Source organism: Streptomyces sp. SudanB25_2051, from assembly GCF_964272635.1.
Taxonomy (GTDB): Bacteria; Actinomycetota; Actinomycetes; order Streptomycetales; family Streptomycetaceae; genus Streptomyces.
Genome location: NZ_OZ186787.1, coordinates 3916676 through 4026812, shown reverse-complemented (window position 1 = coordinate 4026812; position 110137 = coordinate 3916676). Strand labels below are relative to the sequence as shown.

Here is a 110137-nt window from a genome sequence, read left to right as displayed (position 1 = left end):
CCGGCACCCGCGTACGCACGGGCCAGACACGCCCCGTACCAGGCCCGGTCGCGGCGGTAGGCCGGGGCGAAACCAGCGAGTCCCGCCTTCAGGTGCTCGGCCGCGCGCGCCCACTCCCTCAGTTGCAGTTCCGCCATGCCGCGCTGGGCCGTGAACCAGGATTCGCCGTAGAAGTACAGCCACGGGGGCGCGTCGTCGGCGTCGGCGATGATCTGCTGCGCCTCGTCGAGCCGCCGGTACGCGCGATCGGCCTCACCCGCGAGGGCGTGCCCACGTCCGGCCATCTGGACGGCCATGGCCCTGGTCGCAGCGCTCGCACCCGCTGTCGCAGCCGCGGCCTCCCCGAGCCGGACGCACTGCCGTCCCCGGCCCCGGGACCAGGCGAGGTGGGCCTTCATGCTCATGGTGGTGGCGGCCATGTCCCCGTATCCGGACTCGAGCGCCCAGTCGTACGAGCGGTCGAACCAGCCGAGCGCCACGGCGGTGTCGTCCTGGTCCTGGGCCATCCACGCGAGGAACTGGGCGTACTCCGCCATCAGCTTCACGAGCCGGTCCGCGAGCGGCCCGCGCGCCTGGTCGTACAGCCCGGCCACGGCCCGGAACTGGGCGAGGACCACGCCGTCCATCAGCCGCGACCCCAAGGTGTCCTCGGCCCGCCGATGCGCGGCCAGTAAGCGGTCCATCTCGTCCAGGGACACCGCGTCGAGGCGCAGCCCGCCGGAGGCGATCCGGGCCAGCCGGTCCGCGCCGGCTTCGCTGACCACGCCGGGCAGCACGAGCGAGGGCAGCGGCATCTCCGCTTCGGGACCACCGAGGAGTTCGAGCGGGACGCCCAAGCCGTCGATGATCCGCTGCCGCACCTCGACGGAGGTCACCGCCCGGCGCCGGTTCTCGATCGCGGACACGTCCGACTGCGCCAACCCGACACGGGCCCCGAGGACGCTCTGGCTGCTGCGGGTCAGCGCCCGCCACGTCCGCATCACGGCGGCCCAGTCCTCCCCCGCCACCGCGGCCCGCAGCCCGGGATGCGCCCACACATGCAACTCCGCAGCCACCCCTGGAATATAGGGCGGCCCTATAGGACGCGGCAGTGGATCGGGACATCCACCACTCGCCAAGGTGGTCACCGCACCCCGGAGCGGCATCCGGGAAGCACTCCCTCTCAGACGGGCCTGTGCACGCTTCCGTGCCCGAGTCGGCCCGCCCCCTTACCGGAAGGAGAACGGCCATGACCACCTCTTCGCCTCCTCACCGCACCCAGGATGCAGACGGCCCTCCTCACCCCTCCCCCGAGCCCCGGCCTGGCGCTCCCAGCCGGGCCCTGCGGCTGCGGGCGGCCGATGGCTGGGAGCGGTTCATGCGCCGCGCCGAAGCCGAGGACCGGCGGGAGCGCGGAACGTGAACCCGGTCGGCGCCGACGGCTACGAGAAGCACCCGCTCCTGAACAGAGCCGTCCGCGACGTCGCGTCGCGCGGGGTGGGCGTGCTGACAGCCGTCACCCACGAACTCCACCACGACGGCCGCGTGGTCCGTGTCGCCCACATCCGGCCCGCGAGCGGCGTCGAGTGGAGCACCGCGGCCGACAACATCCAGCCCGCTTACTGACGCGCACCACTCCCAGCGACGGCGAGGGCTACATCGCCCCTACGGAGTACCTGCTGCACGACGGCGCGACCGAGGGCGCGGACAGGCCGTCCGCCGTGGCGTTCTGGCTGGGGCGATGGCCGTACGGCACCCTGCCTTCCCTGGTGTGAGCCCGTGAGTGGCTCTGTTCGCGAGAGCCGCAAGGGAGTACCGGGACCCCGGCGCGGAGGGTCTTGTTAGGGTTCGCCCGGGAACTGGGGGCGTTGCGCGGGATCCCGTGTCGGTATCGGCCCGGCGTCCGTGTCGCGCTCGAAGCTCCTCGGCCTCTTCGACGAGGACATCACCGCACGGGAGGGGGCAGGCGATGACGCCTGAGGAGCAGGAACTGATCATGGGCCTGGTGATCGCGCCGGGCTCGCCCCCGACGCGCACGATCGACGAGGTGCTCGCCCACTTCGGCGAGTCCGACGGCGGGGCCCTGGCGCTCCGGCTGCTCCGGGACGCCATGGAGCGGCGGGACTCCGACGACGTCGAGTTCGCGCTGGTCGTCAAGGCTGCCGCCCGTGCCTCGGGCGAGGAGTTCCTGGAACCGCTGATCGAACTGTTCCCCGCCGACTGGCACAGGGACCATGAGGACATCGTGTCCGCGCTCGGCAGGTTCCGCTCGCCCAGGACGGTGCCGACGATGGTCCTGGCGACTCGCTGGGTCCCCGAGTACCTGGACTTCGACGAGGCCAGGGCGCTCGCGGTGAAGGCGATCTGGGCGCTCGGCGCCATCCCCGGCCCGGAGGCCCGGCAGGCCCTCGAGGACCTGCGCGACGCCGAGAACGAGATCATCCGCGAGAACGCGCTGAAGCAGCTCGCACGCCGCGGCGAGCTCTGACCGCCCCGGCCGCGCAGCCGCTCGTCCCCGACAGGCCCCGTTCCGCCCCTACGGCTGCGCGTACGGGTCCGGGTCGCCGGTGACGCGGTCGAGGCCGGCCAGGTAGCGGCGCTGCTCCTCCCGCCAGTGCACGAAGCGGACCGGCGTGCCGTGCCAGAAGACCAGGCTGACCGGCGGGTCGTCGTACTCGTCGGCCAGCAGCCGGTGCAGGAACTCCGCCATGCCGTACGGGTGCACGGCGAACGTCGGCGAGGTGTGCCGCCCGCACACGACGACCGGCCAGCGGTCGGGGTCCGGGTCGGTGGTGAGCCAGCACAGGATGTCGGGGCCCGCCGTGACACCCCACGCCAGCAGGTGCTCCGGGTCCGCGTCCAGCGCGTCGCGGCCGCCGAGGGTCCGCCAGGCGTACCGGACGTTCGCGGTCTCCTCCGCCAGGTCGCCGGGCGGCCACTGCAGGCCCTCCTGCGGCAGCGGGAGCAGCACCGTGGCCTCGCCGTTGATGGACCCGCCGCCGTAGCGGGCCATGAAGTCCCGGTAGTCGGCGGGGAACCGGACGCCCCACCGCGCCTCGGCGGCCGCCCAGTCGATCCGTTCGTCCGCCCCGTGGTCCGACGGCATGATGCGCGCCAGCGCGGCGACGTGCGGGTGCTCCCCCACGATCCCTCCCACCCCTGGAAAACGAGCAAATCCTACGCAGCCCGGCCGCCCCCGCCCGCCGCGCCCCACCCCCCGGTCCGGAGCCCGCCGGCGCGCCGGAGCCCCGGGGCGCGCGGCCGGGCCGCCCTCACGCCCCGGGCGCCGCCGCGACCACGTCCCGCCACGCGCCCGGCAGCGCCTCCGCCACCTCGTGGGCCGTCAGCGGCGCGCCCCCGGCGACAGGGGCGCCCCCCGCCCCGTACGCCCCCGACGCCACCCGCCGCGCCGCCAGGCCGTGCAGGTACGCGCCCACCGAGCCCGCGTCCCGCGCCGCCAGGCCCGCCGCCAGCAGCGAACCCGCGAGGCCCGACAGGACGTCACCGCTGCCGGCGGTCGCCAGCCACGGCGTGCCCGTCGCGTTCACCCGCACCGGCACCCCCGGCGACGGGTCGGCGACCAGCGTGGTGGAGCCCTTCAGCAGCACCGTCGCCCCGTACCGCCCCGCCAGCTCCCGCACGGCCTCCAGCCGCCGCGCCTCCACGTCCTCCCGTACCGTGCCCAGCAGGGCCGCCGCCTCGCCCGCGTGCGGGGTCAGCAGGGTCGGCGCCCGCCGCGCCCGTACCGCCGCCGGGTCCAGCGCCCGCAGCCCGTCGGCGTCGACCAGCACCGGCACGTCCGACGCCAGGACGTCCTGCGCGCCCGGCGTGTCCGCGAGGCCCGGCCCGAGCACCCACGCCTGGACCCGCCCCGCCTTCCCGGGCGGCCCCGGATGCACCAGCGTCTCCGGGTAGCGCGCCAGCACCACGTCCCCCGCAGGGCCCACGTACCGCACCGCCCCCGCACCGCCGCGCAGCGCGCCCGCCACGGCCAGCACGGCGGCGCCCGGATAGCGCGCCGACCCGGCGACGACCCCGACGACCCCGCGCCGGTACTTGTCGCTCTCCGCGGCCGGCACCGGCAGCAGCCGCGCTACGTCCGCGTGCTGGAGCGCCTGGAGCTCCGGCACCTCCGGCAGCAGCTCCCCGATGCCGATGTCCACCAGCCGCACCGCGCCCGCGTACTCCCGCGCCGGGTCCACGAGCAGCCCCGGCTTGTACGCGCCGAACGTCACCGTCGCGTCCGCCCGCACCGCCTCGCCCTCGACGGCGCCCGTGTCCGCGTCGACGCCGCTCGGCAGGTCCACGGCCACCACCGCCGCGCCCGACTCCCGCGCCGCCCGCACCACCGGCACCGCCTCCGGGCGCAGCCCGCCGCGCCCGCCGATCCCGGTGATGCCGTCCACCACCAGGTCGGCGCGGGCCAGCACGGCGTACGGGTCGTCAGCGACGCGGCCCCCGGCCCGTACGAGCGCGTCGAGCCCGCCCTCGTGGACGCGCCGCCCCAGCGGCACCGCCGACACCCCGGCCCCGCGCCGCGCGAGCAGCGCCCCGGCGTACAGGGCGTCACCGCCGTTGTCGCCGCTGCCGACGAGGAGGACGACCCGCGCCCCGTACACCCGCCCGAGCAGCCCCGCGCAGGCTCCGGCGAGACCGGCCGCCGCCCGCCGCATCAGCGCCCCCTCGGGGAGCCGGGCCATCAGCGCGGCCTCGGCCGCCCGTACGTCCTGCACGCGATAAGCGGTACGCATGCGCTCAACCCTCCGCGATCACCACGGCGGACGCCACCCCCGCGTCATGACTGAGCGACACATGCCAGTGCCGCACGCCCAGTCGGGCCGCGCACGCCTCGACCGTGCCGCGCACCCGCAGCCGGGGCTGCCCGCTCTCCTCCACGTACACCTCGGCGTCCGTCCAGTGCAGCCCGCCGGGCGCGCCGAGCGCCTTGGCGACCGCCTCCTTCGCGGCGAACCGCGCGGCGAGCGAGGCGACCCCCCGCCGCTCGCCGCTGGGCAGGTACAGCTCCCGCTCCACGAACAGCCTGTCGGCCAGCTGCGGAGTGCGCTCCAGCGCCTCCGCGAACCGGTCGATCTCGGCCACGTCGATCCCCACCCCGATGATCATTCGACGGTGACCGACTTCGCGAGGTTGCGCGGCTGGTCGACCTCGTTGCCGCGGACGGTGGCCAGTTCGCAGGCGAAGACCTGCAACGGCACGGTCGCCACGAGCGGCTGGAGAAGCGTCGGCGTGGCGGGGACGCGGATCAGGTGGTCCGCGTACGGCACGACGGCCTCGTCGCCCTCCTCCGCGATGACGATCGTGCGGGCGCCGCGCGCGCGGATCTCCTGGATGTTGGAGACGATCTTGCCGTGGAGTACGGACCGGCCGCGCGGCGACGGCACCACCACGACGACGGGCAGGCCCTGCTCGATGAGCGCGATCGGCCCGTGCTTCAACTCGCCCGCGGCGAAGCCCTCGGCGTGCATGTACGCCAGTTCCTTCAGCTTCAGCGCCCCTTCGAGGGCCACCGGGTAGCCGACGTGCCGGCCGAGGAACAGCACCGTGTCGTGGCCGGCGAGGGAGCGCGCCAGCTCCCGTACCGGCTCCATGGTCTCCAGGACCCGCTCCACGTCCTCCGCGATGCGGGCGAGGTCCCGGATGACGGCGCGGATCTCGTCGCCCCACTGGGTGCCGCGGACCTGGCCGAGGTACAGGGCGAGCAGGTAGCAGGCGACGAGCTGCGTCAGGAACGCCTTGGTGGACGCCACGGCGACCTCCGGCCCGGCGTGGGTGTACAGCACGGCGTCGGACTCGCGGGGGATGGTGGAGCCGTTGGTGTTGCAGATGGCCAGCACCCGGGCGCCCTGCTCGCGGGCGTGCCGCAGCGCCATGAGGGTGTCCATCGTCTCACCGGACTGGGAGATCGCCACGACCAGGGTCCGCTGGTCCAGGATCGGGTCGCGGTAGCGGAACTCGCTGGCCAGCTCCACCTCGCAGGGGATGCGGGTCCAGTGCTCGATGGCGTACTTGGCGATCAGACCCGCGTGGAAGGCGGTGCCGCACGCGACGATGACGACCTTGGTGGCCTCGCGCAGCACGGCGGCGGGGATGCGCACCTCGTCCAGGGTCAGCGAGCCCTCGGCGTCGATCCGGCCGAGCAGGGTGTCCGCGACGGCCTTCGGCTGCTCGGCGATCTCCTTGAGCATGAAGGAGGCGTAGCCGCCCTTCTCGGCGGCGGACGCGTCCCAGTCGACGTGGTACGAGCGGACGTCGGCGGGCGCCCCGTCGAAGTCGGTGATGACGGCACCGTCCCGGCGCAGCTCGACGACCTGGTCCTGGCCCAGCTCGATCGCGGAGCGGGTGTGGTCGATGAACGCGGCCACGTCGGAGGCGAGGAACGACTCGCCCTCGCCGATGCCCACGACGAGCGGGGAGTTGCGGCGGGCGCCGACGACGACGTCCGGTTCGTCGGCGTGGACCGCCACGAGGGTGAACGCCCCTTCGAGGCGGCGGCACACCTGGCGCATCGCCTCCGCGAGGTCGGCGGTGGACGAGTGGGCCTCGGCCAGGAGGTGCGCGACGACCTCGGTGTCGGTCTCGGACGCCAGGTCGTGGCCGCGCTCGGCCAGCTCGGCGCGCAGGACGGCGAAGTTCTCGATGATGCCGTTGTGGACGACGGCGACGCGGCCCGCGTTGTCGAGGTGCGGGTGGGCGTTGGAGTCGGTGGGACCGCCGTGGGTGGCCCACCGGGTGTGCCCGATGCCGGTGGAACCGGTCGGCAGCGGCCGGGTGACCAGCTCCTTGTCCAGGTTGACGAGCTTGCCGGCCTTCTTGGCGGCGGCGAGCCCCCCGTCGGCGAGCACGGCGACCCCGGCGGAGTCGTAGCCCCGGTACTCCAGGCGCCTCAGCCCCGCGATGACCACATCAAGCGCCGACTGCCCGCCGACGTATCCCACGATTCCGCACATGCACGGCAGCCTACGACCCCGACGCCCACCCGACCCGCCACGACCAGCCCACGTGGCGCAACGACGCCCCGCCCCGGTCGTGGGGCGGGGCGCGCCGGGCGGACACCGACGCGCGGGGCCTGCGCGACCTGCGCACGGCGGGGGCGCCGGGGCCTGGGGCCCCGGGCCCTCGACGCCGCCGTGGCAGCCCGGTCCGGCTACGACGCCTTGGCCACCTTGGCGACCTGCGCGTCGATGACGGCGGTCGGCAGCGGGAAGTCCGTGCCGCCCATCGAGGCCCCGATGTTCATGGCCATGAACGTGGCAACCGTGGTGCCCTGCCGGACGGCGGCGACCTTGAACGGGAGGGTCTTGCCCTCCTCGCCGGCGGTGGTGATCACCCAGGCGCCGGACTCGTCGCCGCCGGACACCTTGGCCTCCTCCACCTTGAGGACCTTGGTCTGCTCGCCGTCCTGCGTCACGGTGAAGCCGCCCGCGCAGGCCGCACCGGCGGTGCGCAGCGACGCGACGGCCTCCTCCGCGCCCTTGCCCTCGTACGCGGCGAGCTTGTCCACCGTGACGGTGACGGCGAACGCGGAGGTGAGGGCCTCCTCCATCTCCTTGTCCGTCATGTCCGCGAGGGACTTGCCGGGAGACGGCTTCTGCGCCTCCTCCAGCACCTTGCGGGTCGCGTCCGCGGCGGGCTTGCCGAGGGCGATGCTGGAGGCGGCGTGGGCGAGCGGCAGGCACTCCTGCTTGTCGACGGTGACGTCACCGGGCTTGCCGACGTCGCCCGCCTTGGCCGGGCTGATCTTGTGGCCCGGCACATCGCCCTGGGTGAGCATGGCCTGCTCCAGCTCGGCGGCGGTCAGCACCTTGGCGGGAGCCGCGGCGGCGCCCTTGTCGCCACCGCCCTTGCCGCCGTCGGCCGCCTTGTCGCCGCCGCACGCGGAGACGAGCAGGGCGAGGGACACCGCGGACGCGGCGACGGCGGTACGGCGAATGAGGGAGGAGCGCATGGCACCACTTTCTGTGTGATTGGTGTGCACACGATAAGCGCAAGGTGTGACAACCCGATCACACCCGCTCCCCCACCCCCACACCGTGACCCACCCGTGATCCTCCGCACCACGAGCCCGCCCCGGCCTGCGCGAGGGCGCACAGGAGAACGACCCTTCACTCCCCCTCATCTGCACCGATCAGCCGCCGCGCCCGTCCCCCTCCGGCGTCCAGTTCCGCGATGGAGTCCATCAGCGCACGGGCGTTCGTGGGCGAGCGAAGCAGGTAGGCGGTCTCCTGCCAGCCGCGATGCTCGTCGCCGTCGCCGCACTGTTCCAAGGCCGATTCGCTCCTCGACTCGTACCGATTGCGCATCCGCGTCGACTGTGCCGGACGCGTCGGCCCCGCGCCCCGTCTCCGAGGAGCATCACCCGTACGGGACCACGGCTGCCTCCAGCCCCGCCGCGGCCCCCATCGTCGCCACCCACGTGACCGAGCACACCCCCCACGCGCGTCCCGTACGCACGACAATGGCGGGGTGATCACTTCGCCGCCACGAAGCAGCACACCCCCGCCCGGCGCCGGACCGGGCGCGTCCCGGCGTGCCGAGTCGACGCCGTACGTCGACCTGACCCGGGCCGAGTGGAGCGCGCTGCGCGACAAGACGCCGCTGCCGCTCACCGCCGACGAGGTGGAGCGGCTGCGCGGCCTCGGCGACGTCATCGACCTGGACGAGGTCCGCGACATCTATCTGCCGCTCTCCCGGCTCCTCAACCTCTACGTGGGCGCCACCGCGAACCTCCGCGGGGCGCTCAACACGTTCCTCGGCGAGAAGGGCGCCCAGCGCGGCACCCCGTTCGTCATAGGGGTGGCCGGGTCCGTCGCCGTCGGCAAGTCGACCGTCGCCCGCCTCCTCCAGGCGCTGCTGGCCCGCTGGCCGGAGCACCCGCGCGTCGAGCTGGTCACGACCGACGGCTTCCTGCTGCCGATGAAGGAGCTGCAGGCGCGCGGGCTGATGTCCCGCAAGGGCTTCCCCGAGTCGTACGACCGCCGCGCGCTGACCCGGTTCGTCGCGGACATCAAGGCCGGCAAGGACGAGGTCACCGCGCCGGTCTACTCGCACCTGATCTACGACATCGTGCCGGGCCGGCGCCTGACGGTGCGGCGCCCCGACATCCTCATCGTGGAGGGCCTCAACGTCCTCCAGCCGGCCCTCCCCGGCAAGGACGGCCGCACCCGTGTGGGCCTCGCCGACTACTTCGACTTCTCCGTGTACGTGGACGCACGCCCCGAGGACATCGAGCGCTGGTACCTGAACCGCTTCCGCAAGCTGCGCGAGACGGCGTTCCAGGACCCCTCGTCGTACTTCCGCAAGTACACGCAGGTCAGCGAGGAGGAGGCGCTGGAGTACGCCCGCACCATGTGGCGGACGATCAACAAGGTGAACCTCCTGGAGAACGTCGCCCCCACCCGCGGCCGCGCCAACCTCGTCGTCCGCAAGGGCCCCGACCACAAGGTCCAGCGGCTCTCCCTGCGCAAGCTCTGAAACGCGGCGGCGCGGAGGGACGCGTACGCCCGCCCACGCGAAAGCGCCCCGTACGGGTCCGGAACCGGAACCCGTACGGGGCGCCCTCACGTGCGGCGGGGCGGTCAGCCCAGCGTCGCCTTCACCACGTCGGCCAGCTGGCCCGCCACGGTCCGGGCCTGCTCGATGTCGGCGGCCTCGACCATGACCCGTACGAGGGGCTCCGTACCGGACGGGCGGAGCAGGACGCGGCCGGTGGTGCCCAGCGCCCGCTCGGCGTCCGCGACGGCGATGCCCAGCTCCGCGGAGGTCTTCACGCGGCTCTTGTCGACGTCCTTGACGTTGATCAGGACCTGCGGGAGGCGCTCCATCACACCGGCCAGGTCGGCGAGCCGCCGCCCGGTCGCCGCGACGCGCGCCGCGAGCAGCAGACCGGTCAGGGTGCCGTCGCCGGTGGTGGCGTGGTCCAGGACGATGACGTGCCCGGACTGCTCGCCGCCCAGCGCGTACCCCCGCTCCTTCATCTCCTCCAGCACATAGCGGTCGCCGACCGCGGTCTGGACGAGGCGCAGGCCCTCGCGCTCCATGGCGAGCTTGAAGCCCAGGTTCGACATGACGGTCGCCACGACGGTGTCCCCGCGCAGCGTGCCCGCCTCGCGCATGGCCAGCGCCAGGACGGCGAGGATCTGGTCGCCGTCGACCTCCGTGCCCGTGTGGTCCACGGCCAGGCAGCGGTCGGCGTCGCCGTCGTGGGCGATGCCCAGGTCGGCACCGTGCTCCAGGACGGCGGCCTTCAGCATGTCGAGGTGCGTCGAGCCGCAGCCGTCGTTGATGTTGAGGCCGTCCGGGGTCGCGCCGATCGTGACGACCTCGGCGCCCGCCCGCGTGAACGCCTCCGGCGACACGTGCGAGGCGGCGCCGTGCGCCTCGTCCAGGACGATCTTCAGCCCGTCGAGCCGGTTGGGCAGCACGGACAGCAGGTGGGCGATGTAGTCGTCGGCGCCCTGGCCGTAGTCCTTCACCCGGCCCACACCGGCACCCGTCGGCCGGTCCCAGGGCTCGCCGGTGCGGTGCTGCTGGTACACCGCCTCGATGCGGTCCTCCAGCTCGTCCGCCAGCTTGTGCCCGCCGCGCGCGAAGAACTTGATGCCGTTGTCGGGCATGGCGTTGTGCGACGCGGACAGCATGACGCCCAGGTCGGCGCCGAGGGAGCCGGTCAGATAGGCGACGGCGGGCGTCGGCAGGACGCCCACCCGCAGTACGTCGACCCCGGCGCTGGCGAGGCCCGCCACGACGGCGGCCTCCAGGAACTCCCCCGACGCGCGCGGGTCCCGGCCGACCACCGCGGTGGGCCGGTGGCCCTCGAAGGTTCCCGCCTCGGCGAGCACGTGGGCCGCCGCCACGGACAGGCCGAGCGCCAGCTCCGCCGTCAGATCCGCGTTGGCGACACCGCGCACGCCGTCCGTGCCGAAGAGTCGTCCCACAACCGTCCTCCGAAAGACTTGCCTGATGAACAAGGAGAAACGTACGCCCCGGCAGCACGGGAGTGCCGCCGGGGCGTACGTACGAGCAGCCGAGCAGGCGCGGTGATTAGCGCTTGCTGTACTGCGGCGCCTTGCGGGCCTTCTTCAGACCGGCCTTCTTCCGCTCGACCGCGCGGTCGTCGCGGCTGAGGAAGCCGGCCTTCTTCAGCGGGCCGCGGTTGTTGTCCACGTCCGCCTCGTTCAGGGCGCGGGCCACGCCGAGGCGCAGGGCACCGGCCTGGCCGGAGACGCCGCCACCCGAGATGCGGGCGATGACGTCGTAGCGGCCCTCGAGCTCGAGCACCTTGAAGGGCTCGTTGACTTCCTGCTGGTGCACCTTGTTCGGGAAGTAGTCCTCGAGGGTGCGACCGTTGATCTTCCACTTGCCGGTGCCCGGGACGATCCGGACGCGGGCGATGGCGTTCTTGCGGCGGCCCAGGCCGGCGGCCGGCTGCGGCTCACCGAAGCGGGAAGCCAGGGACTCCGAGGTGTACTCGCCCTCGACGGGGACCTCGGACTCGAAGGTGGTGACCTCGGCGTAGGTCTCCTCGCCCTCGATGGGGTTCTCAACAGTGGTCTCGGCCACGATGCTCCTCAGATTCTCTTCGTCTTAGGGGGTGGCCGGACTTACTGCGCGACCTGGGTGATCTCGAACGGAACCGGCTGCTGGGCAGCGTGGGGGTGGTTCTCGCCCGCGTAGACCTTCAGCTTCGAGAGCATCTGACGGCCGAGGGAGTTCTTCGGGAGCATGCCCTTGACGGCCTTCTCGACGGCCTTCTCCGGGTTGTTCGCCAGGAGGTCGTCGTAGCGGACGGAACGCAGACCACCCGGGTAACCGGAGTGGCGGTACGCCATCTTCTGGGTCCGCTTGTTGCCGGACAGGTGCACCTTGTCGGCGTTGATGATGATGACGAAGTCACCAGCGTCGACGTGCGGCGCGTAGATCGGCTTGTGCTTGCCCCGGAGGAGCGTGGCGGCGGTGGAGGCCAGGCGACCCAGGACGACGTCCTGGGCGTCAATGACGTGCCACTGGCGAGTGATATCGCCGGGCTTGGGGCTGTACGTACGCACGGTCGTAGCCTTCGCTTCTTCAGTGAGTGGGTCCTGTCAAGGCCACCACGGACGATCACGACAGCCATGACCACACGTCGGTGACGCAAACCGAGTGCAGGTCGCTGGTCATCGGCCCGGTGAGCCGGCGTAGCGGCTCCTCACGTGAGATCGAGCAAGCCAGTACGCATAACGAACCAGAAGAATACGCGCCGTCCCCCACCCGGGTCAAAACGACCGCCCGGCCCTCCCGGCCGCTACCGGTCGCGTACCACGCGCCGCTCGTCCCACACCGGCTCGGCCGTCTCCCGTACGACACCGTCCGACCCGAACACCAGGAACCGGTCGAAGGAACGCGCGAACCACCGGTCGTGCGTCACCGCCAGCACCGTCCCGTCGAACGCCTCGAGACCCGCCTGGAGCGCCTCCGCGGACTCCAGGTCCAGGTTGTCCGTCGGCTCGTCCAGCAGCAGCGCCGTGGCGCCCGACAGCTCCAGCAGCAGGATCTGGAACCGCGCCTGCTGCCCGCCCGACAGCCGCCCGAACACCTGGTCGCCCTGCTTCTCCAGCTCGTACCGCCGCAGCACCGACATCGCCCCGCCGCGGTCCTTGGAGTGCTCGGTCCACAGGATGTCGACCAGGGTCCTGCCCTCCAGCTCCGGATGGGCGTGGGTCTGCGCGAAGTGGCCCGGCACGACCCGCGCGCCCAGCTTCCACGCACCCGTGTGCGCGACCGACGGATCACCCGCGAGCAGCCGCAGGAAGTGCGACTTCCCGGAGCCGTTCGACCCCAGGACGGCGACCCGCTCCCCGTAGAAGACCTCCAGGTCGAACGGCTTCATCAGCCCGGTCAGCTCCAGACCGCGGCACTCCACCGCCCGCACCCCGGTCCGCCCGCCGCGCAGCCGCATGCGGATGTCCTGCTCGCGCGGCGGCTCCGGCGGCGGACCGGCCTCCTCGAACTTCCGCAGCCGGGTCTGCGCCGCCGCGTACCGCGACGCCATCTCATGGCTGACCGACGCCGCCTGCCGCAGGTTGACCACCAGCCGCTTGAGCTGCGCGTGCTTCTCCTCCCAGCGCCGCTTCAGCTCCTCGAACCGCGCGAAACGCTCCCGCCGCGCCTCGTGGAAGGTGGCGAAGCCCCCGCCGTGCACCCACACGTCCGCCCCGGCCGGGCCCGGCTCCACCGCGACGATCTTCTGCGCGGCCCGCGCCAGCAGCTCCCGGTCGTGCGACACGAACAGCACCGCCTTGCGGGTCTCGCCCAGCCGCTCCTCCAGCCACCGCTTGCCCGGCACGTCGAGGTAGTTGTCCGGCTCGTCCAGCAGCAGCACCTCCTCGGGACCGCGCAGCAGCGCCTCCAGGACCAGCCGCTTCTGCTCGCCGCCGCTCAGCGTCCGCACCTCGCGGAACTGCGCACGCTCGTACGGGACGCCCAGCGCCGCCGTGGTGCACATGTCCCACAGCGTCTCCGCCTCGTAGCCGCGCGCCTCCGCCCAGTCGCTCAGCGCCTGCGCGTACCGCATCTGCGCGGCCTCGTCGTCCACCGTCATGATCAGGTGCTCGGCCTCGTCGACCGCCGCGGCCGCCTCCCGGATGCGCGGCGGCGCCACAGACACCAGCAGGTCCCGCACCGTCCGCTCGTCCCGTACGGACCCCACGAACTGCGGCATCACGCCGAGACCGCCGCTCACGGCGACCGTCCCGCCGTGCGGCTGCGCCTCCCCCGCGATCAGCCGGAGCAGCGTCGTCTTCCCCGCGCCGTTCGGCCCGACGAGCGCGACGACGGCCCCCTCCCCGACCCGGAACGACACATCACCGAGCAGCGCCCGCCCGTCCGGCAGGTAGTACTCCAGATGCGCGACCTCGACATGTCCCATGCCCGCATTCTGGCCGCCCGCGGGGGCCGTGCCCAACCGGTTTAGGATGCGCGGCATGAGCTATGGGGGACCGCAGTGGCCGCAGGGCCCGCACCAGCCGGACGGCGGCTCCGGCCACGACCCGTACGGGGGGCAGCAGCAGTACGGAACGGGACAGCCGGACGGCACACCGCAGGGACGCCCCGGCTACGGCTACCCCCAGGGCCAGGACCAGCCCGCGTACGGCTACCCCCAGGGCACGGGCGGACCCGGCTACGGCTACCCGCACGCCACGAGCGGACCCGGCTACGGCTACCCCCACCCGCAGTCGCCGTATGGGCAGCAGCAGCCCGCGCCGGGCCACGAGCCCCCCTTCGGCGGCGGCCAGAACGACGGCACCCCCGACTGGAGCGCGCTCGCCGAGGCGTCGGAGGCCCGGCAGCGCCGCAAGCGCTGGCTCATCGCGGGCGGCGGCGTCCTCGCCACGGCCGCCATCGCCACGCTGGTCGCCGTCGCGGTCGTCTCCTCCGACGAGGACGGCCCCGCGACGGCCGGCGGCGCCACCGGCAGCTCCGCCGCCACCGTCCCCGGCGGCGCCGAACTGCCGACCGGCCAAACCGGCCCGCAGCCCTCGTTCTCCTCGGTCGCCCCGCCGCCCCCGCCCAACCCGATGGACTTCATCTCCACCGCGGCCAAGGACAAGGCCCCGCTCACCCCCGAGGGCCTCTTCCCCGGCAAGAAGCTCACCTTCGGCGACCGCGTCTACACCAAGGGCGCCACCAGCTCCACCACGAACTGCGCCTCCGCCGGCAAGGGCGGCCTCGGCTCCGTCCTGGAGAGCAACGGCTGCACCCGCGTCATCCGCGCCACGTACACCCGCGACGGCGTCGCGATCACCGTCGGCGTCGCCCTCTTCGCCGACCAGGGCAAGGCCCTCAAGGCGAAGGAGGGCGCCCGCGGCGGCGTCGCCCCGCTCGCCGGCAGCGGCGTCGGCGACTTCTGCCGCGCCACCGTCTGCCTGCGCCGCTCCAACTCCCTGGGCCGGTACGCCTACTTCACGCAGGCCGGCTTCACCGACGGCAGGAAGGTCACCCAGTCGGACACGGTCGTCTTCAAGACCAGCGACGACCTTGCGTCCTTCACCTTCAACCAGATCTACGCCCGCGGCCGCGCCCAGGCGTCAGCAGCAGCCACCGCGCCCGCCGGCGGGCAGTGACCGCTTGTTGCGGGCCTCCCGGTTGCGGGCGGCCAGCAGCTCGTCCGCCGGGTAGCCGACCTCCTCCAGCGTGAGCCCGTGGGGCCGTACGACGTGCACGGCGGAGTCCCGCACCCCGGCGGCGAGCACCTTGCCCGGCCAGTCCACCGGCCGGTGCCCGTCACCGACGAACAGCATCGCGCCGACCAGCGAGCGCACCATGTTGTGGCAGAACGCGTCCGCCCGCACGGTCGCCTCCAGCACCCCGCTCGGCAGCCGCTCCCAGCGCAGCTCCTGCAGCGTGCGGATGGTCGTCGCCCCGTCGCGCTTCTTGCAGTACGCGGCGAAGTCGTGCTCGCCCAGCAGCCGCTCGGCGGCGGCGTTCATGGCGTCCACGTCCAGCGGCCAGTCGTGCCACAGCACGTGCCCGCGCAGCAGCGGGTCGACGCCGCCGGGGTTGTCGGTGACCCGGTAGGCGTAGCGGCGCCAGATCGCCGAGAACCGCGCGTTGAAGCCGGGCGGCGCCTCCTCGACGCGCCAGATCCGCACATCGTGGGCGAGCCGCCCGGCCAGCCGCCGCAGCAGCTTGTCCCGGTGCTCGGCCCACAGCTCCTCGGGCAGGTCGACATGGGCGACCTGGCCGCGGGCGTGCACCCCGGCGTCGGTCCGCCCGGCGACGGTCAGCTCGTACGTCCGCGTGGACCGCGTGACGGTCCGCAGGGCGTCCTCGATCTCGCCCTGGACGGTGCGCCGCCCGCCGGCCTGCTTGGCCCACCCGTGGAAGTCCTTGCCGTCGTACGACAGGTCCAGCCGTACCCGTACGAAGCCGGGCTCCACCTCATCGCTCACGGAGACGATCCTCTCAAAGTCCTGCACACGCGGAACGGGCCCGTACCCCTTGGGTACGGGCCCGCCCGTTCGGCCTTGGCCGTAAGGCTCGGCCATCGTCCCCGCTCACGCGGGGACAAGGGGCTCACGCCTCCGGGTCACCCCCGCTCACGCGGGGACGGCGGAGACTCAGGCCTCCTTCGACTCCTCGGCCGGAGCCTCGGTGGCGGCGGCCTCGTCGGCCTCCTTCACCGCGCGCTTGGTCGCGGCCTCGGCCTCGGCGACGGTCGCCTTCTTGGCGATCTCGCCCTCGACCAGCTCGATGACCGCCATCGGGGCGTTGTCGCCACGACGGTTGCCGATCTTGGTGATGCGGGTGTAGCCACCCGGGCGCTCGGCGTAGCGCGGGGCGATCTCGGTGAAGAGCGTGTGGACGATGCTCTTGTCCGTGATCGTCTGGAGAACCAGGCGACGGTTGTGGATGTCGCCCTTCTTCGCCTTGGTGATCAGGCGCTCGGCGACCGGACGCAGGCGGCGGGCCTTGGCCTCGGTCGTGGTGATGCGGCCGTGCTCGAAGAGCGACTTCGCGAGGTTCGCGAGGAGCAGCTTCTCGTGCGCGGCGCTGCCGCCCAGACGGGCACCCTTGGCGGGCTTCGGCATGGTGTTTCTCCTTGTGATCTGCACCGGCCGTATCAGGTACCGGTGTCAGGGCCCCGCGGGCGGGCGCCCGCGGGCAGTGATCAGTACTGCTCGGTCTCGACGAAGCCCGCGTCCGCGTCGTCGTCGGCGCCGAAGGCGTCCGCGGCGGCGGTCGGGTCGAATCCGGGCGGGCTGTCCTTGAGGGCCAAGCCCATGCCGGCCAGCTTCGCCTTGACCTCGTCGATCGACTTCGCACCGAAGTTGCGGATGTCGAGCAGGTCGGCCTCGGAGCGGGCGACGAGCTCACCCACGGAGTGGATGCCCTCGCGCTTGAGGCAGTTGTAGGAGCGGACCGTCAGCTCCAGCTCCTCGATCGGCAGCGCCAGGTCGGCGGCCAGGGCGGCGTCCGTGGGGGACGGGCCCATGTCGATGCCCTCGGCGTCGATGTTCAGCTCGCGGGCGAGACCGAACAGCTCGACCAGGGTCTTGCCGGCGGACGCCATGGCGTCGCGCGGGCGCATGGCCTGCTTGGTCTCGACGTCGACGATGAGCTTGTCGAAGTCGGTGCGCTGCTCGACTCGGGTCGCCTCGACCTTGTAGGTGACCTTGAGGACCGGCGAGTAGATGGAGTCGACCGGGATGCGGCCGATCTCCTGGCCCGCCTGCTTGTTCTGCACGGCGGAGACGTAGCCGCGACCGCGCTCGACGGTCAGCTCCATCTCCAGCTTGCCCTTGCTGTTGAGCGTGGCGAGGACCAGGTCGGGGTTGTGGACCTCGACACCGGCCGGCGGGGCGATGTCGGCGGCGGTGACCAGACCCGGGCCCTGCTTGCGCAGGTACATCACGACCGGCTCGTCGTGCTCCGAGGAGACGACCAGCTGCTTGATGTTGAGGATGAGGTCGGTGACGTCCTCCTTGACGCCCGGCACGGTGGTGAACTCGTGCAGGACACCGTCGATGCGGATGGACGTGACGGCCGCACCCGGGATCGAGGAGAGGAGCGTACGGCGGAGGCTGTTGCCGAGCGTGTAGCCGAAGCCCGGCTCCAGCGGCTCGATGACGAACCGCGAGCGGTACTCGTCGACAACCTCTTCGGTCAGCGAGGGACGCTGAGCGATCAGCATGGTGTGTTCCTTCAGTCGTGGACGCCCGCTATTTGACGTCCTCGGATGATGCAAGGGTACGGGCGGTACGCCCCCGAAGGGCCGTACCGCCCGGAAACCCTGCTACAGGCAGCAGCCGTGCGTCAGACGCGGCGGCGCTTCGGCGGGCGGCAGCCGTTGTGCGGGGTCGGCGTGACGTCCTGGATGGAGCCGACCTCGAGGCCGGTCGCCTGCAGGGAGCGGATCGCGGTCTCACGACCGGAGCCCGGGCCCTTGACGAAGACGTCGACCTTGCGCATGCCGTGCTCCTGCGCGCGGCGGGCGGCCGACTCGGCGGCCATCTGCGCGGCGAACGGAGTCGACTTGCGGGAGCCCTTGAAGCCGACGTGGCCGGCGGAGGCCCAGGAGATCACGTTGCCGGACGGGTCCGTGATCGAAACGATGGTGTTGTTGAACGTGCTCTTGATGTGCGCGTGGCCGTGAGCGACGTTCTTCTTTTCCTTGCGGCGCACCTTCTTGACGGCGCCCTGACGTCCCTTGGGGGGCATCTCTTACTCCTACGGGAGGTGGTCGGTCCTACAGCGAAGACCGTGGGAAATGCGGGGGTCCGGGGGTCGCCCCCCGAAAGCCGCAGTGTCCGCTGTGGACTACTTCTTGCCCGGCTTCTTCTTACCGGCGATGGCGCGACGCGGGCCCTTGCGGGTGCGGGCGTTCGTGCTGGTGCGCTGACCGCGGACCGGCAGGCCACGGCGGTGGCGCAGACCCTGGTACGTGCCGATCTCCACCTTGCGGCGGATGTCGGCCTGGATCTCGCGACGGAGGTCACCCTCGGTCTTGATGTTGTTGTCCACGTACTCGCGGATCTTGACCAGGTCCTCCTCGGACAGGTCACGAACGCGGGTGTTCGGGTTCACACCGGTGGCGGCGAGGGTCTCCTTCGCCAGGGTGCGGCCGATGCCGAAGACGTAGGTGAGTGCGACCTCCACGCGCTTGTCGCGCGGGATGTCAACACCGGAAACGCGTGCCATTCACTGGCTCCTGTGTGATCGGGGGTCTTCCGCAACGCCGTTCTCTGGCCGCCGTACGAGGTACGGACCAGGTCCCCGGCCCCCGCCGGAGGTGTCGCCAGCCAAAACGGCCCGGCGGGCGCTGCGTATGTACGAATTACTTGCGTCGCGCGTGAGCTGCGAGGTGCAGGTAGGTGTAGGTCGGCGTGCGTCAGCCCTGGCGCTGCTTGTGGCGCAGGTTGTCGCAGATGACCATGACCCGGCCGTGGCGGCGGATCACCTTGCACTTGTCGCAGATCTTCTTGACGCTCGGCTTGACCTTCATGGGATGTGAGGTTCTCCGGGTCAGTGCCAGCACCCCGTAGGAGGGGTACGGACAAGATCTACTTGTAGCGGTAGACGATCCGGCCACGCGTCAGGTCGTAGGGAGACAGCTCCACGACGACCCGGTCATCCGGGAGGATGCGGATGTAGTGCATCCGCATCTTGCCGCTGATGTGCGCGAGGACCTTGTGACCGTTCTGGAGCTCCACCTTGAACATGGCGTTCGGCAGGGACTCGATCACGGTGCCCTCAATCTCGATGGCACCTTGCTTCTTGGCCACGCTTCGCCCTTCGAATCGGCTACCTTGATCGACTTTCGCTGCCGCGTGCGGGCACGCTGGTACACGAGAGCCGACGCATCAGTCTACGCGAGGCCCCGAGAAAAGACGAATCCCCCAGCCTGCCCACTCCCGGAGATCCCTAAGCCGGCCCAGTGCGGGCCTGGCGCGGGAACGCCGGAGGGGCTGGTCGGGGGATGCCGTCGGCAAGCCGCAGAAAGCGCTCGTGCGGGCCGCCCCGGGGGCCGGCGGCGCAGGGCCGGGCGGCCTTCCCGGGAGGGCGGCATCGGGCCGGTCGGGGCCGGGCTCGCCGGGGCGGTCAGGCGAGGGGGTCGGGGGCGGCCTTGACGCCGAGCTCGGCGAGCTTCGCCTTGCCGCCGTCGGGGGCGGTGAGGACCAGCGGGCCCTCCTCGGTGAGGGCGACCGAGTGCTCCCAGTGCGAGGACCAGGTGCCGTCCGTCGTGATGACGGTCCAGTCGTCCTCCAGGACCTCCGTGCGGGGCGTGCCCAGGGAGACCATCGGCTCGATGGCGAGGCAGAAGCCCGGCACCAGCTTGGGGCCCTTGCCGCGCTTGCGGGAGACGTAGTTCAGCAGGTGCGGGTCCATGTGCATCTCGCTGCCGATGCCGTGGCCGCCGTAGTCCTCGATGATCCCGTACTTGCCGCCGCCCGGCTTGGGCTGGCGGCGGATGTACGTCTCGATGGCGCGGGAGATGTCCACCAGCCGGTTGCCGTTCTTCATGGCGGCGATGCCGGCCCACATGGATTCCTCGGTGACCCGCGACAGCTCCAGCAGCTCCGGGGCGTGCCCGGAGCCGACGAACGCCGTGTAGGCGGCGTCGCCGTGCCAGCCGTCGACGATGGCGCCCGCGTCGATGGAGATGATGTCGCCGTCCTTGAGGACGACGTCGTCACTGGGGATGCCGTGGACGACGACCTCGTTGACCGAGGTGCAGATGGTCGCGGGGAAGCCGCCGTACCCGAGGAAGTTCGACTTCGCGCCGTGCTCGGCGATGACCTTGCGGGCGGCCTCGTCGAGGTCCTTGGTGGTGGCGCCGGGCACGGCCACCTCGCGCGTCGCCGCGTGGATGGCCGCGACGACCAGCCCCGCCTCGCGCATCTTCGCGATCTGCTCCGGGGTCTTGATCTGCACCATGACGGCAAACGCCTTTCTCGGACTGCTCGACGGTCGGGGGGGTGTTCTCGGTACCACGATACGGGCGGGCGCCGCCCAACGGCTTCGGCCGCGGCGCCCGGGTGGGCGCCGCGGCCGAAGCGCGGATCGTGCGTGGCGGTTGTTACGCGACCGGCTCGCCGCGCAGCGCGGCCATGGCCCGGTCGGTGACCTCGTTGACCTTGCCGAGCGCGGAGATCGTGACCACGAGGCCCTGGGCCCGGTAGTGGTCGATGATCGGCTCGGTCTGCGTGTGGTAGACCTCCAGCCGCGTGCGGACGGTCTCCTCGGAGTCGTCGTCGCGCTGGTACAGCTCGCCGCCGCAGACGTCGCAGACGCCGTCCTGCTTCGGCGGGGAGTACGTCACGTGGAAGACGTGCGCGCTGTCGTTGCGGCAGATCCGGCGGCCGGCGATCCGCTTGACGACCTCGTCCTCGGGGACCTCCAGGTCCAGGACGGCGTCGAGCTTCATGTCGGCGGCCTCGAGCATCGCGTCGAGCGCCTTGGCCTGGGCGACGTTGCGCGGGAAGCCGTCCAGCAGGAAGCCGTTCTCGGCGTCCGGCTGCTCCATGCGGTCCTTGGCCATCCCGATCGTGACCTCGTCGGGCACCAGGTTGCCGGCGTCCATGTACGCCTTGGCCTGCTTGCCCAGCTCCGTGCCCTGACTGATGTTTGCCCGGAACAGGTCACCCGTGGAGATGTGCGGAATCGAGAGATTCCGGGCAAGGAACGCGGCCTGCGTACCCTTGCCGGCTCCGGGTGGTCCGACGAGGACGATTCGCATCAGCGGAGGAACCCTTCGTAATTGCGCTGCTGGAGCTGGCTCTCGATCTGCTTCACGGTCTCCAGCCCCACACCCACGATGATGAGGATGCTCGTCCCGCCGAACGGGAAGTTGGCGTTCGCACCGCCGAAGCCCGCCAACGCCATCGTCGGCACAAGAGCGATCAGACCCAGATACAGCGAGCCGGGCCAAGTGATCCGGTTGAGCACGTAGCTCAAGTACTCAGCAGTAGGTCGACCGGCCCGGATACCCGGGATGAAGCCACCATACTTCTTCATGTTGTCGGCCACTTCCTCGGGGTTGAAGGAGATGGCCACATAGAAGAAGGCGAAGAACACGATGAGGAAGAAGTAGATCACCGTGTGGATGGGCTTGCCGTCCACCAAATGCTGCTGAATCCAGGCAGACCACCCCGACGTGCTGCTGCCGGCGAACTGGACGATCAGGATCGGGATGTAGAGCAGCGACGAGGCGAAGATGACGGGAATCACACCCGCCTGGTTCACCTTGAGCGGGATGTACGTCGAGGTCCCGCCGTACGAGCGGCGGCCGATCATGCGCTTCGCGTACTGGACCGGGATGCGGCGCTGGGCCTGCTCGACGAAGACCACCAGGGCGACCATCACGAAGCCGATCAGGATGACCGTGCCGAACTCGATCCAGCCCTTGGCGAGCTTGCCGCTCTCCTTGATGGCCCACAGGGAGCCGGGGAAGCCGGCGGCGATCGAGATGAACATCAGGATCGACATGCCGTTGCCGACGCCGCGGTCGGTGATCAGCTCACCGAGCCACATGACGAGGGCGGTACCGGCGGTCATGGTGATGACCATGACGATGATGGTGAAGATCGACTGGTCAGGAACGATCTGGCTGGCGACGCTGCATCCGGTGAACAGCGCACCGCTCTTCGCGGTGGCGACCAGGCCGGTGCCCTGCAGGATGGCCAGGGCGACGGTCAGGTAGCGCGTGTACTGCGTGATCTTCGCCTGCCCCGACTGGCCCTCCTTCTTCAGGGCCTCGAGGCGCGGGATGACCACGGTCAGCAGCTGAAGGATGATGCTCGCCGTGATGTACGGCATGATGCCGAGCGCGAAGATGGTGATCTGCAGCAGGGCACCACCGCTGAACATGTCCATCAGGCCGAGCAGGTTGTTGTTGCCCTGCTGGGCCTGCTTGACACATTGCTGGACGTTCTCGTAGTCCACACCGGGAACGGGGATGTGCGCACCGAGCCGGTAGAGCACGATGATGCCGAACGTGAAGAGCAGCTTCTTACGCAGGTCGGGCGTCTTGAACGCCCGGGCGAACGCGGTGAGCACGGTGCCTCCTGCGACCCCCGAGCTAGCGCGTCAGAGGCGACGGGTTTGAAGAATCATCGGTTACTTGGCTGGGCGGACTGTGCTGGCACAGTCCGCCCGAAGATTAATGGCGCCACCCTACCCGGCCAGGTGGCACACGGGAAACATCTGTAGCGGCCCACGGCCCGAACCCACGGGCCCGAACCCCGTGCCCCGCCACGACATTCACCCCCAAGCGGGACCCACACCCCGCACACCCGTGCCCCCGGGCCCCAGCCGGCCTCCCCCGCAGCGACCGAGCTCACCCACCCCACGACGGACCCGCCCGCCCCCGTTGTGGGCAGTCGTTCCTCCCCCAAGGACTTCGTCCAGGGGGGACCCCCAGGGCGGAACGGGTGGGCACAACGGGGTGCCCCGCCCGGGAGGGTGCCCCCTTGTGCGGTGCGCGCGGGAACGGGCACCCGCCAGGTCCGCTGTGCCCACCCTCCCCCAAGCTCTCGGCTTCGCTCGAGCAGGGGGGACCCCCATCGCCCTGGGGGTCCCCCCTGGACGAAGTCCTTGGGGGGAGAACGCATGCCCACAGCGGCGGCGGACACGGCCCACAGAGCGCAACCGCCCGTAGAGGCGTTCCGGGTCCATGATGCGGAGCCCGAGCCCGCAGGGGGCGGCGCCCGGGCGTGAGGGCGCCTCTCAAGGCCGACAGGGCGCGGTCGGCCCCACTGAGGGCGCCCTCAAGGGGCCGGACCGCGTCCGGGTATGGGAAAGGCCTGGTAAGGCGCCTTGCGGCGTCTTACCAGGCCTTTTCCGGGGCTCAGACGAGCTCGGTGACCGTACCGCCGGCGGCGGTGATCTTCTCCTTGGCGGAGCCGGAGACGGCGTCGACCGTCACCTGCAGCGCCACGGAGACCTCGCCCTGACCCAGCACCTTGACGAGCTGGTTCTTGCGAACCGCGCCCTTGGCGACCAGGTCGGCGACCGTCACCTCGCCACCCTCGGGGTAGAGGGCAGCGAGCTTGTCCAGGTTCACGACCTGGTACTCGGTCTTGAACGGGTTCTTGAAGCCCTTCAGCTTCGGGAGGCGCATGTGCAGCGGCATCTGGCCGCCCTCGAAGCGCTCCGGAACCTGGTAGCGGGCCTTCGTGCCCTTGGTACCACGACCGGCCGTCTTACCCTTCGACGCCTCACCACGACCCACACGGGTCTTGGCAGTCTTGGCGCCCGGGGCGGGACGGAGGTTGTGGATCTTCAGCGGGTTGTTCTCCGCCATGATCAGTCGACCTCCTCGACCGTCACGAGGTGGCGGACGGTGTGCACCATGCCGCGGAACTCGGGGCGGTCCTCCTTGACGACCACGTCACCCAGGCGCTTGAGGCCCAGGGTACGCAGCGTGTCGCGGTGGTTCTGCTTGCTGCCGATGTACGACTTCGTCTGCGTGATCTTGAGGCGAGCCATTACGCACCCACCCCGGCACGCGCACGCAGCAGAGCCGCGGGGGCGACGTCCTCGAGCGGCAGACCGCGGCGGGCCGCGATCTCCTCGGGACGCTGCAGGCCCTTCAGGGCCTCCACGGTCGCGTGCACGATGTTGATCGCGTTGTCGGAGCCGAGCGACTTCGACAGGATGTCGTGAACGCCGGCGCACTCGAGCACGGCACGCACCGGGCCACCGGCGATAACACCGGTACCGGGGGAAGCCGGCTTGAGCAGGACGACGCCCGCGGCCTTCTCGCCCTGGATCGGGTGCGGGATGGTGCCCTGGATACGGGGGACCTTGAAGAAGTGCTTCTTGGCCTCCTCCACACCCTTGGCGATGGCGGCCGGCACCTCCTTGGCCTTGCCGTAACCGACACCCACGGTGCCGTCACCGTCGCCCACCACGACCAGCGCGGTGAAGCTGAAGCGACGACCACCCTTCACAACCTTGGCGACGCGGTTGATCGCGACAACGCGCTCAACGTACGCGGTCTTCTCGGCGGCAGCAGCGCCGCCGTCACGGCCCTTCCGGTCCCGCCGCTCGCCGCCACCGGCACCGCTTCCGCGGCGCTGGGGTCCAGCCATTGGAATTACCTCTCTCTGTATCCGCTAGCTACGGAACCGGCTCAGAACTTCAGGCCGGCTTCGCGGGCGGCGTCCGCCAGGGCGGCGATGCGCCCGGCGTACCTGTTGCCGCCACGGTCGAACACGACAGCCTCGACACCGGCGGCCTTGGCACGCTCGGCGACGAGCTTGCCGACCTGCTGGGCCTTCGCCGACTTGTCGCCTTCGCCGCCGCGGATGGACGCGTCCAGGGTCGACGCCGACGCCACGGTGTGACCCGCGATGTCGTCGATGACCTGGGCGGTGATCCCACGGTTGGACCGGGTGACGACCAGGCGCGGACGCTCAGCGGTACCCGAGACCTTCTTCCGGATGCGGATGTGGCGACGCTTCAGAGCAGCGCCCTTGTAGGCCTTGCCCTTGGCAATCTTCACGCCGTATGCCATGGCTTACTTACCAGCCTTTCCGACCTTGCGGCGGATGACCTCGCCCGCGTACTTCACGCCCTTGGCCTTGTACGGGTCGGGCTTGCGCAGCTTGCGGATGTTCGCGGCGACCTCGCCGACCTTCTGCTTGTCGATGCCCTCGACCGAGAACTTGGTCGGCGACTCGACCTTGAACGAGATGCCCTCGGGCGCCTCGACGAGGATCGGGTGGCTGTAGCCGAGCTGGAACTCCAGGTCGGAGCCCTTCGCGGCAACGCGGTAACCGACACCGCTGATCTCGAGCGCCTTCGTGTACCCCTGGGTCACACCGGTGATCATGTTGGCCACCAGCGTGCGGGACAGGCCGTGAAGGGCCTTGTTCTGACGCTCATCGTTGGGGCGGGTGACGTTCAGAACGCCGTCCTCACCCTTGACGATCTCGATCGGCGCGGCGACGGTGTGGGTCAGGGTGCCCTTGGGGCCCTTCACCTCGACCGTACGGCCATCGATGGTGACGTCCACGCCGGCGGGAACCGTGATGGGGAGCTTGCCGATACGCGACATTGGCTTTTCCTCCGTTCCCGACTACCAGACGTAGGCGAGGACTTCCCCACCCACGCCCTTCTTCTGCGCCTGCTGGCCGGTCAGGAGACCGTGGGACGTGGAGATGATCGCCACGCCCAGGCCGCCGAGAACCTTCGGCAGGTTGGTGGACTTCGCGTAGACCCGGAGACCGGGCTTCGAGATCCGCTTGATGCCCGCGATGGAGCGCTCGCGGTTCGGGCCGAACTTCAGCTCGAGGACGAGGTTCTTGCCGACCTCGGCGTCCTCGACCTTCCAGCCCGTGATGAAGCCCTCCTGCTTGAGGATCTCCGCGATGTGAGACTTGATCTTGCTGTGCGGCATCGTCACGGTGTCGTGGTACGCCGAGTTCGCGTTCCGCAGACGCGTAAGCATGTCTGCGATCGGATCAGTCATGGTCATGAATTGGCCTTCGGCCTCTCTCGCCGGGGTTTCCTGTATGCGCCATCCCTCTCCCCACTCATGGGCGGGACGGGTGCGGTGCGGGGACCTACGGCGTAGTAAGCGTTATCTAGCGGGGCTCGGCCCGCGGGCGTCCGGGCGGCAGGCGCCCAACCCCACAAGCCTACGTCATGTGGGGAGGGGCCCCTGCCGACCGGTCTGCTTACCGAGAGCCTGGCATCAACCCAACTGGGCTGATTACCAGGAGCTCTTGGTCACGCCCGGCAGCTCGCCACGGTGAGCCATCTCACGGAGGCACACGCGGCACAGGCCGAACTTGCGGTAGACGGAGTGGGGCCGGCCGCAGCGCTGGCAGCGGGTGTACGCGCGCACACCGAACTTCGGCTTGCGGGCGGCCTTAGCGATCAGAGCCTTCTTCGCCACGGTCAGTTCTCCTTGAACGGGAAGCCGAGGTGACGGAGGAGGGCACGACCCTCGTCGTCGTTGGTCGCCGTGGTGACCACGGTGATGTCCATGCCCCGGACCCGGTCGATCTTGTCCTGGTCGATCTCGTGGAACATGACCTGCTCCGTGAGACCGAAGGTGTAGTTGCCACGGCCGTCGAACTGCTTCGGGGACAGACCGCGGAAGTCGCGGATGCGCGGCAGCGCGAGCGACAGGGTGCGGTCGAGGAACTCCCACATGCGGTCGCCACGGAGCGTGACGTGGGCACCGATCGGCTGACCCTCACGCAGCTTGAACTGCGCGATGGACTTGCGGGCCTTGGTGACGGCCGGCTTCTGACCGGTGATCGTGGTGAGGTCGCGGATGGCGCCCTCGATCAGCTTGGAGTCGCGGGCGGCGTCGCCCACACCCATGTTGACCACGATCTTGACGAGGCCCGGAACCTGCATGACGTTCTCGTACTTGAACTCGTCACGCAGCTTGCCGACGATCTCCTCGCGGTACTTCGTCTTGAGACGCGGGGTCGTGGTGGTAGCCATCAGATGTCCTCACCCGTCCGCTTGGCAACGCGGATCTTGTTGCCGTTCTCGTCGAAGCGGTAACCGACGCGGGTCACGACCTTCTTGCCGTCCTTCTCCACGACGAGCTGAACGTTGCTCACGTGGATGGGGGCTTCGACCGTGACGATGCCGCCGGCCTGCGAGGCGCGGCCCGGCTGGTTCGCCTTGGTGTGCTTCTTGACCCGGTTGACACCCTCGACCAGGACGCGGTCCTCACGGGGGAAGGCCGCGATGACCTTGCCCTGCTTGCCCTTGTCCTTGCCGGTGATGACCTGGACCAGGTCACCCTTCTTGATCTTCATGCTTACAGCACCTCCGGCGCGAGCGAGATGATCTTCATGAACTTCTTCTCGCGCAGCTCACGGCCGACCGGGCCGAAGATACGGGTGCCGCGAGGGTCGCCGTCGTTCTTCAGAATGACGGCGGCGTTCTCGTCGAAGCGGATGTACGAGCCGTCCTGGCGGCGGCGCTCCTTGACGGTGCGAACGATGACCGCCTTGACGACGTCACCCTTCTTCACGTTGCCACCGGGGATCGCGTCCTTGACGGTGGCGACGATGACGTCACCGATGCCCGCGTAGCGGCGACCGGAGCCACCGAGCACACGGATGCAAAGGATTTCCTTCGCACCAGTGTTGTCGGCGACACGCAGTCGCGACTCCTGCTGGATCACGTCTATCTCCTGATTGTCTGCCGGTTCCCGGCGCCCGTGGGCGAACCCACGGGACGCCGAGCCTGGCGGAACGAACCTGAAGGGTTACCCCTTCAAGTAATTACTTGGCCTTCTCGAGGATCTCGACGACGCGCCAGTGCTTCGTCGCGGACAGCGGCCGGGTCTCCATCAGGAGGACGCGGTCGCCGACGCCGGCAGCGTTCTGCTCGTCGTGGGCCTTGAGCTTGCTCGTGCTACGGATGACCTTGCCGTACAGCGCGTGCTTCTTGCGGTCCTCGACGGCGACGACGACGGTCTTGTCCATCTTGTCGCTGACGACGATGCCCTCACGGGTCTTGCGGAAGCCCCGAGCCTCAGTGTTCGTCTCAGTCACGTTGTTCTCGCTCATCAGGCGTTCTCCACCGTTTCGATGCCCAGCTCACGCTCGCGCATCAGGGTGTAGATCCGCGCGATGTCCTTGCGGACCGCCTTCAGACGGCCGTGGTTCTCGAGCTGCCCGGTCGCCGCCTGGAAGCGGAGGTTGAACAGCTCTTCCTTGGCCTCGCGGAGCTTCGCCAGAAGCTCCTCGTTGCCCAGCTCGCGCAGCTCGGACGCCTTGGTACCGGCCGACATCACGCTTCACCTGCCTCGCGCTTGACGATCCGGCACTTCATCGGCAGCTTGTGGGCCGCGCGGGTCAGCGCCTCACGGGCGATCTTCTCGTTGGGGTACGACAGCTCGAACATGACGCGTCCGGGCTTGACGTTGGCGATCCACCACTCCGGAGAACCCTTACCGGAACCCATGCGGGTCTCGGCGGGCTTCTTGGTGAGCGGACGGTCCGGGTAGATGTTGATCCAGACCTTGCCGCCACGCTTGATGTGGCGGGTCATGGCGATACGAGCCGCCTCGATCTGGCGGTTCGTGACGTACGCCGGGGTCAGCGCCTGGATGCCGTACTCGCCGAACGCAACCTGCGTGCCACCCTTGGACATGCCGTTGCGCTTGGGGTGGTGCTGCTTGCGGTGCTTGACCCTACGGGGGATCAGCATTTCGGTCAGGCCTCCGTTCCGGTGCTCTCAGCCGGAGCAGCGGCAGCGGCCTCGGCCTTGGGGGCCTCGGCAGCGGCGTTCTGCTGCGGCTTGCGGCCGCGGCCGCCACGCTCGCCACCACGGCCACCGCGGGCCGGGCGGTCGGCGCCGCCACGGGCCGGGCGGTTGCCGGCGCGGGCAGCGGCGTTCTCGGCGCGAACCTCGGCGATGTTCTTGACGTCGCCCTTGTAGATCCAGACCTTCACGCCGATGCGGCCGAAGGTGGTCTTGGCCTCGAAGAAGCCGTACTCGACGTTCGCGCGCAGCGTGTGCAGCGGCACACGGCCCTCGCGGTAGAACTCCGAGCGGGACATCTCGGCGCCGCCGAGACGGCCACCACACTGGATCTTGATGCCCTTGGCACCCGCCTTCATGGCCGACTGCATGCTCTTGCGCATGGCGCGGCGGAAGGAGACGCGGGAGGACAGCTGCTCGGCAACGGCCTGGGCCACGAGCTGAGCGTCGACCTCGGGGTTCTTGACCTCGAGGATGTTCAGCTGGACCTGCTTGCCCGTGAGCTTCTCGAGGTCGCCGCGGATGCGGTCGGCCTCGGCGCCACGGCGGCCGATGACGATGCCCGGACGCGCGGTGTGGATGTCCACGCGGACACGGTCACGGGTGCGCTCGATCTCGACCTTGGAGATGCCGGCGCGCTCCATGCCGGACGTCATCATCCGACGGATGGCGACGTCTTCCTTGACGTAGTCCTTGTACAGCTTGTCGGCGTACCAGCGCGACTTGAAGTCGGTGGTGATGCCGAGCCGGAACCCGTGCGGGTTTACCTTCTGGCCCATTACCGGGTTCCTTCCTTGCTGCTGACGACCACGGTGATGTGGCTGGTCCGCTTACGGATCCGGTAGGCGCGGCCCTGGGCGCGCGGACGGAACCGCTTCAGGGTCGGGCCCTCATCCACGTACGCCTCGCTGATGTACAGCGAAGAGGCGTCCGTGTGGTCGTAGTTGTGCGCGGCGTTCGCGATGGCGCTGTCCAGCACCTTCTTGACCGGCACGCTCGCGGCCTGCGGGGCGAAACGCAGGACCGCCTGAGCCTCCGTGGCGTCCATGCCACGGATGAGGTCCACCACGCGGCGGGCCTTCATGGGCGTGACGCGGATGTACCGCGCCTGGGCCCTGGCTTCCATGGTTGTCCCTTCAGTGTCTGACACGTTCGTCATGGTCTTTCACCCCGCTGGTTAGCGGCGCTTCGACTTCCGGTCTTCCTTGACGTGACCCCGGAAGGTGCGCGTCGGCGAGAACTCGCCGAGCTTGTGGCCGACCATCGACTCGGTGACGAACACCGGGATGTGGGTCTTGCCGTTGTGCACCGCGATCGTGTGGCCGAGCATGGCCGGGACGATCATCGAGCGACGGGACCAGGTCTTGATGACGTTCTTGGTGCCGGCTTCGTTCTGGGCGTCCACCTTCTTGATCAGGTGGTCGTCGACGAAGGGCCCCTTCTTGAGACTGCGCGGCATCTAAACCCGCTCCTAGCGCTTCTTGTTCGTCTTGCGGCGGCGGACGATGTACTTGTTGCTCGCCTTCTTGGGAGAACGAGTACGACCTTCCTTCTGACCCCACGGGGAGACCGGGTGGCGACCACCGGAGGTCTTGCCCTCACCACCACCGTGCGGGTGGTCAACCGGGTTCATCGCCACACCGCGGACGGTCGGGCGAACGCCCAGCCAGCGCTTACGGCCGGCCTTGCCCCAGTTGATGTTCGACTGCTCGGCGTTGCCGACCTCGCCGATCGTGGCGCGGCAGCGGACGTCGACCAGGCGGATCTCACCGGACGGCATGCGGAGGTGGGCCATCGAGCCCTCCTTCGCGAGCAGCTGCACGGAGGCACCGGCGGAGCGGGCGAACTTGGCACCGCCACCGGGACGGAGCTCGATCGCGTGGATCGTGGTACCGACCGGGATGTTGCGCAGGGCCAGGTTGTTGCCGGGCTTGATGTCGGCGCCGGGACCGTTCTCGATCCTGTCGCCCTGGTTCAGGCCACGCGGGGCGATGATGTAGCGCTTCTCGCCGTCCGCGTAGTGCAGGAGCGCGATGCGCGCGGTGCGGTTGGGGTCGTACTCGATGTGAGCGACCTTCGCCGGCACGCCGTCCTTGTCGTGACGACGGAAGTCGATCACTCGGTAGGCGCGCTTGTGGCCACCGCCCTGGTGGCGGACGGTCACACGACCGGTGTTGTTACGGCCGCCCTTGCTGTGCAGGGGGCGGACCAGCGACTTCTCCGGCGTGGACCGCGTGATCTCGACAAAGTCGGCGACGCTGGAGCCACGACGGCCCGGAGTCGTCGGCTTGTACTTGCGGATACCCATTTCTCAGTCCTCGTCCGATATTCGGACGATCCAGACCGCCCTTAGGCGGTCGGACCGCCGAAGATGTCGATACGGTTGCCCTCGGCAAGGGTCACGATGGCGCGCTTCGTGTTGGCGCGCTTGCCGTAACCGGTGCGGGTGCGCTTGCGCTTGCCCTGCCGGTTGATCGTGTTGACCCCGGTGACCTTGACCGAGAAGACCGCCTCGACGGCCTGCTTGATCTGGGTCTTGTTGGCGCGCGGGTCGACGACGAACGTGTACTTGTTCTCGTCCAGCAGCGCGTAGCTCTTCTCGGAGACAACCGGCTTGACGAGAATGTCGCGCGGGTCCGTGAAGGTCTTGCTGGTGACGACGGCCTCAGTCATCAGGCGTCGCTCCCTTCGGTCTCAACGGCCTTGGGGCCAGACACGAAGGACTCGAAGGCGGCCTTGGTGAAGACCACGTCGTCGGAGACGAGCACGTCGTACGTGTTCAGCTGGCCCGGCTCCAGGATGTGCACCTGGGGCAGGTTGCGGGCGGAGAGCCACGCGGCCTCGTCGGAGCGCTCGGCGACCAGGAGCAGGTTCTTGCGCTCCGAGATCTTGCCGAACAGCGTCTTGGCGGCCTTGGTGGAGATCTCACCCTCGACCACGCCGGTCACGACGTGGATACGGGAGTGGCGGGCCCGGTCGGAGAGGGCACCGCGCAGGGCGGCGGCCTTCATCTTCTTGGGGGTCCGCTGGGAGTAGTCACGCGGCACGGGGCCGTGGACGACGCCACCACCGGCGAACTGCGGGGCGCGGGTCGAGCCCTGACGGGCGCGGCCGGTGCCCTTCTGGCGGTACGGCTTCTTGCCACCGCCGCGGACTTCGCCACGGGTCTTGGTCTTGTGCGTGCCCTGTCGGGCAGCGGCCAGCTGGGCGACGACGACCTGGTGGATCAGCGGAACGCTGGTCTTCGCGTCGAAGATCTCCGAGGGGAGCTCGACGGTCCCGGCCTTGTCGCCTGCCGGCGAAAGGATGTCAATGGTGCTCATCGGTTACCTCAGGCCCCCTTGGCCGCGGTACGGACCAGGACGAGGCCGCCGTTCGGACCAGGAACCGCGCCCTTGATGAGCAGCAGGCCCTTCTCCGCGTCAACGGCGTGGACGGTCAGGTTCTGGGTGGTGACCCGCTCGTTGCCCATGCGGCCCGCCATGCGGAGGCCCTTGAACACGCGGCCCGGGGTGGCGCAGCCACCGATGGAACCGGGCGAGCGGTGCTTGCGCTGGGTGCCGTGTCCGGCGCCCAGGCCACGGAAGTTGTGGCGCTTCATGACACCGGCGAAGCCCTTGCCCTTGCTCTTGCCGGTGACGTCGACCTTGACGCCCGCCTCGAAGACCGCAGCGGTGATCTCCTGGCCGAGGGTGTACTCGGAGGCGTCAGCGGTGCGGATCTCCACCAGGTGGCGGCGCGGGGTGACGTCGGCCTTGGCGAAGTGACCCTTGAGGGGCTTGTTCACCTTGCGCGGGTCGATCTCGCCGAAGGCGATCTGGACCGACTCGTAGCCGTCGATGTCGTTGGTGCGGACCTGGGTGACGACGCAGGGACCGGCCTTGACGACGGTCACCGGGACAACCCGGTTGTTCTCGTCCCAGACCTGGGTCATGCCGAGCTTCTCGCCCAGGACGCCCTTAATGTTCTTAGCCATCTCGCGCGTCACCTCAGAGCTTGATCTCGATGTCGACGCCGGCCGGCAGGTCGAGACGCATGAGCGAGTCAACCGTCTTCGGCGTGGGGTCGAGGATGTCGATGAGGCGCTTGTGCGTGCGCATCTCGAAGTGCTCGCGCGAGTCCTTGTACTTGTGCGGCGACTTGATGACGCAGTACACGTTCTTCTCAGTGGGCAGCGGCACCGGGCCCGCGACCGACGCACCAGTGCGGGTCACCGTCTCGACGATCTTCTTCGCCGAGGAGTCGATGACCTCGTGGTCGTAGGCCTTGAGCCGGATGCGGATCTTCTGTCCCGCCATGGCTACTCAGTAGTCCTGTCTCTCGTAACGCTCTGGAACCTGGTGAGCTGTCGTCTTCTCCGACCCACGCGGTCGGGCGTGTCGCGCTCCCTCTACGTAGATCTCCCGAAGGATTTCCCAACCAAGGGGGTGCGGGCCTGGGACCGCGGTCCGGGGGAAGACACCCACCGGGTGCCTGGTAGGCGCCCCGCTGACGCTTCCCGGAAGATTCCCGTACGTCCGCCCCTGATCAGGAGCGACGAGTACTGTGGGACTCGCTTCCGGTCCTCCCGGCGGGAGGCGCGCAGCATCGGCACTCAACCGAGCAACCCGGACAGTCTGCCACACGCGGCCATGCGTACGCCAATCGAGCCGAAGAGAATACCCCGCGAGCGGTATCGATCAAACCGGGGCACGCGGGTACGGCCGGGAAGCCGGGCGCGACCACGTGGACGGTACGCCCCCGGGGCGGGGCACTTCTGGACGGCGGGGGGACCGCGGGGCGCGGTGCGGGGCACGCGGCGCGCTGGGCGCCGGGTGGGGGCGGGGCGGGAACCCCGCCGGGTCTGTACGGCGTCGCCGGGGGCGTGACCGACATCCTGAAGCGCGAGGTGCTGACCCTGCGGGGCCTGTCGCTCCTGGCCCTCCACGCGGCCACGGGCTTCGTCGCGTACGGGGCTCTGGCGATCCCGCCGGACGGGCCGTGGGACGAGGACAACCTGACGGGCATCGAGACGGGCTGCGCCCTGATGATCGTCTCCGGTGCGCTGGCCTTGGCGTTCACGGCCGCGCCGGTACTGCGTGCCCGCTTCCGCCCCTGGTGGCTGGCGCCCCCGCTCCTGTATCTGGCCCTGGGGGCCGGCCGCTGGGCGTACATCCAGCACGTGTATCCGGTGGCGGGGACGTAGCGGGGGCCGGTCGGCGGGTCAGAAGCGCTGGACCTCTTCCCCGTCCGGGGTCTGGTAGCAGCCGGAGACCAGAAAGATGCTGAGGTCCGCAGGGTCCTCTTTCGCGTTGTAGGTGATTTCGACGCTTACCTTCTTTTCATCGTGGTCCGCCGTGAGGGTGAGGTTCCTGTCCCGGCTGCTGTCCGGGCCGTACCGGACGACCGTCCACCCATGCCTGGTCAAGTCGCCTTTGAGCCGCTCCATTACTCCGCGCAGGTCTCCACCCGCAGCCGGAGTGAACGTCCAGGGATGGAAGACGCGGAAGTACTTGGCCCGGTCCTTCTCCGAACATCCCATCACCCCGGGCCGGGTCTCCGAAGCCCTGCCTTTGAGGCCGATGAGGTCGTAGATCTCGCTGGACACCTTCTCTGCCCTGTCGGCAGCGTCGCGTGACGTGCTTGCCCCTGCGAAGGGCACCTCATCGGAGCTGTCGTTCATGCCACATCCGGTCGTCGTGATCAGGGCAACGGACACAAGGAGCGCGTAGACGCTCGACTTGATCGTCAAGGTCGAGGGACCTCATTTCTTGCTTCTTCGCCAGACCTAGGCTTCCAGGCGCACACTCCCGTACCGGCCTGCCACCACCTTTGCCTGGTTCCGAAGGCTCTCCGTGTCTTCATCCCAGTAGCCACTGTGGCCTTTCGTGTCCGTGGTCATCTGGTGCGCGCCGAACCGTTCATCGCTCGGCACTGTCCAGAGGCCATCCCGGTCGTGTCCGCCATGCCCGAAGCGGCCGAGGTCCGGGACGATGTCGCCCCGCGCCTCCTGGTTCCAGACATGCCCCGTCGGCGCGTCCAACTGCTCGGCCTTGGGAACCGTCACACCGGGGCTTCCCACTGTGATCACGTCGTCCGTGTCCAGCTTGCCCCTGTCAGCGGCAGCGCCGACCAGGGTCGTTCCGTACGAATGGCCGATCACGGTGCGATGGGTCGGCGAGCCGTCCATGCGAGAGGCTTCCATCCCGTCGAGGAAGCGCCTGAACGCCGGCGCACCGTCGTTCGCGTAGTGCCTGAAGGGCGCGTCCCTCGTGACGTCCTGCGGAGCGTCGTAGCCGTACCAGGCGATGGTGGAGACCGATTCCCCGCGCGCCTCGACTTGGGCGACCCGCCAGACGTTCTCCATCCGGTCGATCCCCTGCCCGATGTTGCTCAGGTTCGAGGTGGTGCCGGGGACGTAGACGGCCTGGTGGTGGGCTGTGTCCGGGTTGCCGGTGGCGATGATCGCGCGGCCGTTGCCTTCGGGGTCGAAGCCCAGGAGGTAGGCCTCGGGCAGGCCCCTCTCGCCGGTCTGGTCGAAGCGCCGCTGGATGCTCTCCATGCCCTTGAGCGCGTTCTGGAGCGCGAGGTACCGCTCGCCGTGCTCGCGCTGCCAGGCCAGGTACTCGGGGGTGGGGGTGCTCGTGGGGGTCAGGCCCGTGGTGGTCCACGTCCATCGGTCGGCGGGCGGTTCGGGGACGGCGTCCAGTGCGAGGCGGGTGCGGGCCAGGTGCTCGTTGAGGACGACGCGGTTGGCCTCGTCCCGTACGGCGGCGGGCAGGCCGTCCATGGCGCCCACCAGGGCGGGGTGGAGGGACAGCCAGGCCGACCGCTGCTCCGCGGTGAGGCCCTGCCACCAGGCCGCGTTGTCCTGCGGGGTGCCGCCCCGCGGGGGCTGCGGCAGAGAGGCCAGGTAGTCGCCGGCGGCCGCGCGCAGTCCGGACCTGTCCGTGTGCGCGTCCTTCCAGTCGGCGTGCGACACGGTCAGGTCGTCGTCGGCCCGCAGGGCACGCAGTCTCGGTGCCCACCTGGCGTCCGCCTCCGCCGCCTCGGCGAGCGCGTCGGCGATCCGCTGGGCCAGCTCCAGGGCCCTGCCGTGGTGCGGGTTCGGGTGTGCCTCCGCGGACTGGCGGTACAGCGCCGCCGCCATCGGGGACGCGGGGCCGTCCGTCCCGCGTACGGTGCCGCCCTCGGGCGCGTCGCCGCCCGCCGGGTAGGTGACCGAGCCGTCCGCGCCGACCGTGCACCCGGCCGCGCGGGCGTCCTCCAGGGCGGCCATCAGCTTCCGCCGCGCCGCGCCCATGTCGTGGGCGAAGCCGTTGAGGGCGGTGCTCACCAGGCCGCATCCGGTCTGGGCGTAGTGGAAGTTCCGGGACAGGTGCTTGAGCTGGACGAGGGCGGCCGTCGCGGCCTCGCCTTCGAGCCGGTCGCGGAGGGCGGCCGCGACCTGCTGGTCGATCGTGTCCTTCGCCGTGCCGGCGATGTCCCCGGTGGCCCGGTAGGCGTCCGCGGCGTCCTCGTACTCGGCGGGTCTGAACGTCTTCAGCGTCGTGAGGTCCATGTCCGCCGGTCACCCGGTCTTCGCCCGGCCGCCGGGCGCGGCGGTGTCCGCGTACCGCACCTGGATGCGGCCGAGCTCGTCGCGCAACGCCGCGTCGGTCATCGACAGGTCGCGGCCCGCCTGCTCCAGGAGGGCGCCCAGTTCGCCGCAGCGGGTCCGTACGTCCGCGAGGTACCGCGTCCAGGAGGCGTGCAGCTCCTGCTGGGCGACGCCCGACCGGCATCCGGGCAGGGGTGTGAGGCCCGTCTGGCCGCTCTCCAGGCGGACCATGGCCCTGGTGATGTCGGTCCTGAGCCGCTTGACCGCCTGGCCGGCGCCGGTCCACGCCCTCTTCTGCGACCTGAGCCGCTCAGGGTCCGCGCCGGCGTGTGTGCCGGGCGGGCGCTGGGCGGGGGGTGCCGCCGCGGTGCGGTGTCCGGCGGCCGCGGATTTGAGTTGTTCCCATTCGTCCCATGCCATCGTTCGTCCCCCTGGCCGCGCCGGTGGTGTGTGGCGGTTGGTGTCGGCTGGTCACGTTATGGGGGCTTGCGGGTGGCGGTGGGGGCGGCCGTGGGGGTGGAGTGGGTGTCTACCTGGGGGTGTGGCGGGTGGGAGGGGGCGCAGGAACACCCTCACGTGGCGTGCCGGGGGTTGACGGACGGCGTTCCAGCAGGGGCGTGAGGCCGTTGAGGAGGGTGGTGAGCCCCAGCTCGAAGAGGGCGTCGAGGTCCATGTCGTAGCCGCCGTCCCCCAGCGCGCCCAGGGTGCGGGTGAAGGCGGGGTAGCGGCCCGACGCCGCCAGGGCCGTGAGGGCCGGCTGCTGGGCCGCCATCCACTCGTCGTCGGTCTTGCCGGTGGCGGCTTCCGCCTGGGCCTCGCGCTCCAGGTTGGCCGCCACGCCCTGGACGTGGGTGAACACCAGGAGCTGGACGTCCATCTTCGTCGTCGCGTCCAGGCCCGTGCCGTCCAGGGCGCTGAGCAGCCATTCGCCGTGGACGAGCATGTTCGGGAGCATCAAGGGCCTGGTCAGCGGGGTCAGCTGGGCCAGCCACGGGTGGCGGCGGTGGAGGCGCCAGAGCGTGCGGGCGCCCAGTTCCAGGCAGGCGCGCGGGCCGGGCGGGGGCGGGTCCGGGTAGCCAAGCTCCCCGTACGCCGCGTCGGCCATCAGCGACACGAGCCGGTTCTTCCCGCCGACGTACCGGTACGGGGACATCGCCGCCACGCCCAGCCTGGCCGCGACTCCGCGCATGGACAGCGCCGCCAGGCCCTCCGCGTCGGCGATCTCCATGGCCGCGCGGACGACCCGTTCGCGGGTGAGCTCCGCTTCGGGGGCGGGCGCGGGAGCCGGCGTGGGGGCCGCCGGGGGGTCGCCGGCGCGGCGGGCGGTCGCGGCCACGACGGTGCCCGCGCGGGGGCGGGTCTCCACGTATCCCTCCAGGCGCAGTTCCGTCAGGGCCTTCGTGGCCGTGGCCAGGGCGACGCCCCACTGCTGTGCCAGCCTGCGGGTCGAGGGGACCCGGTCGCCGGGCGCCAGCTCCCCCTCGGTGATCCTCTGGCGGATGTCCGCCGCGATACGCCGGTACGGCGGCTCCGGTGGTGTCGTCGGCACGTCGGCTCCCTCTCCCCCCGCCTCGTCGCGCTGTTCCGCCGGAAGCGCCGCCGGGCGGGCCGCTGCTGGATGTACGGATCATCTGTACTAGTACAGAGCCTAGCTGGGCGTCCGGGTCGGGGGGATGGCACCTGTGCTAGCGCAGGCGGGCGGCGGGGGGCGTTTACGCCGTACGTTCAGCTCGCTTACCGCGTACACCCAAGGGGGTCTCCATGCTGAACGTGCTCGTCTCCGGCGGCGGCATCGCCGGTTCCGCGCTCGCCCACTGGCTGCGCCGGTACGGCTTCGCACCCACCGTCGTCGAGCGGGCCGCCGCTCCCCGGCGCGGCGGCCAGGCCGTCGACGTGCGGGGCGTCGCCCTCGGCGTGCTCGACCGCATGGACCTGCTCGGACCGGCCCGTGCCGTGCGGACGCGGATGCGCGGCATGTCCGTGCTGGACGCCGACGGCGACGAGGTCCACCGCAGCACCGAGTACGCCGCCAGCAGCGGGCGGCTCGACGGCGACGACGTCGAGCTGATGCGCGACGATCTCGTGCGGCTGCTGCGGGAGCGGGCCGGCGACGGGGTCGAGTGGGTGTACGGGGACGCCGTCACCGCGCTGGAGGAGCGCGGCGGTGGGCCGGTGCGGGTGCGCTTCGCGTCCGGGGCGGTACGGGACTTCGACCTGGTCGTGGGCGCCGACGGACTCCACTCGGGGGTGCGGCGGCTCGCCTTCGGGCCCGAGGAGCGCTTCACCGCGCACCTCGGGCAGTACCTGTCCGTCTTCACCGCCCCGAACTTCCTCGGCCTCGACGACTGGCAGGTGTGGCTGCGCGACGGCGAGTCCGGCTTCGCCGCCATGTCGGTGCCCGGCAACCACGAGCTGCGCGTCGCGTTCGGGTTCGCGTCCGGGCCGCTGGACGGCGACCACCGGGACACCGAGTGGCTGCGCGGGCTCATCGTGGAGCGGATCGAGGCGCTGCGCTGGCCGGGCGCGCCCCGGATGGCCGAGGCGGCGCGGACCGCGCCGGACTTCTTCTGCGACGCCATGGCGCAGGTCCGCATGGACCGGTGGTCGCGCGGGCGCGTCGCGCTGCTGGGCGACGCCGGGTACTGCGCCTCGCCCCTGTCCGGGCAGGGCACCAGCCTCGCCCTGTGCGGCGCGTACGTCCTGGCGGGCGCCCTGCGCGCGGCCGGCGGCGACCACACGGCCGGTTTCGCGGCCTACGAGCGGCGGTTGCGGCCGTACGTCGAGGCGAACCAGGCCCTGGCGACCGAGAACCCGGGCGCCCCCGCCTCCGAGGAGTCCGTCGCGCGCGCCAAGAACGCCCTCGTGCTGGACGAGGAGCGGTGACCAGCGGGCGGTGAGGAGCGGTCGGTGACCAGCGGGCGGTGGGCAGCGGTCGGTGACCAGCGGGCGGTGGGCAGCGGGCGGTGACCAGCGGGTGGTGGGCAGCGGTCGGTGACAGCAGGCGGTGAGGAGGGAGGGGGCTCGGGGGTGTGCGGCTCCCGGCCGTCCGGGGGTGTTATTCGGTCGATCCCCGTCCGGCCCGCACCTACAGTGGCCCGGCACGTCAGCGTCAACCGGGGGGCCGTTCCGCCATGCGCCAGCAGTATCCGCGTACACCGCATCTGCCCTGGTCACCGGGGGTCGGACGGGACGACGTGCGCGCCTTCGACCTGTCCGGCCTGGCCGGACGCGAGGTGGTGGTGACGGAGAAGCTCGACGGCGAGAACACCACCCTGTACGCCGACGGGCTGCACGCCCGGTCGCTGGACTCCGGCCACCATCCGTCGCGGGCCTGGGTGAAGGCGCTCCAGGCGCGTATCGGGCACGCCATACCGGAGGGGTACCGGGTGTGCGGCGAGAACATGTACGCCCGGCACTCGATCCCGTATGACGGGCTGGAGAGCTACTTCTACGGCTTCTGTGTGTGGGACGAGCTGGGGTGGTGTCCCGGCTGGGACTGGACCGTCGCCTTCCTGCGCGGTCTGGGCGTGCCGACGCCGCGCGTGCTGTGGCGCGGGGTGTTCGACGAGCGGGCGCTGCGGCGGCTGCGGGTCGACACCCAGCGCCAGGAGGGGTACGTCGTACGGACCGCCGACGGGTTCATGGCGCACGAGTTCGGGCGCCGCGTGGCCAAGTGGGTGCGCCCCGGGCATGTGCAGACCGGCACGCACTGGATGCACAGCGCCGTCACGCCGAACGGGCTGTCGCCGCGCGCCGCGCTGTGGGACGTGCGCTCCGGGGCCGAGCCGGACACGGCGGTGCTGCTGGAGGCCCTGGGCCGCGGCGCGGACGGCGGCGACCGGGACGCCGCGCACGAGGTGGCCGCCCGGGTCGGGGGGCTCGGGGACCGGCGGCTCGCCGGGGTGCTGGCCGCGCTGCTGCACCGGGAGCCCCGGGGCGTGCTGGCCGGGCGGCTCGCCACCGCCCTGGGACTGCCGCTCGCCCGGCGCGTCGCGGATCTGGTGGGCCTGTACGGCGGGCTGCAGCGCCCGTACCCGGACGAGGAGCGCAGGACCGGGCTCGTACGGCTGTCGTACGCCGCCGACCTGGGCGTCCTGCACCCGCTGGCCGCGGCTCTGGCACCCGACGCGGCGGCGCGGGAGCAGGTGGAGTGGTCCGCGCTGCACGCCGCGGAACTGGAGGACGCCGAGACGGTCGACCGGGCGTTCCGGAAGGCGTTCGGGGACCTCGGCGCGGACGCCGCCGCCCGGTGCCTGGCCGAGGCGCGCGAGCTGTACGCGCTGGGGCGGATCGGCACCCCGGAGGAGGCCGTCGCCGCCACCTGGCGGCTGCGCGACGGCGCCTTCCCCCGGCTGGTGCACCTGGTCGGGCCGTCCGGCAGCGGCAAGAGCACCTTCGCGCGGGGCCTGCCCGGCGTGGACGCGCACGTGTCGCTGGACGCCCTGCGCGAGGCGCGCGGCGACCGGGCCGACCAGCGGGACGGCGGCGCGGTCCTGCGCTCCGGCCTGGAACGGCTCGACGCGGCGCTGGCGCGCGGCGGCACCGTCGTGTGGGACGCGACCTCCCTCAACCCGCACCAGCGGCACCACGTCCACGCGGTGGCGCGGCGCCGGGACGCGCTGGTCACGCACGCGGTGGCGCTGGTGGACGACGCCGAGCTGGCGCGGCGCAACGCGGTGCGCGAGCACCCGGTCCCGCCAGGCGTCCTGGAGGCGCAGCTGCGCCGGTTCGTGCCGCCGTACCCGGGCCAGGCGCACCGCACCTGGTACATCGGCGCGGGTGGCACCGTGGAGGAGGAGGCGTAGTGCGTACGAGCGACGAGATCTACCACCGGGTCCGGTGGGACTCCCGGTTCGACCCGGCGCGCTTCGTGATCGGGGTCATGCAGCGCGGGGCCGAGCCGAAGCGGGTGCCGCTGCCCGCGTTCACGCCGGGCGGCGACATCCCGTGGCACCGGGTGCTGTTCTTCGAGGCCGACGGCGAGGTGGTGTGGGACCGGGCCGCCGGGGTGGACCGGATCGACGCGACCGAGGCGGGCCGGGTGCGGGACCCGAGGCTGCTGCGGGCGCCGTTCTTCACGGCACGGCAGCCGCACGCGTGGGACGCGGCGGCGGGACGGTGGGCGCCGGCGGCCTCCGGCGGCGGCGCGGTGTCCGGTGCGGCTTCCGGTGGCGGCCCGCTGTCCGGTGCGGCTTCCGGCCGGGGGGACGGCGGTCTGCGGGTGCTGACGTGGAACACCCTGTGGGACCGGTACGACAGCGACCTCATCGACACCGCCCGCCGCCGCCCCCTCCTGCTGGACGCCCTGCGCGGCGCCGACGCGGACGTGATCGCCCTCCAGGAGGTCGAGCCCGCGCTGCTGCGGCTGCTGCTGGCCGCGCCGTGGGTGCGGGAGGCGTACACGCTGGGCGCCGATCCGGACGGGCCGGACGTCGCCGACTGCGGGCTCCTGCTGCTCAGCCGCGTGCCCGTGCGGGAAGCGGGGGTGCATGTGCTGGGGCCACACAAGGCGGTGACCGCCGTGGTGCTGGACACCGGCGCGGGGCGGCCGCTGGTCGTCGCCGCGACCCATCTGAGCAGCGACCACTCGCAGGACGGCGCCGCGCGGCGCGACGCCGAACTGGCGCGGCTCGCCGAGGGGTTCGCCGGGATCGACGGCGATGTCGTGCTGGTCGGCGACTTCAACGACGGCGGCGACCTGCCGGAGACCGCGCTGGGCATGCGCGACGCCTGGACGGAGGCGCACGGCCCGAACGACCGGACGCCCACGTTCGACCCGGGCGGCAACCCGCTGGCCGCCGTGTCGTCCCTGTCCGGTCGGGCCTCCCGGCTCGACCGGGTGCTGCTGCGCGCCGAGCGCGTACGGGTCGACGCGGCGGAGCTGACCGGCCGCGAACCGTCCCCGGACGGGCTGTACGTCTCCGACCACTACGGCGTACTGGCCGACCTGGCCCTGGACGGGGCAGGCGCGCCCGGCGCCCTCGACGAGCCGCCCACCCCGAGGACGGCGCTCGCGTGGCTGCCGCCCGACGAGCTGTGGCCGCCCCTGCAGCAGGTGCGCCGCGCCCACGATCCGCAGATCCGGCGGTGGCCGCCGCATGTGAACCTGCTGTTCGGCTTCGTGCCGGAGGCCCGGTTCGAGCGCGCCGCGGAACTGGTCGCCGAGGCCCTGCGGGGCGTGCCGCCGTTCGACGCCCGGCTCCAGGGCGTGCACAGCTTCGGGCACCGCGACGACGCCACGGTGTGGCTGGACCCGGCGGCCGGCGGCGAGGCGCCCTGGCGGGAGCTGCGGCGCGCCCTGGAGCGGCGCTTCCCCCGCTGCCGCAGCCGCCACCGGGGCTTCACCCCGCACCTGAGCCTGGGCCGCGCACCGGACCCGCACGGCGTGGCGCGGGAGGCGGAGGAGGCACTGGGCGGCCCGCTCACGGCGCGCGTGACCGAGGTCGCGCTGCTGTCCCGGCGCGGCGCTGAACCGATGCGCGTACGGGCGGTGGTCTCCCTCGGCACGGGCGAGGTGCGCTGGTACGACGACACACAGTCGGCCGAGGCGACCTGGTACGACGGCACACACACGGGCCCGGCGTACGACGACGCTCCGGCCGCCGTGCGGGAGCGGCCGCACGCCCGTGACCGGGAACCCGGCGAGTCCGGCGCGTCCGACGCTTCCGACGCTTCCGACGCGGAAGCCGCCGAGCACGTCGTACGGGAGGTCGCCCGGGCCCTTCCGGACGCCGAGGTGCAGGTGGTCGGGTCGCGGCGCATGGGATGTGCCCTGCCCGGCGCGGACCTGGACCTCGTGGCGGCCGTCCCCGGCGACCCGGACCTCGCGCAGGTGCGGGCCCGGGTGGTCGCCGCGCTGCCCGGGGCGACCGGTGTGCGGGAGGTCGTCGGGGCGCGCGTCCCGGGGCTGCGCTTCGACGCGTACGGCCTGGGCGTCGACCTGGTCGTCGTACCGACCGGGGCGGTGCCGCCCGGCGAGGCCGTGGCGCGCCGCGCCGAACTGGGCCCGGCGGCCGCCGTCGCCCTCAGCGCGGTCACCGACGCGGACGCCGTACGGGCCCATGTGGGCGCCCGCCAGGCGGAGTTCGCCCGGCTCGCGCGGGACGTGAAGGCGTGGGCGCGGGCGCGCGGCCTGGACGCGGCACCGTTCGGCGGGCTGCCGGGCCTGGCGTGGGCGCTGCTGGCCGCCCGTACCGTCCGGGAGGCGGAGGGCACCGGCGAGCCGGGCCCGCGCCCGCTGCTGCGCAGGTTCTTCGCGACCTGGGCCGCGTGGGACTGGCGGGACCCGGTGGAGCTGGACGCCCCCACGGCCCCGGCCCCGGCAGGCACGGCCACCTCCGGCACCCAGGCCCCGGCAGGCGCGGCGTCCCCCGGTGCCTCGGCCGACCCGGCGGTCAGCCCGGGCGCGGCCACCCCACCGGTCACGGTGACCACCCCCACGTACCCGCGCCGCTCCTGCGGCGACCAGGTCACGTCCGGCGGCCGGGACCTGCTGGTGCAGGAGCTGTACCGGGCGTGGGAGCTGCTGGAGTCCGGCGCCGGGCCGGACCCGGAGGCGCGGCTCCTGGACCCGCCGCCCCTGCACCGGCGCCATGCCGCCTGGGCGGTCGTGACCGTGCCGCGCGGCCCCGCCGAGGGGCGGGTGCGGGGCCGTACGCGCGCCCTGCTCACCGCCCTCGCGGAGGCGGGCGCACCGGACGCCCACGCGTGGCCGCGCCCGTTCGAGCGGACCGGCGACACCGTGTCGTACGCCATCGGTCTGGGCGCCGAGCCGCCGGACCGCGCCGCGCTCGCGGCCGTGGCCGAGCACTGGCTGCGCGGCCTGCCCGGTACGGCGCTGACCTGGGCGGCCGGCGGAGACGTACCGACCCTGCGGTGAGCGCCGGGCCGGGCGGTGGGCGTCAGCCCGCCTGCGACGCGCCGCCCGCCTCGGCGTTCCGGGCGATCCGCCGCAGCACGCGCAGGGCGGCCGCGTACTCCTCGTCGGGCACGCCCTCGTGCAGCCTCGTCCGCACCTCGGCGGCCAGCTCCTTCATCCGCGCGTGCGCGGCGAGGCCCTTACCGGTGAGGCGCAGGACGCCGCGGTCGTCCTCGGTGACCCAGCCCCGGTACGCCATCCGGGCCGGGAGGCGCGGGATCTCGTCCGGGTCGTCGGCCAGGGGGGCGAGCCCCGCGGCGAGGGCTTCGCGGGAGGCGCCGTCCGGTCCGGCGGCGGCCAGCCGGTTCAGGGTCCACCAGAGGGGCTGGGTGATGTCGAGGTCCGCCATGGCGTCGCGCAGATGGCGGATGACGGCCTTGTGGACGACGCCGCTCCAGTAGCCGATGGGCTGGGCGGCGAGGTTCTCGTCGGGGGCGTCGGGGTCGGCGGCGGCCGGGGCGACCGCGACGGGAGTGGTGGCGGGGGTGATTGTGGTGGAAGTCATGACCTCGACGCTAGGACCTCAAGTCGGCTTGAGGTCAAGGCCGTTCGAGGAGAAGCCGCCCCGCTCCGAACACCCCGCCGCATCCAGGGCAACCCGAGGTGTCGATAATCCGTCTAGATGACCGCGCGGGCCAAGGCGTCGACCAGCGCTTCCGCCGCCGTCAACGGATCACCCACAGCAGCACCAGTACGGGGGCACAAGTGAACGAGATACCGGGGGGCCGGCCTCACGCTGCCGTTTTCCGTACGGTCGAAGACTCCGGCACCGCCCCCGAGGACGCCGGTGCCGCGGCCGCCGCCCCCGGCCTGCGCACCGCCCTGCGCCTCACCCGGCGCCGCGTCGTGACCGCCGCGCTCGCGCTCGCCGGGACCTCCGCCCTGGCGGGGGGTCTGGCCGGCTGCTCCGTGCCCGCGCCGCGCCGCGGCGGCCCCACCGCCGATCCCGCGCCCGGCATGCCGATCACCAGCTCGCGCCGCGCGCAGCTGATGCAGATCATGGCGCACCCGGACGACGACCTGTACTTCATGAACCCCGACTGCCAGCGGATGGTCGACGCGGGCGTCCCCCTCCTCTGCGTGTACGTCACCGCGGGGGAGCACACCGGCAAAAACCACATCCCCGGCCGCACCGGCGAGACCGTGGCGGACCGGGAGGACTACTCCTCCGCCCGCCACCAGGGGCTGCGCCAGGCGTACGCGGAGATGATCGGCCTGGACAAGTTCACGCCCTGGCACAAGGGCGTCGCGACCCTCCGCGGCGACCGCCAGGCCGAGATCAACACCCTCACCCACGGCAACCGCCGCGTCGAGCTGGTCTTCCTCAACCTCCCGATGCACACGCCCCGCCGCTGGATGGCCCTCCCCAGCCTGTGGGAGGACCGCGCGCTCGGCCTGCGCACGGTCATCGCGACCGACTCCCCGGTGCGCCGCGCCTCGGACTACGACTACGACGGCCTGGTCGACGTCCTCGTGGGCCTGATGGACCGCTACCGGCCCACGGTGGTCCACACCCTCGACCCGGACCCGGACATCCAGCACAGCGACGAGGCGACCCGCAAGAAGGACTCCGAGCAGCCCGGCTACTCGGACCACGGCGACCACACCGCCGTCGCCTGCTTCAGCTGGGCGGCGATGGTCCGCTGGGTCGCCGAGGCCACCGCGGACGGCGGTTCCATACCGGGCTTCGTCACCACCTCGTTCCGCGGCTACTACAACCGCCACTGGCCCAAGAACCTCCCCGAGCCGGTGCTCCGTGAGAAGGCCGCCCACCTCGTCCCGTACGGCGGCGACCCGTCCTGGCAGTGCGGCAACGCCGCCGGCTGCGGCGACTACATGGTCGGCGGCAGCCGCCCGCTCACCAACAAGAAGGGCTGGGTCCGCGCCACCCACCACCGCTACCCCGGCCCCGGCCCGGTCGTCGGGTCCGGCCCGGACGGCCGGCTGTCCGTGTACGGGGTGCTGGGCCTGCGCGCGGTGCGCTGGCGCGAGACGGACCCCGGCAGCGGCCAGTGGGCCGAGCCGGACGACCTCGGCGGCGGCCCGCTCGCGCCCGGTCTGGGTGGGACGGCCCTGCTCGACGGGCGGCAGCTGCTGTTCGGGCTGCGGTTCGCGGCGCTCGGCGGGCACGGCGGCGCCAACAAGCGGGAGGTCGTGGTGCTGGAGCAGCGCTCCCCCGGCGGCCCGTTCCTCGCCTGGTCCGGGCTCGGCAACCCGGAGCGGGACGACGACCGGGGCCGGCGGATCGGCGTTCCGGTCGCGGTGACCGCCCCGGACGGCCGCGTCCACCTGTTCGTGCGGAACGCGGACAAGGGCGTCAGCTCGCGCGTCCGGGAGGCCGACGGGACCTGGGGCCCGTGGCGGGACCTGGGCGGCGCCGAGGTGCAGGACGGACTGTCGGCGGCGGTCGACGGGCGCGGCCGCGTCCATGTCTTCGCCGCGGGCCGCGAGCGCGTCCACCACTGGGCGCAGTCGGCGCGGGGCGGACAGGTCGCCTTCCAGCCGGGCGGTGCCGTGCTGCCCGCGCCGGGCGGTCCCGTCGACGTGGCGGGCACAGCCGACGGCGGTCTGGCGCTGTACTACCGGCGGCCGGCCGCGAAGGAGCTGACGGCGGTACGGGTGGACGGCGCCCCGCTCCAGGCGCCCGCGTTCGACGGGTACGGCACGGTCAACGCGGCCGGTACGCCCAAGGGCCCGGTGCTGCTCGGCCGCGACCTGCGCGGGCGGATCCAGCTGTACGTCGGGGGGCGCCGCGCGGTACGCGCCCAGGGCGTGGTCGCGCTGGGCCCGGCGACCCCGCACCTGGGCCCGAAGGGCGCGATGGCGGTGGGCATCGGGGCGGACGCCTACCCGTGGTCCTGGGTGTCCCACACGGACGCCGCCTGACCCGCCGTACCCCTCCGGCAGGCCCCACGGCGAACCACGACGGCCACCCCGCCCGGGGAACGCCCGCACGCGTGAACGCCGCAGGCCGGCGCAGAACGCCCGCACCCGCGGCACCCCGCCCCCCGGCGGGAGAAGACGGGAAGAACCGGCCGGGCACGAGAAGCGCGAAGAACCGGCCGGCAGAGAAAGCGAAAGGCCCCGCACCTCTCGGTGCGGGGCCCTTCTGGTGCTCCGGGGAGCAACCAGGTCAGCCGTTCAGGCCGTCAAGGAACTTACTTGACGATCTTGGTGACCTGGCCGGCGCCGACGGTCCGGCCACCCTCACGGATGGCGAACTTGAGGCCCTCCTCCATGGCGACCGGCTGGATCAGCTGGACGGACATGGTGGTGTTGTCGCCCGGCATGACCATCTCGGTGCCCTCGGGGAGGGTCACGACGCCGGTCACGTCCGTGGTACGGAAGTAGAACTGCGGGCGGTAGTTGTTGAAGAACGGCGTGTGGCGGCCACCCTCGTCCTTGGAGAGGATGTAGGCCTGCGCCTCGAACTCGGTGTGCGGGGTGACCGAGCCCGGCTTGATGATGACCTGGCCGCGCTCGACGTCCTCGCGCTTGATGCCACGGAGGAGCAGACCGACGTTCTCACCGGCCTGGCCCTCGTCGAGCAGCTTGCGGAACATCTCGATGCCGGTGACCGTGGTGGTGGTCTTCTCGGTCTTGATGCCGATGATGTCGACGGTCTCGTTGACCTTCAGGACACCACGCTCGATACGGCCGGTGACGACCGTACCGCGACCGGTGATCGTGAAGACGTCCTCGATCGGCATGAGGAACGGCTTGTCGACGTCGCGCTCCGGCTGCGGGATGGCCTCGTCGACCGCGTCCATGAGGTTGAGCACGGACTGGGCCCACTCCGGGTCGCCCTCGAGCGCCTTCAGAGCGGAGACCTTGACGACCGGAACGTCGTCGCCCGGGAACTCGTACTCGGAGAGGAGCTCACGGACCTCGAGCTCGACGAGCTCCAGGATCTCCTCGTCGTCCACCATGTCGGCCTTGTTCAGGGCGACAACGATGTACGGAACGCCGACCTGGCGGGCCAGGAGCACGTGCTCCTTGGTCTGCGGCATCGGGCCGTCGGTGGCGGCGACCACGAGGATGGCGCCGTCCATCTGCGCCGCACCCGTGATCATGTTCTTGATGTAGTCCGCGTGACCCGGGCAGTCCACGTGCGCGTAGTGACGCGACTCGGTCTGGTACTCGACGTGCGCGATGGAGATGGTGATACCGCGCTGACGCTCCTCAGGAGCCTTGTCGATCTGGTCGAAGGCCGAAGCCTCGTTCAGGTCCGGGTACTTGTCGTGCAGCACCTTGGTAATGGCGGCCGTGAGGGTCGTCTTACCGTGGTCGATGTGACCGATGGTGCCGATGTTGACGTGCGGCTTAGTCCGCTCGAACTTCGCCTTCGCCACTGGGGTCCTCCTGTGGAGTGGTTCTGTACGCCTTACTCATCGGCGCCAGGTGATCTTTGCTGGGATGCCGGCCCCGGGGCGTTCCGACTCTCCGCTCGCGCGGTGTGCGCCGAAACGCCCCGTGTATCCGGTGACAAGCCTAAAGCGTGAACTCGGTTGAGTTACTCGCCCTTGGCCTTCGCGATGATCTCCTCGGCGACGTTCCGCGGAACCTCGGCGTAGGAGTCGAACTGCATCGAGTAGCTTGCGCGACCCGAGGTCTTGCTGCGGAGGTCGCCGACGTAGCCGAACATCTCCGACAGCGGCACCAGGCCCTTGACGACGCGGGCACCGGCACGCTCCTCCATGGCCTGGATCTGGCCACGGCGGGAGTTGATGTCACCGATGACATCGCCCATGTAGTCCTCGGGCGTGGTGACCTCAACGGCCATCATCGGCTCGAGGAGCACGGGGGACGCCTTGCGCGCGGCCTCCTTGAAGGCCTGCGAACCGGCGATCTTGAAGGCGAGCTCGGAGGAGTCGACCTCGTGGTAGGCACCGTCGAGCAGGGTGACGCGCACGCCGGTCATCTCGTAGCCCGCGAGGATGCCGAACTGCATGGCCTCCTGGCAGCCGGCGTCCACGGAAGGAATGTATTCCTTCGGGATGCGGCCACCGGTGACCTTGTTGACGAACTCGTACGAGGCGTCGCCGCCCTCGATCGGCTCGATCGCGATCTGCACCTTGGCGAACTGACCGGTACCACCGGTCTGCTTCTTGTGGGTGTAGTCCACGCGCTCGACCGACTTGCGGATCGTCTCACGGTACGCGACCTGCGGCTTGCCGACGTTGGCCTCGACCTTGAACTCGCGCTTCATGCGGTCGACGAGCACCTCGAGGTGAAGCTCGCCCATACCGCCGATGACGGTCTGGCCGGTCTCCTCGTTGGTGTGCACCTGGAAGGAGGGGTCCTCCTCCGCGAGACGCTGGATGGCGACACCCAGCTTCTCCTGGTCACCCTTGGACTTGGGCTCGATGGCGACCTCGATGACCGGCGCCGGGAAGTCCATGGACTCCAGGATCACCGGGGCCTTCTCGTCGCACAGCGTCTCACCGGTCGTGGTCTGCTTCAGACCCATGACGGCGATGATGTCGCCGGCGCCCACCGACTCGATCTCCTCACGCTTGTTCGCGTGCATGCGGTAGATCTTGCCGATGCGCTCCTTCTTGCCCTTGACGGAGTTCAGCACGGCGGTGCCGGACTCCAGGCGGCCGGAGTAGATCCGGACGAAGGTGAGCTTGCCCAGGTGCGGGTCACTCATGATCTTGAACGCCAGCGCCGACAGCGGCTCGTCGTCGGACGGCTTGCGCCGGACGACGGTCTCCGCGTCCTTCGGGTCCTGGCCCTCGATGGCCTCGATGTCGACCGGGGAGGGCAGGTAGCGCACGACGGCGTCGAGCAGGGGCTGGACGCCCTTGTTCTTGAACGCGGTGCCGCAGAACACGGGGGTGACCGTGGTGCCGGTGCCCTTGCCCGAGGCGATGGTGATACGACGGATCGCGGCGTACAGCTGCTCCTCGGAGAGCTCCTCGCCCTCCAGGTACAGCTCCATGATCTCTTCGTCGTTCTCGGCGACGGCCTCGATGAGCTTGCCGCGGTACTCCTCGGCCAGCTCCGCGAGGTTCTCCGGGATGTCGACGACGTCGTACATCTCGCCCTTGGCGGCCTCGGCGGACCAGACCAGGGCCTTCATGCGGACGAGGTCCACGACACCCTGGAAGTCGGCCTCGGCACCGATCGGCAGCTGCATGACGATCGGCTGCGCGCCCAGACGGTCCGAGATCATGCCGACACAGCGGAAGAAGTCGGCGCCCGTACGGTCGAGCTTGTTCACGAAGCAGATACGCGGAACGCCGTAGCGGTCCGCCTGACGCCACACGGTCTCGGACTGCGGCTCCACACCGGCCACACCGTCGAACACGGTCACGGCGCCGTCGAGGACGCGGAGCGAACGCTCCACCTCGACGGTGAAGTCCACGTGACCGGGGGTGTCGATGATGTTGACGGTGTGATCGACGTCCTCGAGCGACCAGTGGCAGGTCGTCGCGGCGGACGTGATCGTGATGCCGCGCTCCTGCTCCTGCTCCATCCAGTCCATCGTGGCAGCGCCGTCGTGGACCTCACCGATCTTGTACGAAACACCGGTGTAGAAGAGGATGCGCTCGGTGGTGGTCGTCTTGCCCGCGTCGATGTGGGCCATGATCCCGATGTTGCGGACCCTGGCCAGGTCAAGCGAAGTGGTAGCCATAAGGCTTCAGTCTTCTCTCGGTCTCGATGTGGGTGCGACTACCAGCGGTAGTGCGCGAAGGCCTTGTTGGACTCGGCCATCTTGTGCGTGTCCTCGCGCTTCTTGACCGAGGCGCCGAGGCCGTTGGAGGCGTCCAGCAGCTCGTTCATCAGGCGCTCGGTCATGGTCTTCTCGCGACGGGCGCGCGAGTAACCCACGAGCCAGCGCAGAGCGAGGGTGGAGGCGCGACCGGGCTTGACCTCGATCGGCACCTGGTAGGTGGCGCCACCGACGCGGCGGGACTTGACCTCGAGAGCCGGCTTGACGTTCTCGAGGGCGCGCTTCAGCGTGATGACCGGGTCCTGGCCGGTCTTCTCGCGCAGACCCTCCATCGCGCCGTAGACGATGCGCTCGGCGGTGGAGCGCTTGCCGTTGAGCAGGATCTTGTTGATGAGCGAGGTCACCAGAGGAGAACCGTAAACCGGGTCGATGATGACCGGGCGCTTCGGGGCGGGGCCCTTACGAGGCATTCTTACTTCTCCTTCTTGGCGCCGTAGCGGCTGCGGGCCTGCTTGCGGTTCTTGACACCCTGGGTGTCGAGGGAACCGCGGATGATCTTGTAGCGAACACCCGGCAGGTCCTTCACACGGCCACCACGCACGAGCACGATGGAGTGCTCCTGCAGGTTGTGTCCCTCACCCGGAATGTAAGCCGTGACCTCGATCCCGGAGGTCAGACGCACACGCGCGACCTTACGGAGGGCCGAGTTCGGCTTCTTCGGGGTGGTCGTGAACACACGCGTGCAGACGCCGCGGCGCTGAGGGGAACCCTCGAGTGCGGGCGTCTTGTTCTTCTCGACCTTGTCCTGCCGGCCCTTCCGGACCAGCTGCTGGATCGTAGGCACTACTTCTCCGGTTTCTGTGTGCCGTGTAGTGAAGCTAACCTGGAACGTTGCCGACCCACGCGGTCGGGTGTGTCGAATACCGCGCACCTCCGCCGCAGGGCGGAAAAGGGCGCAGATTGCGGTGGCCGTTCGCGACTCGCCATGCGGTTGAGGACACGCACAGGAGCCCAGGCACACCCCAGGCACAAGGTCTGAGCGTACCTACCGTACGGACCTGGGTCAAAACAAATGGCCTCGCCCCGAGCGGCCCCGGCGCCCCGCGCCCGGGGCCGGTCGACGGGACCGCCGCGGGGCGGGTCGTGAGGCGGGTGGCGGGGCTGTCTCAGGGACGGTCGCGGGCGCGGTCCGGCGGGGGTCCGGCCGGGTGGTCGGCGGGGTGGCCGTGCGGGTCGGCCTCAGGGAGCTCCTGGCGGTTCCTCCCGGGGTGTTCGCCGCCGCGATGACCGGGGTGGCCCTGCGGCCGGCCGGGTGCGGGGTCGGACGCGTGCCCCTCGGCGGGCCCGGGGGCGGGGTCCGGTGCCCGGTCGGGCGCGCGGGACGGGCCGCGGTCGGCCGGGTCGCGGCGGCGGGTGGTCAGGGGCGGGATGGTCGGCACCCGCGAGCCGGGGGACTTCGCGACGAGCCCGGAGGGCGCGCCACCGGGCCTCGCGTCGGCACGGGTGCGGGAGCCTTCGGGGCGGCCTGCCGGGCTTCGGTCGGCTGCGGGGCGGCCCGCCTGCGCACGGTCGGCTTCGGGGCGGCCCGCTTCGGCGTGCGGGGCCTCGGTCTCGGGGGCCCGGCCGCTCACGCGCTCGCGCGCTCCGGCCTCCCCCGCGCGCGGGGCGTCGCCGCCCGTACGGGGAGGGTTCTCGCCGGGGCGCGGGCGGGCCTCGCCGGTGCCGGGGTGCGGCTCGTCGGCGCGGGCGCGGGGGGTGTCCTCCGGTGCGGCGGGGCCGGGCGGGCCGGCGGGACGGCCGTACGACGGGTAGGCGGCAGCGTGCTCAGGGCCCGCGGCGCGTCCCGGCCGGTCCGGGGCGGGGGCCTGCGTGCCGGTGCGGTCCTCCCGGCCGGTGCGGCCCGGCTGGTCGGGAGTGCCGCCCTGCCGGTCCGGGCGCGCGGTACGGCCCTGGCGCGGCGTCCGGCCGGGCTCGGCGGGGGCGCGGTCGGTGGAGGCGCGGTCGGTGGAGGCGCGGTCGGCGACGGGGTCTTCCACGGGGGCATCGCCCTGCCCGGCGCCGTCGCGCGGGCGGTCGGGCGCGGGCGCGGGCGGGCGGCGGACTCCGGGGCGGCGCGGGGACGCGGGGTCGCGGGGCGTACGGCTCCGGGCGGGCGCCCCCTCGGCGTCGGTGCCGCCCTGGAGCCGCACCTCGTCGCGGGGGAACGGGATGACCGCCGCCTGGCCGGGGGTGCGGCCGACCAGCCGGAGCCGGCGGGTCTGGGCGATGCGGCGGGCCTCCTCCAGCACGGGTTCGTACTGGTCGGCGGCGTCGCGCCAGCCGCTGGCGTACGCCTGGAACTCGCGGCGCGCCATCTCCTCGCGCAGTACGACGGCGACCTCGCCGGGCGGGTGGGTCTCCAGGTAGCGCCCGAGCGTGGCGAGCAGGTCGGGAAGGTCCTCGGCCGGCTCGGGGAGTCCCGGGACCGGTCCGCGCGCCCTGGGTGGCCGCGCGTCGTCGTCACGTGGACCGCGCGGTGTCCGGGTGTCGTCCTCGCGCCGGGCGCGCGGTGTCCGGGTGTCGTCGTCGCGCGGAACGCCTGGTGGCCGCACGTCGTCGTCGCGCGGAACGCGCGGCGGCCGGGAGCACCCCTCACCCTCTCCCATGCCCCGCTCTCTTTCCCAACCAGACGCTGTCGTTTCCGCCGGGGACGCCGGAACGTCCGCGCACGGGTCGCGCCCGCGACGGAGGCCCCGGTGCCGGGAGGCGGCCGGGGCGTTCGGCCTGCATGTGGGGGTAACAGGCCACAACAGCTTACGAGAAAGGGGAGTTCAGCCCCGTCGGGCACCCTTCGCCTCGGGCTCGGCGGCCGCGGCGGCGCGCTCGCGGCCCGGGCGGACCGACGGGCCGTCGGGGAGGAACTGCCCGGCGACGCGGATGAACATGTCGCGCTGGTCGGCCGGGATGCCGAGCCCCGCCGCCGCCTCCTCCAGGGTGAGCCGGGGTGTCGGAGGGTCGTCGGCGGCCGGGACGTCGTCCGGCAGGCCGGGCAGCGGCAGGTCGTCCTCGGTGAGGCGGCCCGACTTGATCAGCATGTCGCGCACCGGGATGCGCAGCACATGGGCCAGTCGGCGCATGGTCTCCAGGTCGGGCATGCTCTGGCCCTGGAGGAGGCGGGTGATGGCGGCCCGGTGCACCCCGGCCTCGTCGGCGAGCCGGGACTTGCCGCCGCCGCGCGGGCTGTCGATGTCGTAGCCCTGCCGGCGGATCACCCCCTCGATCCAGGCGGTGAACTGCTCCAACTCGCTGGCCGACATCGGCAACACTCTCCCTCCGAGGCAGGCCCCAGGCTATCGCGCTTGCGCGCAAGGAATTACCGCCCCGCTGGCCCCCAATTGTGAAAGTTGCCCCACAGGACGGTCACAACGAGGTCCGATCTTGGTTGCGTGCACGCTCGCAACATGTCAGTGTGCGGACTCGCAACACTCGTATCGCTCATCCGTTCGTATGTGCACCAGGGGGTACGACCATGACCGCATCGCCAGCCGATCAGGAATCCGCCTCAGCCGACGCGACCCGCGCCCCCGCGTGCGCCGGGTTGCCGCCCCATGTGGTGTTCGCCCGGCGGGCCGCCGACGCCGCCCCCGCCCTGCTCGCCTGTGCCCGCTGCCCCTTCACCCGGCAGTGCGAGGAGATCGTGGACCCGGCGAACACCTGGTTCGACGGCGTCAGCGCCGGGCGGCTGTGGCGCAACGGCCGGCCGGTCGACCTGAGCCGCGGCCGGGGCCGGCGCCGCCGGGCCGGGGAGCGCGAGGCCCGCGAGGACCTGGCCGCCGCCGCGTCCCGCCCCGCCCCCCGACCGGCCGCCTGAACCGTCCCGCCCACCGCACCGGAGGGGAGCCCCTCATGTCCGCCACCCAGTCCCCCCGCACGAACCACGCGAACCGCGCCGCCCGCGCCGCCGGCCCCGCCGCGCCCGGGACCGCCACCACCGGGACCGGCACCACCGGGACCGCGAGCCCCGACGCCACGACCGCGAACGCCGAGCGCGCGAACGCCGTCGCCCACGCCGCCGCGCCCGACGCCGCCGCCTCGGTGACCACCGCCTCGGTGAGCACCGCCGCCTCCGCGAACGCCGAGCCCGACGCCGTCGGAGCCGTACGGGACGCCGCGCTGTGGACGGCGATGCTGATCCGCCAGTTCCCGGAGCTGCTCACCGAGCTCGCCCCGGCCGCGGGCGGCGCCGCGCGGTCCGCCGGCCGCTCCGCCCCCGTCCCGGGCCCGGCCGAGCAGGCCGCCCGCGCCGCCCGGCTGCGCGCCGAGCGGGAGGAGGCCCTGCTGAACGAGCAGCGGCACGGCCTGACCGTGCCCGGCCACACCGCGGCCCCCATCCGCCTGCACGTGTCCGACACGATCCGGGACATCACCGACGGCGTCACGGAGCTGGAGGAGGCCGTGTACGACCGGCTCGGCCTCGGACGGCCGCGCAGGGCCGACGTGCCGCGGCGGCTGATGCGCCTGACCGGACTGCTCGACCGGGTCGCCGCCGACACGACCCTGGCCCGGCACGTGCGGGACGAGGTGCGCCGGATGGCGCGGCGCTGCGCGCGGGCGCTCGGCGAGGTGGAGACGATGGTGCGGCTGCCGGGACGCTGCCCGGCCTGCGACTCGGTGTCGCTGCGGGCCTTCCCGGCGAGCCGGACCGTCGTGTGCGTCAACCCCGGTTGCCGCTGCGGGGTCGCGGGCTGCGACTGCGCGACCGACCCGGCGTTCCGGCACGTGTGGGCGGAGGACGCCTGGCGGGAGCTGGCCGACGCGGCCGGCGGGCTCGCCGAGATCGCCGTACGGATGGAGGAGGCCACGCCGGGCGACGCCGCCGGCGCGACGGCCCGTCAGAAGAGGGAGGACGCACGATGAACCGCACGACCGCCCCCGTCGGCCCGGCGCTCGTCACCGGGCACCTGGCCGCGCAGGAGGCCGGGGTCCTGCCGGCCACCATCCGCAAGTGGGTGCAGCTCGGGCGGCTGTCGCCGGCCGGCCGGCAGGGCCGCGCGCAGCTGTACCGGCTGGAGGACGTCTTCGCGGCGGAACGCTCGGCACGCGGCAGGTCCTGACCCGGTCCCGGCACGCGACCCGGGGGCCCACGGGCCCCCGGGGCACCGCCGGTTCGACCCGCCGGCCGCCACCCCTCGGCCGCCGGCCCACCGCCGGTCCCGCAGGGCGCCCCGCGCGGCCATCCGGCGCCCCGACACCCCACCCCGCACACACCGCCCCACACCCCGCCCGCCCGGCAGAACGCCGGGGCGGCCCTCCTCCACGAGGAGTGGCCGCCCCGGCGTTTCGGCGTTCGCGCGCCCGTCAGGCGCGGTCCGCGGGGTCGGGCCTGGCATGCAGCGGGAGAACGGGCGCGGGTACGGAGGCGGGCGCGGGCTGTTCACCGGTCATCGCGGCCACGGCCTCCTGCCAGCCGCTGGAGAAGCCGCGCAGTTCGGCGTCGCGCGTGAGCCGGGCGCCGACCTTGGCGATGACGGCGCTCAGCGCGCGCCCCACCCCTCCGGTGTACGTCCCGGCCTCGGCGCTCTCCGCCGCCACCTCGACCGCGGCGGCCGCGACATCGGCCAGTCGCTCCTGCGGGCTGGTCGTCATCGGCCCTCACCGCCCGCGGTCCGTCCGCTCCTCGTGCTCGTCTCCACGCCCCACACTCCTTACGCCCCGCTGGGGTGTTTCCGTACCTTCCGCGCTGCGCCTCGAAGACCCGTCCGTGCCCCATCCGATGTATTCGAATACATGTTCGGACTAGCGAGCGTAGCGCAGACGCGCGGACGAGGACGTGTACGGCGCCGCCGGGCGCGTACCGGAGGGCGTACCGAAGTTGGTTGCGACCGCCGGGACGCTCGATCACACTTGGAGCAGCGGCAGAGCTGCGCCCTCAACCAGGGCGGCGGACCTGCCGCTTCGTGTTTCTCCCCCGCGTACGCCGGGCGTGTCACGCGTCCCGTGCGCCCCTCCCGTACGCCTCGCGTACGTCTCTCGAAGGGAGCGTCCATGTGAGCCCTCTCGCCTTCCCCGACGTGGAACGACTCGTCGTCGACCACCTCAGGAACCGGCCGGAGCTGACCGGGGTCGTGGTCGACAACCGGCCGCCCGCCGGTTTCGACGGCACCCAGCAGGCGGTCCTCGTCTCCCGCGTCGGCGGCGCCTGGGTGGACGACCTCCACCTCGACCAGCCGCTGGTCGACCTGGAGGTCTACGGGCCGGACAAGACGACCGCGCACACGGTCGCCCTGACCGCCCGCGCCGCGCTGCTCGCCGCCACCGGCACGGTCTACGGCGGCGCTTCCGTCACCGAGGTGGCCGAGGCGGACGGGCCGCGCTGGCTGCCCGACTACAACCGGCCGGCGGCCAACCGCTACCTGTCGACGGTCCGGCTGTCGATCCGCCCGGCGTAGCAGCGCCGCCCCCGCACCACCCCGACGCGCGGCCCCGCCGCGCCCCTCGAACAGGCCCCGCCGCACCCGCGAGCGGGGCCTTCGCCATACGGCGAAGCACCACCGCACCACCTCTCACCTCATCGCTCTCCACGAAGGAGTCCCCATGCCCGCCAACAACGGCAACCAGATCCGCGTCGCCGGCACCGGCCGCATCCTCGTCGCCACCTCCGGGCTGACCACCAGCCCGGCCGCGCCGAAGCACACCGGCGACGAGTGGCCGGCCGGCTGGACGGAGCTGGGCTACACCAGCACGGACGGCATCAAGTTCAACAAGAAGGACAAGATCGACCCGGTCGACACCTGGCAGTCGGTGAGCCCGGCGCGGTTCATCTACTCCGACCGCGACCTGACCGTGAAGTTCCAGCTGATGCAGTTCAACAAGGACACGCTGCCGTTCTTCATGGGCGGCGGCTCGGTCAGCCCGGTCGCGATCACCGGCGTCACCGACACGTACTCGTACGCGATGAGCGCCGAGCCGCAGAAGGACGAGCGCCAGCTCGGCATCGAGTTCAAGGACGGCGCCGACGTCGTGTACCGGTTCGTCATCCCGCGCGGTCAGGTCACCGAGACCGAGGAGATCTCGCTGACCCGCACGGGCGCGCTGAAGCTCGGTGTCACCTTCACCGCGCTGGCCGCCGAGGGCAGCTCGACGCTCGCGACCTGGCTGATGAAGGACAAGTCGTACGCGTAAGGGCCTCGGCGCCCGTCCGGGCGTACGCGTGAGGGCATCGTCGCCCTTCAGGCGTGCGCTCAGGGGGCGGACGCCCACGCGGCGCCCGCCCCTCCCCCGCCGGTGCCCGGCGCGCGGTCCTCGTGGCCGCCGCGCCGGGCACCGGCCCCTTCTTCCGTCACCCCTTTTCCCGCTTCTCACCGACAGGAGCCCGCATGTCCTCCTTCAACGTCAACGCGGCCCGCGCCCAGCGCCTCGAAGCACTCGGCCGCGCCTGGAGCTTCGAGCTCGACGGCCAGACCTTCGAGCTGCCGACCGAGCTGACCCGCGCCACCGCCCGCAAGCTGCGCGACCTGGACGACAACGACGTCGACGGGCTCCTGCGGCTGCTGCTGGGCGAGCGGCAGTACGCGCGCTTCGACGAGCTGGAGGTCACGATGCAGGACATCGCGGCCATCCTGGAGGCGTACGGCAAGGAGACGGGGCTGGGCCTGGGGGAAGGCTGAGCCTCGGCGTGCTCGTCGAGGAGCACGCCGAGGCCCTGGAGGCCGACCTGCTGCGCCACTACGGCGTGGACCTGCTCGACTGGCACCGCGGCCGGCTCTCGTCGCGCCGGCTCGCGGTGCTGGTCCGGCACCTGCCGCGCGACAGCGCGCTCGCGCGCGAGGTGCACGGCGAGGCGGCGGACTGGACGGCGACGGACTACCTGCTGGCCACCGCGGTGGACCAACTGGCCGAGGCCAACTGGATGTTCGCCACCGTGCACCAGGACGAGGACGCCGAGCCCCTGGAGTACCCGAAGCCGCTGCCCCGCCCGTCGGGGCACCCCGAGGGCACCGACGCCTCCGAAGACGGTGACGCCCCGGCGGTCGCCAATCCGGGCCCCGAGGAACTCGGCCTCTTCTTCGCCTGACCGGCACACGCGGCCAGGTCACGGTCAGCGCCCGGCCGCCCAGCCGGCCCGGAGCGCCCACGTGATCACGCCGCACACCAGGGTGCACGAAGAGGCGCCGCGGACACGGGGGGGCACGACGACAGCGGGCCCCAGCACCAGGAGCCGGCCGAACCACGGTCCGAAGGACACGGTTCCCCCCTGAGGCCCGGGCCGTCGGGCGCGCCCGTCAGTGGATCACGTCCGCCTCGTAGAGCACGACCAGGACGAAGCCCACGACCATCAGGGCCTCCATCCCCAGCATCCACCAGAGGATCAGCCAGGCCTCCTGGCGGGCCGTCAGCTCACGTCGGCTGCGCACGAAGACCCGCGGAAAGGCCGGGTCGTACACCAGGACGGCCTCTTCACCCGGCGTTCCCCAGCTCCGCCCGCTCAGCCGGGAGCGGTAGTAGACGGTCTCACCGGTGGCGGTGGCGAATCGGAAGCTGGTGCTGCGCCGGCCCTCCGACACCGATACGTACCGGCATTCCCCCACGGCCTCGACGCCCCGCCGGAGCAGACGCCGCCTCAGCCACAGCGGATAGACACCGAACCACAGCAGGAACGGCAGCGGCACGAGCACCCACACCACGGCGACCCACATCAGGCTCGTCACGCGCAGATGGTCGCACGTGGCGGAGCGGGACCACAAGAGTCGCCGGCTCCAGGAAGGTGACCCGAGTTGGCAGCGAACAACACCCCCAGCAATTCATCAGGAAACAACGACACGGTTCTGCACTACTGGACGAAGTCCGAAGCAGACAAGGTCAAGCACAAACTCAACGGATTGAGCACCACGGTCGAGGGCCTGAAAATCGCCGTCGGTGTCGTCGGACTCGGTTTCACCCCGTTCAAGTTCGACGCGTCCGTACTCAAGGGCGACGAAAAGGGAATCGTCTTTCTCGGGCGGCAGCTGGTCACCTTCCCGTGGGCCAAGGACGAGGCAGAGCGCCAGGACAAGAAGCTGGCCCGGCTCGCCGACCGAGCCGAGCGGGCCAGTGACCGCGCGGCCCGGCTCAAGGAAGAGGCCGAGCGGCTGACCGCCCGCGTCAGGGCCAACACACCGGCCGACGCCCAGGGCCGAGTCGCCGAGAACCCCTTGGTGCAGTCCGCGCGAAGGCAGGCGGAGCAGGCGACCAAGGACGCCGAGAAAATGCTGCAGAAGGCACGGCGGCATTACGTCAAGACGCTGCAGACCGCCCAGAAGACCCGACACGAGGAAAAGGACGCGGAGAAGTCGAAGGAGGTCGCGGTCAAATCCCTCCACACGGTACGGACCAGCCTCAAGGAAACCCGGCAGCAGCTGGCCGGCCTCGAACGGCAGCTCGCCGGATGACCCACGCCGAAGACCACCCCACCAAGGCGGTCGATGAGGAGAAGAAGTGAGCCTGAACAGCGCATTCACCAAAGCCGCTGGAGGGGCGGGGCGATTCCGCTCGACCATGGACCAGGCACATGCCTCCCTGGGCCGTCTGCGGCAGTCGTCCAGCACCGCGTCCAGTGCCGTCGGCGCCATCAAGTCGTCCGCGGACCGCACGAGCACCGCCATGGGCAAGGTCAAGAGCGGCGCCGACAAGGCCGGTTCGGCCGTCGGCAAGCTGCGGACCTCCGCCACCAACGGCAACAGCGCACTCGGCCGGCTGCGCACCGGCCTCAACAACGCCAACACCTCGTTCGGCAGGGCCAAGAGCGGCACCGACAAGTTCAAGATCTCCCTCGACAAGCTCAAGGGCTCCGCCGACAAGGCGAAGAACGCCCTGCGCGACGTCAAGCGGCAGGCGGACGCCGTCGAGAAGTCCGTCGGCAAGGCCGGCAAGAACGCCGACAAGACCGGCAAGACGATGGGCGGCGGACTGTCCAAGGGCCTCAAGGGCGCGAGCCTCGCGCAGAAGGGGCTCAACCTGGCCATGGCGGCCAGCCCGTTCGGCCTCATCATGACCCTGCTGGCGCCGCTCATCGCCAAGTTCGTCAACGTCGACAAGATCGTCTCCGTCGTCTCCCGCGGCTTCAAGTCCGGCATGAAGGCCATCCAGAACGCCGTGTCCACCGCGATCAGGGTCATCACCCCGATCCTCCGCGGCATCGGCAACATCATGCTCGCCCCGTTCCGCGGCTTCGCCGGAGCGGTCAACACCATCATCGGCGCCCTCAACCGGTTCAAGGTGTCGATCCCGGGCTGGGTGCCGAAGTTCGGCGGCAGGAGCTTCTCGATCAACCTGCCGCAGATCCCCGTCCCGGCACTCGCCAAGGGCGGCATCGTCCAGCCCCGCGACGGCGGCACCCTCGCCCTCATCGGCGAGGCCGGCGAGCACGAGGCCGTCATCCCGCTCAGCAAGCTCGAGCGCATGATCGGCCCCGGCGGCGGCCGCGCCCAGATGGCCCGGCTCGCCGAAGCCGTCGAGCGCCTCGCCGAGCGGCCCGTCCACGTCCAGGTCGACGGCCAGACCATCGCCCGCGCCGTGATCGCCGGTCACCGGCAGCTCGCCCGCCGGTGAGAGCCGGCACCAAGGAAGGAGCCCCCCGATGACCCGCAACCTCTGGGTCGGCCTGCCCGGTCAGCTCCGGGAGATCAGCCAGGCCGCCACCGCCTTCGAACGCGGCGCGGACCTGGGCGTCACCCAGTTCACCTCGCTCGGCGGCCAGATCACCACCATCGCGCCCCGCCGCGCGCCCCGCAGGATCAAGCTCACCTTCGACCGGCTCAGCCGGGAGGACGCCGCGCACTTCGACCGCCTGGCCCGCCGCATCGACGGCCCGGGCCCCGTCGACGTGCTCGACCCGGTGAGCCGCAACCTGCTCGACCCGCTCCAGGCGGAGGGCCGCATCCCGGCCGGCAGCCCGTACAACTCCTGGTACACCTCCGTCAGCGGCAGCGGCAAGCTGGAGCCGTCCACCGCGCCGGGCGCCCTCCCGCACACCTACGTGTGGAAGCCGACGCAGACGACCGCCCAGCTCAGCTGGCACCGCAGGCCCCGCACCGGCTTCCCCGTCGCACCGGGCATGCGCGTCCGCTTCACGCTGCCCACCTCGTGGCGTACCGGCCCGTGCGCGACCCGCCTGCACTGGCGGGACGCCAACGGCACGTACCTGTCGTCGGCCGCCGACAACGGGCACACGCTCGTCGCGACCGTCCCGGCCGGCGCCGCGCTGGTCACCCCCTCGGGCGTCGCCGGCGAGGTCGGCACGTACGGGCTGGACGGCGCCGTCCTGACCATCGACGACGACCACGTGCCGACCGCCCCGGCGAACCTGCTGGGCGCCGACCAGGCCGCCGGCAAGGGCCCGCTCACCCAGTGGGCGGCGACCGGCGCCACCCTGTCCACCGACACGTCCGGGTACGCCGTGCTGGCGCTCGCCGCGTCCACCGCGGGCACGCTGACCTTCCTGAACGGTACGGAGAAGGGCCACGCCCTGCCCCCGGGCACCGGACAGGTCGGCATCGTCCTGCCGTCCGCCGTGCGCACCCGCGCCGAGAGCTGCACGCTCACCTTCCACGACGCGGCGGGCGCGCAGCTCGCGGCGGTCACCGGCTGGGCCCCGGCGGCCGTGCCGGCCGGCGCGACCCATGTGTCGGCGAGCGTGGCCTTCGCCTCGGCCACCACCGCGTTCCAGTCGCGGATCGGCCCGGCGAAGCTGCTCCACATCAACCCGGCGGTCCGCGAACTGCCCGGCGACGGCTGCCCGGTGATGTCCGTCGTCTCGTACACGGACACGCCCGGCCGGCCCCTGCCGTACCGGAACATCTCCATCGAACTGGCGGAGGTGACCAGTGCGAGCGTCTGACCAGAAGCTCACCGAGTCGCTCGAAGCGGGCTCCCGCGTCACCGCGCACACCACCCGCGTCGGCGGCCAGGACGTCACCGAGCAGGTCCAGTCCTGGCAGCTGGAGCGCAGCTACAGCACCGACCTGCCCGACGCCATGCGCGCGTTCTCCGGCAGCTCGGCGGCGCAGCTCCAGCTCCAGCTGTCCGGCACCGGCGGCACGTCCGCGCCCGCGCTGTACTCCCCGTGGGCGCCGCGCTCCACCGGCGACGCCGCCCGGCCGGGCCAGTCCGTGGTCCACTCGTACGGCACGGACGCGGGCACCCTGCCGGCGTTCCGGGGCAGCGTGCGCAACAGGTCCGCCTCGTCCGGCACGGACACCGTGCAGCTCACCGCCCTCGACGGGGCGGAGCGGCTGCACGGCCCGGCGGAGCTGCCCAAGCCGTACGCCGGGTTCTACTGGCGCCGCCCGGTGGCCACCGCCACCTGGTGCGTGGACGAGCTGCTGCGCCAGGCCGGACTGCACTCCTGCCCGCCGCCCCGGTACCCGGAGTTCAGCCCGACCGAGCCGCTCACCCTCGTGTACGCCTCCCTGCACGGCGGTTTCGCCGCCACGTACGGGCAGCCGGAGATCGTCCCGGACCCGCGGCACTACAGCTGGACGCGCGACGGCGCCCCGCACGAGATGGCGCTCGTGCCGCACGCCGCCGCTCCGGACACGGCCGCGATGACGGCCAGCTGGTTCCCGCGCAGCCGGGTCACCGTGCCCGGCAGCCGCCTGCTCGCCGAGGCGTGGGTGAACAACGCGGTCGGCTTCGGCTCGACCGTCGCCCTGGAGATGGACCTCAACCGCACCGGCACCAGCACGGGCCGGCTGCGGCTCGCCTTCGACTTCGCGGCCGGCAAGGTGTACATGCACTCCGGCACCCGCGAGGGCGGCGGCTGGTACTTCTCCTGGACGTTCACCGCGCTCAAGGAGCAGCGCGGGGTCTTCCACATCGGCGGGGTCTTCGACACGGTGTCGACCGGCACGTCCGTCCTGCCGACGGTCAAGCCGTACCTCGTCGCCCCGGACGGCACCCGCTACCACGGCACGGCGACGACCTTCGTGGACGCCTCCGCCCAGCAGCCGTCCTCCGAGCTGTACCAGCTGCGGCTGGTCACCCAGCTCGCCACCGAGGCCGTGCAGCTCACCAGCGGACTGCCCGCCCTGCCGACGCTCGACGAGTTCGACCAGCGGGGCCGCTGGACGAAGGAGGCGCGGCTGGACGACGCGATCCTGCCGCTCCACACCATTCCGCGGGTGAGCGGCTCCCAGTGGGAGGTGATCACGCAGATCGCCAAGGCGAGTATGTCCACCGCCGAGTTCGACGAGCGCGGCGTCTTCCAGTGGCGGAACTACACCCGCTTCGCGAAGGTGCCCACCGCGCCCGATCTCACCCTGACGTCCGTGCGCGACATCGCGTCGCTGACCGTCACGGAGGAGATCGATGCCTGCCGCAACTACTGCGTGCAGCCCTACAAGGACTGGTCGTCGGTGGCGGTCGCCGGCGGTACGACGTACAACGACACCGTCGTGCGGGAGGTCCCCGGCAACTCGTCGGTGACCCTCAAGTACGTCCTCGCCGACGAGGAGTTCGACGTCGGCCCGCCCAACGTGGACGACGACCAGAGCGTGGCGCCCGGCTTCTCGGTGCGCTTCGCCGCCGTCAACGCGGCCGGCGCCGCCGCGGTGAAGGGCGCGGTGGACATCCTCGCCCGCCGCGAGGAGGGCCATCTGGTCCTGCGGTTCACCAACCGCACCTCGCAGCGGCTGTACACGGTCAGCGAGGACGGCAAGCCGTCGGTGCACATCCAGACGCTGAAGCCGTCGAAGGACCCCGTCGAGCGGCAGGCCACCTCCTGGGCGTCGGGCAGCACCAGCGAGAAGTACTACGGACGGCAGGAGTACCACGCCGAGGCGTCCGACTGGGTCCAGGACTACCGGGCCGCGCAGGACCTCGCGAGCGCCATGCGGTCGGCCGGGCAGTACCCGGTGCCCGTGCTGGGCGAGGTCGAGGTGCTGTACGACCCGCGCATCCAGCTCGGCGACGTCGTACGGGTCGTGGACTCCAGCGGCGCCGCGCTCGACACATACGCCTGGGTCGTCGGCATCAAGACGCAGTCCAGCGGTCCCGGCACCGTCCAGCAGACCCTCACCCTGCGCGGCACCCGCACCAACGGGGTGCCCGCCGACAGCGGCCTCACCCCGGACACCCCGTCCGACCGGACCCCGCTGCCGACGGGCGCCGACTACGCGGACGTCCAGGCCGACTACCCGACGCTCGGCGACCTGACGGCGAGCCGCCTGACCTGGCGCGAGATCAAGGAGAGCGGACTGTGAGCGAGCCCGTCACCGAACCCGTACCGGTCGAGGAACCCATCGAGCTGGTCACGGACCCCGCGCATCCGGTGGAGGTCGTGGTGGAGGACCACTCCGCCACCCCGCCGCCCGACCCGGACCCCGCACCCGAACCGCCCGCGCCGGACGTCCCGGTGCCCGACACCGCCCCCGTCGTGCCCGTGTCCGGCGGCGGACAGGAGGAGATCGCATGACCACCCAGTACACGCCCCTGAGCGGGCTGCCCTACCCGCAGCCGAGCGACCCGGCCGACCTGCCGGCGCATCTGCAGTCCCTCGCCCAGACCCTCGACGGGCGGACCGTGCTGCGCTTCGCCACCACCGCCGAACGCGACTCCAAGCTCCCCACCCCGGTCGCCGGGATGGTCGCGTGGATCGCCTCGCCCGGGCGGCTGATGTACTACACGGGCTCCGCGTGGGCGCCGGTCGGCCCCGTCCCGGTGTTCCGGGTCAACGTCGACGGCGGCAGCACCACCAGCACGACGTACGTGGAGACCCTCACCGACGCGGGCGGCGACCCGATGAACGCCACGTTCACCGTGCCGGCCTCCGGGCAGGTCATCATCAGCGTCGGCTGCTACATGCACTCCTCGGCCACCGTCGGCAGCTACATGTCGGCGAACATCCGCAACGCGTCCGGCACCGTCGTCGTCGCCGCGCACGACGACCGGGCCGCGCTGGTCAACACCCCGAACCGGGCGTCGGTGTCGACGCAGTTCCTGGTCAGCGGCCTGGCCGTGGGCACCACCCACACGGCGACCCCCGCCTACCGCTCGGGCGCCACCACCAACACGGCCAACTTCGACACCCGCTACATCCGCATCGACCCGGTCATGTGACCCCGGCCGCCCTGCGGGACCCGCCCCCCTTCGCCCCGGGGTCCCGCGAGGCCGCCCTCCCCCGCGCCCGGCCCGTCCGCGCACCCCTCCCCTCCGCGCGGCGGGCCGGGCGCACCCACCCCACGACGAGGAGACCCACCGATGGCTGTCCCCCTCTCCCCCGACCGGCTCCTCGCCGCCCTGCGCGCCGAGGGAGTACGCGTCGTCGAACACCCGGGCTGGCGCACCCACCACCGCAACCACGCCGGCGCCTGGGGCCCGGTCAGCGGCGTGATGATCCACCACACCGTCACCAGCGGCACCGCCGCCTCCGTCGAGCTGTGCTTCAACGGCTACGACGGCCTCCCCGGACCGCTCTGCCACGGCGTCATCGCCAAGGACGGCACCGTCCACCTCGTCGGCGGCGGCCGCGCCAACCACGCGGGCGGCGGCGACCCGTCCGTACTGCAGGCCGTGGTCACCGAGACGTACGGGGCACGGCCGCCCGTCCCGCGCGTCCACCAGGGCAGCCCGGGCGCCGTCGACGGCAACGCCCGCTTCTACGGCTTCGAGTGCGTCAACCTGGGCAACGGATCCGACCCGTGGCCGGCCGCCCAGCTCGACGCGATCGAACGCGCCGGCGCCGCGCTGTGCCGGGCGCACGGCTGGGGCGCCAAGTCCGTGATCGGCCACCTGGAGTGGTCCGACCACAAGAGCGACCCGCGCGGCTTCGCGATGTCCGGGATGCGCGAGCGGATCGGGCGCCGGCTCGGCGCGCCGCCCTCCGGCGCGAAGCCCGCCGCCCCGAAGCCCGCCACGCCCCGCTACCAGCCCTTCCCCGGCACGGCGTTCTTCCGGTCCCACCCCAGCTCGCCGATCATCACCGCGATGGGCCGCCGGCTGGTCGCCGAGGGCTGCGGCCGCTACCAGGTGGGCCCCGGCCCCCGCTGGTCGGAGGCCGACCGGAAGTCGTACGCGGCCTGGCAGCGCAAGCTCGGCTTCACCGGCTCCGACGCCGACGGCTGGCCGGGCGCCGCCTCCTGGAACGTGCTGAAGGTCCCGTACACCGCGTAACCCGCGCACCGCGTCCCGCACGCGCCGCGTACCGCACGCACCCTGTTAGGAGCACCACCCATGTCCGACGCCGCCAAGCGCACGGCCCGTACCGTCCTCCAGACCGCAGTCGGCATCGCCGTCGTGCTGCCCGCGATCACCGATGCCGCCGGCGTCCCGGCCACCCTGCCCTGGGTCGCCGCGGCGCTGGCCGTCGCGGGCGGCCTCACCCGGGTCATGGCCCTGGACGCCGTCCAGCGGCTCCTCCCGGCCTGGCTGCGCACCACTCCGGGGGGTGCCGATGATCGATTCTGACCAGCCGAGCGACCCGGTCACGGTCGCGGTCGAGCTGGAGCGGATGCGCGGCACGCTGGAGGCCGGGTTCGCCCGCGTCGACGGGTCGCTCGCGCTGCTGGTCCAGCGCAGCGACCAGACCGACAAGCAGCTCGCCGACATGGAGTCCCGCATCGACGCCCTGGAGCGCGCCCGCTGGCCGCTGACCAGCATCGCCGCGCTCACCGCCAGCGCCGGGCTGCTGGCCACCCTCTGGCAGCTCGCCGCCCGCTGACCGGCCCGGTGCCGGCCCCCCGGATACGCCGAAGGGCGGCCACCCCGCACGGGGGTGGCCGCCCTTCGGTTCAGGCGACTCGCTTACTGGTTGTACGGACCGTAGTCGTAGTCCTCCAGCGGAACGGCCTGGCCGGAGCCCGTGCCGAACGGCGAGTAGTCGATGTCGTCGTAGCCGACGGCCGAGTACATCGCGGCCTTGGCCTCCTCGGTCGGCTCGACCCGGATGTTGCGGTAGCGGGACAGACCCGTACCGGCCGGGATGAGCTTACCGATGATGACGTTCTCCTTGAGGCCGATCAGGGAGTCGGACTTGGCGTTGATCGCCGCGTCCGTCAGGACCCTGGTCGTCTCCTGGAAGGAGGCCGCGGACAGCCACGACTCCGTCGCCAGCGACGCCTTGGTGATACCCATCAGCTGCGGACGGCCGGAGGCCGGGTGGCCGCCTTCCTGGACCACGCGACGGTTCTCCTGCTCGAAGCGCGAGCGCTCCACGAGCTCGCCCGGCAGCAGCTCGGCGTCACCGGACTCGATGATCGTCACACGGCGCAGCATCTGCCGGATGATGATCTCGATGTGCTTGTCGTGGATCGACACACCCTGCGAGTTGTAGACCTTCTGCACCTCGCCGACCAGGTGGACCTGAACGGCCCGCTGGCCGAGGATGCGCAGCACGTCGTGCGGGTTCTCGGTACCCACGGTGAGCTTCTGGCCCACCTCGACGTGGTCGCCCTCGCCGACCAGGACACGGGCGCGCTTCGAGATCGGGTACGCCGTCTCGTCGCTGCCGTCGTCCGGCGTGATGACGATCTTCTTGGTCTTCTCGGTCTCCTCGATCCGCACGCGGCCGGAGGCCTCGGCGATCGGCGCCATACCCTTCGGGGAACGGGCCTCGAAGAGCTCGACGACACGCGGCAGACCCTGGGTGATGTCGTCACCGGCCACACCACCGGTGTGGAAGGTACGCATCGTCAGCTGGGTACCGGGCTCACCGATGGACTGGGCGGCGATGATGCCGACCGCCTCACCGATGTCGACCAGCTTGCCGGTGGCGAGCGAACGGCCGTAGCAGTACGCACACGTGCCGACCGCGGACTCGCAGGTGAGGACCGAGCGGGTCTTGACCTGCTCGACACCCGCCGCGATGAGCTGGTCGATGAGCACGTCGCCCAGGTCGACGTTGGCCGGCGCGATGACCTTGCCGTCCACCACGACGTCCTCGGCGAGCATCCGCGCGTACACGGACGTCTCGACGTCGTCCGCCTTGCGCAGGACACCGGCCTCGTCGCGCACGCCGATCCGCAGCTTCAGACCGCGGTCGGTGCCGCAGTCCTCCTCGCGGATGATCACGTCCTGCGAGACGTCCACCAGACGACGGGTCAGGTAACCCGAGTCGGCGGTACGCAGGGCGGTGTCGGCCAGACCCTTACGGGCACCGTGCGTGGAGATGAAGTACTCCAGCACGGACAGACCCTCACGGAAGGACGCCTTGATGGGACGCGGGATCGTCTCGTTCTTGGCGTTCGACACCAGACCGCGCATACCCGCGATCTGGCGCATCTGCATCATGTTTCCTCGGGCACCCGAGTTCACCATCATGAAGATGGGGTTGGTCTTCGGGAAGTTCTCGTTCATGGCCTCGGCGACCTCGTTGGTCGCCTTGGTCCAGATCGCGATGAGCTCCTGGGTGCGCTCGTCCTTGGTGATCAGACCGCGCTCGTACTGCTTCTGGACCTTCTCGTCCTGGGCCTCGTAGCCGCGGACGATCTCCTTCTTCGCCTCCGGGACGACGACGTCCGAGATGGCGACGGTGACGCCGGAGCGGGTGGCCCAGTAGAAGCCGGCCGCCTTCAGGTTGTCGAGCGTCGCCGCCACGATGACCTTCGGGTAGCGCTCGGCGAGGTCGTTGACGATCTCGGAGAGCTGCTTCTTGCCGACCGTGTAGTCCACGAACGGGTAGTCCTCGGGCAGCAGCTCGTTGAAGAGCGCGCGGCCCAGGGTCGTCCGCAGGCGGAAGCTGTCGCCCGGCTGCCAGTCGGTCTCGCCGTCCTCGTTGACCGGCGGGGTCCAGCCGCGGGGCGGGACGGAACCGATCGGGAAGCGGATATCGACCTTCGCCTGGAGCGAGAGCTCCCGGGCGTCGAAGGCCATGATCGCCTCGGCGGTGGAGTTGAAGGCGCGGCCCTCACCCTTGACCTCGCGCTCCTCCTCGTCCGTGGTGAGGAAGAAGAGGCCGAGCACCATGTCCTGGGTCGGCATGGTGACCGGACGGCCGTCGGCCGGCTTGAGGATGTTGTTCGAGGAGAGCATCAGGATGCGCGCCTCGGCCTGCGCCTCCGCGGAGAGCGGCAGGTGGACGGCCATCTGGTCACCGTCGAAGTCCGCGTTGAACGCGGTGCAGACGAGCGGGTGGATCTGGATGGCCTTGCCCTCGACCAGCTGCGGCTCGAAGGCCTGGATGCCGAGGCGGTGCAGCGTGGGCGCGCGGTTCAGCAGAACCGGGTGCTCGGCGATGACCTCTTCCAGCACGTCGTACACGACCGTGCGGCCGCGCTCGACCATGCGCTTGGCCGACTTGATGTTCTGCGCGTGGTTCAGGTCGACCAGGCGCTTCATCACGAACGGCTTGAAGAGCTCCAGCGCCATGGCCTTGGGCAGACCGCACTGGTGCAGCTTGAGCTGCGGACCGACGACGATCACGGAACGCGCGGAGTAGTCCACGCGCTTGCCGAGCAGGTTCTGACGGAATCGACCCTGCTTGCCCTTCAGCATGTCGCTGAGGGACTTCAGCGGACGGTTGCCGGGACCCGTGACCGGGCGGCCGCGGCGGCCGTTGTCGAAGAGCGCGTCGACGGCCTCCTGGAGCATGCGCTTCTCGTTGTTCACGATGATCTCGGGCGCGCCGAGGTCGAGAAGCCGCTTCAGGCGGTTGTTGCGGTTGATGACGCGGCGGTACAGGTCGTTCAGGTCGGAGGTCGCGAAGCGGCCACCGTCCAGCTGCACCATCGGACGCAGGTCCGGCGGGATCACCGGGACGCAGTCCAGCACCATGCCCTTGGGGCTGTTGCTGGTCTGGAGGAAGGCGGAGACGACCTTGAGGCGCTTGAGCGCGCGGGTCTTCTTCTGGCCCTTGCCCGTGCGGATGATCTCGCGGAGCTTCTCGGCCTCCTCCTCCAGGTCGAAGGACTCCAGGCGCTTCTGCAGCGCGGCGGCGCCCATCGAGCCGTCGAAGTACGTGCCGAAGCGGTCGCGCAGCTCGCGGTAGAGCAGCTCGTCGCCCTCGAGGTCCTGGACCTTGAGGTTCTTGAAGCGGCTCCACACCTCGTCGAGGCGGTCGATCTCGCGCTGGGCGCGGTCGCGCAGCTGCTTCATCTCGCGCTCGGCGCCCTCGCGGACCTTGCGGCGCACGTCGGCCTTGGCGCCCTCGGCCTCCAGCTCGGCCAGGTCGGTCTCGAGCTTCTTGGCGCGGGCCTCCAGGTCGGCGTCGCGGCGCTGCTCGATCTGCTGGCGCTCGACGGAGACGTGGGCCTCCAGCGACGGCAGGTCGCGCTGGCGGCGCTCCTCGTCGACGTACGTGATCATGTACGCCGCGAAGTAGATGACCTTCTCCAGGTCCTTCGGGGCGAGGTCCAGCAGGTAGCCGAGCCGGGACGGGACGCCCTTGAAGTACCAGATGTGGGTGACGGGGGCGGCGAGCTCGATGTGGCCCATCCGCTCGCGGCGCACCTTGGCGCGGGTGACCTCGACGCCACACCGCTCACAGATGATGCCCTTGAAGCGGACGCGCTTGTACTTGCCGCAGTAGCACTCCCAGTCCCGCGTCGGACCGAAGATCTTCTCGCAGAAGAGTCCGTCCTTTTCGGGCTTCAGGGTGCGGTAGTTGATGGTCTCCGGCTTCTTGACCTCGCCGTGGGACCACTGCCGGATGTCGTCCGCGGTGGCCAGGCCGATCCGCAGCTCGTCGAAGAAGTTGACGTCGAGCACTATGCGTCAATCCCTCTCAGGGTTCGTGTCAATCAATGGTCTGTACGGGTCGCTGGGAGGCCGGCCGGACCTCGCGGGGTCCGGCCGGCCGACCCGTCAGACCTCTTCGACGCTGCTCGGCTCGCGCCGGGACAGGTCGATGCCGAGCTCCTCCGCAGCGCGGAAGACGTCCTCGTCGGTGTCGCGCATCTCGATGGACATGCCGTCCGAGGACAGCACCTCCACGTTGAGGCACAGGGACTGCATCTCCTTGATGAGCACCTTGAAGGACTCCGGGATGCCGGGCTCCGGGATGTTCTCGCCCTTGACGATGGCCTCGTAGACCTTCACGCGGCCGGTGACATCGTCGGACTTGATGGTCAGGAGCTCCTGGAGGGCGTACGCGGCGCCGTAAGCCTCCAGCGCCCACACCTCCATCTCACCGAAGCGCTGGCCACCGAACTGAGCCTTACCACCCAGCGGCTGCTGGGTGATCATCGAGTACGGACCGGTCGAGCGGGCGTGCAGCTTGTCGTCGACCAGGTGGTGGAGCTTGAGGATGTACATGTACCCGACCGAGATCGGGTCCGGGAACGGCTCGCCGGAGCGGCCGTCGAACAGGCGCGCCTTGCCGGACGGCAGCATCAGGCGGTCGCCGTCGCGGTTGGGGAGGGTGTGCTCCAGCAGGCCGGCCAGCTCGTCCTCGCGGGCACCGTCGAAGACCGGGGTCGCGACGTTGGTGCGGGGCTCGACACGGTCGGCGCCGATGGACTGGAGCCGCTTGGCCCAGTCGTCGGCGAGCCCGGAGACGTCCCAGCCCTGGCTGGCGAGCCAGCCGAGGTGGATCTCCAGGACCTGTCCCGGGTTCATTCGGGACGGCACACCGAGCGGGTTGAGAATGATGTCGACCGGGGTGCCGTCCTCCAGGAACGGCATGTCCTCGATCGGCAGGATCTTGGAGATGACACCCTTGTTGCCGTGGCGGCCGGCGAGCTTGTCACCGTCGGTGATCTTGCGCTTCTGCGCCACGTAGACGCGGACCAGCTGGTTCACGCCCGGGGGCAGCTCGTCGCCCTCCTCGCGGTCGAAGACGCGCACGCCGATGACCTTGCCGGTCTCGCCGTGCGGCACCTTCAGCGAGGTGTCACGGACCTCACGGGCCTTCTCACCGAAGATCGCGCGGAGCAGGCGCTCCTCCGGCGTCAGCTCGGTCTCACCCTTCGGGGTGACCTTGCCGACCAGGATGTCGCCGGCGACGACCTCGGCACCGATGCGGATGATGCCGCGCTCGTCGAGGTCGGCGAGGACCTCCTCGGAGACGTTCGGGATGTCCCGGGTGATCTCCTCGGGGCCCAGCTTGGTGTCACGGGCGTCGACCTCGTGCTCCTCGATGTGGATCGAGGAGAGGACGTCGTCCTGGACGAGGCGCTGCGACAGGATGATCGCGTCCTCGTAGTTGTGGCCCTCCCACGGCATGAACGCCACGAGGAGGTTCTTGCCGAGCGCCATCTCGCCGTTCTCGGTGGCCGGGCCGTCGGCCAGGACCTGGCCCTCGATGACCCGGTCGCCCTCGGCGACGACGACCTTCTGGTTGACCGAGGTGCCCTGGTTGGAGCGGGCGAACTTGGCCAGGCGGTACGTGATGTACGTGCCGTCGTCGTTGGCGACGGTGATGTAGTCCGCGGAGAGCTCCTGGACCACACCGTCCTTCTCGGCCTTGACCACGTCACCGGCGTCGACGGCGGAGCGGTACTCCATGCCGGTGCCGACGAGCGGGGCCTCGGACTTAATCAGGGGCACGGCCTGGCGCATCATGTTCGCGCCCATGAGGGCGCGGTTGGCGTCGTCGTGCTCGAGGAACGGGATCATGGCGGTCGCGACCGACACCATCTGGCGCGGCGAGACGTCCATGTAGTCCACGTCGTCACCGGCGACGTAGTCGACCTCGCCGCCGCGGCGGCGCACGAGGACGCGGTTCTCGGCGAAGCGCATGTCCTCGGTCAGGCCGGCGTTGGCCTGGGCGATGACGAAGCGGTCCTCCTCGTCGGCGGTCAGGTAGTGCACCTCGTCGGTGACCTGGCCGTCGACGACCTTGCGGTACGGCGTCTCGACGAAGCCGAACGCGTTGACGCGGCCGTACGAGGCGAGCGAACCGATCAGACCGATGTTCGGGCCTTCGGGGGTCTCGATCGGGCACATGCGTCCGTAGTGGGACGGGTGCACGTCTCGGACCTCGAAGCCGGCCCGCTCACGGGACAGACCACCCGGGCCGAGCGCGGACAGACGACGCTTGTGCGTCAGCCCGGACAGCGGGTTGTTCTGGTCCATGAACTGCGACAGCTGGCTGGTGCCGAAGAACTCCTTGATGGAGGCGACGACCGGCCGGATGTTGATCAGGGTCTGCGGCGTGATCGCCTCGACGTCCTGGGTCGTCATGCGCTCGCGCACGACGCGCTCCATCCGGGCCAGACCCGTGCGGACCTGGTTCTGGATGAGCTCGCCGACGTTGCGCAGACGGCGGTTGCCGAAGTGGTCGATGTCGTCCGTCTCGACCACGATGGTCGAGCCGTTCTCCCCGACGGTCTCGGTCTCGCCGGCGTGCAGCTTCACCAGGTACTTGATCGTCGCGATGATGTCGTCGACGGTCAGGACGCCGGCGTCGAGCGGCTCGTCGGCACCGAGCTTCTTGTTGACCTTGTAGCGGCCGACCTTGGCCAGGTCGTAGCGCTTGGGGTTGAAGTAGAGGTTCTCAAGCAGCGTCTGCGCGGCCTCACGCGTCGGGGGCTCGCCCGGACGGAGCTTGCGGTAGATGTCGAGCAGCGCGTCGTCCTGGCCCTGGGTGTGGTCCTTCTCCAGGGTGGCGCGCATGGACTCGTACTCGCCGAACTCCTGCAGGATCTGCTCGGTGGTCCAGCCGAGCGCCTTGAGGAGGACGGTCACGGACTGCTTGCGCTTGCGGTCGATGCGGACACCGACCATGTCGCGCTTGTCGATCTCCATCTCCAGCCAGGCACCCCGGGAGGGGATGATCTTGGCGGAGAAGATGTCCTTGTCGGACGTCTTGTCGATGGACGAGTCGAAGTACACACCCGGCGAGCGGACGAGCTGCGACACCACGACACGCTCGGTGCCGTTGATGACGAAGGTGCCCTTGTTCGTCATGAGCGGGAAGTCGCCCATGAAGACGGTCTGGGACTTGATCTCGCCGGTCTCGTTGTTGGTGAACTCGGCCGTGACGAAGAGCGGCGCGGCGTACGTGAAGTCGCGCTCCTTGCACTCGTCGATGGAGTTCTTCGGGGGCTCGAAGCGGTGGTCGCGGAAGGTCAGCGACATCGACCCGGAGAAGTCCTCGATCGGCGAGATCTCCTCGAAGATCTCTTCCAGACCGGACTTGGTGGGGACGTCCTGTCCGTTCTCGAGAGCCGCCTCGACACGAGCCTTCCACGCGGCATTGCCGAGCAGCCAGTCAAAGCTCTCGGTCTGCAGCGCGAGGAGGTTCGGAACCTCGAGGGGCTCCTTGATCTTTGCAAAGGAGATGCGCAGCGGGGCGGTGCTTGCGCCGTTGTTCGTATTCGCGGTCGAGGCGTTGCGCGAGGCGGCCAAGAGGGGGTCCTTCCGAGGGCTCGGACTCACTACGCGCGTACCGGTCCCAAGCCGAGCAAGGAGACCCGAAATCCCAGGTCAGGGCATTCGGTCAACGGTGCTCTCGCAAGGGGATGCCCCTGGTGACGGGCAGGGAGCAGCTAACAGGCAGCGCAAAGGGTCAGTGTAGCCACTTGGCCCACTGATGTCCAGGGCGAGTAATTCGCGACCCTCGTTGTTCTCATCTCCGCGGCACCTCGCGCCTCGGCGCACATCGATACTGCCCGTTCGGTCGTCGATCCATGCCTCGGATACGGATCGTGTGACGACGCGTCCTGAGAATTGCGCGCGGCGTGCGGTTCGTCAAGGCCCCCGGCCTCGCGGGGCGCACGGCGAAGATCACCATACTCCGTCCCCGTACGGGTGGACGACAGGCGCTGCGTGTACGCCGAAGGGCGACCACCCGATTGGGTGATCGCCCTTGGGGACGCCCTCAGGGGGCGTCAGCGCGAGTCAGGAGACCCGCAGGAGGTCACTTGACCTCGACGGCCGCGCCGGCGCCCTTGAGGGCCTCGGCAGCCTTGTCGGCGGTCTCCTTGTTGACCTTCTCGAGGACCGGCTTCGGGGTGCCGTCGACGAGGTCCTTGGCCTCCTTCAGGCCCAGGGAGGTCAGCTCACGGACGACCTTGATGACCTGGATCTTCTTGTCGCCGGCGCCGGTGAGGATGACGTCGAACTCGTCCTTCTCCTCGACGGCCTCGGCGGCCGGGGCACCCGGGACACCGGCGGCCACGGCGACCGGGGCGGCGGCGGTGACGTCGAACTTCTCCTCGAACGCCTTCACGAACTCGGAGAGCTCGATGAGGGTCATCTCCTCGAACTGCGCGAGCAGGTCTTCCTGAGACAGCTTCGCCATGATGGCGGTCCTTCCACTAAATCGGCTGGTGCCGGGTGTACATGTGAGGCGGGCGTACGTTGGGCCCGCTGCGACCGACGCCGGTCAGGCGGCGGTCAATGCGCGAGCCGAATTACTCGGCACCGCCCTGCTCGGCCTGCTTGGCACGAAGCGCCTCCGCGGTGCGGACGAACTTCGAGGGAAGCGCCTGGAAGAGCGCGGCAGTCTGGGACTGCTTGCCCTTCATGGCGCCCGCCAGCTTGGCGAGCAGAACCTCGCGGGACTCGAGGTCCGCAAGCTTCTTGATCTCATCGGCGGACAGCGCCTTGCCGTCAAGGACACCGCCCTTGATGATCAGGTTCGGGTTGTCCTTGGCGAAGTCACGAAGACCCTTCGCCGACTCCACCGGGTCACCGGTGATGAAGGCAACCGCCGTCGGACCAGTGAACTGGTCGTCCAGCGACGTGATCCCGGCCTCGTTGGCCGCAATCTTGGTCAGCGTGTTCTTCACCACGGCGTACTGGGCGTTCTCACCGAGCGAACGGCGCAGCTGCTTGAGCTGTGCCACGGTGAGACCGCGGTACTCGGTCAGCACGGCGGCGTTCGAGCTGCGGAACTTGTCCGTCAGCTCGGCAACCGCAGCAGACTTGTCGGGCCTCGCCATGAGCCTCGGCCTCCTTCCGGGTGATTCGGACCGCGATGGCTGAAGGAAGGAGACTGGGCAAAACGAAACGCCCCGGCGCAGGCGCACGGGGCGTGACTCGACCGGACGGCAGTCCGGGAGTACATCCACTGTCACCTACGCGGGCCGTCCGCAGCTAGCGGAATCCTTCGGCGGCTGAACCCCTTCGGGCACAACTACGACCAGCGGTCTTTGGCTTCTGTGGAAGAGTACGGGACCGGACACCCGTCAAGCAAATCGCCCAAACCACGAGATCAGACCCACCCCGTCGCCATGGACGGGCCTCACCCCGGAGGCCCCGCCCACGACGGAGCCGGCGCCCGCCGGGCACCGGCCCGCATGAGCGAGGCCGAGCCCGCCGGCACGGCGGCCCCGCAGGGGTGGCCAGGCTCCGTGCAGGGCCGTGAGGCGCCGCGGGCAGCGGCCGCTCACGCCCGCCGGCCGCAGGCGCCGCCCGCCGGGGCCGCCCGGCCCGTTGCAGCCCCGGCCGCCCTCCGGCGGCGGCGCGCTCACGGCGACGGCGCCGTCGGGCGGTGGCGCGGTGCTGGGGGCCCGACCCGGCCCCGGAGCCTCCTGGAGGCGCCCGCGGCGGGGGCGGGGCCCGTCAGGCGACGGTGCCCTCGGCGTCCTTCATCGCCTCGACGCTCTTCTCCATCATCTCCGTGAAGTCGAAGGTCTTCGCCGGCGGCGGGGCCTGGACGGTGGCCTTGGTGCCGTAGTCGGAGTACGTCGCGGACATCGCGATCTTCCCGAGGGGCGTCTCCATGCCGACGTCCACCTTCACCGGGTAGCCGTCCTGGTTGACCCAGACCTCCGTGTCGTACGACGTCAGGCCGGTCTGCTTCATCTTCTCGACCAGCTCGTCGCGCTCCTTCTGGGAGAGCACGGCCAGCGACTTGTTGGCGGCGAGCATCTCCTCGACGGTCAGCGAGCCCTTGTAGTGCTGCGCCTCGACGCCGTCGACCTTCTCGGGGCCGACGTGCTTCAGGTTCGGCGAGTCGAGCAGCAGGGCGAGCTGCTCGGCCGGGTCCTGGTTCATGTTCTCCAGGCCGCCCATGAGCTGCTTCTCGGCCGCCGCGTCGCCCGACTTGGCCGCCAGCTCCTTGAAGTCGAGCTTCAGCCACTCCTTGCCGTCCAGCGAGGCGGGGGTGTCCTTGCCCATGTGCATGTACATGACCTCGTCGACCATGACCATGCGCATGGCGCCGGAGCCCTCGCCCGAGCCGCCCATCAGGCCCTTGCCCGTCATGGTGATGTCCATCACGCCGGGCTCCCAGCCCACGACGCCGTTCATCTCCATGGTCCCGGCGTCCTCGCCGAGCGCGCCCGCGCCCGCGCCGCCCATGGGCACGCTCATGGTCATCCGCACCTTGGCGGACTTGGCCGCGGCCGTCTTCTCGTACGCGGTCTGGATGACCTGGAGCGCCGAGGACCACTGCGGCGCGGCGGCAGGCGCGTCGGCGGCCTTCTTCCCGCCGTCCTTGCCGTCGCTCCCGCCGTCGCCGCCCTGGCAGCCCGCCAGGGCCGCCAGCACGGCCACCGCGGCCGTCGAGACGCCCAGGCGCCGGCGTACGGAGACCTTCATGCCCCACCCCCACGTGAAAATACGTGCGATCTTCAGTTCACCGAAACGCTAACCCACCGCACTGACACCCGTGCGGTGAAAATGAACCGGCCCCCGCTCCTCCGGAGAGGTGCGGGGGCCGGTTTCAGACAACCGTGCGAGCCGTCAGGCTCAGACCGCGGCCGGGTCCTCCTCGACGAGGAGGTTGCGGGTGCGGTTGGCGTCCAGCGGGATGCCGGGGCCCATGGTCGTGGTCAGGGTCGCCTTCTTGATGTAGCGGCCCTTCGCGGCGGACGGCTTCAGGCGGAGGATCTCCTCCAGCGCCGCGGCGTAGTTCTCCACCAGCTTGGTCTCGTCGAAGGAGACCTTGCCGATGATGAAGTGCAGGTTCGCGTGCTTGTCGACACGGAACTCGATCTTGCCGCCCTTGATGTCCGTCACGGCCTTGGCGACGTCCATCGTGACCGTGCCGGTCTTCGGGTTCGGCATCAGACCACGGGGGCCGAGGACGCGGCCGAGGCGGCCGACCTTGCCCATGAGGTCCGGGGTGGCGACGACGGCGTCGAAGTCCAGACGGCCCTTCGCAACCTCGTCGATCAGTTCGTCGGAGCCGACGATGTCGGCGCCCGCGGCTTCCGCGGCCGCAGCACGGTCACCGGTCGCGAAGACCAGGACCCGGGCGGTCTTGCCGGTGCCGTGCGGAAGGTTCACGGTGCCACGGACCATCTGGTCGGCCTTGCGCGGGTCGACACCCAGGCGGAAGGCGACCTCGACGGTGCCGTCGAACTTGGTGGTGGCGGTTTCCTTGGCGAGACGGACGGCCTCGAGGGGGGCGTAGTTACGCTCCCGGTCGACCTTGGCGTCCGCGCCGCGGAGAGCCTTGCTGCGCTTCACTTCTTCTCCTGAATTCGGGTGTGGAGTCGTGGTCCGGGCCAGCGCGTGGCCCTCCCACATGAGGGACTGACGGGGGCTGTTCAGCCCTCGATCGTGATGCCCATGGAACGGGCGGTGCCGGCGATGATCTTCTCGGCGGCGTCCAGGTCGTTCGCGTTGAGGTCGGGCATCTTGGTGGTGGCGATCTCGCGGACCTGGGCGCTCGTCAGCTTCGCGACCTTGGTCTTGTGCGGCTCGCCGGAGCCCTTCTCCACACCCGCGGCCTTCAGGATCATCCGCGACGCCGGGGGCGTCTTGGTGATGAAGGTGAAGGAGCGGTCCTCGTAGACCGTGATCTCCACCGGGATGACCCAGCCACGCTGCGACTCGGTCGCGGCGTTGTAGGCCTTGCAGAACTCCATGATGTTGACGCCGTGCTGACCCAGCGCGGGGCCGACCGGCGGGGCCGGGTTGGCGGCGCCGGCCTGGATCTGGAGCTTGATAAGCCCCGTGACCTTCTTCTTCTTGGGAGGCATAGCTCTCTCCGGGTCCTAGTGAGAGTGTTCGGCCACCATCCGATGCCGTACGACGTCATCCGGATGGAGGCATACCGCACAACGATAACGGGTATGGCTGTGCGTCCAAAAACCGAGCAGGTCAGAGGGCGGAAGACGCCACTCTGACCTGCCCGAGGACTGCGGAGAACCGACCGGTGTCAGACCGGTGTCAGTTCTTCTGGATCTGGTCGAAGCTGAGCTCGACCGGGGTCTCGCGGCCGAAGATCTCGACGAGGCCCTTGACCTTCTTCGAGTCGGCGTTGATCTCGTTGATCGTGGCCTGCAGCGTCGCGAACGGGCCGTCGGTGACGGTGACGGAGTCGCCCACCTCGAAGTCCAGGACCTGGACCTCGACCTTGCGGGCGGGCGCCGGCTTGCCCTCGGCCTCGGCGGCCTCGCGGGCGGCCTTCTCCTCGGCCTCCGGGGCGAGCATCTTGACGATCTCGTCCAGCGTCAGCGGGTAGGGGTCGTAGGCGTTGCCCACGAAGCCGGTGACACCGGGGGTGTTGCGCACGACGCCCCAGGACTCGTTCGTCAGGTCCATGCGGACGAGCACATAGCCGGGCAGCTTGTTCTGCCGGACGTTCTTGCGCTCGCCGTTCTTGATCTGGACGATCTCTTCCTCGGGGACCTCGGCCTGGTAAATGAAGTCCTCGACGTTCAGCGAGACGGCGCGCTGCTCCAGGTTGGCCTTCACGCGCTTCTCGTAGCCCGCGTAGGTGTGGATCACGTACCACTCGCCGGGCAGGCCGCGCAGCTCCTCGCGGAGCGCGGCGACGGGGTCGACGGGCACGGCCGGCTCGGCCTCCTCGTCGTCCTCGGTCTCGTCGGCCTCGACCTCGTCCTCACCGGCGGTCTCGTCGGCCTCGGCGTCCTGGGCGTCGTCCTCGGCGTCCGCGTCCTCGGCGGTCTCGTCGTCCTCGTCCCGGACGGTCTCGACGTCCTCGGTCGCCTCGCCGACAGCGGCGTCCGCAGCTTCCGCCTGGTCCTCGTCGGCCGCCTCGACGACGTCGAGCTCGTCCGGGGCGGACTCGTTCAGGTTCGGGTCAGACACGGTGGCTGCTTCTTCCTGGATACAGATGGGGTGGAACATGCGAAAAGGGGCGCCGGGGTGGGCGCCCTCCGCAGGAATCAGCCGAAGACGTACTTGACTGCTTCCTTGAAGCCGTAGTCGATGCCCGTCACCATGGCGATCATGATGACGACGAAGATGATCACGACAGTCGTGTACGTGGTCAGCTGGTTGCGCGTGGGCCAGACGACCTTGCGCAGTTCGGCGACGATCTGACGGTAGAAGATCGCGAGACGGCCCAGCGGGCCCTTCTTGGCGCGCTTGCCGCCCTTGCGGCTCTTCTTCTTCGACTCCGGCGCTTCGTCCTCAGCATCAGGCATGTCGATGGAGCCTACGGCGTCCGTCACGTCTCTCACCTGATTCCGGGTCGGCCGTGCCGCGCCCGGGTGGAGCCGCACGGCGGTGCAATGAAGTACATACCTGCGCACACATCCTGGCGGTGTGTGTAGCAGGGCCGGAGGGACTTGAACCCCCAACCGCTGGTTTTGGAGACCAGTGCTCTACCAATTGAGCTACGACCCTTTGTCGTTCTCCCCCAACCTACCGCATCCGACGTGGTGCTCATCGGCGTGGTCGGTGAGGGCCAACGAGCAGAGAGTGTACGTGGTCAGGGCCGCCGCGTCGAACAGATAGCCCCCGCGGACTTCGCGCCGCACCCGGAGGCCGGCGTTCCGCACCGCGCGGGAACGGTGTCCCGGGCCGTCCGCGGGCGGTCCCCCCGGCCGTCCGCCGCCCTTCCCGCGGCCGCGACGGGAACAGGTGTCCGGGCCCGTGTCCGCTGGGCGAAACCCGCGTACGGCGGCCCCGCGCGGTCTGGGACGATGGGCCGTATGAGCGCTGCAACTCCTCCGACCGAGCGCCGGGTCTCCGCCCGCATCGGTGCGATCTCCGAGTCCGCGACCCTCGCCGTCGACGCCAAGGCCAAGGCCCTCAAGGCCGCCGGTCGCCCGGTGATCGGCTTCGGCGCGGGCGAGCCCGACTTCCCGACGCCCGACTACATCGTCGAGGCCGCCGTGGAGGCCTGCCGCAACCCGAAGTACCACCGCTACACGCCGGCCGGCGGCCTGCCCGAGCTGAAGGCCGCGATCGCCGCGAAGACGCTGCGGGACTCCGGCTACGAGGTGGACCCCTCCCAGATCCTCGTCACCAACGGCGGCAAGCAGGCGATCTACGAGGCGTTCGCCGCGATCCTGGACCCGGGCGACGAGGTCATCGTCCCGGCCCCGTACTGGACGACGTACCCGGAGTCGATCCGCCTCGCGGGCGGCGTGCCGGTGGAGGTCGTCGCCGACGAGACGACCGGGTACCGCGTCTCCGTGGAGCAGCTGGAGGCGGCCCGCACAGAGCGGACCAAGGTCGTCCTGTTCGTCTCCCCCTCCAACCCGACGGGCGCCGTCTACGCGCGCGAGGACGCCGAGGCGATCGGCCGCTGGGCGGTCGAGCACGGGCTGTGGGTCCTGACGGACGAGATCTACGAGCACCTGGTGTACGGCGACGCGGCCTTCACCTCGCTGCCGGCGCTCGTGCCCGAGCTGCGCGACAAGTGCGTCGTCGTGAACGGCGTGGCCAAGACGTACGCGATGACGGGCTGGCGCGTCGGGTGGATCGTGGGCCCGAAGGACATCGTGAAGGCCGCGACGAACCTGCAGTCGCACGCCACGTCGAACGTCTCCAACGTCGCCCAGGTCGCCGCGCTCGCCGCCGTCTCGGGGAACCTGGACGCGGTCGCCGAGATGCGCACGGCGTTCGACCGGCGCCGCCAGACGATCGTGCGGATGCTCAACGAGATCGACGGCGTGGTCTGCCCGACGCCGGAGGGCGCGTTCTACGCGTACCCGTCGGTGAAGGCGCTGCTGGGCAAGGAGATCCGGGGCAAGCGCCCGCAGACGTCCGTGGAGCTGGCGGCGCTGATCCTGGACGAGGTCGAGGTCGCGGTCGTGCCGGGTGAGGCGTTCGGCACGCCGGGCTATCTCCGGCTCTCGTACGCGCTGGGCGACGAGGACCTGGTCGAGGGCGTGTCGCGGATGCAGAAGCTGCTCGCCGAGGCGCGCGACTGACCCGCCGCCCCGAGTGACCCGTGCGGGCCCGGCCGATTCCCTTCGGCCGGGCCCGCTCTTTCGTTCCCGGTGGTACCCGTTCGGAGAAAGGGGCTGTTTCGGGGCGCCGGACTGCGGCAGTATCCCCGGATGGAGCACGTCCGCGATCTGAAACTGCTGCCGAAGGCCCATCTGCACCTGCACTTCACGGGCTCGATGCGGCCCTCCACGCTGCTGGAGCTGGCCGACAAGTACGGCGTCCACCTGCCCGACGCGCTGACCGGCGGGGAGCCGCCGCGGTTGCGGGCCACCGACGAGCGCGGCTGGTTCCGCTTCCAGCGGCTGTACGACATCGCCCGCTCGTGCCTGCGGGAGCCGGCCGACATCCGGCGGCTGGTGCTGGAGGCCGCCGAGGAGGACGTGCGGGACGGGTCGGGGTGGCTGGAGATCCAGGTGGACCCCACCTCGTACGCGCCGAGGCTGGGCGGGCTGATCCCGGCGCTGGAGATCATCCTGGACGCGGTCGCGGCGGCCTCGCGCGACACGGGGCTCGGGATCCGGGTGGTGGTCGCGGCGAACCGCATGAAGCATCCGCTGGACGCGCGCACCCTGGCCCGGCTGGCGGTGCGGTACGCGGACCGGGGGGTCGTGGGGTTCGGGCTGTCGAACGACGAGCGGCGCGGGATGGCGCGGGACTTCGACCGGGCGTTCGCGATCGCGCGGGAGGGCGGGCTGCTGGCGGCGCCGCACGGCGGTGAGCTGACGGGCCCGGCGTCGGTGCGGGACTGCCTGGACGATCTGCGGGCCTCGCGCATCGGGCACGGCGTACGGGCGGTGGAGGACCCGCGGCTGCTGCGGCGGCTCGCCGACAAGGGCGTCGCGTGCGAGGTGTGCCCCGCGTCGAACGTGGCGCTCGGCGTGTACGAGAAGCCCGAGCACGTACCGCTGCGGACGCTGTTCGAGGCGGGGGTGCCGATGGCGCTGGGGGCGGACGACCCGCTGCTGTTCGGGGCGCGGCTGGCGGACCAGTACGAGATCGCGCGGCGCCACCACGGCTTCACGGACGCCGAGCTGGCGGAGCTGGCGCGGCAGTCGGTGCGGGCCTCGGTGGCTCCGGAGGACACGCGGGCGAAGCTGCTGGCCGGGATCGACGCGTGGCTGGCACAGTGAGCGTCCGCGGTGCGTGCGGGTCGGGCCGGGTCGGGTCGCGGGGCGGTGGCCCCGGCGCCGTACGGGACGGGGGCGGTCGGGGGCGTACGGCGCCGGGACCGGGCGGTCAGGCGAGGCCGGTGAGCAGGGTGCGGGCCAGCGCGGCGGCGAAGGTGTCCACGTCCTGCGGCGGCTCCTTGCCGACGGTCGCGTCGTAGGCGAAGGCCCGCTGGGCGCAGGCGCCGAGGAGCAGGGACGCGGCGGCGAAGGTGTCGGCGTCCGGACGGATGCGGCCGGCGTCGCGTTCGACGCGGAGGTAGGCGTCGAGGGCCTCGATGGGGGTGTGGGGGCCGGTGCCGAGGTCGCGCATGGCCTGGTCGTGGCGGGCCTTGAGCCTGGTCTCGGCGTAGAGGGACGCGGCGATCGGGAAGCTCTCGGCGTAGAAGAGGGCGGCCTGGCGGGCGATCTCGGTGAGGTTCCGCTCGACGCTGCGGTCGTCGGCCGCGGGTGAGTCGGCGAGGCGGTTGATCAGCGGGCCGAGCGTGGGGAGCCGTTCGTGCAGGACGGCCGCGAACAGCTCCTCCTTGCTCGCGTAGTACTTGTAGAGCGCCGCCTCGGAGCACTGGGCCGCCCTCGCTATCTCCTTGGTGGTGGTGCGGGCGAGGCCGACCGTGCGCCACAGGTCGTGGGCGGCGTCGAGGATCCGTTCCCGTGCGGGCTTCATGGGCGGTCTCCGGGCGTGCGCTTGACGGTGAGTGTGTACTCACCCACTCTAGTGGTGAGTGAACACTTACCCACCACTTTCACCACCCGCTTCTGGGAGGACGCCATGAGGATCACCGTGTTCGGCGCGACGGGCGGCATCGGCCGGGAGATCGTCCGCCAGGGCCTGGACGCGGGCCACCACGTCACGGCGGTGGTCCGCGACTCGTCACGCCTGCCGGCGCAGAGCGAGCACCACGGCGGCCGGCTGGAGGTGGTCACGGCGGCGCGCATGGACGACCCGGAGGCGCTGCGGCCCGCGGTGGCCGGGCGGGACGCGGTGCTGTCGGGGCTCGGGCCGCGCAGCCGCGCGCAGGTGGGCATCGCCTCGTCCCTGACCAGGGCGATCCTGCGGGCGATGGAGGCCGAGGGGGCGCGGCGGTTCCTCGCCGTGAGCGCGGCGCCGCTGGGGCCCGTACCGGAGGACGAGACGCTGGCCCTGCGGCTGATGACGCCGATCGTGTCGCGGGTCCTGCGGGCCCACTACGACGACCTGCGGGTGATGGAGGCCGCGATGCGCGAGAGCGGCACGGACTGGACGGCGGTGCGCCCGCCGCGGCTGGTGGACACGCCGCTGACGGGGCGGTACCGGACGGTGCTGGACGGCAACCCGCGCGGCGGCGCCAAGATCGCGCGGGCGGACGTGGCCCACGCGATGCTGGCCCTGGCACCGGACCCGGCGACGGTGCGACGGGCGGTGGGGGTGGCGTACTAGCGGGGGTGCGAGGCCCGTACGGGACGGGGGCTCGGGCCGGGCGTGGGGGGCTCGGGCCGGGTGTGGGGGCGGCTCGGGCCGGGGCCGTACCGGCGGATCGGGCTAGCCGGTCGTGCCCCGGGCGATGCGCTCCAGGACGGCGAGGGTGTCGGGGCACGGGGCCGGGTGGGCGCCGTCGGGCCGGTCGACCGGGTGGTACGTCCACACCTTGGTCCCGGGAGCGCGCAGCGGGTCGGCCTTCGACAGCTGGAGGCGCCCGTCGACGATGCGGGCGTACGCGGCGACCGGCAGGTCGTCGACCAGGCAGTCGAGCGCCCCCGGCGCGACCCGGCCACCGGCCTTCCACAGCCGCCCGCCGAACGCGACGTACCACTTGTCGCAGGCCGTCGGCCAGTCGAAGGCGTACACGGCGCCCTCCACGGGCCTCGCGGGACCGGCGGACGCCGCGGGGCTGTCGGAGTACCGGCGCGGGGGCTCCTGCGCGAGGCACGTCGGCGTCCCGCCCGCGAGGGGCCGGAAGACGATCTCCCCGCCCCAGGCGGGGGCGCCGGGGCCGGACAGGGGCCCGTCGATTTCGAAGACGGCGGTGGCCGACCCGCCGCGCCCCTGGAGCCGCATCAGGCCGCGGACGCGGTCCGAGACCCAGGAGGCCGTCCAGGCGTGGGGCGGCGCCTCCCACACGCGGCCGCCGAAGACGGCGTACCGCAGGTCGCAGACCGTCGACAGGTCGTAGCGGTAGCGGACGAGCTCCACGGGGGCGCGCCTGGGCCCGGAGTCCAGGGCCGCGCGGTCCGCGGACGGCGGCTGCGGCAGGTGGACCCCGCCCTTCACGAGCCGGGAGAAGTGGCCGTCCGCGTCGTCTGCGGGCGAGGCCGTCGGACTCTGCCTCGCCGCCGTCGGGGTCTCGGCGGGCGCCGCGCCGGTGCCGCGCACGCCCAGCGCCGATCCGACCGCCACCAGTGCCGTCGCGGCCCCCGCGGCGAGGGCGCGGCGCCGGTGGCGGGTGCGGCGGCCCCGGGCGACCAGCGCGCCGGTCGGCGGCGCCGCGTCGACCGTGCCGTCCTGCTCCGCGAGCGCCCGCAGCGCACGCCGCAGCCCGTCCTCGTCGTGGTGGTTCATCGTGTGCCCCTTCCCGCGTAGACGGCGAGGGCGCCGGTGGCCCGCAGCCGCTCCAAGGCCCTGTTGGTCCGGCTCTTGACCGTCCCGGGCGAACAGCCGAGCAGCTCGGCCGTCTCCTCCACCGACAGGTCCTCGTAGAAGCGGAGCACCACCACGGCGCGCTGGGCGCGCGGCAGGGCGCCCAGCGCGCGGGCCAGCTCCAGCCGCGTCTCGGCGCCGTCCGCCATGTCCCGGCGGTCCGCCACGGCCGCGCCCTCGCCGCCGGGGTGGGCCGTCTCGGTGTGCCAGCGGCGGCGCCGCCAGGTCGCGTACAGGTTGACGACGACCTTGCGCGCGTACGCCTGCGGGGACGCCCAGCTGCCGGACCTGCCCCAGCGCAGGTACACCTTGACCAGCGCGGCCTGTACGAGGTCCTCGGCGGCGTGCCGGTCGCCGGTCAGGAGGCGGGCGGTGCGGAGCAGCGACGCGTAGGACGCCTCGGTGAACTCCGTGAAGTCCTGTTCGTGCGCCGTGTCCCTGCGCGTCGTCACCGGTGATCCCCTCGACCAGCGTGTGGCGGTCCCGGTGTCTGCTCGGAGGGACCCTGTCACCCACTCGACAACCTGGGGGACCGGACGGGTTCCGTCTTTTTCACGGCTCCGACGCGCGGCGGCCCCGGGGGTCTCCCCGGGGCCGCCGTGCTCGTGGGGCGGGTGTCAGAGGCTGACGCCGACCGTCACCGGCTCGTTGACCAGCGTGACCCCGAACGCGTCCCGGACCCCGGCGACGACCTCGCGGGCGAGGGCGAGCAGGTCCTCGGTGGTGGCCTCGCCGCGGTTGGTGAGGGCGAGGGTGTGCTTGGTGGAGATGCGGGCGGGCCCGCTGCCGTACCCCTTGGTGAACCCCGCCTTGTCGATCAGCCAGGCGGCCGACGTCTTGGTCCTGCCGTCTCCGGCCGGGTAGGCGGGCGGGGCGGCGTCGGGGCCGAGGCGGTCGCGTACGCGGTCGAGGAAGGCGGCGTACTCGGCGGCGTCGAGGATCGGGTTGGTGAAGAACGAGCCGGCGGACCAGGTGTCGTGGTCGTCGGGGTCGAGGACCATGCCCTTGCCCGCGCGCAGGGCGAGGACGGTCTCGCGGGCGGCGGCCACGGGGACGCGGTCGCCGGGCTCCACGCCGAGGGCGCGGGCGGTCTCGGCGTACCGGATGGGGGCGCTCATCCCCGCGGCGTCCTCCAGCTCGAAGCGGACGCGCAGCACGACGAAGCGGTCGGGGTCGGCCTTGAAGCGGCTGTGCCGGTACGAGAAGTCGCACTCGGCGCCGGTGAGGGTGACGGTCTCCTCGGCGCGGCGGTCGTACGCGACGACCTCGGTGAGCGTGGTGGCGACCTCCTGGCCGTACGCGCCGACGTTCTGGATCGGGGTGGCGCCGGCCGAGCCGGGGATCCCGGCCAGGCACTCGACGCCGGCGAGCCCGGCCTCGACCGTGCGGGCGACGGCGTCGCTCCACACCTCGCCGGCGGCGAGCTCCAGCCGCGTCCCGTCGAGGGTGAAGCCGCTGGTGGCGATGCGCAGGGCGGTGCCGTCGAAGCCCTTGTCGCCGATGACCAGATTGGACCCGCCGCCGATGATCAGCAGCGGCGTACCGGTCCGGTCGGCCTCGCGCACGGCGGCGACGACCTCGTCGTCGGTACGGGCCGTGATCAGCCGCCGGGCGGGGCCCCCGAGCCGGAACGTGGTCAGCGGGGCGAGCGGAGCGTCATGAGTAACCTGCACCCGCCCAGCCTACGGTGCGCCGACGACACCATCGGGGCGGGCGCGGGGTGGGGCGCGGACGCCGGTCGCGGCAGCAGGGGCCGGCGGCGACGCGCCCCTGAGCGGGGCCACCCGCGGGCGCCCCGGGCCGCAGGGGCCCGGCGGCGGGGTGCCGCCGGGCCCGGGTCCGCCGGGCGGGGGCTCAGGCCAGCTGGACCACGGCGCGGGACATGCCGAGGACCTTCTGCCCGTCGCTCGTGGCCGTCAGGTCGACGCGGACGCGGCGGTCGTCGAGCTTGGCGGCGACCTTGCCGGTGACCTGGATCAGCGCGCCCTTGTCGTCGTTCGGCACGACGACCGGCTTGGTGAAGCGGACGCCGTACTCGACCAGGGCGCCCGGGTCGCCCACCCAGTCGGTGACGACGCGCGCGGCCTCGGCCATGGTGAACATGCCGTGCGCGATGACGTCGGGCAGGCCGACCTCGCGGGCGAACTTCTCGTTCCAGTGGATGGGGTTGAAGTCGCCGGACGCGCCCGCGTACTGCACGAGGGTGGCGCGGGTCACGGGGAACGCGCCGGCCGGGAGTTCCGTGCCGACCTCGACCTCGTCGAAAGAGACCTTCGCGGTCATGGTGTTTCTCACGCCTCCTCTGCCGCACGCGCCACGAGCTTCGTCCACGCGGTGACGACGTGCTCGCCCGCCTCGTCGTGGACCTCGCCCCGGATGTCGAGGATGTCGTTGCCGGCGAGCGACTTGACCGCCTCGATGGTGGAGGTGACCGTCAGCCGGTCCCCCGCCCGTACGGGCCTGCTGTACGCGAATTTCTGGTCGCCGTGCACGACGCGGCTGTAGTCGAGCCCGAGCTGCGGGTCGGCGACCACCTCGCCGGCCGCCTTGAACGTGATGGCGAACACAAAAGTCGGCGGGGCGATCACATCGGGGTATCCGAGCGCTTTGGCGGCCTCCGTGTCGGTGAAGACGGGATTCGCATCGCCGATCGCCTCGGCGAACTCGCGGATCTTCTCCCGGCCGACCTCGTACGGTGCGGTGGGCGGATAGGTCCGCCCGACGAAGGACTGGTCGAGCGCCATGTACCCGGTACCTCCTGCTGTCCTGGCTCTGCTGCTGGGTGGTGCTGTGCGTGCCGTGGGGCGACGGTACGCGCCGTGGTGCGGCGGTACGCGCCGGGGGCCGGCGGTGCGTGCCGGGGTGCGGCAGTCACCGGGCCCGGTCCGCCGGACCACGGCCCGCCGGGCCCCGGTGCGCCGGGGCCGGGTCCGCCGGCCCGCGGACGCCTGCCCGCGGACGCCTGCCCCGGTGGCCTGCGGAAACGACACGAGGCCGCCCCCGGTGGGGACGGCCTCGTGTACGAGCCTGTTTCAGCGCGTTTCGCGGTGCGCGGTGTGCGCGTTGCAACGCGGGCAGTGCTTCTTCATCTCAAGACGGTCCGGGTTGTTGCGCCGGTTCTTCTTGGTGATGTAGTTCCGCTCCTTGCACTCCACGCAGGCCAGCGTGATCTTCGGGCGGACGTCGGTGGCAGCCACGTGAGTGCTCCTTGACGGACGGATGGACGGATGGAACGCAGAAAAGAGTAGCCGATCGAAGGACCGACCCCACAATCGGCTACTGGGAGTAGCGGTGACCGGACTTGAACCGGTGACACAGCGATTATGAGCCGCTTGCTCTACCGACTGAGCTACACCGCTTTGATGTATGGATCACCTCACCCGAAGGTGAGGATCTCCCCACACCAGAGCCCCAATACGGAATCGAACCGTAGACCTTCTCCTTACCATGGAGACGCTCTGCCGACTGAGCTATTGGGGCGAGCGATGAAGACATTACACGGTCTGCGGCCGTTCACCCAAATCCGTTCCCGAGGGGTCGCGGACCGGCCCTGAGCGGGCCCCCCGGAGGCCCCGCTCATGGCGCTGACCGGCGGCCGGCGGGCACGGCGCGGACGCCGCGCGTCCCACGCCCGGTACGACTAATGCGCTCCTCCTCGAAGCCGGGACGACGGCGTCCTAGGCTCGCCCTCGCGCCGCGCGATCTTGCCCGCGGACCGGCGCCCCTCCCCGTTCCTCCCTCCTCGCCCCGGGAGCCCGATGTCGTCCGACAGCCAGCAGCCGCGGCCGCCCGAGGGCGCCACCACCGACACCACGGCCCTGCTGCTGTGCGGCGCCCGCCTCGCGGACGGACGGACCGTCGACGTACGGCTCAGCGGCGGGCGCGTCGAGGCCGTCGGCACCCCCGGCAGCCTGGGGGCGCACGGCGCCCGCGTGGACCTCGCCGGGTACCTGCTGCTGCCGGCGCCCGCAGAGCCGCACGCCCACGCCGACACGGCCCTCGGCGCCGACGCGCCCGGGCCGGTCTCGTACGCCGCGGAGGACGTCCAGCGGCGCGCCACGGAGGCGGCGCTGCTGCAGCTGGGGCACGGGGCGACGGCGCTGCGGGCGCACGTGCGGATCGGGGACGTACAGGGGCTGGCGGTACTGGAGGCCGTACTGCAGGCGCGGCGTTCGCTGCGGGGGCTGGTGGACCTGACGACGGTGGCGGTGCCGCGGCTGCTGACGGGTGTGGCGGGGGCGGACGGGCTCGCGATGCTGCGGGACGCGGTGCGGATGGGCGCGTCGGTGGTGGGCGGCCGTCCGGATCTGGACCCGGACCCTGCGGGGTACGCGGAGGCGGTGCTGGAGGTGGCGGCGGAGTACGGCTGCGCCGTGGACCTGCACACCGACGGAGACGACCCGGCGCGGCTGGCGCGGCTGGCGGCGATGGCGGGCGGGCTGCGGACGGGGGTGGCGATCGGGCCGTGCGGGGCGCTGGGGCGGCTGCCGGCGGAGGCGCGGACGCGGGTGGCGGACCGGCTGGCGGCGGCCGGCGTGACGGTGACGTGCCTGCCGCAGGGCGGTTGCGCGGGTACGGAGGTGCGGGGGGTGGCGCCGGTGCGGCTGCTGCGGTCGGCGGGGGTGCGGATCGCGGCGGGCAGCGGCGCCCTGCGGGACGTGGCGAACCCGGTGGGGCGCGGCGATCCGCTGGAGGCGGCGTACCTGCTGGTGTCGCAGGGCGGGCTGCGGCCGGCGGACGCGTACGGGGCGGTGAGCGAGACGGCGCGGGAGGTGATGGGGCTGCCGCCGGTGCGGGTGGAGGCGGGCTTCCCGGCGGAGCTGCTGGCGGTGCGCGGGGAGCGGCTGGCGGGGGTGCTGTCGCTGGCGTACAGCAGGATCGTGGTGCACCGGGGGCGGGTGGTGGCGCGGACGAGCGCGGTGCGGGAGTACTGCGACTCGGCGGCGGCGCTGGAACTGCCCCGGCAGGCCCGGCCCGACGCGCGCCCCTGAGGCATCCGTGGGGTGTCGCGGGCCCGGCCGGGCGCGCGTCGTGGGCGCCGCGGGCGCGCGGGCCGTACGGTCGTGAGCATGCGCATTGTCATCGCTGGAGGACACGGTCGGATCGCGCGGCGCCTGGAGCGCCTGCTGGCGGCGGCCGGGCACGAGGTCGCGGGCATCATCCGGAAGCTGGAGCAGTCGGCCGCGGTACGGGAGGCGGGCGCCGAACCGGTGGTGCTGGACATGGAGTCGGCGTCGCTGGAGATGGTCGCGGCGGTGCTGCAGGGCGCGGACGCGGCGGTCTTCGCGGCGGGCGCGGGACCGGGGAGCGGGGCGGCCCGGAAGGACACGGTGGACCGCGACGCGGCGATCCTGTTCGCCGACGCGGCGGAACGGGCGGGCGTGCGGCGGCACCTGGTGGTGTCGTCGATGGGCGCGGACCCGGCGCACCGGGGCGACGAGGTGTTCGACGCGTACCTGCGCGCGAAGGGCGCGGCGGACGCGCACGTGCGCGGCAAGGACTCGCTGGACTGGACGATCCTGCGCCCCGGCATGCTGACGGACGACGCGGGCACGGGCCTGGTCCGCCTGGAGGCGTCGACGGGCCGCGGCCCGATCCCCCGCGACGACGTGGCGGCTGTCCTGGCCGAGCTCCTGGAGACCCCGGCGACCGCGGGCCTCACCCTGGAACTCGTCTCGGGCAACACCCCGATCCCGGTCGCGGTACGGGGGGTGGCGGGGAACTGAGCCACGGGCCCCGGCGACCGGCCGTCCCGTTGCCCCGCATGCTTCCGCCGTCGGCCGGCGACAGAAGCCGATGGATTGTCAGTGGCGTCTGATGTGATGGAGGTGCTCGTACTCGGGGAGGACGCGAGATGGATAGACGCGATGTGATGGGCCTGCTCGGCAAGCTGGAGCCCGGCAATCGGAGCACAGGTCAGGCGCTACACCGCCCGCTCCTGGTGCTGTGGGCCATCGGTCAGGCCGTGCGGGGAATGCCGCGTTTGCAGCGCTGGTCGGACGTCAGCGCGGCGGTGGGGCCTCTGATCGCGCGGTATGGGGGCGGCAGTAACTACCGTGAGGCGGCCCTGCACCCCTTCTGGGCCCTTCGAGGAAATGACCTCTGGGAAGTCGAGGGCGCGGAAGAGCTGAGTTTGACGAGTGAGGGTCGCCGACCGCGTCTGTCGTCTCTCGACTCGCTGAACCCCCTTGCCGGCCTCCCCGAGCCGGTCTACGAGCGCCTGGTCAAGGACCCGGAGTTGGCGCCCTGGGCGGTGGGCACCTTGTTGCTGCGGTTCTTCACACCGGCGCCTGCCGGCTTGTTGGAGGACCTGGGCTTGACGGGTCTGATGGCAGGGCGCGAGGCGACGGCGCTGCGTCCGCTGATGGGTGAGACCTTTCCCGACCGCAGGGCGATTGCCGATACTTACGGCGGAAACCGAGTCCGCGGCATCACCCCGTTGGGCGACGGCATTCTGACGGTCTTTTCAGACGAGAAGGGGCCGTACGCGGACGGGCGCATACCGGAGACGAACTGGATCGCCTACACCGGTGACGGGCTGTCGGGTGACCAGCAGCTGGTCGGTGGCAACAAGTCCATGGCTGTGTACCAGGAGCAGCAGAGGGCGCTGAGGTACTGGCACCGGCCGTATGGGGGCGAGTGGGCGTTCGAGACGTGGGCGGTCATCGTGCAGCGGTGGCTGCGCTGGGGCACTGGGGAAGACGGCCGGAAGCGGAAGGAGTACGTCTGGGTCCTGGCCCCGGTCCTCTCCCCGCTCCGGGAAACCTGGCCCAGCGCGGTACTTCAGGCGCTCGCGGAGGATGACGGGCGGCTGCACGACGAGACGCTCCATGCCACGCTCGCCGCCGGCGTCGATTCCGGAAACCTCCAACTCGACAACCGTGAGCGATACAGGCGCCTGGCGAAGGCGGCCCGGGTACGGGAGGAAAGCCGCACCCGGCGGTCCTCGCTCACGACGGTTGAACGCTTCCTTCGGTCAACCACCGCCCGGGAGGCGGTGCTGCTGCGCAGTGATGGCCGCTGCGAAAACCCGACCTGCCTTGGGCACCCTCTGGAGCGCACGGACGCGGACGCCCCGCTGCTGGAGGTGGATCACGTGAAGGACCTTGCGCGGGGTGGGCCGGACATCCCCGAGTCGATGATCGCCCTCTGCCCGAACTGTCACGCCCTGAAAACTCGCGGCAGGGGCCGTCGTGAGCTCCAGCAGGTACTGCTGGCCGAGGCCCTCCGCCGCCACAAGGAGTTCCTGAGGTAGGGGCTGTCAGACCCGGGCGGTTGAGCGGAGAGGGCTCGGCCGCCCGGCAGGTGCCGGCCAGGGTTGGGCGGGGGCGCCTGAGGGACTGTCGGTTCAGGTGAGGCCCGGAGGGCCGAGCCAGGCGAGGGGTGTATGACCTTCGTCACGTGCCGCTCAGGGCGGCTGAGGTCCGGGGTGGGGTCGCGGATTGGCGGCCGGGTGCGCGGTGGTTCCTCAGGGGGTGGCGGCGTCGTGACGGGCTTCGCTTGGTTGGGGCAGCACCGTAGCGGTGTCCCTGCCGTGGCCGGCAGGGGCGGGCCGGGAGTCCGCGCGCTCATCTCGCCCAGACGCCCTGGCGAGCCGGGCCAGGCCTGCCCTGCTGACGCAGCGGAACGGCCCCTGTCCTGCGTTTCCGCAGTTCAGGGGCCGTTCGCATCGCGTGGCGGCGCCAGGATTCGAACCTGGGTAGGCTAAGCCGACGGATTTACAGTCCGCTCCCATTGGCCACTCGGGCACACCGCCATGGGATGTCACCTTGAGCGCCTCCTTTCGGCGGTGCTCGCTGGCAACGACGTAAACAATACCTGATCCCAGGGGGTGGTTCGCCACCGGATTTGATCAGCCCTGGGGGTAGGCGGGGGTGGCTAGGCTTGGGGTGGCGGTCGGCGCTGGGCCGCCGCTCACCCACCACCCGAGGCAAGGAGCCACAGGACATGGCCGACTCCAGTTTCGACATCGTCTCGAAGGTCGAGCGGCAGGAGGTCGACAACGCCCTCAACCAGGCGGCGAAGGAGATCTCCCAGCGCTACGACTTCAAGAACGTCGGGGCGTCGATCTCCTGGTCCGGCGACAAGATCCTGATGCAGGCGAACTCCGAGGAGCGGGTCAACGCGATCCTCGACGTCTTCCAGTCCAAGCTGGTGAAGCGCGGCATCTCGCTGAAGGCGCTGGACGCCGGCGAGCCGCAGCTGTCCGGCAAGGAGTACAAGATCTTCGCGACGATCCAGGAGGGCATCTCCCAGGAGAACGCCAAGAAGGTCGCCAAGATCATCCGCGATGAGGGCCCGAAGGGTGTCAAGGCGCAGGTGCAGGGCGAGGAGCTGCGGGTCAGCTCCAAGAGCCGGGACGACCTGCAGGCCGTGATCGCGCTGCTGAAGGGCAAGGACTTCGACTTCGCGCTGCAGTTCGTGAACTACCGCTGACCTGGCCGGTCGGCGAACTTGGCGGGGGCGGGGCGGTCCGGGGACCGGCCCGCCCCCGCTTTGTCCGTCGGTGCCCTCGTGTCGGATTTCCGCCAGCGGTGGGTGGGCGACGGGGCCAGACTGGGGGCATGACGGTGTACGCGCGGCTCGACGGGCCGCTGGGCAGCATGTTGGTGGTGGGCGAGGAGACCCCGGACGGGTCCGCGGCGTTGGCGTCGCTTTCGCTGCCCGGGCAGAAGGGCGCGGTCGCCGTGCGGGACGGATGGCGGCACGCGCCCGGGGCGTTCACCCGCGTCGCCGAGCAGCTGGACGGCTACTTCGCCGGGCGTCTGCGGGCATTCGACCTGCCGCTGGCGCAGGGCGCGGGGACGCCGTTCCAGCGGCGGGTGTGGCAGGCGCTGGAGGAGATCCCATACGGCGCCACCGCCACGTACGGGGAGATCGCGGCGCGCGTCGGGGTGTCCGGCGCGGGCGTGCGGGCCGTGGGGACCGCCATCGGACGCAACCCTCTGCTGGTCGTGCGGCCGTGCCATCGGGTGATCGGGGCGGACGGGACGCTGCGGGGGTACGCGGCGGGGCCGGAGCGCAAGGAGCTGCTGCTCGGCCTGGAGGGTGCGCTCGTACGGTGACGGACGCGCTGTTCCCGCTGGGCCGCGGGCGGGCCGAGGTCGCGCCCGGGGCGGTGCACGTGCCGGGCTGGCTGGGCCTGGAGCGGCAGCGGGAGCTGGTCGAGGCGTGCCGGGCGTGGGCGCGCGGGCCGGTGCCGATCCGCCGCACGGTGCTGCCGGGCGGCGGGGTGATGTCGGTGCGGACCGTGTGCCTGGGCTGGCACTGGCTGCCGTACCGGTACTCGCGGACCGCCGACGATGTGAACGGGGCGCCCGTCGCGCCCTTCCCCGACTGGCTCGGCAACCTCGGCCGGGAGGCCGTCACCGCCGCGTACGGGCAGGACGGCGGCTACCGGCCCGACGCGGCGCTGGTCAACTTCTACGACGGGGACGCCCGCATGGGCATGCACCAGGACCGCGAGGAGCGGTCGGGCGCTCCCGTGGTGTCGCTGAGCATCGGGGACGCCTGCCTCTTCCGCTTCGGCAACACCGAGGGGCGGGGCCGGCCGTACACGGACGTGCGGCTGGAGTCGGGTGACCTGTTCGTCTTCGGCGGGCCGTCGCGCTTCGCCTACCACGGTGTGCCGAAGGTGTATCCGGACACCGGCGATCCCGCGGTGGGGCTGCGCGCCGGGCGGCTGAACATCACGCTGCGGGAGACCGGGCTCGGTGGGGGCGGGTCGGTCACGGGGTGACTCCTGTCGGGGTGGCGTGGGCGTGCAGGCGGCGCGGGGCTCGTGGTGCGGGTGGGGGCCGCGGGGCTGAGTAGGGTGCCGCGCATGGCAGAGACTTTGCGGCGGTCGCTCGGGCTGTTCGACGCGGTCGTGATCGGGCTGGGCTCGATGGTGGGCGCCGGCATCTTCGCGGCGCTCGGTCCCGCCGCCGCGGCCGCCGGGAGCTGGCTCCTGGTGGGGCTGGCGCTGGCGGGCGGCGTCGCGTACTGCAACGCGATGGCGTCGGCGCGGCTGGCCGCGCGCTATCCGGCGTCGGGCGGCACCTATGTGTACGGGCGTGAGCGGCTGGGTCCCTTCTGGGGGTATCTGGCGGGCTGGGCGTTCGTCGTCGGCAAGACCGCTTCGTGCGCGGCGATGGCGCTGACCGTGGGCGTGTACGTGTGGCCGGAGCAGGCGCACGCGGTGGCGGTGGCCGCCGTGGTGGCGCTGACGGCGGTGAACTACGGCGGGGTGCAGAAGTCGGCGCTGGTGACGCGGTCGATCGTGGCGGTGGTCCTGGCGGTGCTGGCGGCCGTGGTGGTGTCCTCCCTCGGGTCGGGTGCGGCGGACGCCGGGCGGCTGGGGCTCGGCGGTGACGCCTCGCCGGGCGGGGTGCTGCAGGCGGCGGGGCTGCTGTTCTTCGCGTTCGCCGGGTACGCCCGGATCGCCACGCTCGGCGAGGAGGTCCGGGACCCGGAGCGGACGATCCCGCGGGCGATTCCGCTGGCGCTGGGTATCGCGCTGGTCGTGTACGTGTGCGTGGCGGTCTCCGTTCTGTCGGTGCTGGGCTCCGGGCGGCTGGGCGGGGCCGCGGCGCCGCTCGCCGAGGCGATGCGGGCGGCCGGGGCCGACGGGATGGTCCCGGTGGTGCGGGCGGGTGCCGCGGTGGCGGCGCTCGGTTCGCTGCTGGCGCTGATCCTGGGCGTGTCGCGGACGACGCTCGCGATGGCGCGGGACGGCCATCTGCCTCGTACGCTCGCCGCCGTCCACCCGCGTTTCCGGGTGCCGCACCACGCGGAGCTGGTGGTGGGGCTGGTCGTCGCGGTGGTGGCGGCCACCGCCGACCTGCGGGGTGCGATCGGCTTCTCGTCGTTCGGTGTGCTGGTGTACTACGCGATCGCCAACGCCTCGGCGTGGACGCTCGACTCGCGGCTGTCGTCGGTGCGGGTCCTGGCGGCCTGCGGGCTGGCCGGCTGCCTGGCGCTGGCCTTCGCGCTGCCGCTGTCGTCGGTCCTGGCGGGCGCGGGCGTGCTCGCCGCGGGCGCCGTGCTGTACGCCGTGCGCGCCGGGTCCGGGAACGGAGACGGGCTGGAGCGGTAGCGGGGTGGCGGTCGGTGCGCGGTGCTCTCCCGTCCGGCCTGCGGCAGCGGGGTGGCGGTCGCTGCAGCGGAGCTCTCCTGGCCGGCCTGGGGCAGCGGTACGAGGGGTCGGGGCCGTCCTCAGGGCCGGTTCGGCCGGGCTGTCGCGGGCGGGGGGGCGCGGCGTGCGGCCGCGTCGTCCCGCCACCCTCATATGCGTACGGCCGCCGAGCGCGCGCGGTGGTCCGGCCACGGGGGCAGGTCGCCCCCGGTGAAGTCCTCCTCGTCCTCGGCGAACCAGCCCGTGCCCTCCAGCCACGCCGTGAGCCACGCGGCGAGGCTCGGCGCCAGGACGTACCAGGCGCGGTCGGCATCGCCCGGGTTGGGCTCGAACAGCAGCACCGTGCCGTCCGGCGAGCGGCAGTCGACGCAGGCGAGCATCGCGCAGCCCAGGTCCGCGACCGGCAGGACGCCCTCCGGCCACGGCCAGTCATCCGGCTCCTCCCCCGCGCCGCGGGCCCGGAACGCCTCGTACCGCGAGACGGCGCCGCGCAGGGGGAACAGGCCGTAGTCGGGGCCGAAGTCACCGTCCCCGATCGTCGTGTGGACGGCCGCGAGCAGTGGGGGCAGGCGGAAGCCCAGGGCGGTCTCGGCGGCTTCGACGTCGGCCGGGGCGACGGGCGGCGGGACGCCGCGCGGCCTGCCGGCCAGGGGACGGGTGCGGGTGGCGGACGCGGCCTTCCCGACACGGCTAAGTAGCTCTGCGTAGTCGGTCATGTGTCCATCATGGGCCACGCCACCGACAACCGGCCGGGCCTGTGGACAACTACCAGCGGCTGGTGAAGGGCTGGTCGGTGGGGACGATCTCCTTGCCCAGCGGGAGCAGGGACACCGGGATCAGCTTGAAGTTGGCGATGCCGAGCGGGATGCCGATGATCGTGAGGCACTGGGCGATGCCCGTGACGACATGGCCGAGCGCCAGCCACCAGCCGGCGAGGAGCAGCCACAGCACATTGCCGACGAAGGACGCGCCGCCCGCGCCGCGGCGGTCCACGACCCTGCGGCCGAAGGGCCAGAGGGCGTAGCCGCCGATGCGGAAGGCGGCCAGGCCGAACGGGATGCCGATGACGGTCACGCAGAGCAGGACGCCGGCGACCAGGTAGCCGAGGAACAGCCACAGGCCGGCGAGTATCAGCCAGATGATGTTGAGGATCGTCTTCACGGGCGGTGACCTGCCATCTGTTCGAGCCGGGCGATCCGTTCCGCCATCGGCGGGTGGGTGGAGAACATCCGGGCCATGCCCTGGCCCGGCCGGAACGGGTTGGCGATCATCATGTGGCTGGCCGTCTCGATGCGCGGCTCGGGCGGCAGCGGCAACTGCCGGGTGCCCGCCTCCAGCTTGCGCAGGGCGCTCGCGAGGGCCAGCGGATCGCCGGTGAGCCGCGCGCCGGAGGCGTCCGCCTCGTACTCGCGGGCGCGGCTGATCGACAGCTGGATGACGGAGGCGGCGATCGGGCCGAGGATCATGATCAGCAGCATGCCGAGGAGGCCGGGGCCCTCTTCGTCGTCCGAGCGGCCGACCGGGATGAGCCAGGCGAAGTTCACCAGGAACACGATCACGGACGCGAGGGCGCCGGCGACCGACGAGATGAGGATGTCCCGGTTGTAGACATGGCTCAGCTCGTGTCCGATGACGCCGCGCAGCTCCCGCTCGTCGAGCAGCCGCAGGATGCCCTCCGTGCAGCACACGGCGGCGTTGCGCGGATTGCGGCCGGTCGCGAACGCGTTGGGGGCCTGGGTGGGCGAGATGTACAGGCGCGGCATCGGCTGCCGGGCCTGCGTGGACAGTTCGCGGACCATCCGGTACAGCTGCGGCGCCTCGAACTCGCTGACCGGGCGGGCCCGCATCGCGCGCAGCGCCAGCTTGTCGCTGTTCCAGTACGCGTACGCGTTGGTCCCGAGGGCGACCAGGACGGCGACGACCAGGCCTGTGCGCCCGAAGAAGCCGCCGATCAGGATGATCAGCGCGGACAGTCCTCCGAGGAGTACGGCGGTCCTGAGCCCGTTGTGCCGGCGGTGCACGGTACGCCCTCCAAGTGGTGCGGCAGGGGAACCCTTCGCTGATGTTGCTCCACTCTCCAGTGGACCCTCCCGTACTGGTCAACGCCAGGCGGGAGTGGCGGGTTCCCCGCCGGGCCGCGGGGCGCCGCGGGGCCGTACGGGTGAGGCGCAGGGAAGGCGGGCGAGGCCGCGGCAAGCCGGTCCGGGCCCCGGCGGGGAGCCCGGACCGGCAGGCGGGTCCGGCGGCGGCCCGTCAGAAGAGGGTGGCCGCCGCGAAGCGGAGGACCCACTGCGGGTAGCCCGACAGCAGGACGCCGACGGCGGCGGTCGCCGCGATGGCCACCGTCACGGGGGTGGGCGCCCGGCGGCGTGCGGCGGCCCTCGCGGGAGCGCCTCCGGGCGCGCCCTCGGCGCTCTCCGCCGCATGCTTCGCCGGGGCGCCCGCAGGGGCGCGGAAGAGGACGGCCGTCCAGCGCAGGTAGTAGTACAGGGCGACGACCACGTTCACGCCCATGACGACGGCGAGCCAGCCGAGACCGGCGTCGACGGCGGAGGCGAAGACGACGACCTTGGCGAACAGGCCGATGACGCCCGGCGGCAGGCCGGCCAGGCACAGCAAGAAGAACGCCATGGCGAGCGCGGTGACCGGCCGGGTCGCGTACAGGCCCCGGTAGTCGGCGATCCGGTTCTCCGGGTGCGTACGGGCGACGAGCGCGGCGACGGCGAAGGCGCCCAGGTTCACCACGGCGTACATCAGCGCGTACGCGACGGTGGCGCCGATCTGCAGGTCGCTGGAGTACGCGGCGGCGGCGACCGGCACCAGCAGGTACCCCGCCTGGCCGACGGAGGACCAGGCCAGGAGGCGGACGGCGCTTCGCGCGCGCGTGGAGACCTGCCGCAGGGCCGCGACATTGCCGACGGTCATGGTGAGCGCGGCGAGCACGGCGAGGGCCGGGCCCCACACGTCGGCGTACGACGGGAACGCGACGACGGTCACGAGGATCAGGCCGGTGAAGCCCACGGCCTTGCCGACGACGGACAGGTACGCGGCGACGGGCAGCGGCGCGCCGACGTAGGTGTCGGGCACCCAGAAGTGGAAGGGCGCGGCGGCCGTCTTGAAGGCGAAGCCGACGAGGGTCAGGGCGACGCCGGCCTTCGCGAGGGTGCCGAGCTGGGCCGGGACGTCGTCGAGCTGCTGGGCGATCTCCGTGAGGTGGAGGGTGCCCGTGGCGGCGTAGACGAAGCTGACGCCGAGCAGGGTGACGGCGGTCGCGGTGACGGAGGACAGGAAGAACTTCAGCGCCGCCTCGCCCGACATGCGGTCGCCGCGCTTGAGGCCGACCAGCGCGAAGGCGGGCAGCGACGCGACCTCCAGGGCGACGACGAGGGTGGCGAGGTCGCGGGAGGCGGGCAGCAGGGCGGCGCCCGCGGCGGAGGACAGCAGCAGGAACCAGAACTCGCCCGCCGGGAGCTCCTTCCTGGTGTCCGTGACGGACAGCAGGGCGGTGAGGAGGGCGCCGCCGAGGACCAGGAGCTGGATGGCGAGGGTGAAGTGGTCGGCGGTGTAGCTGCAGGCGTCGGGGTCCTGCGTGAGGCAGAACGTGGCGCGGTCCCCGGCGCGGAGCGGCAGCAGCGCCAGGAGCGCGGCGGCGAGGCCTGCCGTGGCCGTCCAGGCGAGCAGCGCCTTGCGGGCCGGGGGCAGGAACAGGTCGGCGACGAGGACGGCGAGGGCGACGACGGCGGCGATGGTCGGCGGGGCGACGGCGGCCCAGTCGACGGCCTGCACGAGGTCGCCGCCGGCGGGCGCCGCTGCCAGGGCGGCTCCGTCGGCGGGCGCCGCTGCCAGGGCGGTGGGGGCGGTCACGGCGGGGGCGGTCACGACTTGCCTCCTGCGAGGAGCTGCTGCACGGCCGGGTCGGTGAGGCCGAGGAGGACCGCGGGCCAGAGTCCGGCGAGGACGGTGAGGGCGGCGAGCGGGGTCCAGGCGGCGAACTCGTACGCCTGGACGTCGGCGATCGGCGGCTCGCCGGCGGCGGGCCTGGCGCCCATGCAGACGCGGCGGACGACGACCAGGAGGTACGCGGCGGTGAGCAGCGTGCCGAAGCAGGCGACGGCCGTGTAGGTGAGGAACGCGGGGCGGCTGAGGCCCTCGGCGGGCTGGAACGCGCCGAACATGGCGAGCATCTCGCCCCAGAACCCGGCCAGCCCCGGCAGGCCGAGGGAGGCGACGGCGCCGAAGGCGAGGAGGCCGCCGAGGCGGGGGGCGCGGCCGTACAGGGCCGCGCCGGTCGCGCCGGCGAGGGTGTCGAGGTCGGCCGTCCCGTACCGGTCCTTGATCGCGCCGACGAGGAAGAAGAGGAGGCCGGTGATCAGGCCGTGGGCGATGTTGGCGAAGAGGGCGCCGTTGACTCCGGTCGGGGTCATGGAGGCGATGCCGAGGAGGACGAAGCCCATGTGGCCGACGGAGGAGTAGGCGATCAGGCGCTTCAGGTCGCCCCTGGCGCCGGACCGGGCGAGGGCGAGGCAGGCCAGGGAGCCGTAGATGATCCCGGCGACCGCGAAGGCGGCGAGGTACGGGGCGAAGACGTGCATGCCCTCGGGGGCGATCGGCAGGACGATCCGGACGAATCCATACGTGCCCATCTTGAGCAGGACGCCGGCGAGGAGCACCGAGCCGACGGTCGGGGCGGCCGTGTGGGCGTCGGGCAGCCAGCTGTGCAGCGGCCACATCGGGGTCTTCACGGCCAACCCGATCCCGATCGCCAGAACCGCGATGACCTGCAGTGATGTGCTGAGGTCACGGCCGTTGTCAGTGGCGAGTGCCACCATGTCGAAGGTGCCGGCCTTCAGCCCGACGAGGAGGAGGCCGAGCAGCATCACGACCGAGCCGAGGAGGGTGAAGAGGATGAACTTCCAGGCGGCGGCCTGCCGCCCCTCGCCGCCCCACCGGGCGATCAGGAAGTACATCGGGATGAGCACCATCTCGAAGGCCAGGAAGAACAGCAGCAGGTCGAGGACGGCGAAGGTCGCGAGCGTGCCGGACTCGAGGACGAGGAGCAGCGCGACGAAGCCCTTGGCGGAGGGGCCGGCGGGCCGCTTGAAGTAGCTGTACAGCGCGCAGAGGAAGGTCAGCAGCGCGGTCAGGACCAGGAGGGGGAGTGAGATGCCGTCGACACCGAGGTGGATGCGCACGTCGAGTGCGGGGATCCAGCTGATGTCCGTCGTGGCCTGCATCCTCGACGGCTGGTCGTGGTCGAAGCCCAGGGTGAGCGCGATGGCGGCGGCGAGGACCGCGCCGGTCACGGTCATGCCGTGGCGGAGCACGGCCTGGTCGGGCGACTTCCCCTTCAGCCCGGGCGGGGCGGGCAGGAGGGCCGCCGCGGCGCCGATGAGCGGGCCGGCGACGATGAACGCGAGAAGGAACTGCATCACGGATTCGCTGATATCGATCACGGCTCACGCTCCGGCGGCGACGAGGACGGCGGCGACCGCCAGGACGACGGAACCGGCGAGCAGGACGCTGAGGTAGGTCTGCACATTGCCGGTCTGGGCGCGGCGCACGGCGGCGCCGAGCAGGCCGGTCGTGGTGCCCGCCCCGCGGACGTACGTCTCGACGACCTCCCGGTCGAGGAACCGGACCAGTGAGGCCGCGGCGCGGACCGGGCGGACGAACAGGGCGGTGTAGACGGCGTCCAGGTGGAAGCCGGTGGCGGCGTGCCGGTGGAGCGGGCCGAGGAGGAGCCGTCCCGGGTCGGCCGGGTCGGGCGCGGAGGCGATGGAGCCGTACGCCGGGGTGTGGGTGGCGATGGCCTCGGCCTCGGAGACGGCCGGTTCGGCTTCGGGGTGGGCGGCGACGGCACCGATCGGTACGTGCGCGGCGCGGGCGGTGGCCCGGCGCCAGGCGGCGTAGGTGACCAGGCCGCCGATGAGGGCGAGGCCCGTGCCGAGGACCGCGGTGGTGGTGGTCGGGGTGAGGGCGTTGCCGTCGAACCAGTCGTCGAGGGAGGTGACGGTCAGGCCGAACGCGAGGGAGGGCACGGCGAGCACCCACAGGACGGCGTTCATGGCGGCGGGCTGCCGGCCGTGGTCGGGGGCCTCGGCGCCCTTGCCGTGGAAGGCGAGCAGCCACAGGCGGGCCGCGTAGGCGGCGGTGAGGAGGGCCGTGGCCAGTCCGGCGGCGAGGACGATCCAGCCGGCGCCGGCCGGGGCGACGTCCCGGTCGCCGAGGGCGGTGTGCTCGGCGGCGACGAGGACGGCTTCCTTGGAGAAGAAGCCGGCGAACGGGGGGATGGCGGCGAGCGCGAGGAGGGCGACCGTCATCGTCCAGTACGCGTCGGGGATGCGCCGGGCGAGGCCGCTCATACGGGACATGGCGGCGAGCGAGTTGGTGCCGGCGGCGTGGATGATCACGCCGGCGGCGAGGAACAGCAGCGCCTTGAACGCGCCGTGCGACAGGAGGTGGAAGACGGCGGCGCCGCGGTCGCCGACGGCGAGAGCGCCGGACATGTAGCCGAGCTGGCCGATGGTCGAGTAGGCGAGGACGCGCTTGATGTCGTCCTGGGCGAGCGCGGCGAGGGCCGAGCCGACCATGGTGAGCGCGGCCATCACGGCGAGGACGGTCATCGCCGCGGCGGAGGCGGCGAAGACGGGGAGGAGGCGCGCGATGAAGTAGACACCGGCGGCGACCATCGTCGCGGCGTGGATGAGCGCGGAGACCGGCGTGGGGCCGGCCATCGCGTCGGGGAGCCAGGTGTGCAGCGGGAACTGGGCGGACTTGCCCGCGACCCCGGCGAGGAGCAGCAGCGCCACGACGGTCGGGTGGTCGAGGCCGCCCGCCGCGACGGAGCCGAGGACACCGGTGATCCGGAAGGTGCCGGCGTCGGCGGCCAGCGCGAACAGGCCGATGAGGAACGGGACGTCGCCGAGCTTGGTGACGAGGAACGCCTTCAGGGAGGCGGCCCGCGCCTCGGGGGTCTCCCAGTAGTGGCCGACGAGGAAGTACGAGCAGATGCCCATGACCTCCCAGCCGACCAGCAGCACCATCAGGTCGCCGGAGTAGACGACGAGCAGCATCGCGGAGGTGAAGAGGGAGACGAGCGCCGCGTACGAGGGGTAGCGGGGGTCGTCGCGCAGATAGCCGGTGGAGTAGATCTGCACGCAGGTGGCGACGACGCCGACGAGTACGGCGGTGAGGGCGGCGAACCCGTCGATGTGGAGGGCCAGCTCGATCGGGACGGAGCCGGTCGGGGTGAGCTGGGTCGCGGCGTCGACGGCCTTCCCGCCGCCCTGCCGTACGGCGACGAGGACGGCGAGGACGAGCGCGGCGAGCGTCGGCAGGACGGCGAGGGGGCGCACGAAGCCGGGCGCGGTGCGGCCGGTGAGGAGGCCGGCGGCGGCGCCCAGGAACGGGAGGAGGGGGACGAGGACGGCGAGGGTCGTGGTGGTCACGCGGTGGCCTCAGCCTTCTTGCCGGTCGTCTGCTCGTGGGCGGCCCGGTCGTCCGCCCGGTCGTCGGGGGCCTCGTCGGTGTCGGGGTCCGGGCCGCCGCCGGGGGGCTCGGTGTTGTCGCGGAGCCGGTCGATGTCGGCGGTGCCCCGGTTCCGGTACACCATCAGCACGATCGCGAGGCCGATGCCGATCTCGGCGGCGGCGATGGCGATGGTGAAGAGGGTCAGCGCCTGGCCGGCGTGGAGGGTGTCGCGGAGCCAGACGTCGAAGGCGACGAGGTTGAGGTTGACGGCGTTGAGCATCAGCTCGACGGACATCAGGACGAGGATGGCGTTGCGGCGGGCGAGGACGCCGTACAGGCCGGTGCAGAAGAGGAGCACGGCGAGGACCGCCGGGTAGGCGAGGTGCATCAGCGGGTGCCCTCCGTGTCCGTGCCGGCCTTCTTGCCGCCGCCGGCCCCGTTGCCCGTGGCGGCGGCGCCGGCCCTGCCGGGCGTGTCGGCCTCGTCGGCCGGGTCGGCCTTGCGGGACAGGACGATCGCGCCGACGAGCGCGGCGAGGAGGAGGACGGAGAGCGCCTCGAAGGGGAGGACCCAGTTCCGGAAGAGCATCTCGCCGGAGACGCGGGTGGTGCCCTGGGCGGGACCGTCGAGGTCGATCCAGGTCGTGCGGAAGGCGTCCACGACGACCCACACGAGGGCGGCCGCGGCGGCGACGGCCACGACGAGCGCGGCGGGCCGGTTGCCCGAGTCCGCGTCCGGGGAGCGGCCGATGGGCGCCTTGGTGAGCATGAGGCCGAAGAGGAGGAGGACGACGACGGAGCCGACGTAGATGAGGACCTGCACCCAGGCGATGAACTCGGCGGTGAGCAGCAGGTACTCGACGGCGATCCCGCCGAGGGCGACGACCAGCCAGAGGGCGGCGTGGACCAGCTGGCGGGTGGTCACGGTGACGACGGCGGCGGCGAGGGTGACGACGCCGACGAGGAGGAACGCGATCTCCGTGCCGGTGGGCGAGAGGAAGCCGGGTGCGGCGAGGTGCGACAGGGCGGGCGCCGTGGCGGGCGTCATGCGGTGTCTCCCTCGCTGTCGGCGGGCGGGTTGGCGGGCCGGCCGGACGCCGCCTCTCCGGGGGCGGACTGTCCGGGCGCCGCCTCTCCGGGGGCGGACTGCTCGGGGGCGGACTGCTCGGCGGCGGCTTGCTCGGCGGCTGCCTGTTCGGCGGCGCGCTGGGCGGCGAGCTTGTCGGCCGTCTTGCGGGCGGCGGCCAGTTCCTTCGGCTCCTCCGCGCCCGGGTCCAGGGCGGGCGGCTCCGGGACGGTCCACATCCACTCGCGGAGCTTGTCCCGCTCGTGCGTGAGGTCGCGGATGTCGGTCTCCGCGTACTCGAACTCCGGCGACCAGAACAGCGCGTCGAAGGGGCACACCTCGATGCAGATACCGCAGTACATGCAGAGGGCGAAGTCGATGGCGAAGCGGTCGAGGACGTTGCGGCTGCGCTCGCGGCCGCCGGGCGCGGCGGGCGGCACCGTCTCCTTGTGGGAGTCGATGTAGATGCACCAGTCGGGGCACTCGCGGGCGCAGAGCATGCAGACCGTGCAGTTCTCCTCGAACAGGCCGATCACGCCTCGGGTGCGGGGCGGGAGCTCGGGCTGCACGTCGGGGTACTGCGCGGTGTGGCTCCGCTTCGTCATCGTCCGCAGCGTGACGGCCAGGCCCTTGGCGAGACCGGAGCCGGGGATCGGAGGCATTACTGGATCACCACCTTGACGAAGCCGGTGAGGGCGATCTGGGCGAGGGCGAGCGGCACGAGCGTGGTCCAGGCGAGCTTCTGCAGCTGGTCCTCGCGCAGCCGCGGGTAGCTCACGCGCAGCCAGATCACGACGAAGGCGAGCACGGCCGTCTTCAGCAGCGTCCACACCCAGCCCAGGCCGTCGGCGCCGAACGGGCCGTGCCAGCCGCCCAGGAACAGGACGGTGGTCAGACCGCACAGCACGACGATGCCCGCGTACTCGGCAAGCAGGAACAGGGCGAAGCGCAGTCCGGTGTACTCGGTGTACGCGCCGAAGATGATCTCCGAGTCGGCGACCGGCATGTCGAACGGCGGGCGCTGCAGCTCGGCGAGGCCCGCGACGAAGAACACCAGCGCGCCGACGATCTGCCAGGGCAGCCACCACCACTCGAACGCGTCGAGGATGCCCGGCAGCGACACGGTGCCGGCCGCCATCGCGACGGACGCGGCGGCCAGCAGCATCGGCAGCTCGTACGCGAGCAGCTGCGCGGCGGTGCGCAGGCCGCCCAGCAGGGAGAACTTGTTCGCGGACGCCCAGCCCGCCATCAGCGAGCCGAGCACGCCCACGCCCATGACGGCGAGGACGAAGAAGATGCCCGCGTCGACCACCACGCCGACCGCGCCCTCACCGGGGCCGATCGGGATGGCGACGAGGACGAGGAGGTACGGGAGGAGGGCGACGGCCGGGGCGAGCTGGAAGATGCGGCGGTCGGCGTTGGCCGGGACCACGTCCTCCTTCTGCGCGAACTTCACGCCGTCCGCGACGAGCTGCGCCCAGCCGTGGAAGCCGCCCGCGTACATGGGGCCCAGGCGGCCCTGCATGTGCGCCATCACCTTGTGCTCGGTCTGGCCCACGACGAGGGGCAGGACCAGGAACACGGCGAAGACGACGACCAGGCGGAGGGCGACGTCGAGTACGTCGTTCACGCGTCGTCTCCTTCGGTTCCTTCGGTTCCTTCGGTTCCTTCGGGGCCTCGGGTTCCTTCGGGGCCTTGGGCGTCTCGGGGCTTCCGGGCCCGGGGGCCGGCGGGCCCTGCGGGTTCCGCAGGCGCGGCGGGCTCCGCGGGCTCCGCAGGCGCGGCGGGCTCCGAAGGCCCTGCGGGCTCCGAAGGCGCGGCGGCCTCCGCAGGCGCGGCGGGCTCCGAAGGCCCTGCGGGCTCGGCGGGCTCCGTGGGCTCGGCGGGGTCGTCGAAGGCCGGGCGCGGGTTGTTCCACGGGGCGTCCGCGCTGCGGGTGCGCGGAGGCGCCGCCGGGGCGGGCCGCCCGGGTGCCGGTGCCTCCGGCGGGGCGGCGGCCTCGCGCTGGGAGGCCGAGCCCTCGCCCGCGGAACGGCTGCGGCGCTGGGTGGCCGAACCCTCGCCCGCCGTACGGGTACGGCGCGGGCGCGGCGTCCCCGCACCCGGAGCCGCCCCGGTGTCCGGGGTCCCGGCAGCCGCCGCCCCGGCGGCGGGAGCCTCCGGAGCCGCACCGGCGGCGGCCGTACCGGCGGCGGGAGCCGTACCGGTGGCCGGGGGCTCGGTGGGGGCGGGCGCCGTCTGGCTGGCCGAGCCCTGGCTCGCCGTACGGGTCCGGCGCGGGCGCTCGACTGCACCACCGGCGCCACCGGCACCCGCCGCACCCGCGCGTCCCGCACGCGCCGGGCGGGCCGGGGCGGGCGGGAGCTGGCCCTTCAGCGGGCCCCAGTCGTTCGGGTCGGGCACGCCGGGCGGCAGCATCTGGCGCCGCTTCGGGCCGCCGTGCTCCGACTCGCCCGGCTCCTTGGCGCCCGGCCACGCCTTGGCGACGCGGGCGGCCAGCACGAAGTCCTTGCGCAGCGGGTGGCCCTCGAAGTTGTCGGGGAGCAGCAGGTGCGCCGGGTTGGGGTGGCCCTCGAAGACCACGCCGAACATCTCGGCGGTCTCCCGCTCGTGCCAGGCGGCGCCCGCGTACACGCCCACGGCCGTCGGCAGGACGGCGGTGTCGTGCGGGACCGTCGTCCGCAGCAGGAGGCGGCGCACACGGCCGCCCTCCAGGGACGCGACATGGGCGCAGACGTGGAAGCCCGTGCCGGGCTCGTCCACGGCGCTCAGCCAGTCGAAGTAGGTGCAGCCCAGGGTGTCGCGCGCGGTCTCCAGCGCGGTGATCCAGGAGGCGGCGGGCACGTCGACGGTCAGGAGGTCGTACGCGTGCCCGGCGGTGGCGTCGGCGCCGAAGAGGTCGGCGGCCCCGTCGGGGAGGCGGTCGAACGCCTCCGGGTCGTACGCGCTCGTGCGCGCGTGGGTGTCGCGGGTGGTCACCGTGGATCGCCTCCCGGAGCGGGCGGCGGGGTGACGAGGCCGCTGCGCAGCGCGGTGGCGGAGGGCCTGGACGTGGCGCCGTTCCCGTACCGCTCGTGCAGGGACTCGCGGGCGATCTTCTCCTGGAGCTTCAGGATGCCCTGGAGGAGCGCCTCGGGCCGGGGCGGGCAGCCCGGGACGTACACGTCGACGGGGATGATCTGGTCGACGCCCTTGGTGACGGAGTACGAGTCCCAGTAGGGCCCGCCGCAGTTGGAGCAGGCGCCGAAGGAGATCACGTACTTCGGTTCGGGCATCTGCTCGTACAGCCGCTTCACCGCGGGCGCCATCTTGTCGGTGACCGTGCCGGACACGACCATCAGGTCGGCCTGGCGCGGGCCGGGCGCGAAGGGGATCACGCCGAGCCGGATGAAGTCGTGGCGGGCCATCGACGCGGCGATGAACTCGATGGCGCAGCAGGCGAGCCCGAAGTTGAAGACCCACAGGCTGTAGCGGCGGCCCCAGTTGAGGACCACCTTCATCGGCTCGGGCGCGAGCCGGGACAGGAGGCCCAGCTTCTGCGGCTCGGGCAGCGGCACCGGTACCGGCGCCTGCTCGGACGGCCGTACCGGATCGGGCAGCGGCACCGGCTGGGACGGAGTCACGTCCATGTCAGGACGCCCTTCTTGTACGCGTAGAGCAGTCCCACGGCCAGGAAGCCGAGGAAGATGAACATCTCGACCAGCGTGGTCGCCCCGTACCCCGCCTCGGCGAAGACGGTCGCCCACGGGAAGAGGAAGATCGAGTCGACCGCGAAGATGACGTAGAGGAAGGCGTAGACGTAGTAGCGGACCTGGGTGTGGGCCCAGCCCTCCCCCACCGGGTCGACGCCGCACTCGTACGTCAGGAGCTTCT

Annotated in this window: 119 protein-coding genes and 4 tRNA genes (2 of these 123 cut by a window edge); 35 read left to right on the top strand and 88 right to left on the bottom strand. The window is 71.8% G+C overall.

The genetic code is table 11. From position 1 onward, the window contains the following. Positions 1-1055, bottom strand: the 5' portion of a protein-coding gene (locus ACSUPT_RS18225) for a helix-turn-helix domain-containing protein (RefSeq protein ID WP_436944961.1). It extends 166 nt beyond the left edge of the window; 1055 of the gene's 1221 nt are visible here — the first part of the coding sequence; the start codon lies at positions 1053-1055; its stop codon lies beyond the left edge, outside the window. 343 nt (positions 1056-1398) lie between these two features. Here ACSUPT_RS18225 and ACSUPT_RS18220 point away from each other — a divergent pair, with 343 nt between their 5' ends. Further along, on the top strand, positions 1399-1605 hold the full coding sequence (locus tag ACSUPT_RS18220) for a hypothetical protein (protein WP_403499824.1): 207 nt from the start codon (positions 1399-1401) through the stop codon (positions 1603-1605). Positions 1606-1948: 343 nt separating this feature from the next. Continuing rightward, on the top strand, positions 1949-2467 hold the full coding sequence (locus ACSUPT_RS18215) for a HEAT repeat domain-containing protein (protein WP_351963340.1): 519 nt from the start codon (positions 1949-1951) through the stop codon (positions 2465-2467). 48 nt (positions 2468-2515) lie between these two features. Here ACSUPT_RS18215 and ACSUPT_RS18210 read toward each other — a convergent pair whose 3' ends face one another. The 6 genes from ACSUPT_RS18210 to ACSUPT_RS18185 form a co-directional block, all read right to left on the bottom strand. Continuing rightward, positions 2516-3124, bottom strand: a complete 609-nt coding sequence (locus ACSUPT_RS18210) for an SMI1/KNR4 family protein (RefSeq protein WP_351963339.1) — start codon at positions 3122-3124, stop codon at positions 2516-2518. 127 nt (positions 3125-3251) lie between these two features. Beyond that, positions 3252-4730 carry an NAD(P)H-hydrate dehydratase gene (locus ACSUPT_RS18205; protein ID WP_436944959.1) on the bottom strand — a complete coding sequence of 493 codons (1479 nt, stop codon included), beginning with the start codon at positions 4728-4730 and terminating at the stop codon, positions 3252-3254. A 4-nt stretch (positions 4731-4734) separates the two neighbouring features. Next, on the bottom strand, positions 4735-5103 hold the full coding sequence (locus tag ACSUPT_RS18200) for a holo-ACP synthase (protein ID WP_351963337.1): 369 nt from the start codon (positions 5101-5103) through the stop codon (positions 4735-4737). Next, positions 5100-6947 (bottom strand): glutamine--fructose-6-phosphate transaminase (isomerizing), encoded by a 1848-nt coding sequence (glmS, locus tag ACSUPT_RS18195; RefSeq protein WP_351963336.1) that lies wholly within the window; start codon positions 6945-6947, stop codon positions 5100-5102. The genes ACSUPT_RS18200 and glmS overlap by 4 nt, the downstream gene beginning before the upstream one ends. Positions 6948-7144: 197 nt before the next feature. Then, entirely contained in the window at positions 7145-7945 is an 801-nt protein-coding gene (locus tag ACSUPT_RS18190; RefSeq protein WP_361658266.1) for a hypothetical protein, read from the bottom strand. A 157-nt stretch (positions 7946-8102) separates the two neighbouring features. Continuing rightward, positions 8103-8300 carry a hypothetical protein gene (locus ACSUPT_RS18185; RefSeq protein ID WP_436944958.1) on the bottom strand — a complete coding sequence of 66 codons (198 nt, stop codon included), beginning with the start codon at positions 8298-8300 and terminating at the stop codon, positions 8103-8105. A 163-nt stretch (positions 8301-8463) separates the two neighbouring features. Here ACSUPT_RS18185 and coaA point away from each other — a divergent pair, with 163 nt between their 5' ends. Then, positions 8464-9471, top strand: coding sequence for a type I pantothenate kinase (coaA, locus tag ACSUPT_RS18180; RefSeq protein WP_351963333.1), 1008 nt, complete (start codon positions 8464-8466; stop codon positions 9469-9471). Between the two features lie 104 nt (positions 9472-9575). On the opposite strand, the gene glmM is transcribed toward coaA, so the two are convergent. The 4 genes from glmM to ACSUPT_RS18160 all read right to left on the bottom strand — a co-directional run bounded on the left by glmM (position 9576) and on the right by ACSUPT_RS18160 (position 13903). Beyond that, on the bottom strand, positions 9576-10934 hold the full coding sequence (gene glmM, locus ACSUPT_RS18175; protein WP_361658260.1) for a phosphoglucosamine mutase: 1359 nt from the start codon (positions 10932-10934) through the stop codon (positions 9576-9578). 106 nt (positions 10935-11040) lie between these two features. Then, positions 11041-11559: a 30S ribosomal protein S9 gene (gene rpsI / locus ACSUPT_RS18170; protein ID WP_351963331.1), complete on the bottom strand. Its 519-nt coding sequence runs from the start codon at positions 11557-11559 to the stop codon at positions 11041-11043. Positions 11560-11600: 41 nt separating this feature from the next. Then, a complete protein-coding gene (gene rplM / locus ACSUPT_RS18165) occupies positions 11601-12044 on the bottom strand; it encodes a 50S ribosomal protein L13 (RefSeq protein ID WP_351963330.1) in 444 nt (147 codons plus the stop codon). 236 nt (positions 12045-12280) lie between these two features. After that, on the bottom strand, positions 12281-13903 hold the full coding sequence (locus tag ACSUPT_RS18160) for an ABC-F family ATP-binding cassette domain-containing protein (RefSeq protein WP_436944956.1): 1623 nt from the start codon (positions 13901-13903) through the stop codon (positions 12281-12283). A gap of 55 nt (positions 13904-13958) precedes the next feature. Between ACSUPT_RS18160 and ACSUPT_RS18155 the strand changes: the two genes are divergently transcribed. Beyond that, positions 13959-15098: a hypothetical protein gene (locus tag ACSUPT_RS18155; RefSeq protein ID WP_436944955.1), complete on the top strand. Its 1140-nt coding sequence runs from the start codon at positions 13959-13961 to the stop codon at positions 15096-15098. On the opposite strand, the gene truA is transcribed toward ACSUPT_RS18155, so the two are convergent. From truA to rpsJ, 31 genes are all read right to left on the bottom strand, one after another. After that, complete coding sequence (gene truA, locus ACSUPT_RS18150) at positions 15063-15926, bottom strand: tRNA pseudouridine(38-40) synthase TruA (RefSeq protein ID WP_365724267.1); 864 nt, start codon at positions 15924-15926, stop codon at positions 15063-15065. The two genes, ACSUPT_RS18155 and truA, sit on opposite strands and share 36 nt — an antisense overlap. Positions 15927-16094: 168 nt before the next feature. Next, positions 16095-16565, bottom strand: coding sequence for a 50S ribosomal protein L17 (gene rplQ / locus ACSUPT_RS18145; RefSeq protein WP_023587012.1), 471 nt, complete (start codon positions 16563-16565; stop codon positions 16095-16097). An 80-nt stretch (positions 16566-16645) separates the two neighbouring features. Then, positions 16646-17668: a DNA-directed RNA polymerase subunit alpha gene (locus ACSUPT_RS18140; protein ID WP_351963326.1), complete on the bottom strand. Its 1023-nt coding sequence runs from the start codon at positions 17666-17668 to the stop codon at positions 16646-16648. A 122-nt stretch (positions 17669-17790) separates the two neighbouring features. Beyond that, positions 17791-18195: a 30S ribosomal protein S11 gene (gene rpsK, locus ACSUPT_RS18135; protein WP_017949643.1), complete on the bottom strand. Its 405-nt coding sequence runs from the start codon at positions 18193-18195 to the stop codon at positions 17791-17793. Positions 18196-18294: 99 nt separating this feature from the next. Beyond that, positions 18295-18675: a 30S ribosomal protein S13 gene (rpsM, locus tag ACSUPT_RS18130; protein WP_351963325.1), complete on the bottom strand. Its 381-nt coding sequence runs from the start codon at positions 18673-18675 to the stop codon at positions 18295-18297. A 190-nt stretch (positions 18676-18865) separates the two neighbouring features. After that, the gene (gene rpmJ, locus ACSUPT_RS18125; protein WP_003956441.1) at positions 18866-18979 is read right to left on the bottom strand and encodes a 50S ribosomal protein L36; all 114 of its coding nucleotides are present in this window, start codon (positions 18977-18979) and stop codon (positions 18866-18868) included. A gap of 58 nt (positions 18980-19037) precedes the next feature. Next, entirely contained in the window at positions 19038-19259 is a 222-nt protein-coding gene (gene infA / locus ACSUPT_RS18120) for a translation initiation factor IF-1 (RefSeq protein WP_003956442.1), read from the bottom strand. Between the two features lie 316 nt (positions 19260-19575). Continuing rightward, positions 19576-20412, bottom strand: a complete 837-nt coding sequence (map, locus tag ACSUPT_RS18115) for a type I methionyl aminopeptidase (RefSeq protein ID WP_351963324.1) — start codon at positions 20410-20412, stop codon at positions 19576-19578. 142 nt (positions 20413-20554) lie between these two features. Further along, positions 20555-21214 carry an adenylate kinase gene (locus ACSUPT_RS18110; RefSeq protein ID WP_351963323.1) on the bottom strand — a complete coding sequence of 220 codons (660 nt, stop codon included), beginning with the start codon at positions 21212-21214 and terminating at the stop codon, positions 20555-20557. Next, entirely contained in the window at positions 21214-22533 is a 1320-nt protein-coding gene (gene secY / locus ACSUPT_RS18105; RefSeq protein WP_365724271.1) for a preprotein translocase subunit SecY, read from the bottom strand. Before secY ends, ACSUPT_RS18110 begins: the two co-directional genes overlap by 1 nt. Before the next feature lie 790 nt (positions 22534-23323). Further along, on the bottom strand, positions 23324-23779 hold the full coding sequence (gene rplO, locus ACSUPT_RS18100) for a 50S ribosomal protein L15 (RefSeq protein WP_023587019.1): 456 nt from the start codon (positions 23777-23779) through the stop codon (positions 23324-23326). 2 nt (positions 23780-23781) lie between these two features. Further along, positions 23782-23964: a 50S ribosomal protein L30 gene (gene rpmD / locus ACSUPT_RS18095; RefSeq protein WP_023587020.1), complete on the bottom strand. Its 183-nt coding sequence runs from the start codon at positions 23962-23964 to the stop codon at positions 23782-23784. After that, positions 23964-24569 (bottom strand): 30S ribosomal protein S5, encoded by a 606-nt coding sequence (rpsE, locus tag ACSUPT_RS18090; protein ID WP_023587021.1) that lies wholly within the window; start codon positions 24567-24569, stop codon positions 23964-23966. Before rpsE ends, rpmD begins: the two co-directional genes overlap by 1 nt. Before the next feature lie 41 nt (positions 24570-24610). Further along, entirely contained in the window at positions 24611-24994 is a 384-nt protein-coding gene (gene rplR, locus ACSUPT_RS18085) for a 50S ribosomal protein L18 (RefSeq protein ID WP_010473938.1), read from the bottom strand. A 3-nt stretch (positions 24995-24997) separates the two neighbouring features. After that, complete coding sequence (rplF, locus tag ACSUPT_RS18080) at positions 24998-25537, bottom strand: 50S ribosomal protein L6 (protein ID WP_168437702.1); 540 nt, start codon at positions 25535-25537, stop codon at positions 24998-25000. 21 nt (positions 25538-25558) lie between these two features. Beyond that, positions 25559-25957, bottom strand: a complete 399-nt coding sequence (rpsH, locus tag ACSUPT_RS18075; RefSeq protein WP_010473942.1) for a 30S ribosomal protein S8 — start codon at positions 25955-25957, stop codon at positions 25559-25561. Between the two features lie 237 nt (positions 25958-26194). After that, the gene (locus ACSUPT_RS18070) at positions 26195-26380 is read right to left on the bottom strand and encodes a type Z 30S ribosomal protein S14 (protein WP_003956452.1); all 186 of its coding nucleotides are present in this window, start codon (positions 26378-26380) and stop codon (positions 26195-26197) included. Between the two features lie 2 nt (positions 26381-26382). Then, positions 26383-26940, bottom strand: coding sequence for a 50S ribosomal protein L5 (gene rplE, locus ACSUPT_RS18065; RefSeq protein WP_010473944.1), 558 nt, complete (start codon positions 26938-26940; stop codon positions 26383-26385). Next, entirely contained in the window at positions 26940-27263 is a 324-nt protein-coding gene (gene rplX / locus ACSUPT_RS18060; RefSeq protein ID WP_023587023.1) for a 50S ribosomal protein L24, read from the bottom strand. The genes rplE and rplX overlap by 1 nt, the downstream gene beginning before the upstream one ends. Positions 27264-27265: 2 nt before the next feature. Next, positions 27266-27634 (bottom strand): 50S ribosomal protein L14, encoded by a 369-nt coding sequence (gene rplN, locus ACSUPT_RS18055; protein WP_003956455.1) that lies wholly within the window; start codon positions 27632-27634, stop codon positions 27266-27268. A 100-nt stretch (positions 27635-27734) separates the two neighbouring features. Further along, positions 27735-28022 (bottom strand): 30S ribosomal protein S17, encoded by a 288-nt coding sequence (rpsQ, locus tag ACSUPT_RS18050; RefSeq protein WP_006130775.1) that lies wholly within the window; start codon positions 28020-28022, stop codon positions 27735-27737. Then, the gene (gene rpmC / locus ACSUPT_RS18045) at positions 28022-28246 is read right to left on the bottom strand and encodes a 50S ribosomal protein L29 (protein ID WP_007494763.1); all 225 of its coding nucleotides are present in this window, start codon (positions 28244-28246) and stop codon (positions 28022-28024) included. Before rpmC ends, rpsQ begins: the two co-directional genes overlap by 1 nt. Then, positions 28246-28665, bottom strand: coding sequence for a 50S ribosomal protein L16 (gene rplP / locus ACSUPT_RS18040; RefSeq protein WP_009190136.1), 420 nt, complete (start codon positions 28663-28665; stop codon positions 28246-28248). The genes rpmC and rplP overlap by 1 nt, the downstream gene beginning before the upstream one ends. A 5-nt stretch (positions 28666-28670) precedes the next feature. Further along, entirely contained in the window at positions 28671-29498 is an 828-nt protein-coding gene (gene rpsC / locus ACSUPT_RS18035) for a 30S ribosomal protein S3 (protein ID WP_023587025.1), read from the bottom strand. After that, positions 29498-29845: a 50S ribosomal protein L22 gene (gene rplV / locus ACSUPT_RS18030; RefSeq protein ID WP_351963321.1), complete on the bottom strand. Its 348-nt coding sequence runs from the start codon at positions 29843-29845 to the stop codon at positions 29498-29500. Before rplV ends, rpsC begins: the two co-directional genes overlap by 1 nt. Before the next feature lie 51 nt (positions 29846-29896). Further along, positions 29897-30178 (bottom strand): 30S ribosomal protein S19, encoded by a 282-nt coding sequence (gene rpsS, locus ACSUPT_RS18025; RefSeq protein WP_004984529.1) that lies wholly within the window; start codon positions 30176-30178, stop codon positions 29897-29899. A 12-nt stretch (positions 30179-30190) separates the two neighbouring features. Then, positions 30191-31027 (bottom strand): 50S ribosomal protein L2, encoded by an 837-nt coding sequence (gene rplB, locus ACSUPT_RS18020; protein WP_023587027.1) that lies wholly within the window; start codon positions 31025-31027, stop codon positions 30191-30193. A 41-nt stretch (positions 31028-31068) separates the two neighbouring features. Then, complete coding sequence (gene rplW / locus ACSUPT_RS18015) at positions 31069-31392, bottom strand: 50S ribosomal protein L23 (RefSeq protein WP_023587028.1); 324 nt, start codon at positions 31390-31392, stop codon at positions 31069-31071. Next, positions 31392-32042 (bottom strand): 50S ribosomal protein L4, encoded by a 651-nt coding sequence (gene rplD / locus ACSUPT_RS18010; protein ID WP_351963320.1) that lies wholly within the window; start codon positions 32040-32042, stop codon positions 31392-31394. Before rplD ends, rplW begins: the two co-directional genes overlap by 1 nt. An 8-nt stretch (positions 32043-32050) precedes the next feature. Next, positions 32051-32695, bottom strand: coding sequence for a 50S ribosomal protein L3 (gene rplC / locus ACSUPT_RS18005; RefSeq protein ID WP_023587030.1), 645 nt, complete (start codon positions 32693-32695; stop codon positions 32051-32053). Between the two features lie 13 nt (positions 32696-32708). Continuing rightward, positions 32709-33017 carry a 30S ribosomal protein S10 gene (rpsJ, locus tag ACSUPT_RS18000; protein WP_003948644.1) on the bottom strand — a complete coding sequence of 103 codons (309 nt, stop codon included), beginning with the start codon at positions 33015-33017 and terminating at the stop codon, positions 32709-32711. 566 nt (positions 33018-33583) lie between these two features. Between rpsJ and ACSUPT_RS17995 the strand changes: the two genes are divergently transcribed. Then, positions 33584-33904, top strand: coding sequence for a hypothetical protein (locus ACSUPT_RS17995; RefSeq protein ID WP_436944948.1), 321 nt, complete (start codon positions 33584-33586; stop codon positions 33902-33904). A gap of 18 nt (positions 33905-33922) precedes the next feature. Here the strand turns inward: ACSUPT_RS17995 and ACSUPT_RS17990 are convergent, their stop codons facing one another. The 4 genes from ACSUPT_RS17990 to ACSUPT_RS17975 form a co-directional block, all read right to left on the bottom strand. Beyond that, positions 33923-34450, bottom strand: coding sequence for a hypothetical protein (locus ACSUPT_RS17990; RefSeq protein ID WP_361658229.1), 528 nt, complete (start codon positions 34448-34450; stop codon positions 33923-33925). A gap of 36 nt (positions 34451-34486) precedes the next feature. Then, positions 34487-36259 (bottom strand): alpha/beta hydrolase, encoded by a 1773-nt coding sequence (locus ACSUPT_RS17985; RefSeq protein WP_436944946.1) that lies wholly within the window; start codon positions 36257-36259, stop codon positions 34487-34489. Positions 36260-36268: 9 nt separating this feature from the next. Then, on the bottom strand, positions 36269-36718 hold the full coding sequence (locus ACSUPT_RS17980) for a hypothetical protein (RefSeq protein WP_351963316.1): 450 nt from the start codon (positions 36716-36718) through the stop codon (positions 36269-36271). Positions 36719-36827: 109 nt separating this feature from the next. Continuing rightward, on the bottom strand, positions 36828-37847 hold the full coding sequence (locus ACSUPT_RS17975; protein WP_436944944.1) for a GntR family transcriptional regulator: 1020 nt from the start codon (positions 37845-37847) through the stop codon (positions 36828-36830). Between the two features lie 212 nt (positions 37848-38059). Here ACSUPT_RS17975 and ACSUPT_RS17970 point away from each other — a divergent pair, with 212 nt between their 5' ends. From ACSUPT_RS17970 to ACSUPT_RS17960, 3 genes are all read left to right on the top strand, one after another. Continuing rightward, the gene (locus ACSUPT_RS17970; protein WP_436944942.1) at positions 38060-39181 is read left to right on the top strand and encodes an FAD-dependent monooxygenase; all 1122 of its coding nucleotides are present in this window, start codon (positions 38060-38062) and stop codon (positions 39179-39181) included. A 248-nt stretch (positions 39182-39429) separates the two neighbouring features. Continuing rightward, complete coding sequence (locus ACSUPT_RS17965; protein ID WP_436944940.1) at positions 39430-41103, top strand: RNA ligase family protein; 1674 nt, start codon at positions 39430-39432, stop codon at positions 41101-41103. Next, positions 41103-44177, top strand: a complete 3075-nt coding sequence (locus ACSUPT_RS17960) for a poly(A) polymerase (protein ID WP_436944939.1) — start codon at positions 41103-41105, stop codon at positions 44175-44177. The genes ACSUPT_RS17965 and ACSUPT_RS17960 overlap by 1 nt, the downstream gene beginning before the upstream one ends. 22 nt (positions 44178-44199) lie before the next feature. On the opposite strand, the gene ACSUPT_RS17955 is transcribed toward ACSUPT_RS17960, so the two are convergent. Beyond that, complete coding sequence (locus tag ACSUPT_RS17955; RefSeq protein ID WP_436944937.1) at positions 44200-44721, bottom strand: MarR family transcriptional regulator; 522 nt, start codon at positions 44719-44721, stop codon at positions 44200-44202. A gap of 341 nt (positions 44722-45062) precedes the next feature. Between ACSUPT_RS17955 and ACSUPT_RS17950 the strand changes: the two genes are divergently transcribed. Continuing rightward, a complete protein-coding gene (locus tag ACSUPT_RS17950; protein ID WP_436946230.1) occupies positions 45063-47102 on the top strand; it encodes a PIG-L family deacetylase in 2040 nt (679 codons plus the stop codon). A gap of 272 nt (positions 47103-47374) precedes the next feature. On the opposite strand, the gene tuf is transcribed toward ACSUPT_RS17950, so the two are convergent. The 6 genes from tuf to ACSUPT_RS17920 form a co-directional block, all read right to left on the bottom strand. Beyond that, positions 47375-48568, bottom strand: coding sequence for an elongation factor Tu (gene tuf, locus ACSUPT_RS17945; RefSeq protein WP_351963309.1), 1194 nt, complete (start codon positions 48566-48568; stop codon positions 47375-47377). Between the two features lie 161 nt (positions 48569-48729). Next, positions 48730-50856 (bottom strand): elongation factor G, encoded by a 2127-nt coding sequence (fusA, locus tag ACSUPT_RS17940; RefSeq protein ID WP_351963308.1) that lies wholly within the window; start codon positions 50854-50856, stop codon positions 48730-48732. Between the two features lie 38 nt (positions 50857-50894). Beyond that, complete coding sequence (gene rpsG, locus ACSUPT_RS17935) at positions 50895-51365, bottom strand: 30S ribosomal protein S7 (RefSeq protein ID WP_023587042.1); 471 nt, start codon at positions 51363-51365, stop codon at positions 50895-50897. A 2-nt stretch (positions 51366-51367) separates the two neighbouring features. Next, positions 51368-51739 (bottom strand): 30S ribosomal protein S12, encoded by a 372-nt coding sequence (rpsL, locus tag ACSUPT_RS17930; protein ID WP_003948652.1) that lies wholly within the window; start codon positions 51737-51739, stop codon positions 51368-51370. Between the two features lie 322 nt (positions 51740-52061). Further along, positions 52062-53540 (bottom strand): hypothetical protein, encoded by a 1479-nt coding sequence (locus ACSUPT_RS17925; RefSeq protein ID WP_436944934.1) that lies wholly within the window; start codon positions 53538-53540, stop codon positions 52062-52064. Between the two features lie 165 nt (positions 53541-53705). Next, positions 53706-54191 (bottom strand): helix-turn-helix transcriptional regulator, encoded by a 486-nt coding sequence (locus tag ACSUPT_RS17920; RefSeq protein WP_351963306.1) that lies wholly within the window; start codon positions 54189-54191, stop codon positions 53706-53708. 212 nt (positions 54192-54403) lie between these two features. Between ACSUPT_RS17920 and ACSUPT_RS17915 the strand changes: the two genes are divergently transcribed. From ACSUPT_RS17915 to ACSUPT_RS17905, 3 genes are read left to right on the top strand one after another with little or no spacing between them, the layout of a single operon-like run. Next, positions 54404-54745, top strand: coding sequence for a hypothetical protein (locus tag ACSUPT_RS17915; protein ID WP_351963305.1), 342 nt, complete (start codon positions 54404-54406; stop codon positions 54743-54745). A 35-nt stretch (positions 54746-54780) separates the two neighbouring features. Then, positions 54781-55791 carry a hypothetical protein gene (locus ACSUPT_RS17910; RefSeq protein WP_436944932.1) on the top strand — a complete coding sequence of 337 codons (1011 nt, stop codon included), beginning with the start codon at positions 54781-54783 and terminating at the stop codon, positions 55789-55791. Then, positions 55788-55988: a hypothetical protein gene (locus ACSUPT_RS17905; protein WP_351963304.1), complete on the top strand. Its 201-nt coding sequence runs from the start codon at positions 55788-55790 to the stop codon at positions 55986-55988. The genes ACSUPT_RS17910 and ACSUPT_RS17905 overlap by 4 nt, the downstream gene beginning before the upstream one ends. 244 nt (positions 55989-56232) lie before the next feature. Here the strand turns inward: ACSUPT_RS17905 and ACSUPT_RS17900 are convergent, their stop codons facing one another. Further along, a complete protein-coding gene (locus tag ACSUPT_RS17900) occupies positions 56233-56520 on the bottom strand; it encodes a hypothetical protein (RefSeq protein WP_351963303.1) in 288 nt (95 codons plus the stop codon). A gap of 401 nt (positions 56521-56921) precedes the next feature. Between ACSUPT_RS17900 and ACSUPT_RS17895 the strand changes: the two genes are divergently transcribed. The 4 genes from ACSUPT_RS17895 (at position 56922) to ACSUPT_RS17880 (ending at position 58948) form a co-directional block, all read left to right on the top strand. Then, positions 56922-57323, top strand: a complete 402-nt coding sequence (locus ACSUPT_RS17895; protein WP_351963302.1) for a hypothetical protein — start codon at positions 56922-56924, stop codon at positions 57321-57323. Between the two features lie 145 nt (positions 57324-57468). After that, positions 57469-58056: a phage tail protein gene (locus tag ACSUPT_RS17890; protein ID WP_351963301.1), complete on the top strand. Its 588-nt coding sequence runs from the start codon at positions 57469-57471 to the stop codon at positions 58054-58056. Between the two features lie 194 nt (positions 58057-58250). Further along, a complete protein-coding gene (locus ACSUPT_RS17885; RefSeq protein WP_351963300.1) occupies positions 58251-58541 on the top strand; it encodes a hypothetical protein in 291 nt (96 codons plus the stop codon). 65 nt (positions 58542-58606) lie between these two features. After that, positions 58607-58948, top strand: coding sequence for a hypothetical protein (locus ACSUPT_RS17880; RefSeq protein WP_436946229.1), 342 nt, complete (start codon positions 58607-58609; stop codon positions 58946-58948). Between the two features lie 208 nt (positions 58949-59156). Here the strand turns inward: ACSUPT_RS17880 and ACSUPT_RS17875 are convergent, their stop codons facing one another. After that, complete coding sequence (locus tag ACSUPT_RS17875) at positions 59157-59582, bottom strand: hypothetical protein (RefSeq protein WP_436944930.1); 426 nt, start codon at positions 59580-59582, stop codon at positions 59157-59159. A gap of 66 nt (positions 59583-59648) precedes the next feature. Here ACSUPT_RS17875 and ACSUPT_RS17870 point away from each other — a divergent pair, with 66 nt between their 5' ends. The 9 genes from ACSUPT_RS17870 (at position 59649) to ACSUPT_RS17830 (ending at position 67567) form a co-directional block, all read left to right on the top strand. Beyond that, complete coding sequence (locus ACSUPT_RS17870; RefSeq protein ID WP_351963298.1) at positions 59649-60302, top strand: hypothetical protein; 654 nt, start codon at positions 59649-59651, stop codon at positions 60300-60302. Positions 60303-60408: 106 nt separating this feature from the next. Then, positions 60409-61461, top strand: a complete 1053-nt coding sequence (locus tag ACSUPT_RS17865) for a hypothetical protein (protein WP_436944928.1) — start codon at positions 60409-60411, stop codon at positions 61459-61461. 28 nt (positions 61462-61489) lie between these two features. Beyond that, complete coding sequence (locus ACSUPT_RS17860; RefSeq protein WP_399217032.1) at positions 61490-62749, top strand: hypothetical protein; 1260 nt, start codon at positions 61490-61492, stop codon at positions 62747-62749. Beyond that, positions 62736-65111 carry a hypothetical protein gene (locus ACSUPT_RS17855; protein WP_351963295.1) on the top strand — a complete coding sequence of 792 codons (2376 nt, stop codon included), beginning with the start codon at positions 62736-62738 and terminating at the stop codon, positions 65109-65111. Before ACSUPT_RS17860 ends, ACSUPT_RS17855 begins: the two co-directional genes overlap by 14 nt. Then, positions 65108-65323, top strand: a complete 216-nt coding sequence (locus ACSUPT_RS17850) for a hypothetical protein (RefSeq protein ID WP_351963294.1) — start codon at positions 65108-65110, stop codon at positions 65321-65323. The genes ACSUPT_RS17855 and ACSUPT_RS17850 overlap by 4 nt, the downstream gene beginning before the upstream one ends. Further along, a complete protein-coding gene (locus ACSUPT_RS17845) occupies positions 65320-65967 on the top strand; it encodes a hypothetical protein (protein ID WP_351963293.1) in 648 nt (215 codons plus the stop codon). The genes ACSUPT_RS17850 and ACSUPT_RS17845 overlap by 4 nt, the downstream gene beginning before the upstream one ends. A 141-nt stretch (positions 65968-66108) precedes the next feature. After that, complete coding sequence (locus ACSUPT_RS17840; protein ID WP_436944925.1) at positions 66109-67020, top strand: peptidoglycan-binding protein; 912 nt, start codon at positions 66109-66111, stop codon at positions 67018-67020. Positions 67021-67080: 60 nt separating this feature from the next. Beyond that, a complete protein-coding gene (locus tag ACSUPT_RS17835) occupies positions 67081-67314 on the top strand; it encodes a hypothetical protein (protein ID WP_351963291.1) in 234 nt (77 codons plus the stop codon). Then, positions 67301-67567, top strand: a complete 267-nt coding sequence (locus ACSUPT_RS17830; RefSeq protein ID WP_351963290.1) for a hypothetical protein — start codon at positions 67301-67303, stop codon at positions 67565-67567. Before ACSUPT_RS17835 ends, ACSUPT_RS17830 begins: the two co-directional genes overlap by 14 nt. Before the next feature lie 83 nt (positions 67568-67650). Here the strand turns inward: ACSUPT_RS17830 and ACSUPT_RS17825 are convergent, their stop codons facing one another. The 10 genes from ACSUPT_RS17825 to ACSUPT_RS17780 all read right to left on the bottom strand — a co-directional run bounded on the left by ACSUPT_RS17825 (position 67651) and on the right by ACSUPT_RS17780 (position 81276). After that, a complete protein-coding gene (locus ACSUPT_RS17825) occupies positions 67651-71550 on the bottom strand; it encodes a DNA-directed RNA polymerase subunit beta' (RefSeq protein WP_351963289.1) in 3900 nt (1299 codons plus the stop codon). A gap of 96 nt (positions 71551-71646) precedes the next feature. Further along, on the bottom strand, positions 71647-75132 hold the full coding sequence (rpoB, locus tag ACSUPT_RS17820) for a DNA-directed RNA polymerase subunit beta (RefSeq protein WP_351963288.1): 3486 nt from the start codon (positions 75130-75132) through the stop codon (positions 71647-71649). A 511-nt stretch (positions 75133-75643) separates the two neighbouring features. Next, the gene (gene rplL, locus ACSUPT_RS17815) at positions 75644-76027 is read right to left on the bottom strand and encodes a 50S ribosomal protein L7/L12 (protein ID WP_351963287.1); all 384 of its coding nucleotides are present in this window, start codon (positions 76025-76027) and stop codon (positions 75644-75646) included. Between the two features lie 112 nt (positions 76028-76139). After that, complete coding sequence (gene rplJ / locus ACSUPT_RS17810) at positions 76140-76670, bottom strand: 50S ribosomal protein L10 (protein ID WP_351963286.1); 531 nt, start codon at positions 76668-76670, stop codon at positions 76140-76142. Positions 76671-77292: 622 nt separating this feature from the next. Further along, entirely contained in the window at positions 77293-78273 is a 981-nt protein-coding gene (locus ACSUPT_RS17805) for a hypothetical protein (protein WP_436944922.1), read from the bottom strand. Positions 78274-78423: 150 nt separating this feature from the next. Then, positions 78424-79146 carry a 50S ribosomal protein L1 gene (gene rplA, locus ACSUPT_RS17800; RefSeq protein ID WP_351963284.1) on the bottom strand — a complete coding sequence of 241 codons (723 nt, stop codon included), beginning with the start codon at positions 79144-79146 and terminating at the stop codon, positions 78424-78426. A gap of 80 nt (positions 79147-79226) precedes the next feature. Then, on the bottom strand, positions 79227-79661 hold the full coding sequence (gene rplK, locus ACSUPT_RS17795) for a 50S ribosomal protein L11 (protein ID WP_351963283.1): 435 nt from the start codon (positions 79659-79661) through the stop codon (positions 79227-79229). A gap of 190 nt (positions 79662-79851) precedes the next feature. After that, entirely contained in the window at positions 79852-80736 is an 885-nt protein-coding gene (nusG, locus tag ACSUPT_RS17790) for a transcription termination/antitermination protein NusG (protein WP_436944920.1), read from the bottom strand. A gap of 77 nt (positions 80737-80813) precedes the next feature. Next, positions 80814-81101 (bottom strand): preprotein translocase subunit SecE, encoded by a 288-nt coding sequence (secE, locus tag ACSUPT_RS17785; RefSeq protein WP_351963281.1) that lies wholly within the window; start codon positions 81099-81101, stop codon positions 80814-80816. Between the two features lie 102 nt (positions 81102-81203). Next, a tRNA-Trp gene (locus tag ACSUPT_RS17780) sits at positions 81204-81276 on the bottom strand. Positions 81277-81584: 308 nt separating this feature from the next. Between ACSUPT_RS17780 and ACSUPT_RS17775 the strand changes: the two genes are divergently transcribed. Continuing rightward, the gene (locus ACSUPT_RS17775) at positions 81585-82811 is read left to right on the top strand and encodes a pyridoxal phosphate-dependent aminotransferase (protein WP_351963280.1); all 1227 of its coding nucleotides are present in this window, start codon (positions 81585-81587) and stop codon (positions 82809-82811) included. Positions 82812-82940: 129 nt separating this feature from the next. Beyond that, positions 82941-83960 (top strand): adenosine deaminase, encoded by a 1020-nt coding sequence (locus tag ACSUPT_RS17770; protein ID WP_436944918.1) that lies wholly within the window; start codon positions 82941-82943, stop codon positions 83958-83960. A 106-nt stretch (positions 83961-84066) separates the two neighbouring features. Here ACSUPT_RS17770 and ACSUPT_RS17765 read toward each other — a convergent pair whose 3' ends face one another. Beyond that, positions 84067-84663, bottom strand: coding sequence for a TetR/AcrR family transcriptional regulator (locus ACSUPT_RS17765; protein WP_351963278.1), 597 nt, complete (start codon positions 84661-84663; stop codon positions 84067-84069). Between the two features lie 105 nt (positions 84664-84768). Between ACSUPT_RS17765 and ACSUPT_RS17760 the strand changes: the two genes are divergently transcribed. Continuing rightward, positions 84769-85416 (top strand): NAD(P)-dependent oxidoreductase, encoded by a 648-nt coding sequence (locus ACSUPT_RS17760; RefSeq protein ID WP_404144241.1) that lies wholly within the window; start codon positions 84769-84771, stop codon positions 85414-85416. A gap of 102 nt (positions 85417-85518) precedes the next feature. Here the strand turns inward: ACSUPT_RS17760 and ACSUPT_RS17755 are convergent, their stop codons facing one another. From ACSUPT_RS17755 to ACSUPT_RS17720, 8 genes are all read right to left on the bottom strand, one after another. Further along, a complete protein-coding gene (locus ACSUPT_RS17755) occupies positions 85519-86535 on the bottom strand; it encodes a hypothetical protein (RefSeq protein WP_436944916.1) in 1017 nt (338 codons plus the stop codon). Beyond that, complete coding sequence (locus ACSUPT_RS17750) at positions 86532-87065, bottom strand: SigE family RNA polymerase sigma factor (protein ID WP_351963275.1); 534 nt, start codon at positions 87063-87065, stop codon at positions 86532-86534. The genes ACSUPT_RS17755 and ACSUPT_RS17750 overlap by 4 nt, the downstream gene beginning before the upstream one ends. Positions 87066-87230: 165 nt before the next feature. Beyond that, a complete protein-coding gene (locus ACSUPT_RS17745; RefSeq protein ID WP_351963274.1) occupies positions 87231-88286 on the bottom strand; it encodes a UDP-N-acetylmuramate dehydrogenase in 1056 nt (351 codons plus the stop codon). Between the two features lie 181 nt (positions 88287-88467). Continuing rightward, the gene (locus ACSUPT_RS17740) at positions 88468-88896 is read right to left on the bottom strand and encodes a MaoC family dehydratase (protein ID WP_351963273.1); all 429 of its coding nucleotides are present in this window, start codon (positions 88894-88896) and stop codon (positions 88468-88470) included. Positions 88897-88904: 8 nt separating this feature from the next. Continuing rightward, on the bottom strand, positions 88905-89357 hold the full coding sequence (locus ACSUPT_RS17735) for a MaoC family dehydratase N-terminal domain-containing protein (RefSeq protein WP_351963272.1): 453 nt from the start codon (positions 89355-89357) through the stop codon (positions 88905-88907). Between the two features lie 288 nt (positions 89358-89645). Beyond that, positions 89646-89810 carry a 50S ribosomal protein L33 gene (rpmG, locus tag ACSUPT_RS17730; RefSeq protein ID WP_003948671.1) on the bottom strand — a complete coding sequence of 55 codons (165 nt, stop codon included), beginning with the start codon at positions 89808-89810 and terminating at the stop codon, positions 89646-89648. An 89-nt stretch (positions 89811-89899) separates the two neighbouring features. Then, positions 89900-89972, bottom strand: a tRNA-Met gene (locus ACSUPT_RS17725). A 48-nt stretch (positions 89973-90020) separates the two neighbouring features. Then, positions 90021-90093 (bottom strand) — tRNA-Thr (locus ACSUPT_RS17720). A 278-nt stretch (positions 90094-90371) separates the two neighbouring features. Here ACSUPT_RS17720 and ACSUPT_RS17715 point away from each other — a divergent pair. The 3 genes from ACSUPT_RS17715 (at position 90372) to ACSUPT_RS17705 (ending at position 93868) form a co-directional block, all read left to right on the top strand. Continuing rightward, positions 90372-91604: an amidohydrolase family protein gene (locus tag ACSUPT_RS17715; RefSeq protein WP_399217040.1), complete on the top strand. Its 1233-nt coding sequence runs from the start codon at positions 90372-90374 to the stop codon at positions 91602-91604. 78 nt (positions 91605-91682) lie between these two features. Continuing rightward, positions 91683-92339, top strand: coding sequence for an SDR family oxidoreductase (locus ACSUPT_RS17710; RefSeq protein ID WP_361658161.1), 657 nt, complete (start codon positions 91683-91685; stop codon positions 92337-92339). A 128-nt stretch (positions 92340-92467) separates the two neighbouring features. Continuing rightward, positions 92468-93868: an HNH endonuclease signature motif containing protein gene (locus ACSUPT_RS17705; RefSeq protein WP_436944914.1), complete on the top strand. Its 1401-nt coding sequence runs from the start codon at positions 92468-92470 to the stop codon at positions 93866-93868. Positions 93869-94287: 419 nt separating this feature from the next. On the opposite strand, the gene ACSUPT_RS17700 is transcribed toward ACSUPT_RS17705, so the two are convergent. Beyond that, positions 94288-94369 (bottom strand) — tRNA-Tyr (locus ACSUPT_RS17700). Between the two features lie 191 nt (positions 94370-94560). On the opposite strand from ACSUPT_RS17700, the gene ACSUPT_RS17695 reads away from it, so the two are divergent. The 4 genes from ACSUPT_RS17695 (at position 94561) to ACSUPT_RS17680 (ending at position 97690) form a co-directional block, all read left to right on the top strand. After that, positions 94561-95049 (top strand): YajQ family cyclic di-GMP-binding protein, encoded by a 489-nt coding sequence (locus ACSUPT_RS17695; protein ID WP_351963268.1) that lies wholly within the window; start codon positions 94561-94563, stop codon positions 95047-95049. A 128-nt stretch (positions 95050-95177) separates the two neighbouring features. Beyond that, the gene (locus ACSUPT_RS17690) at positions 95178-95678 is read left to right on the top strand and encodes a methylated-DNA--[protein]-cysteine S-methyltransferase (protein WP_436944912.1); all 501 of its coding nucleotides are present in this window, start codon (positions 95178-95180) and stop codon (positions 95676-95678) included. Beyond that, entirely contained in the window at positions 95675-96352 is a 678-nt protein-coding gene (locus tag ACSUPT_RS17685; RefSeq protein ID WP_436944911.1) for an alpha-ketoglutarate-dependent dioxygenase AlkB family protein, read from the top strand. Before ACSUPT_RS17690 ends, ACSUPT_RS17685 begins: the two co-directional genes overlap by 4 nt. Before the next feature lie 84 nt (positions 96353-96436). Then, the gene (locus ACSUPT_RS17680) at positions 96437-97690 is read left to right on the top strand and encodes an APC family permease (RefSeq protein ID WP_361658149.1); all 1254 of its coding nucleotides are present in this window, start codon (positions 96437-96439) and stop codon (positions 97688-97690) included. 188 nt (positions 97691-97878) lie between these two features. Here ACSUPT_RS17680 and ACSUPT_RS17675 read toward each other — a convergent pair whose 3' ends face one another. The 13 genes from ACSUPT_RS17675 to ACSUPT_RS17615 form a co-directional block, all read right to left on the bottom strand. Further along, on the bottom strand, positions 97879-98445 hold the full coding sequence (locus ACSUPT_RS17675) for an SMI1/KNR4 family protein (protein WP_436944909.1): 567 nt from the start codon (positions 98443-98445) through the stop codon (positions 97879-97881). A 49-nt stretch (positions 98446-98494) separates the two neighbouring features. Then, positions 98495-98890, bottom strand: a complete 396-nt coding sequence (locus ACSUPT_RS17670; RefSeq protein ID WP_361658143.1) for a YccF domain-containing protein — start codon at positions 98888-98890, stop codon at positions 98495-98497. Then, the gene (htpX, locus tag ACSUPT_RS17665) at positions 98887-99750 is read right to left on the bottom strand and encodes a zinc metalloprotease HtpX (protein WP_351963262.1); all 864 of its coding nucleotides are present in this window, start codon (positions 99748-99750) and stop codon (positions 98887-98889) included. The genes ACSUPT_RS17670 and htpX overlap by 4 nt, the downstream gene beginning before the upstream one ends. 232 nt (positions 99751-99982) lie before the next feature. Continuing rightward, positions 99983-101575 (bottom strand): NADH-quinone oxidoreductase subunit N, encoded by a 1593-nt coding sequence (locus tag ACSUPT_RS17660; protein WP_436946228.1) that lies wholly within the window; start codon positions 101573-101575, stop codon positions 99983-99985. A 29-nt stretch (positions 101576-101604) separates the two neighbouring features. After that, positions 101605-103158, bottom strand: a complete 1554-nt coding sequence (locus ACSUPT_RS17655) for an NADH-quinone oxidoreductase subunit M (RefSeq protein ID WP_436946227.1) — start codon at positions 103156-103158, stop codon at positions 101605-101607. 27 nt (positions 103159-103185) lie between these two features. Continuing rightward, positions 103186-105177, bottom strand: a complete 1992-nt coding sequence (locus ACSUPT_RS17650; RefSeq protein WP_361658140.1) for an NADH-quinone oxidoreductase subunit 5 family protein — start codon at positions 105175-105177, stop codon at positions 103186-103188. After that, positions 105174-105587 carry an NADH-quinone oxidoreductase subunit NuoK gene (gene nuoK / locus ACSUPT_RS17645; protein ID WP_351963260.1) on the bottom strand — a complete coding sequence of 138 codons (414 nt, stop codon included), beginning with the start codon at positions 105585-105587 and terminating at the stop codon, positions 105174-105176. The genes ACSUPT_RS17650 and nuoK overlap by 4 nt, the downstream gene beginning before the upstream one ends. Beyond that, positions 105587-106246, bottom strand: a complete 660-nt coding sequence (locus ACSUPT_RS17640) for an NADH-quinone oxidoreductase subunit J family protein (RefSeq protein ID WP_436944906.1) — start codon at positions 106244-106246, stop codon at positions 105587-105589. Before ACSUPT_RS17640 ends, nuoK begins: the two co-directional genes overlap by 1 nt. Next, a complete protein-coding gene (locus ACSUPT_RS17635; RefSeq protein WP_361658131.1) occupies positions 106243-106926 on the bottom strand; it encodes a NuoI/complex I 23 kDa subunit family protein in 684 nt (227 codons plus the stop codon). The genes ACSUPT_RS17640 and ACSUPT_RS17635 overlap by 4 nt, the downstream gene beginning before the upstream one ends. Next, a complete protein-coding gene (locus ACSUPT_RS17630) occupies positions 106926-107894 on the bottom strand; it encodes a complex I subunit 1/NuoH family protein (RefSeq protein WP_436944904.1) in 969 nt (322 codons plus the stop codon). Before ACSUPT_RS17630 ends, ACSUPT_RS17635 begins: the two co-directional genes overlap by 1 nt. Continuing rightward, positions 107891-109243, bottom strand: a complete 1353-nt coding sequence (locus ACSUPT_RS17625) for an NADH-quinone oxidoreductase subunit C (protein ID WP_436944903.1) — start codon at positions 109241-109243, stop codon at positions 107891-107893. Before ACSUPT_RS17625 ends, ACSUPT_RS17630 begins: the two co-directional genes overlap by 4 nt. Continuing rightward, positions 109240-109893 (bottom strand): NADH-quinone oxidoreductase subunit B, encoded by a 654-nt coding sequence (locus ACSUPT_RS17620; RefSeq protein ID WP_361658125.1) that lies wholly within the window; start codon positions 109891-109893, stop codon positions 109240-109242. Before ACSUPT_RS17620 ends, ACSUPT_RS17625 begins: the two co-directional genes overlap by 4 nt. Beyond that, positions 109884-110137, bottom strand: the 3' portion of a protein-coding gene (locus tag ACSUPT_RS17615) for an NADH-quinone oxidoreductase subunit A (protein ID WP_351963254.1). 139 nt of this gene lie beyond the right edge of the window; only the last 254 of its 393 coding nucleotides appear in the window; its start codon lies off the right edge, out of view; its stop codon occupies positions 109884-109886. The genes ACSUPT_RS17620 and ACSUPT_RS17615 overlap by 10 nt, the downstream gene beginning before the upstream one ends.

Bases quoted from the DNA above. Each gene is read 5' to 3' on its own strand.
- ACSUPT_RS18215 (WP_351963340.1), top strand. From the start codon at position 1,949: ATGACGCCTGAGGAGCAGGAACTGATCATGGGCCTGGTGATCGCGCCG.
- ACSUPT_RS18205 (WP_436944959.1), bottom strand. From the start codon at position 4,730: ATGCGTACCGCTTATCGCGTGCAGGACGTACGGGCGGCCGAGGCCGCG.
- ACSUPT_RS18200 (WP_351963337.1), bottom strand. From the start codon at position 5,103: ATGATCATCGGGGTGGGGATCGACGTGGCCGAGATCGACCGGTTCGCG.
- glmS (WP_351963336.1), bottom strand. From the start codon at position 6,947: ATGTGCGGAATCGTGGGATACGTCGGCGGGCAGTCGGCGCTTGATGTG.
- ACSUPT_RS18190 (WP_361658266.1), bottom strand. From the start codon at position 7,945: ATGCGCTCCTCCCTCATTCGCCGTACCGCCGTCGCCGCGTCCGCGGTG.
- ACSUPT_RS18185 (WP_436944958.1), bottom strand. From the start codon at position 8,300: ATGCGCAATCGGTACGAGTCGAGGAGCGAATCGGCCTTGGAACAGTGC.
- ACSUPT_RS18160 (WP_436944956.1), bottom strand. From the start codon at position 13,903: ATGGGACATGTCGAGGTCGCGCATCTGGAGTACTACCTGCCGGACGGG.
- ACSUPT_RS18155 (WP_436944955.1), top strand. From the start codon at position 13,959: ATGAGCTATGGGGGACCGCAGTGGCCGCAGGGCCCGCACCAGCCGGAC.
- rplQ (WP_023587012.1), bottom strand. From the start codon at position 16,565: ATGCCGAAGCCCGCCAAGGGTGCCCGTCTGGGCGGCAGCGCCGCGCAC.
- ACSUPT_RS18140 (WP_351963326.1), bottom strand. From the start codon at position 17,668: ATGCTGATCGCTCAGCGTCCCTCGCTGACCGAAGAGGTTGTCGACGAG.
- rpsK (WP_017949643.1), bottom strand. From the start codon at position 18,195: ATGCCCCCCAAGGGACGTCAGGGCGCCGTCAAGAAGGTGCGCCGCAAG.
- rpsM (WP_351963325.1), bottom strand. From the start codon at position 18,675: ATGGCACGCGTTTCCGGTGTTGACATCCCGCGCGACAAGCGCGTGGAG.
- rpmJ (WP_003956441.1), bottom strand. From the start codon at position 18,979: ATGAAGGTCAAGCCGAGCGTCAAGAAGATCTGCGACAAGTGCAAGGTG.
- map (WP_351963324.1), bottom strand. From the start codon at position 20,412: ATGGTGCAGATCAAGACCCCGGAGCAGATCGCGAAGATGCGCGAGGCG.
- ACSUPT_RS18110 (WP_351963323.1), bottom strand. From the start codon at position 21,214: ATGCGAATCGTCCTCGTCGGACCACCCGGAGCCGGCAAGGGTACGCAG.
- rplO (WP_023587019.1), bottom strand. From the start codon at position 23,779: ATGGCGGAGAACAACCCGCTGAAGATCCACAACCTCCGTCCCGCCCCG.
- rpmD (WP_023587020.1), bottom strand. From the start codon at position 23,964: ATGGCTCGCCTCAAGATCACGCAGACGAAGTCGTACATCGGCAGCAAG.
- rpsE (WP_023587021.1), bottom strand. From the start codon at position 24,569: ATGGCTGGACCCCAGCGCCGCGGAAGCGGTGCCGGTGGCGGCGAGCGG.
- rplR (WP_010473938.1), bottom strand. From the start codon at position 24,994: ATGGCATACGGCGTGAAGATTGCCAAGGGCAAGGCCTACAAGGGCGCT.
- rplF (WP_168437702.1), bottom strand. From the start codon at position 25,537: ATGTCGCGTATCGGCAAGCTCCCCATCACGGTTCCCGCCGGCGTGGAC.
- rpsH (WP_010473942.1), bottom strand. From the start codon at position 25,957: ATGACCATGACTGATCCGATCGCAGACATGCTTACGCGTCTGCGGAAC.
- rplE (WP_010473944.1), bottom strand. From the start codon at position 26,940: ATGGCTACCACCACGACCCCGCGTCTCAAGACGAAGTACCGCGAGGAG.
- rplX (WP_023587023.1), bottom strand. From the start codon at position 27,263: ATGAAGATCAAGAAGGGTGACCTGGTCCAGGTCATCACCGGCAAGGAC.
- rpsQ (WP_006130775.1), bottom strand. From the start codon at position 28,022: ATGAGCGAGAACAACGTGACTGAGACGAACACTGAGGCTCGGGGCTTC.
- rpmC (WP_007494763.1), bottom strand. From the start codon at position 28,246: ATGTCGGCCGGTACCAAGGCGTCCGAGCTGCGCGAGCTGGGCAACGAG.
- rplP (WP_009190136.1), bottom strand. From the start codon at position 28,665: ATGCTGATCCCCCGTAGGGTCAAGCACCGCAAGCAGCACCACCCCAAG.
- rpsC (WP_023587025.1), bottom strand. From the start codon at position 29,498: ATGGGCCAGAAGGTAAACCCGCACGGGTTCCGGCTCGGCATCACCACC.
- rplV (WP_351963321.1), bottom strand. From the start codon at position 29,845: ATGGAAGCCAGGGCCCAGGCGCGGTACATCCGCGTCACGCCCATGAAG.
- rpsS (WP_004984529.1), bottom strand. From the start codon at position 30,178: ATGCCGCGCAGTCTCAAGAAGGGGCCCTTCGTCGACGACCACCTGATC.
- rplB (WP_023587027.1), bottom strand. From the start codon at position 31,027: ATGGGTATCCGCAAGTACAAGCCGACGACTCCGGGCCGTCGTGGCTCC.
- rplW (WP_023587028.1), bottom strand. From the start codon at position 31,392: ATGACTGAGGCCGTCGTCACCAGCAAGACCTTCACGGACCCGCGCGAC.
- rplD (WP_351963320.1), bottom strand. From the start codon at position 32,042: ATGAGCACCATTGACATCCTTTCGCCGGCAGGCGACAAGGCCGGGACC.
- rplC (WP_023587030.1), bottom strand. From the start codon at position 32,695: ATGGCTAAGAACATTAAGGGCGTCCTGGGCGAGAAGCTCGGCATGACC.
- rpsJ (WP_003948644.1), bottom strand. From the start codon at position 33,017: ATGGCGGGACAGAAGATCCGCATCCGGCTCAAGGCCTACGACCACGAG.
- ACSUPT_RS17985 (WP_436944946.1), bottom strand. From the start codon at position 36,259: ATGGACCTCACGACGCTGAAGACGTTCAGACCCGCCGAGTACGAGGAC.
- ACSUPT_RS17980 (WP_351963316.1), bottom strand. From the start codon at position 36,718: ATGGCATGGGACGAATGGGAACAACTCAAATCCGCGGCCGCCGGACAC.
- ACSUPT_RS17970 (WP_436944942.1), top strand. From the start codon at position 38,060: ATGCTGAACGTGCTCGTCTCCGGCGGCGGCATCGCCGGTTCCGCGCTC.
- ACSUPT_RS17965 (WP_436944940.1), top strand. From the start codon at position 39,430: ATGCGCCAGCAGTATCCGCGTACACCGCATCTGCCCTGGTCACCGGGG.
- ACSUPT_RS17955 (WP_436944937.1), bottom strand. From the start codon at position 44,721: ATGACTTCCACCACAATCACCCCCGCCACCACTCCCGTCGCGGTCGCC.
- fusA (WP_351963308.1), bottom strand. From the start codon at position 50,856: ATGGCTACCACTTCGCTTGACCTGGCCAGGGTCCGCAACATCGGGATC.
- rpsG (WP_023587042.1), bottom strand. From the start codon at position 51,365: ATGCCTCGTAAGGGCCCCGCCCCGAAGCGCCCGGTCATCATCGACCCG.
- ACSUPT_RS17925 (WP_436944934.1), bottom strand. From the start codon at position 53,540: ATGGGAGAGGGTGAGGGGTGCTCCCGGCCGCCGCGCGTTCCGCGCGAC.
- ACSUPT_RS17920 (WP_351963306.1), bottom strand. From the start codon at position 54,191: ATGTCGGCCAGCGAGTTGGAGCAGTTCACCGCCTGGATCGAGGGGGTG.
- ACSUPT_RS17915 (WP_351963305.1), top strand. From the start codon at position 54,404: ATGACCGCATCGCCAGCCGATCAGGAATCCGCCTCAGCCGACGCGACC.
- ACSUPT_RS17910 (WP_436944932.1), top strand. From the start codon at position 54,781: ATGTCCGCCACCCAGTCCCCCCGCACGAACCACGCGAACCGCGCCGCC.
- ACSUPT_RS17905 (WP_351963304.1), top strand. From the start codon at position 55,788: ATGAACCGCACGACCGCCCCCGTCGGCCCGGCGCTCGTCACCGGGCAC.
- ACSUPT_RS17900 (WP_351963303.1), bottom strand. From the start codon at position 56,520: ATGACGACCAGCCCGCAGGAGCGACTGGCCGATGTCGCGGCCGCCGCG.
- ACSUPT_RS17890 (WP_351963301.1), top strand. From the start codon at position 57,469: ATGCCCGCCAACAACGGCAACCAGATCCGCGTCGCCGGCACCGGCCGC.
- ACSUPT_RS17885 (WP_351963300.1), top strand. From the start codon at position 58,251: ATGTCCTCCTTCAACGTCAACGCGGCCCGCGCCCAGCGCCTCGAAGCA.
- ACSUPT_RS17865 (WP_436944928.1), top strand. From the start codon at position 60,409: ATGGACCAGGCACATGCCTCCCTGGGCCGTCTGCGGCAGTCGTCCAGC.
- ACSUPT_RS17860 (WP_399217032.1), top strand. From the start codon at position 61,490: ATGACCCGCAACCTCTGGGTCGGCCTGCCCGGTCAGCTCCGGGAGATC.
- ACSUPT_RS17845 (WP_351963293.1), top strand. From the start codon at position 65,320: ATGACCACCCAGTACACGCCCCTGAGCGGGCTGCCCTACCCGCAGCCG.
- ACSUPT_RS17840 (WP_436944925.1), top strand. From the start codon at position 66,109: ATGGCTGTCCCCCTCTCCCCCGACCGGCTCCTCGCCGCCCTGCGCGCC.
- ACSUPT_RS17835 (WP_351963291.1), top strand. From the start codon at position 67,081: ATGTCCGACGCCGCCAAGCGCACGGCCCGTACCGTCCTCCAGACCGCA.
- ACSUPT_RS17830 (WP_351963290.1), top strand. From the start codon at position 67,301: ATGATCGATTCTGACCAGCCGAGCGACCCGGTCACGGTCGCGGTCGAG.
- rplL (WP_351963287.1), bottom strand. From the start codon at position 76,027: ATGGCGAAGCTGTCTCAGGAAGACCTGCTCGCGCAGTTCGAGGAGATG.
- rplJ (WP_351963286.1), bottom strand. From the start codon at position 76,670: ATGGCGAGGCCCGACAAGTCTGCTGCGGTTGCCGAGCTGACGGACAAG.
- ACSUPT_RS17805 (WP_436944922.1), bottom strand. From the start codon at position 78,273: ATGAAGGTCTCCGTACGCCGGCGCCTGGGCGTCTCGACGGCCGCGGTG.
- rplK (WP_351963283.1), bottom strand. From the start codon at position 79,661: ATGCCTCCCAAGAAGAAGAAGGTCACGGGGCTTATCAAGCTCCAGATC.
- ACSUPT_RS17775 (WP_351963280.1), top strand. From the start codon at position 81,585: ATGAGCGCTGCAACTCCTCCGACCGAGCGCCGGGTCTCCGCCCGCATC.
- ACSUPT_RS17770 (WP_436944918.1), top strand. From the start codon at position 82,941: ATGGAGCACGTCCGCGATCTGAAACTGCTGCCGAAGGCCCATCTGCAC.
- ACSUPT_RS17765 (WP_351963278.1), bottom strand. From the start codon at position 84,663: ATGAAGCCCGCACGGGAACGGATCCTCGACGCCGCCCACGACCTGTGG.
- ACSUPT_RS17760 (WP_404144241.1), top strand. From the start codon at position 84,769: ATGAGGATCACCGTGTTCGGCGCGACGGGCGGCATCGGCCGGGAGATC.
- ACSUPT_RS17755 (WP_436944916.1), bottom strand. From the start codon at position 86,535: ATGAACCACCACGACGAGGACGGGCTGCGGCGTGCGCTGCGGGCGCTC.
- ACSUPT_RS17740 (WP_351963273.1), bottom strand. From the start codon at position 88,896: ATGACCGCGAAGGTCTCTTTCGACGAGGTCGAGGTCGGCACGGAACTC.
- ACSUPT_RS17735 (WP_351963272.1), bottom strand. From the start codon at position 89,357: ATGGCGCTCGACCAGTCCTTCGTCGGGCGGACCTATCCGCCCACCGCA.
- ACSUPT_RS17715 (WP_399217040.1), top strand. From the start codon at position 90,372: ATGTCGTCCGACAGCCAGCAGCCGCGGCCGCCCGAGGGCGCCACCACC.
- ACSUPT_RS17710 (WP_361658161.1), top strand. From the start codon at position 91,683: ATGCGCATTGTCATCGCTGGAGGACACGGTCGGATCGCGCGGCGCCTG.
- ACSUPT_RS17705 (WP_436944914.1), top strand. From the start codon at position 92,468: ATGGATAGACGCGATGTGATGGGCCTGCTCGGCAAGCTGGAGCCCGGC.
- ACSUPT_RS17695 (WP_351963268.1), top strand. From the start codon at position 94,561: ATGGCCGACTCCAGTTTCGACATCGTCTCGAAGGTCGAGCGGCAGGAG.
- ACSUPT_RS17690 (WP_436944912.1), top strand. From the start codon at position 95,178: ATGACGGTGTACGCGCGGCTCGACGGGCCGCTGGGCAGCATGTTGGTG.
- ACSUPT_RS17680 (WP_361658149.1), top strand. From the start codon at position 96,437: ATGGCAGAGACTTTGCGGCGGTCGCTCGGGCTGTTCGACGCGGTCGTG.
- ACSUPT_RS17675 (WP_436944909.1), bottom strand. From the start codon at position 98,445: ATGACCGACTACGCAGAGCTACTTAGCCGTGTCGGGAAGGCCGCGTCC.
- ACSUPT_RS17655 (WP_436946227.1), bottom strand. From the start codon at position 103,158: ATGCAGTTCCTTCTCGCGTTCATCGTCGCCGGCCCGCTCATCGGCGCC.
- nuoK (WP_351963260.1), bottom strand. From the start codon at position 105,587: ATGCACCTCGCCTACCCGGCGGTCCTCGCCGTGCTCCTCTTCTGCACC.
- ACSUPT_RS17640 (WP_436944906.1), bottom strand. From the start codon at position 106,246: ATGACGCCCGCCACGGCGCCCGCCCTGTCGCACCTCGCCGCACCCGGC.
- ACSUPT_RS17635 (WP_361658131.1), bottom strand. From the start codon at position 106,926: ATGCCTCCGATCCCCGGCTCCGGTCTCGCCAAGGGCCTGGCCGTCACG.
- ACSUPT_RS17620 (WP_361658125.1), bottom strand. From the start codon at position 109,893: ATGGACGTGACTCCGTCCCAGCCGGTGCCGCTGCCCGATCCGGTACGG.